The organism is Sphingomonas sp. M1A8_2b (assembly GCF_053345535.1).
Map to the genome: position 1 here is coordinate 502,461 of NZ_JBKFAH010000001.1, position 113,326 is coordinate 615,786.

The window sequence follows — 113,326 nt, forward strand, 5'->3', positions numbered from 1 at the left end:
CGGCAGGCGCGACCAGCATCTCGGACCCCAACTTCCGCGCGTTCACGACCACGATCGGTCGGCGTACCACTGAAGCGGGTCCGCGACTGTCGGCGTTCGTGACGCAGATCTTCGATTACCATGCCGGCGCCAAGATCGGGATCACCGACAAGATCAACCTCGATGTGTCGGGCGGTTACGGCGAATCCGAAAATCGCCAGACTCAGACGGGCTACGTCCTGACGTCGCGTGCGCGCACGGCGCTGTTCGCCACCAACACCACGAGCTGCCTGGCCTCTTCGCCGACCGTGACGGGTGTCGACAGCCGCGGTCAGCCGGTCGTCATCGTCGGCGGTGGTGCGAACACCAACGCAGGGTCGGGCTGCGTTCCGTTGAACATCTTTGGCGCGGACGGTTCGATCACCCCGAACCAGCTGAGCTATCTGACCGCAGAAAGCACGACTCGTCAGTTTGCCTCGCTGGCACAGGCGCGGGCGTTGCTGTCGGGTGACTTCGGTTTCTCGTCGCCGCTGGCAACCGAAGCAGTCGGCTTCGCGGCGGGTGCCGAGTACCGGAAGTACAAGGGTTCGCAGAGCGCCGACACGCTCTCGCAGACGCCAGGAGAACTGGGCGGCGCTGGCGGCGCCGTGCTCAACTTCAACGGCGGCTACGAGGTCAAGGAGGTTTACGGCGAATTGATCGCGCCGTTGATCAGCGATCGGCCCTTGTTCCGCAGCCTGACCGTCGAAGGCGGTATCCGCTATTCGGATTACAAGGTGTTCGCGGACAGCAGCCCGACCTACAACACGACCACGTACAAGGGCGGCGGGAGCTGGGAGCCGTTCGACGGCCTGAAGATGCGCGGCAACTATCAGCGCGCGGTGCGTGCGCCGAACATCGCCGAGCTGTTCTCGCCGGTGAGCGTTGCACTGACGAACCTCGCCGTCGACCCTTGCGCTCGCGGCGCACCGGTCAACAACGCCAACCTGGCGGCAGTCTGCCTCGCGCAGGGTGCTCCGGCCGCATCGCTCAGCACCATCGCGAACCCGACCGCGGCACAGGCCAACGGCACGTTCTCGGGAAGCCTGGCGCTGCGTCCCGAAACGTCCGACTCCTACACCTTCGGCGTGGTCATTCAGCCTAAGCACCTGATCCCAGGGCTGTCGTTCACGGTCGATTACTACAATATCAGCATTCGCAACGCGATTTCGCAGCCGCTGCCGGGCGACGCCATCGCCGCGTGCTTCGGCAACGTGACGGCGGCGAGTGCGACCGACCCGAACTGCACGGTCATTCGGCGTAACCCGGTTACCGGTGGTCTCGACGGCGATTCCGCGACGACGGGTGGTCTTAACTTCACCCCGTCGAACCAGGGTCGTATCCTGACCGACGGTATCGATCTCGGCGCGAACTATCGTCGCGATCTGGGCTTCACGAAGCTGAACCTCAGCTTCATGGGCAACTGGACGAACCGGTCGAAGTTCAAGGCGACCCCGATCTCGGTGTATCGCGAGTGCGTCGGCCTCTACAGCTCGAACTGCGGTTCGCCGGGTTCGGCCGGCCCGAGCTCTGCGGCAGGGTCGCTCCAGCCCGAGTTCTCGTGGAACCAGCGGACGACGCTGACCTTCGGGCCGGCCGACATCTCGCTCTTGTGGCGCCACGTTGGCGCGATGAAGGCCGAAGACGGTGTGGTTGCGTTTGCCGGGACGATCGGTTCGGGAGCCCTGGCGGGCGAGGTCGTCGATTTCGGCAAGATCAAGGCGTATAACTACCTCGATCTGGCGACGCGGATCGGTGTCGGCGACAATCTCGACTTCACCGTCACCGTCACCAACCTGCTCAACAAGGAGCCGCCGATCGTCGGTGGCACGATCGGCTCGACGTCGTTCAACAGCGGCAACACCTTCCCGTCGACCTACGACGCGATCGGTCGTCGCTTCCAGTTCGGCGCTCGCATGAAGTTCTGATCGGTTCCGAACGATTGCGTAAAAGAGGGGTAGGCGAAAGCCTGCCCCTTTTTTTGTCAGGGCTCGAACCCGAAACGCTCGACCCATGGCGCAAGGATCGGCAGCACCGGGGCCAGTTCATCGGCATAACGCCGCCATTGTCCGCGCCCGTCGAACAGTCCGCGCCGAACCTGCGTTGCGCTGGCGGTGCGCACGCCCCGGGTCTGCGCGGTGCGATCGAAGGTTCGGAAGTCCTCCGTCCAGGGCACACCGATGAAATCGGCGAGCGCGCGCACGGTCGGCTCGAAATCGGTGACCAGCCGGTCGTAGCGGACCTCGTGATAGGCGAGCGGCAGGGTCTCGCGACACAGCTCGGTCAGCCGCATCAACGCATCGTAATGGCGCGCGGTCTCCTCGAGGTCGCTGAACGCCCATGCGGCGGTGCTCGGCGTGAAATTGATCCGGTAGCAGCTCAGCACGATATCGCGCGGGTCGCGCCGCATGATCAGGATCCGCGCGTCGGGAAACAGCCGCGCGATGATCGGCAGCTTGATCCCGTTGAACGGGTTCATGTCGACGAACGTCTTGCCGCCGACATCGCCCGCCATCGTCGTCACGCGTCGCCAATACGCCGCGCGCAACGTCTCGAGCATGGCCGCATCGAGGGTGTCGAGCGCCGGCATCGTCCCGTCGTTGGCGACCAGAACCTCGTCCGTATCGACCAGCGTATCGCGCTCTTCCAACGCGACCACGCCCGGGGCGCTGGCCAGCACGTTCTCGACAAGGGTCGTGCCCGACCGGGGATAGCCGAGCAGAAAGACATGACGCGCGGCCGCACCGGGAACGTCGCTTCCCGCGACACCGCGCGATTGCACGCCGGCCTCGCGGACCTGCGCCGCGATCGTCTCGATAAAGCTGCGGTGCGATGGCCGGTCCGCGCGCGGCGACAGCGCCGCGCTGTAGATCGCCCGGAAGTTGCGCTGGGCGCGGCCATAGGATGCGAACGCCTCGCGCGTGCGATCCTGCCGGTCGAGCGCGTCGCCGAGCAGCGTAAACGCCCGCGTGCGGTCGTCGCCCTTGATCGTCGTCCTGAGCAGACCGGTCATCCGCGCCTCCGCGGACACCCCGTCGCGCGCTTCGATATCGATCGTCGCCATCGCACACAACGCGGTCGGTTCGTGGGGATCGATCGCCAGCGCGCGGTCGACAAGCCGCCGCCCGGTCGCCGCATCGCCGTCCTTGGCCGCGCCATCGGCTAGCTTGGCGAGCGCCGGTGCAAGCATCGGATCGAGCGCCAGCGCCTGTTCGTAGCTCGCACGGGCTTCTGCCCAGGATCGCAACGCGTCGAAGGCATAGCCGCGCTCGAGCCAGGTCGCGGCGTGGAGCGGCGCCGCGGACAGCGCCTGGTCGAGGACGGTCACCGCCTCGTCGAGCAGGCCTTCCTTGCGCAGCACCGCACCGATCGCCCCCAGGATCAGCGGATCGCCGGGCGACAGCGCGAGCGCCTGTCGCAGCAACCGGTGCGCGCCCGCATAATCGCCGGACTCCTCGCGCCGCCATGCGACCAGATTGAGGATCATCGGATCGGCATCGCCGCGGGCAAGCGCCTTTTCGGCCAGTTTTGCGGCTTGGGGGACGGCGTTGCGGGCCAGCGCACGCTCGATCTCGGCACGCAGCAACGGATCGCGCGCGTCACCCGATCGGCGGCTTCCAGTCTGTCGCATTTTTGGCCTTTTCGTTTCGCCGTCTCTTCTGTCACAAGTCTTTGGGGGCACCGGCCCGGTCTATGCAAGGGACTCGACCATGACGCGTTTCATCCTCGCCGCGGCGTTGATCCTGCCGTTCGCCACGAGCGCGGTGGCCGGGCCCGAGCAGAAATATGCCGGCGAGAAGGCCGCCGATCCCGCCGACAAGATGATCTGCAAGAAGTTCCTTGAGACCGGTTCGCTGGTCCGGGGCTACCGCGTGTGCAAGACGAAGGTCGAATGGCAGCGCGAACGCGATCTGATCCGACAGACCACCGGGGGAAGCCAGGGCTGCAAGAATGCGTCGATGGGCGAACCCTGCGGCTGACCGGGGGTGCCGGCGCGCTCGACCGGTTCAATCGCTTTCAACCCCTCCCGTGATCATGACAACGCACCCGGCGGCGTGATCGCGACGCCGGCGGTGGTGGCGACGGCCTGAGCCCAGGCCAGCACCTTGTCGATCTCGTCGGCGTGCGTGTCGGCGGCATCGCGGTGTTCCTGCACGCGGTCCGCCAGCCCGAAATCCGCTTCGAGCTTCGAATGCCGGGTAAAGGCCGGGCCTCTGACGATCGCGGCGAGGCCCGCATCGTCCAACGGCAGTCCGAACAGGCTCGACAGGGCGCGCATGGCGGTCGCCGGATTTCGCGTCAGCGTCTCGCTGTCGAGCGTCCGGACGCGCTCCGTCCCGAACTGTGCGACGATGCGCGCGAACAATGCCTGCTGCGCCAGCCAGCCGACCGCGGCGACCTGAAGATCGGTCAGCCCCAGATAATCGCGCGGCGCAAAGCCGAGATCGACCAGCTTGTCGTCGAGCAGCCCGAGCAGCAGCACGCGCACCCACAGCCGCCCGTCGATGCCCTTCTTGGCGATCGATCCGAGATACGTTCGCAATGGAGCGTACAGTAGCAGCGCGCGCGCATCGGGACGCAGCGCGAGGATCGGCGCCGCCAGCGCGTTGATCGCGTTTGACGGCTTCACGATCACCGCTTCGCCCGGTGCGAACGGACGTGCCAACAGGGTCAGCACATCGTCGAGCACGCGCGCCATGTCCGGCCCCTTGTCGCCGCGACGCCGCCAGCCGATCAGGTCGTTGAGGATCGTCGGCTCCTTCAGCCCCATCGCCCAGCCCGGCCGATCGAACGCGCGCGCGATCAGCGTCGAGCAGCAGAAGGCGGAGTGGAAAACGAAGTGGATCGGTGCCGCCGGCGGCGCGGCCGCGATGATCGCCCGGCGTGGCAGAATTAACGGTTCCAGATTGGCGGGCAGGTGGTCCTTCGTCAGGAAAATCGACGTCCGGTGCACGGCGCGGGGGACCGGCAGAAGATGCACGGCATCCTGGACGGGGTCATAGCGGTGCGCCAGCCATTCGGCATCGTGCGCGGTCGTCGCTACCGCTGCTGCGAGCGTTGGAAACGGTGGGGATGTTGGGCTGACCATATAGCGCAACTGCGCGACGAAACGGTCGCTTGTCCACCCGTGCAATCGCGGTAAGCTCGGGCTCGACTGGGGGCAGGGGCGGGCATGAATCAGATCGGGGACCGTAGGGAGATCGAGACCCTTCTCGGTGCGGCTAGGCAGGCGCAACGAGCAGGCAATGCCGGTGAGGCGGCGCGGTTGTGTCGCCTCGTATTGGCGACGGCGGGCGACCATCCGCTCGCGCTCAACATATTGGGGCGACAGGCGCTGGCAAGCGACGCGCCGGTCGACGCCGCCGCGCTGTTTCGCCGGGCGATCGCAGCCGATCCGCTCGCGCCCGAACTGCACATGAACCTGGCAACCGCGCTGCGGGACATCGGCGACGACGCCGGCGAACAGGCAGCGCTGGAGGGAGCGCTCGGGATCGACCAGCGACATTTCATGGCGCTTGTGCGGCTCGCGGAACTGTTCGAGCGACGCGGCCAGAACGATCGTGCGGCGGAACGCTGGAGCGGTGTGCTGGCGATGTCGGTGCTGCTCGACGAGCGCAGCCCGGCAATCGATGCGATGCTGGCGCACGCGCATGTCTTCGTCGCGCGCCAGCAAGCCGCGTTCGCGGCTGCGGTCGACACCGGTCTTGCAAAAGTACGCGATACGATTGCCCCCGGCGATCGGCGGCGGGTCGACGGATGCATCGATCACCTGCTCGGGCGGCGACAGATCTACGCGAACGTCTGCTCCGGCCTGCACGTCCCGTTCCTGCCCGCCGACGAGTTTTTCGATCGCGCACACTTCCCGTGGCTGGCGCAGATCGAGGCCAGCACCGACGTGATCCGTGGTGAGTTGGCGGCGCTGCTCGCGGCCGATGCGCCGGGAATCCAGCCCTATGTGTCGATGGAACCGGGGACACCCGAGAACAAATGGTCGGCGCTCGACAACCGGCTCGATTGGGGCGCCTTTCATCTGTGGAAGAACGGCGTGCGCGACGATGCGGCCTGCGCGCGTTGTCCCCAGACCGCCGCGGCGATCGAGGCGCTGCCGCTCGCCGACCTGCCCGGTCGCGCGCCATCGGTGTTCTTCTCGCTGCTGAAGCCCGGCACGCACCTGCCCGCGCATACCGGCGTCAGCAACGTCCGTGCGATCATTCATCTGCCGCTGATCGTGCCCGAGCATTGCGGTTTTCGCGTTGGCGGCGAAACCCGCGAGTGGCGGGTCGGCGAGGCGTGGGCATTCGACGACACGATCGAACACGAGGCGTGGAACCGCTCCGATCGGCTCCGCGCAATCCTGATCTTCGACGTCTGGAACCCGTATCTTACCGAACCGGAGCGCGACCTGCTGCGCGCGTTCTTCCCGGTGGCGGACGCGAACGGCTATGATCTCCGCGCGCAGATCGGCGACTGAGCGGGAGCGGCGCCGACGACGCCGCTCCCGCTACCTCAAGCGACGGCCAGAACCAGCTTGCCGTCACCCTCGTCGATCCTGACGGTCGAGCCGTCCTTGACCTCGCCGCGCAAAATCATGTCGGCGAGCGGGTCCTGCAGATAGCGCTGGACCGCGCGCTTCAGCGGCCGCGCGCCGTACACCGGATCATAGCCGACACGTCCGAGCCATGCTCTCGCGGCGTCCGTCAGGTCGAGGACGATCTTGCGATCGGCTAGCAGCTTGTCGACGCGGGATACCTGGATGTCGACGATCGGCGCCATGTGCGACTGGCCGAGGCGGTGGAACAGGATCACCTCGTCGAGCCGGTTGAGGAACTCGGGCCGGAAGTGCGACCGGACGATCTCCATCACCTGCGGCTCGACCGAGGACACGTCGTCGCCCTCTGCCATGTTCGCCAGATACTGGCTGCCGAGGTTGCTTGTCAGGATGATCAGCGTGTTGCTGAAATCCACCGTGCGTCCCTGGCCGTCGGTCAGCCGGCCGTCGTCGAGCACCTGCAACAGCACGTTGAACACGTCGCCATGCGCCTTCTCGACCTCGTCGAACAGGATGACCTGGTACGGCCGCCGCCGAACGGCTTCAGTCAGCACGCCGCCTTCCTCATAACCGACATAGCCCGGAGGCGCGCCGATCAGCCGCGCGACCGCGTGCTTCTCCATGAACTCGCTCATGTCGATGCGGACCATCGCGCTCGGGTCGTCGAACAGGAACTCGGCGAGCGCCTTGGTCAGCTCGGTCTTGCCGACGCCGGTCGGTCCGAGGAACAGGAACGAGCCCAGCGGCCGGTTCGGATCCTGCAACCCAGCGCGCGCGCGCCGCACCGCGGTCGAGACCGCCTTCACCGCATGCGCCTGACCGATCACGCGCTTGCCGATCGTCGCTTCCATCGCGAGCAGCTTGTCGCGCTCGCCCTGCAGCATCCGCTCGACCGGGATGCCGGTCCAGCGACTGACGACACCGGCGATGTCGTCCGCGGTGACTTCCTCGCGCAGCATCGCGCCCTTGGTCGCACCCGCCGCCTCGTCGAGCTGGCGCTGCAACCCCGGAATCGTGCCGTAGGAAAGCTCGCCCGCCTTGGCGAGATCGCCCGACCGCTGCGCCTGCTCCAGCTCGAGCCGCGCGGCATCGAGCTGTTCCTTGACCCGCGCCTCGGCGTTGATCTTGTCCTTCTCGCCTTTCCAGCGCGTCGTCAGCTCGGCGGATTGCTCCTCCAGGTTGACGAGTTCGCCCTCCAGCGTGTCGAGCCGGTCGACCGACGCGTCGTCGGTTTCGCGCTTCAACGCCTCGCGTTCGATCTTGAGCTGGATGATCCGCCGGTCGAGATTCTCGATCGCCTCGGGCTTCGACTCGACCTCCATGCGGATCCGCGACGCCGCCTCGTCCATCAGGTCGATCGCCTTATCCGGGAGGAAGCGGTCGGTGATGTAGCGGTTCGACAGCGTCGAGGCGGCGACGATCGCGCCGTCGGTGATCCGCACGCCGTGATGCAGCTCGTATTTCTCCTTCAGTCCGCGCAGGATCGAGATCGTGTCCTCGACGGTCGGTTCGCCGACCATGACGGGCTGGAACCGCCGCTGCAACGCGGGGTCCTTCTCGACATACTTGCGGTATTCGTCGAGCGTGGTCGCGCCGACGCAGTGGAGTTCGCCACGCGCCAACGCTGGCTTGAGCAGATTGCCCGCATCCATCGCGCCCTCGGATTTGCCCGCGCCGATCAGCTGGTGCATCTCGTCGATGAACAGGATGATGTCGCCCTCGGCGGCCTTCACCTCGTCGAGCACACCCTTCAGCCGCTCCTCGAACTCGCCGCGATATTTGGCACCGGCGATCAGCGAGCCGAGGTCGAGCGACATCAGCCGGCGATCCTTCAGCGTATCGGGCACGTCGCCATTGGCGATACGAAGGGCCAGCCCTTCGGCGATCGCAGTCTTGCCGACGCCGGGTTCGCCGATCAGCGCGGGGTTGTTCTTGGTGCGGCGCGCGAGGATCTGGATGGTGCGACGGATCTCCTCGTCGCGACCGATCACCGGGTCGAGCTTGCCGTCACGCGCTGCCTGGGTGAGATCGCGCGCGAACTTCTTGAGCGCATCATAGCGATCCTCGGCGCCCGCGGTGTCGGCGGTGCGGCCCTGACGCAGACCGTTGATCGCGGTGTTGAGCCCCTCGGGCGTCACGCCGCCGGCCTTCAAGGCCTTGCCCGCGGCGGTGTTGAGCGACAGCGCAAGCGCGACCAGCAGCCGCTCGACGGTGACGAAGCTGTCGCCCGCCTTGCTCGCGATCTGCTCGGCCTGATCGAGTACGCGCACCGCGTCGTTGTCGATCCCCGGCGTGGTCTGCGCGCCCGATCCCGACACGACCGGGATCTTCGCGAGCGCGAGATCGGTTTCCGAGGTCGCGCGCTTGGCGTCGCCGCCCGCGGCTGCGATCAGCCCGGCGGCCATGCCCTGCTCGTCTTCCAGCAGCGCCTTCAGCAGATGCTCGGGCGCGATCCGCTGATGGTTCATGCGGATCGCGACGGTCTGCGCGGATTGCAGGAAGCCCTTCGCGCGGTCGGTGAATTTGTCGATGTTCATGACGAATTCCTGTGGGATTGATTCGGTATTGGCCGAAAGATGGTGTTGTATTATGGCAACACAAGAGGCGAGGCTGACCACATGCTAGGCGCCGCGCGATGCGGCCGGAATAGCGTTTATTGTCGGTATCTAAGCCTCGCCGTCATCGCTATGTTCAGGTCCGCATGCTATATGTCGCACGTGACGACAGCGATTCCCCATACCTACGCCATCGGCATCGAGCCGGACGACATCGACTTCATGGGTCATGTCAACAATGCGAACTATCTGAAGTGGGTTCAGGCCGCCGTGATCGACCATTGGCAGCGCCTCGCGCCGGCCGAGGCGGTCGCCGGGCATCTGTGGGTCGCGTTGAAACACGAGATCACGTATCGGAAACCGGCGTTCCTGAACGACGACGTGATCGCGACGGTGCTGCTCGAGAAGGTCCAGGGCGCCCGCGCGTTCTACGAGACGATCATCAAGCGCGGCGAGGACGTACTGGCCGAGGTGAAGTCGAGCTGGTGCTGCCTGGATGCGGAGACGCTCCGGCCATCGCGGCTGACGAACAGCGTCGTGGAGCATTTCTTCCCGAAGGACCCGGCGGCGGCGACCTGATTGAGGCGGCCATCCCGGCTGACTTACCACCCCCGGCGGAGGCCGGGGCCCAATTGGAACGTCGGACGTAACGGCTCGCGGTCCCTCGTTATTGTCGTCCCCCAATTGGGCCCCGGCCTTCGCCGGGGTGGTGCATTGGGTGTAGCGAGTCACAGCACCTCGTACGGCACCGCCCCGCGCCGGTCCGGATCGACCCGGATCCCGCTCGCCGCCGGTGGAAACGCCCGCTGGTCGCAGTCCGTCCGCAGACAAACGCGACACGAAGACCCAATCGGCGTCGCAATCCCCCCGGTCCCCAGCGCATCCGCATAGATGAACTCCGACGCGTTCTCCTCTTCGCACCCGAGCGCCACCGCATAGCGCCGCGCCGGTCGCGTGTACGTCTCGGACGGCTTTACCAGACCCTTCGCCATCGAGACGTAGCGGATGCCGTCGGTCGTCTCGATCAGCTGCGTTAGGATGCGGTCCGGGATCGCGACCGCCTCGTGGACGATCCACAACGGACACGCTCCCCCGAACCGCGCGAACTGAAGTCGCGTCGCCGAGTGCCGCTTGGTGATGTTCCCCGCCATGTCGACGCGGCAAAAGAAGAACGGAATGCCCAGCGCGCCCGGTCGCTGCAACGTCGAGAGCCGATGACACGTCTGCTCGAAACTCGTCCCGAAAATCCGCCGCAGCCGGTCGATGTCGTGCCGCACACTCCGCGCCTCGGTGCGGAAACGCGTATAGGGCATGACGATCGCCCCCGCCGCATAGTTGGTCAGCCCCGCGGTCAGCAGCGCGCGCGCCGTTTCCGACGCCATCTCTGAGGCCGCGACGATCCCGCCAATGACGTCGCCGAACTCGTGCCGCGCGACCTGGTGCGCGAGCGAGAACAAGGTGGTTTCGCCGGGCTGCGAGCCATCGAGTCGCAGAGTCGCACCGTCATAATCGCGCAAAGGAGCCGCCAGCGCGCCCGAGATCGCGACCGACACGCCGCGCGTCGCCAGCCGAGCCTCCAACGCCGCGATGCGGTCCGCCCCCAGCGTCTCGCCGATCTCCTCCGCACGCCGGTCGAGCGTATCGACATAATTGCCGGCCGCGTGAAACCAGTCGCGCACGTCCTCCCACGGCAGCAACCCCGGCGCCCCAGATCCCGCCACCAGCCGGTCGTCGAGCGCGCGCAACTGCTCCTGCGCGCGGCGATACGCGTCGTGCATCGCGACCAGCCGCTGTGCCAGCAACGGCTGGTGCTTCACCGCACGCCGCACCGCGGTCTCGTCGAGTGCGGGCGCCTCGACGCTCGTGTCCGACACCGCCTCCAGCGTCGCGATCAGCAACGCGGTATCGTCCGCCGCGTCGATGCTCCCCCAATCCGCCGGAAACTCGCGCGCGAGCGTGATCAGCACACCCTCCGTCACCGGCCGATCGCCATTCTCGATCTGCGACAAATAGCTCACCGACAGGCCGATCCGCGCCGCCATCGCCGCCTGGCTGATCCCAAGGACGCGGCGCAGGTCGCGCAGGCGGTGTCCGACGAAGAGGCGACGTGCGGGAAGAGTCATGCCTCCACCTAGTTTGCAAACATGCTCTGTACAACTTTGCAACATTGCATTTGCGCGAAGCCTCCCGCTCTGTGAAGACCAGCAACAGGACGGAGAGACGATGTCATCGACGATCGAAGAGCTTGAACGCCGCCGCGAAGCCGCAAGAGTCGGCGGAGGCCTTAAGCGGATCGGAGCGCAGCACGCCAAGGGTAAGCTCACCGCGAGGGAGCGCCTTGACGTGCTGCTGGACGAGGGTTCGTTCGAGGAGCTCGACATGTATGTCGAGCACAATTGCGTCGATTTCGGCATGCAGGACCAGGTGATCCCCGGCGACGGCGTGGTCACCGGATCGGGCACGATCAACGGCCGCCTCGTCTTCGTCTTCAGCCAGGATTTCACCGTGTTCGGCGGTTCCTTGAGCGAACGTCACGCGCAGAAGATCTGCAAGGTGATGGACAGCGCGATGAAGGTCGGTGCGCCGATCATCGGCCTCAACGACAGCGGTGGCGCGCGCATCCAGGAGGGGGTTGCCTCGCTCGGCGGCTATGCCGAAGTATTCCAGCGCAACGCGCTCGCCTCAGGCGTCGTGCCGCAGCTCTCGCTGATCATGGGGCCCTGTGCCGGCGGCGCGGTCTATTCCCCGGCGATGACCGACTTCATCTTCATGGTGAAGGATTCGAGCTACATGTTCGTCACCGGCCCCGACGTGGTCAAGACGGTGACCAACGAGGTCGTAACGCAGGAGGCGCTCGGCGGCGCGGTGACGCACACCACCAAGACGTCGGTCGCCGACAACGCGTTCGAGAACGACATCGAAGCGTTGTTGGCCGCCCGCGACTTCTTCGATTTCCTCCCATCGTCCAATCGCGAAGGCGTGCCCGAGCGGCCAACCGCGGACGAATGGGACCGGATCGAGGAGAGCCTCGACACGCTGATCCCGGCGTCGGCGAACCAGCCCTACGACATGCACGAGCTGATCCGGAAGACCGTCGACGAGGGCGATTTCTTCGAGACGCAGCCGGCGCATGCGGCCAATATCATCACCGGTTTCGGCCGTATCGAAGGCCGCACGGTCGGCTTCGTCGCGAACCAGCCGATGGTGCTCGCGGGCGTGCTCGACATCAACAGCTCGAAGAAGGCAGCTCGGTTCGTGCGCTTCTGCGACGCGTTCGAGATCCCGATCGTGACGTTCGTCGACGTCCCCGGCTTCCTGCCCGGCACCGCGCAGGAGCATAACGGCATCATCAAGCACGGCGCGAAACTGCTGTTCGCCTATGCCGAGGCGACCGTGCCCAAGATCACCGTCATCACGCGCAAAGCCTATGGCGGCGCATACGACGTGATGGCCTCGAAGCACCTGCGCGGCGACCTCAACTATGCGTGGCCGACCGCCGAGATCGCGGTGATGGGCGCGAAGGGCGCGGTCGAGATCATCTTCCGCGGCAAGACGCCCGAAGAGATCGCCGAGCGCACCGCGGAATACGAGGCGCGCTTCGCCAACCCGTTCGTCGCCGCGTCGAAGGGCTTCATCGACGAGGTGATCCAGCCGCACTCGACCCGCCGCCGCATCGCGCTCGGCCTACGGAAGCTCCGCGGCAAGGCGCTGGAGAATCCGTGGAAGAAGCATGATAACATCCCGCTGTGACCCGGTACGTCACGTGGACCAGTCCTTGACGCATCGACTCGGCGAACGCCGGGGAATCGGGTCGCAGGGGACGGGCTTGCGGATTGAGGTCCCAGCCTCTGCTGGGGTAATGACGTCTACGGGGACGGAGGTTTGATGCTCGCGTTTCTCCTGCTCCTGCAAGCCGCTTCGCCCACGCCCACGCCCACGCCCACGCCCACGCCAACCTGGAAGCTGGCCGACCGCACCAATCCTGCGGGCGTGCGCAGCATCTCCGCTTCGGTGACCGGTAACGACGGCCTCTCGCGCTTCGTCGTGAAGTGCGACGTCGCGTCCGAGCCGATCGTGTCGATCCAGTTCATCCAGCCGCAGCCGCTCGGGTCGGGCGCCGACAAGCCGGTTGCGGTGCGCTTCGATGGCGGCCCCGCATTCACCTATAACTGGCAGTTCCCGGGCACAGGTACGTACATCGCCGATCCCGCCGCGATCACCAAGCTGACCAGTTTTCTAGTGAAATCGAAGACGGTGCGGGTCGAGACGACCAACGGCGCCAACTTCGCGGTGCAGGCAAACTTCGTCGCGCCGACCGGGGATGCGATGATCCGGCAGGTGCTCGGCATCTGTGGCTACACACTCGGCGTCGTCCCGCCGGTGCTGGCCAAGCCCGCCGCGGAGCCAGCGGAATGACGCGTTGTATCGCGATCGTCCGCACATTATCATGTCATGATAAGGAGTCGTGACATGCAGACTGAACGCGTGACGTTTTTGACCTCGCCCGATCACAAGGCAGCGCTTGATGCCTTTGCTGCCAGCAATGGTAAATCCGTCGGCCATGTCCTCCGGGAAGCTTCGACGCGATATCTCGCGGCAGAGGATCGCGCCGACGGGGAGGATGAGAAGGCGTTTGCGCTGATCCTGCCGGAGATCGAGGCGATGCTGCCGCAATGGCATGCGAAGATCGATTCGATGGAACAGTCGATCGACCGCGCGCTGGAAGCGATCGATCGTGCGGTGGCGGGCGATCCAGTCCCGATGAGCCACGCCGCATGAGTGCGACCGAAAAGGCGTTCGGCGTCATCAAGGCGTTGCTGACGTATCAGGAGCGGCTCGATGGGCTCGACGCGAAACTCACGGGGCTGAGTGCCGGATTGGCACGGCTTGCCGACAGCCACGTCGCCTTGCGCGAGCGTGTCAGCCGCATCGAAGGGTTGATCGAAGGCGCCGCAATGGCCCGCCGTGCGCCCGACAGCCCGAGGATCGAAGGATGACCGCCATGCTGGGCCGCCTCAATCATGTCGGGGTCGCGACTCCGTCGATTGCGAAGTCGGTCGAGACGTATCGCATGCTTCTCGGCGCGACAGCGATCGGTGAGCCTTTCGACCTGCCTGCGCAGGGCGTGAAAGTGTGCTTCATCGATGCGCCGAATACGCAGATCGAGCTGATCGAGCCGTATGACGAGAGTTCGCCGATCGCCGGCTTCCTGCGCAAGAACCCGGCGGGCGGGCAGCATCATGTCTGTTTCGAAGTCGCCGACATCTCCGCCGCCGTTGCCGACCTGAAGGCGAAGGGCGCGACCGTGCTGGGCGAACCGCGGATCGGGGCGCATGGCACGCCGATCGTGTTCGTGCACCCGAAGGATTTCGGCGGCATGTTGGTCGAGTTGATGGAGACGCCGGGCGATACCGGCGCGCACTAGGAGAGATCTGATGGCCGCGTACGAGCATATCCTGAGCGAACGGCGCTGCGACGTGCTGGTGCTGACGCTCAACCGGCCCGACCGGCTGAACGCCGCGCCACCGGCGATGTTCGAGGAATTGCGCGCGGCGCTGGGCGAGTTGGACGAGGCGCGGGCGGTGCTGATCGCGGGCGCGGGGCGCGCGTTCTGTTCGGGGGCGGATGTCGGCGGCGGGGCGCTTGGTTCGGACAATCCGGGCGAGGCGACGTTCGCGGCGCTGACCGGCAGCTATAACCCGACGATGACGGCGATCGCCGATCTGTCGGTGCCGGTGGTGAGCGCAGTGCGCGGGCCGGCGGCGGGGATCGGGTGCAGTCTCGCGCTCGCTGCCGATTTCTGCGTCGCGAGTGAGACCGCGTATTTTCTCCAGGCGTTCGTGAACATCGGGCTGGTGCCGGACGGCGGCGCGTCGTGGATGCTGCCGCGGCTGATCGGCAAGGCGCGGGCAACCGAGATGATGATGCTTGGCGAGCGTGTGCCGGCGGCGAAGGCGCTCGACTGGGGGATGGTCCACAAGGTCGTTGCGGACGACGCACTCGACGCGGAGGCGTTCGCGCTGGCCGAGCGGCTGGCGGCGATGCCGACGGTGGCGCTGGGGTTGATGCGGCGGGCGGTCACTGCGGCGTACGAGACCGATTACGCGACTGCGATGGAGGCGGAAGCGGCGAACCAGCGCGACGCGCGGGGCTCGGCGGACTCGATGGAAGGCGGTCGTGCGTTCCTCGAAAAGCGCAAGCCGGTGTTCACGGGGCGATGACCGTGCGGCCGAATGCCTCAAACACCACCCCGGCGAAGGCCGGGGCCCAATTGGGCAACGCCCCATTGGCTGGTGCTGCGCTCAATTACTTCGACCTTTCCAATTGGGCCCCGGCCTCCGCCGGGGTGGTGTTCTTCGCATGACCGACAAGCCCGAATCCGCCCCCACGCTCGCAGACTGGCAGGCGCTCGCCGCCAAGGAAGTAAAGGGCGCCGACCTTACCTGGCCGACCCCCGAAGGCATCGACGTCAAGCCGCTCTACACCGCGGCCGACGTCACCACCGACCCCGGCCTCCCAGGTTTCGCGCCCTTTACCCGCGGCGTCCGCGCGTCGATGTACGCCGGCCGCCCCTGGACGATCCGCCAGTACGCGGGCTTCTCCACCGCCGAAGCCTCCAACGCGTTCTACCGCCGCAATCTCGCCGCCGGTCAGAAGGGCCTGAGCGTAGCGTTCGATCTCGCGACACACCGCGGCTATGATTCCGACCATCCCCGCGTCACCGGCGACGTCGGCAAGGCAGGCGTCGCGATCGACTCGGTCGAGGACATGAAGATCCTCTTCGACGGCATCCCGCTCGACAAGATGTCGGTCAGCATGACGATGAACGGCGCGGTGATCCCGATCCTCGCCTTCTTCATCGTCGCGGGCGAGGAGCAGGGCGTCGACCGGAAACTGCTCGACGGGACCATCCAGAACGACATCCTCAAGGAGTTCATGGTCCGCAACACCTACATCTACCCGCCCGAGCCGAGCATGCGGATCATCTCGGACATCTTCGGCTACACCAGCCGCGAGATGCCCAAGTTCAACAGCATTTCGATCAGCGGCTATCACATGCAGGAGGCGGGGGCGACGCAGCTCCACGAGCTCGCCTTCACGATCGCCGACGGCATGGAATATGTGAAATACGGCGTCGCGAGCGGTCTCGACATCGACAAGTTCGCCGGGCGTCTGAGCTTCTTCTTCGCGATCGGCATGAACTTCTTCATGGAGATCGCCAAGCTCCGCGCCGCCCGCGTCCTCTGGCATCGCGCGATGACGCAGCTCGGTGCGCAGGACGAGCGCTCGAAGATGCTCCGCACGCATTGCCAGACCTCGGGCGTCTCGCTTACCGAGCAGGACCCGTACAACAACGTCATGCGCACGACGATCGAGGCGATGGCGGCGATGCTCGGCGGCACGCAGGCGCTCCACACCAACGCGCTCGACGAGGCGATCGCGCTGCCGACCGACTTCTCCGCGCGCATTGCCCGCAACACGCAGATCGTGATCCAGGAAGAGACGGGGATGACCAAGGTCGTCGATCCCTTGGGCGGCAGCTATTATATCGAGAGCCTGACGCAGAGCCTCGTCGACGGCGCGTGGGCGCTGATCGAGCGGATCCAGTCCGAGGGCGGCATGGCGAAGGCGGTCGCGGCAGGCTGGCCCAAGGCGATGATCGAGGAAGCCGCGGCTGGGCGACAGGCAAGAGTCGATCGCGGCGAGGACGTCATCGTCGGCGTCAACAAGTACAAGCTCGCCGAACAGGACGCGATCGAGATCCTCGACGTGGACAATGTCGCGGTGCGCGCGGGCCAGATCGAACGCATTGCGCGGGTTAAGGCCACGCGCGACGAAGCCGCATGCCAAGCCACCCTGGATGCCCTCCGCGAAGGCGCGCGACGCGGAAACCCTCCCCCGGCGGGGGAGGTGGCATCGCGCAGCGATGACGGAGGGGTTGCGCCCCATCGAGAGGGCGATACCCCTCCGTCAGTCGCCAGCGCGACTGCCACCTCCCCTTCCAGGGGAGGGTCGGAAACTAACCTTCTCGCGCTCGCGGTCGACTGCGCCCGCGCCCGAGCCACGCTCGGCGAAATCTCCTCCGCGATGGAGGACGTGTTCGGCCGCTACGGCACGCAACCGACCCCCGTCTCCGGCATCTACGGCGGCGCCTACGAGGACGACGCACGCTGGACTCGCCTCACCGACGGCGTCGAGGCCACCGAACGCCGGCTGGGCCGCAAACCCCGCATGCTCGTCGCCAAGATGGGCCAGGACGGCCATGACCGAGGCGCCAACCTCGTCTCGTCGATGTTCGGCGACCTGGGCTTCGAGATCGTCCCCGGCCCGCTGTTCCAGACCCCCGCCGAAGCCGCCGCGCTCGCGCTCGAAAACGACGTCGACATCGTCGGTGCCTCGTCGCTCGCCGCCGGCCACAAGACGCTGATCCCCGAGCTGATCGGCTATCTCCGCGAGGCGGGCCGCGCGGATATCAAGGTGATCGCGGGTGGCGTTATCCCCGCACAGGACTATCAGGCGCTGCGCGATGCCGGGGTCCAGGCGATCTTCGGCCCCGGCACCAACCTGATCCAGGCCGCCGAGGACGTGTTGAAACTCCTCGGCCACAACATGGCCCCGCAAGAGGAAGCCGCAGAATGACGACCGAAACTCTAGATCTTCTCCCCTCCCGCCTGCGGGAGGGGTCGGGGGAGGGCAGTGCCGCAGACACTGCCGCCGCCGCTTCTGGACAGCCCCTCCCCCGACCCCTCCCGCCGGCGGGAGGGGAGTCTAGAACCGACTGGACCCGCCCGGAAATCGCCGCGCTGTTCGATCTCCCGTTCGACGAACTGATGTTCCGCGCGCAGACCGTCCACCGCGCGCATCACGCGATCGGCGAGGTCCAGCTCTGCACGCTGCTCTCGATCAAGACCGGCGGCTGCCCCGAGGATTGTGGCTATTGCTCGCAGTCCGCATCGTCCGACTCCGGCCTGAAGGCGGAAAAGCTGATGGACGTCGACGCCGTCCTCGCCGACGCCGCGCAGGCGAAAGCCGCCGGATCGCAGCGTTTCTGCATGGGCGCCGCCTGGCGCAACCCGAAGCCGCGCGACATGCCGAAGGTCGTCGCGATGGTCGAAGGCGTCCGCGCGATGGGGCTCGAGACGTGCATGACGCTCGGCATGCTCGACGCGGACCAGGCCAAGCAGCTCGCCGACGCGGGCCTCGATTACTATAACCACAACATCGACACCTCGCCCGAGAATTACGGCAACGTCATCACCACGCGCACCTTCGGCGATCGGCTCGAGACGCTGGCGAACGTGCGCGATGCGGGGATCTCGGTCTGCTGCGGCGGGATCGTTGGGATGGGCGAGACGCGCGCCGATCGCGTCGGTTTCGTCCACGCGCTCGCCACCTTGCCGCGCCACCCGGAGAGCGTGCCGGTCAACGCGCTGGTCCCGGTCAAGGGCACCGTGCTCGGCAACATGCTCGCCGACACGCCGCTCGCCAAGATCGACGATATCGAGTTCGTCCGGACGGTCGCCGTCGCGCGGATCACGATGCCGCTGAGCATGGTGCGGCTGTCGGCGGGGCGCGAAAGCATGTCGGAGGCGACTCAGGCGCTCTGCTTCATGGCCGGCGCGAACTCGATCTTCACCGGCGACAAGCTGCTAACGACCGGCAACGCCGGCGACAGCGCGGATGCGACGCTGCTGGCGAAGTTGGGGATGAAGCCGATGCTCGGTGAAGAGCCGATGCGAGTCGCGGCGGAGTGATAGGGATCGTTGCGATCGTTCTGGCGCAGGTCGGGGGAATGCCTCCCAACACGTGTGCGAACCCGATCGATCAATCGACGATGACGCGGTGCGCGTACGAGGGTTACAAAAGGGCCGATGCGCAAATGAATGCGCGCTGGCGCAAAGCTTTGGCCCGACGGCGTTACCTCGATAAATCCAATCCCATGCCAGGCGTTACGACCTCCGAAGCGGGGCTGATCGCGGCTCAGCGCGCCTGGAGCGCGTATCGCGATACGCAATGCGTCGCGGAAGGTCAGGCAATGAGAGGCGGATCCCTTGAACCGATGATCGAGGGCCAGTGTCTTGCACGCCTCACCCGCGAACGGACCGCATATTTAAAGCGAGTGGAAGACGAGTGATGTTCAAGAAGATCCTGGTCGCCAATCGCGGCGAGATCGCGTGTCGGGTCATGCGGACCGCCAAGGCGATGGGCATCAAGACCGTCGCGGTCTATTCCGACGCCGACGCGCGCGCGCCGCACGTGCTGATGGCCGACGAGAGCGTGCGGCTCGGGCCGGCACCTGCCGCGGAGAGCTATCTCAAGGCCGAGCTGATATTGCTGGCCGCCAAGGAAACCGGCGCGGACTGCATCCATCCGGGCTACGGCTTCCTCTCCGAACGCGAGAGCTTCGCGCTGGCGTGCGCCGAGGCCGGGATCGCGTTCGTCGGCCCGCCCCCCAACGCGATCGCCGCGATGGGCGACAAGATCGAATCGAAGAAGCTCGCCAAGGCCGCGGGCGTCAACGTCGTGCCGGGCTATCTCGGCGAGATCGACAGCACCGACCACGCGGTCGAGATCGCCTCGGGCATCGGCTATCCGGTGATGATGAAGGCGTCGGCCGGCGGCGGCGGCAAGGGCATGCGGCTCGCCTACAGCGAACAGGACGTCCGCGAAGGCTTCGAGGCGACCAAGCGCGAGGGACTTGCCAGCTTCGGCGACGACCGCGTGTTCATCGAGAAGTTCATCGAATCGCCCCGCCATATCGAGATCCAGCTGATCGGCGACCAGCACGGTAACATCGTCTATCTCAACGAGCGCGAATGCTCGATCCAGCGGCGGCATCAGAAGGTCGTCGAGGAGGCGCCATCGCCGTTCGTGACGCCCAAGATGCGCAAGGCGATGGGGGAGCAGGCGGTCGCTTTGGCGCAGGCTGTGGGCTATTATTCGGCGGGGACGGTCGAGCTGATCGTGTCGGGCGCGGACACGACGGGGGAGGGGTTCTACTTCCTCGAGATGAACACCCGTCTGCAGGTCGAGCATCCGGTGACGGAAGAGATCACCGGGCTGGACCTGGTCGAACTGATGATCCGTGTTGCCGCCGGGGAGCCGCTCGGATTTACGCAGGACGAGGTGAAGCTGAGCGGCTGGTCGATCGAGAACCGGGTGTACGCGGAGGACCCGTATCGCGGGTTCCTGCCGTCGATCGGTCGGCTGGTGCGCTACAATCCGCCGGAGCAATCCCCCTCCCGCTTGCGGGAGGGGTCAGGGGAGAGCGTGACATACACCCCGGCCACGACCCCGCTGGGTGAGCCCCTCCCCCGACCCCTCCCGCAAGCGGAAGGGGAGCCTAGGGTCCGCGTCGACGACGGCGTGCGCGAGGGCGGCGAGGTCAGCATGTTCTACGACCCGATGATCGCCAAGCTTATCACCTGGGCCCCGACCCGCGACGATGCGATCGCCGCGCAGATCGCCGCACTCGACGCATTCGAACTCGAAGGCCCGGGCAACAACATCGATTTCCTCTCGGCGATCATGCAGCACCCGCGCTTCCAGTCGGGCGCGCTGACCACCGGCTTCATCGCCGAGGAATATCCCGAGGGCTTTCACGGCGCGCCCGCCGACGCAGAACTCCTCAAGACGCTCGCCGCAGTCGCCGCCTTCGCCGCCACGGCCGAAGCCGACCGCGCCCGCCGCATCGACGGCCAGCTTGGCAAGCGCCTCCGCCCGCCCGCCGACTGGTCGGTGACGATCGACAAGATCGACCATGCGGTCACCGTCTCGACCGACGGCATCGCGGTCGACGGCGAGGACTTGGACCTCTCGCTCGAATACACGCCGGGCGACCGGATGGTGGTCGCGGACGGTCACGGCGCGGACGGCGACGAACATCTCACGATCCGCATTGCCAAGGCCCGCGCCGGCTTCAAGCTCACGACGCGCGGCGCGAGCCACGTAGCCCGCGTCCTCCCCGCCCGCGTCGCGCCGTACACCGCGCACCTGATCGAGAAGGTCGCGCCCGATCTGTCGAAGTTCCTGATCTGCCCGATGCCGGGGCTGCTGGTGCGGCTCGACGTCGCGGCGGGCGACAGGGTCGAGGCGGGGCAACCGCTCGCGGTGGTCGAGGCGATGAAGATGGAGAACATCCTGCGCGCCGAGAAGACGGGGACGGTCAAGTCGGTTGCGGCGAAGACGGGGGACAGTCTCGCGGTGGATCAGGTGATCCTCGAGCTGGACTAAGCGGGCGTTCGGTTCGATCCCAACTGCCGTCCCGCCTCGTCATGGCTGACTCGTTCCGGCATCCACCGTTCCGCACGTCCGATAGAGCTGAGTATGCGGACCGGTGGGCCCCGGCCTCCGCCAGGGTGACGGAAAGGGGGAGGGCGTGCGTTCCTCGTCGCGACTGGACGGAAACGGACCCGCGCTTCTGTTTCCCCGCGAAGGCGGGGACCCAGTCTGGGCTCCCGCCTTCCCGGGAGAACAAGGGTGTACAGGTGACGGCTGTGTTCTCGGGACGTGTCCCCACAGAAACACCACCCCGGCGAAGGCCGGGGCCCAATTGGAAAGGTGGGTGTAACGGCATACCGACCTAGATTACGACCGTCCGCCAATTGGGCCCCAGCCTTCGCCGGGGTGGTTTGTAGGGGTGGAACGGCAGGCATCCCAATCCTGCGATTCCGCCACCCCTCCCGTTTTCCCTCCCATCGCGGTACAGCCGCGCGGATGACACTCCTTCGCTACCTCCTCGCGCTCCTCCTGCTCGTCGCCGCGCTCCCCGCCACCGCGCAGGACGAGCCCAAGGTCGCGACCGTCGCCGCCAGCCTCACCAAGGCCTCGGCCGAGCTCCAGGCGATCGACGACGCCACTCCCGCGGCGCGCGACGACAAGGCGCGGCAGGCGTTGCGGGATCGCGCGCAGGCGGTGCAGACCATCGCCGCCGACGCCGTCCGCACGCTCACGCCAGAGATGGCGCTGGTCCAGGCCCGCGTCACCGAACTCGGCACCGCGACCCCCGGCGTGGTCGAGGCGCCCGAGATCCGCCAGCAGCGCCGGCTCCTCGCGCAGAGCCAGTCGGCGATCGATTCTGCGATCAAGCGCGCCAAGCTGATCGGGATCGAGGCGAAGCAGCAGATCGACGACATCGGTGCGGCCGAGGCGGAGGAACTTGGTCAGCAATTGTCCGAAAACACCGGCTCGCCGCTGTCGCCGACCCTCTGGGCAGCGATCGTGGACCATTTTCCGCGTGACTCCGCGCGCCTGAAGCGGTTCGCACAGACCGAAGCGCGGCAGGCGTCCCAGCGGTTCAACGGGCGCGCCGCAAACGGCGTCCTGATCGGCGTGCTGGTTGCGCTCTTCCTACTCGTGCCGCTCCAGCGCTGGCTGCACGGCGTTGGGCGGCGCTACGCCACCAACCATGCGCCGGGTGGGCGCTTGCGGCGCTCAGCCTACGCGTTCTGGTTGGTCGTGATCGGCACCGCGCTGCCCGGTTTCGCGGCATGGGCGATCGTCGCGTCGCTGCGCTGGGGCGGGCTCGTCTCGCCCGCCTGGAGTCGGTTCGGCGCGATCTTCGTCGGAATATCCTTCTTTGCCGCGTTCGTGTCATCGCTCGGCGGCGCGCTGCTGTTGCGCAACCAATCGACTTGGCGACTGCTGCCGATCGGCGATGCCGCCGCGCAGGCGCTCAGGCCCTATACCTGGATGGCGGCGGCGCTGATCTTTTTCGGCCAGCTGCTGATCGCGACCAACCTGCTGATCGGCGTCAGCGCACCGGCTTCGAGTGCGGCCAACGCCGCCGTCGCGCTGCTGCACATCGTCCTGCTCGGCGCGATCCTCGTCACGCTCGGCCGGCTGCGCGCCGCGGCGCTGCCCGATCCCACCAAGCCCGCACGCAACACGCTGCTTGCGATCGTCGCCACGCTCGTCTGGCTGGTGCTGGTCGTCGCGCTCGGCGCCGGGCTGCTCGGCTACGTCAATTTCGCGCTGAAGGTCGCGACGTGGCTGGTTTGGGGCACGATCGTCGGCGCGACGCTGTACCTGATGATGACCTTCACCGACGATGCGTGCCGAACGCTGTTGTCGAGCGGCAATCGGCTCGGGCGTTCGGCGAACAGCGGATTCGGGGTCGACAACAAGACGGTCGACCAGATCGGCGTGCTGCTGTCGGCGGTGCTGCGGCTGTTGCTGATCCTGCTCGCGGTCGGCGCGGTGATGGCGCCGTTCGGGGCCGGGGTAGGGTCCGCATTCGAGCTGTTCGGCACCGTCGCGAACGGCATCACCGTCGGGCAGGTGACGATCTCGCCGGGCGCGGTGCTGCGCTCGCTGGTCGTGCTGTTCATCGCGCTGGCGATCATGCGCGGGCTCCAGCACTGGCTGGTGAACAGCTACCTCCCGACCACCGCGATGGACGCCGGGGCGCAGAATTCGGTGACGATGGTCGCGCGCTATGCCGGGATCATCGCCGCGGTGCTGTGGTCGCTCGGCGCGCTCGGCATCGGCATGGAAAAGCTCGCGGTCGTGCTCGGCGCGCTGTCGGTCGGGATCGGCTTCGGCCTCCAGGCGATCACGCAGAATTTCGTCTCGGGGCTGATCCTGCTCGCCGAACGCCCGGTGAAGATCGGCGATCTCGTCCGGATCGGCAACATGGAGGGCGACGTGAAGCGCATCAATGTCCGCTCGACCGAGATCCAGGTCGCGGATCGCTCGACGCTGATCGTGCCGAACTCGGAGCTGATCACTAAGACCATCCAGAACATGACGCTGGCCGCGCCGATCGGTCGCGTCCAGCTGCAGTTCTCGGTGCCGCTTGAGGAGGATCTGGATGCGGTGCGGACCATGTTGTTCGCGGCGTTCGCCGAAAAGCACGAGGTGCTCGACGAGCCCGAGTCCAAGGTGTTCATCGATTCGATCGACGCCGGTCGCGCCAAGTTCAACTGCTTCGCCTATGTCGCCAGCCCGCGCGATGCGTATCCGGTGCGCAGCGAATTGCTGTTCACGCTGCTCCGCCAGTTCCGCGAGGCGGGGATCGAAGTCGGCACGACCGCAACCAGGATGGAACTGGTCGGCGCGCTACCGTCGGTGGCGGGGGCCGACCCCGCGGCACAGGATCCCGACGAGGGCGGCGGTCAGACCGCTACTCAGAACAGGGAGTAGGGCAACGACACGCTGAAGCTCGATCCCGCGGCCATCGTGCCCCGGGGACGGACGCGGACATTGGTGACCGCCTTGGGCGTGGTGGTCGGATCATAGGTCCAGCTGGTGCCGCCATTCGCCGAGAAATCGACATCGTCGGTGGTGCTCGCGGGCGCGCTGTAGGTGACTCCGAGGGTCGACGCTGGAGAGCCCTCGGCCGTCTGGACGAAGGTGGTCGTCGCGGTGCCGTCACCATCGAGCGCCACGGCGCCACGGTTCGGCGTCGGCAGCACGACCGCGAGCGAATTGGCGTCGATCGCCACGATGTCGGGGTTGGTGAGGGTGATCGTCGTCCGCTGCTTGCTGCCGGGGATCGCCCGCGGGTTGCTGGTCGTCGATTGGGGGTCCCAGGTCGTTCGGGTGATGATCGACACAGTGAACGGCTTGGCCGAAACGATCATCGTCACCGCGACATTGGCGACGGGGATCGTTGTCGGACTGGCGTCGAGATTGCCGACACATGCCCCCAACACACCAAGCAGATCGCAGAATCGCCATTCCCAGGCGATCTTGAAGCTGCCCTTGTAGGTGCCGGGCGCAACCGCGGCGGTCGACGATGGGCGGACATAGACCTTCACGTTGCGCGCCGATCCGCCGAGCAGCCCGAGCAGATTGACGAGCGTACCGTTCATGTAGACGAACGGTGTTCCCGCGGTGAACGGGTTCGCGCCCGCGCTATCCGCGGCGATGACGTATTTCGCGGTGACCGTATCGAGCGGGTTGGTCGAGGTCAGCTTGAACCCGTCCGCGCTCGTGACGGTCGCGCGCAAGAAGTTGCCGGCCAGCACCGAGATCGTCGTGCCGGGGCAATCGAAGCCCGCCGGCACCGCGCCATAGGGTGGCGCACCGCCGAGCAGCGCGTTGGGCGAAAAAGTGCCGAGCGCGGTCGAGGCGGGATCGGCGACCGTGCAGGCTGCCCATGCCGACGACGGCATCGCGAATGCCGCTGTGGCGATCAGCATCCTGGTGAACCCGGTCCTCAATGTCGCGCCCTTTCCGTACGGTACGGGACGGGGCTAGGCCGGCATTCGTTAACGCGTTTTGAAAAACCTGAAACGGGTGTTTTCACCTGCCGAAACGACCGGCATCGGCCTTGCGGTGGGCGTCGAACTGTTCGAAACGGGGGCATGACGAACGCTCCCACCGGATACCGCCGCGCATGAGCGCTCACGCCGCCCCGCTCCGACCGCATACTGTCCTGATCGCCAGCGTCGCCACCGCCGCACTCGCCGGGCTGTTGTTCGGGTTCGACACCGCGGTCATCGCCGGCGTCACCGGCGCGCTGAAGGCGAAGTTCGCGCTCAGCGAGGCATGGCTCGGTTTCACCGTGTCGTCCGCGTTGTGGGGGACGTTGATCGGCGCGTTGTTCGTCGGCACGCTCGGCGATCGCTACGGCAGCCGCAACGTGCTGCGGATGCTCGCGCTCCTCTACGTCGTCACCGCGCTGGGCTGCGCGCTGGCGTGGGACTGGTACAGCTTCATCGGCTTCCGCTTCGTCATCGGCATCGCGATCGGTGGCTCGTCGGTGTTGGCGCCCGCCTATATCGCCGAGCTTGCACCCCCTGCGCAGCGCGGGAAAATGGTCGGCGGGTTCCAGTTCGCGGTGATCCTCGGCATCCTGCTCGCCTATGTCTCTAACGCGGTGATTGGTGCGCTCGACCTCGGCGAGCCCGAATGGCGCTGGAAGCTCGGGATCGTCGCGCTGCCGTCGCTGGTGTTTCTCGCGTTGCTGTTCCGCATCCCCAACTCGCCGCGCTGGCTGCTGACCAAGGGGCGCGATGCGGAGGCGAGGGACGTGCTCGCGACGATCGGCATGAGCCCCGACGTCGCGCGTGCCGAACTCGATGCACCCAAGGGCGATGGGCGCCTGTCGTGGACGCGCCACCGCAAGCCGATCACGCTCGCCTTCCTGGTGGCGATGTTCAACCAGTTCAGCGGCATCAACGCGTTCCTCTATTACCTCAACGACATCTTCAAGGCGTCGGGCGGCAGCCTATCGCCCGACCTCCAGGCGGTGATGATCGGGGTCGCCAACATGGTGTTCACGCTGCTCGGGATGCTGCTGATCGACCGGATCGGCCGCCGCACGCTGCTGCTCTGGGGCTCGGCCGGGATGACCGCGGCGCTGACCGTCGGCGGGCTGGCGCTGCTTGGCGTACTGCCGAGCTGGCTGCTGCTGCCGTCGCTGATCGTGTTCATCATGTTCTTCGCGCCCGGCTCGGGCGCGGTGATCTGGGTTTATATCTCCGAGGTGTTCCCGCAGAACGTCCGTGCGCGCGGGTCGAGCATCGGCTCGTCGAGCCATTGGGGCTGGAACGCGGTGATCGCGCAGGCCTTCCCGATCGCCGCGGCTTGGTCCGCGGGCGTGCCGTTCCTGGTGTTCGCGGCGATGATGGCGGTGCAGTTCGTCACGGTGTTGGTCTATTTCCCCGAGACGAAGGGCGTCGCGCTCGAAGACATGGACGCACACTTGGCGCGCTAACCCGGCACAATCCTGCGACAATTTGCGGCTAGGCGCAGCATTTCGATCAATCGGTCGATCGAAGGGATGTGACGGGTATGCGCATATTGGGTCTGATGCTCGCGACGAGCGTGCCGGCACTGGCGACCGCGCAACAGGCGCCCGCGCCCGCCGTGCCTGCAACGACGCCGACGACGACACTAACGACGCCGTCGGCGTCGGTCGCGGCGAGCCCCGCGGCGCAGACGACGGCCCCGACCTCTACCACCCCGCCAACCGCCGAGCCGACAGCGGAACAGGACGAGGCGGCCGATTCGGAAGAGATCGTCGTGACCGGATCGCGCAAGCCACGCGGGTCGGTGATCGGCGATATCCCGCCCGACCAGACGATCGGCCAGTCGGAAATCCGCTCCTACGGCGTCAGTTCGATCTCCGACCTGTTGAGCGAACTCAGCCCGCAGACGACCAGCGGACGCGGCAGCGGCGGTGCGCCGGTGGTGCTGCTCAACGGCCGCCGCATCTCGAGCTTCTCCGAGATCCGCGACATTCCGACCGAGGCGATCCAGCGCGTCGAGATCCTGCCCGAGGAAGTCGCGCTCAAATACGGCTATCGCGCCGATCAGAAGGTCGTGAACTTCGTCCTGCGCCGCCGCTTCCGCGCGGTCACCGTCGAGGGCGTCGACACGATGCCGACCGAGGGGGGCAGCAATTCGCCCGACGGCAAGCTCGACCTGCTCAGCATCGCCCGCGATCGCCGGGTCAACCTGCACGCCGAATACACCTCATCGTCGGCGCTGACGGAGGCCGAGCGCGATATCGTCCCGACAACAACCGGTGCCGGCAGCACTGCGGTAGGCGCCAACGGCGCGGTCGTCGACCCGACACCATACCGCACGCTCCAGGCCGCAACGAACACATTCACCGCGAACAGCGTCTACGCGCGCAACATCTTCGGCAACGTCGGTGCGACGATCAACGCCCGGCTCGAATCGACCGACAGCCGCAGCCTCAACGGGCTGCCGATCGCGCGGCTGACGCTCGCCGACGGCACGACCGTCAATCGCGCGCTGGACGACGCGGGTTTCCTGCCGCTCGCGCAACGCGTCTCGTCGATCTCGGCGCATCTCGGCACCACGCTCAACGGCGATATCGGCACGTGGCGCTGGAACGTCACGGGCAATTACGATCGCAGCGACACGCAGACCTTCACCGATACCGGCGTCGATTCGACCGCATTCCAGGCGCGGCTGAACGCGGGCGACCCAACCGCCAACCCGTTCGCCCGGCTGTCCGCCAGCGATATCGGCGCCGCGCCCGGCAATCGCGCCTATGCGACGCAGAACACCGGCGAGATCGACGCGGTGCTCAACGGCACGGTGTTCGACCTGCCCGCCGGCGCGGTCTCGACGACGATCAAGCTGGGTGGCCAGACCGCGGATTTCGACAGCCGCTCCTATCGCGCCGGGCTGACGCAGCGCGGCCAGGTGTCGCGCGATACCGTCAACGGCCAGGTCAACATCGACGTCCCGATCGCCAGCCGCGGCAAGGACGTGCTGCCGTTCCTCGGCACGTTGTCGGCGAACTTCAATCTGGCGGAGGACCATCTGTCGGACCTCGGGACGCTGACCACGCTCGGCTATGGCGCGAACTGGTCGCCGATCGAGGGCGTGCGGCTGATCGCGTCGGTCACCGATACCGACGAGGCACCGACCGCGCAGCAGCTCGGCAACCCGTCGATCACCACGCCCAACGTCCGCATCTTCGATTATGTCCGCGGCACCACCGCGACGGTCACGACGATCAGCGGCGGCAATCCGGCGCTGGTCTCGGACAATAACCACGTCCGCAAGCTCGGCCTGACGCTCAAGCCGTGGAGCAAGAAGGATCTGAGCTTCACCGCGAACTACGTCTCGAGCCGCGTCGACAATCCGATCGCCGCGTTCCCGAGCGCGACCGCATCGATCGAGGCGGCGTTCCCCGATCGCTTTACGCGCGATGCGAGCGGCAATCTGCTCCAGGTCGACAGCCGGCCGATCAATTTCGCGCGCAGCGAGCGCTCCGAATTGCGCTGGGGGATCAATTTCTCCGCGCCGCTGAAGTCGAAGATCCAGAAGGAGCTCGAGGCGTACCGCGCCGGCACCGGTCCCAATCCGTTCGAGGGTCTGCAACCCCCCGGCGGCTTTCGTCGACCCGATGGCGCGGGCGGCGACGGCCCGCGTGGCGATGGCCCGCGTGGCGCAGGGGCTCGCGAGGGTGGCCCCGGTGGCGGCGGTCCAGGTGGCGGTGGCGGCGGTCCTGGTGGTGGCGGCGGCCGTTTCGGCGGCGGCGGGCGCGGGCAGGCGGGCGGACGACTGCAATTCGCGTTCTACCACACCTGGCATTTCACCGACCGCGTGCTCGTCGCCGACGGCGGCCCGAGCCTGAACCTGCTGAACGGCGATGCGATCGGCAGCAGCGGCGGCCAGTCGCGCCACGAACTCGAGGCGCAGGCCGGCTATAGCAACAACGGCGTCGGCGTCCGGCTGTCCGCGCAATATGCGAGCGGCACGCGCGTGAACGGCGGCACGCTTGCCGCACCCGAAACGCTCAACTTCGGCGGCCTCGCGACCGCCAACGCACGGCTGTTCGCGGATCTCGGCCAGCGTCTCGAATGGGTAAAGGCGCACCCGTGGCTGCGCGGCATGCGCGTGAGCCTTGCGGTCACCAATATCCTCAACACCCGCCAGCGCGTCACCGACGCGACCGGCGCGACCCCGAACAGCTATCAGCCGGACTACCTCGATCCGCTAGGCCGCACGGTCAGGCTCAGCATCCGCAAGCTGTTCTTCTAAGCCTCCCTCGCCCCTACGGGGAGAGGGAGGGGCCCGCGCGCGCTTGCGCGTGGGAGGGTGAGGGGTGTGAGGCTCGGGACGCGAGTCCCAACGACCCCTCTCCCTCCCGTCGCAAGCGCTCCTCCTTCCCTCTCCCCGAAGGGGCGAGGGAAACTTAGAGCCCGACCTTCGCCGCCAGCCACCGCGCCGCTGCCTCGGGCGTCTGCTTGTCCGCATCGCGGTCGACCTGATAATTCGCCGTCCGCATCGCTTCGACCGGAATCCGCCCGACCAGCGGCGTCAGCGCGGCGAGGAACTTCGCATCGCCAGCCCGCTTCGGCGAAACCATCAGGATCGCGTCGTAGCCGGGGATCGCGTGCCGCGGATCGCTCAGCACGGTCAGCCGATCCGCGGCGATCCGCCCATCGGACGAGAACGCCGAGATCACATCGACATTCCCGCTTTCGAGCGCGCGGTACATGAAGGTCGGGCTGTACGGCGTCGTCTTGGCGAACCGCAACGGATAGGCGCGCTTCACCGCCGCCCATTCGGGCCGCTCGAGAAACTCCAGGTCGCTGCCTAGCGTCATCGTCGGCGCCGCCCCGACCAGATCTTCGAGGCTTGCGATCCCCTTCGTCTTGGCCGCGTCCGACTTCATCGCGAACGCATAGGCATTCTCGAACCCGAGCGACCCGACCAGGCCGACCCCATGCTCGCGCTTGGCCCAGGCGCCGATCGCCGCGACCATCGGCCGACGCTCGGGCACGTCGTGCCGCTTCATCTCGTTCGCCCAGATCGTCCCGGCGTAATCGACATACACATCGATATCCCCGGTCGAGAGCGCCCCAAACACCACCGCCGAGCCCAGTCCGTCGCGGTACTGCACGGTATATCCCTCATGCTCCAACCGGTCGCCAATGAGCCGCGCGAGGATATATTGCTCGGAGAAATTCTTCGCACCGACCACCACCGTCCGGTCGCCGCCGCTCCTCGGCCATAGCGGCGCGGTCGCCACGGCGGTCCCCGCCACCAGCATCGCGGTGCACGCGATCCACAGCCAGCGCCGCCGCGCGCGGATGCCGTATTCGATCCCGCCGATCAGCGCATCGACCGCCAGCGCCAGCGCCGCCGCCGAGACGCAGCCGGCCAGCACCAGCGCCCAGTTCTGCGTCTGGAGCCCGGCGAAGATCATGTCGCCCAGACTCGGCTGACCCACGGTGGTCGACAGCGTCGCGGCACCGATCGTCCACACCGCCGCGGTGCGGATGCCCGCGATCAGGACAGGCGCGACCAGCGGCGCCTCGACCAGCCGCAGCTTTTGCGCGGGCGTCATCCCGACCGCATCCGCCGCCTGGATCACCGCGGGATCGAGCCCGTGCAGCCCCGCCACCGCATTGCGCAGGATCGGCAGCAGCGCATACAGCGTCAACGCGATCAGCGACGGCAGGAAGCCAAGCGCGGGAATGCCGCCGCCGACGAGCGCGGAGAGGCTCAGCAGCAGCGGATAGAACAGGGCAAGAAGCGCCAGGCTCGGGATGGTCTGGACGAGGCTCGCAAACCCGAGTGATACGCGCGCGACGGTGGCGTTGCGCGCCGACCAGATCCCCAGCGGCAGGCTGATCGCGATCCCCAGCAGCAGCGCCGACGCCGACAGCAGCACATGCGCGGCGAGCAGCGGCGGCACGCGGCCGAGCGCATCGAGAAACGCGCTCACGAAACCAGCGCCTGCAAGCGTTCGGCCTGCGCGCGCGGCACCTGCACCAGCGCCTGCGCGTCGTCGCCACCCTTGCCCGACACCAGCTCGGTCGGCGTCGCGTCGGCGACGATCCGCCCCGTTTTCATCACCAGCACGCGGTCCGCGAGCAACAGCGCCTCCGCCATGTCGTGGGTCACCAGGATCGTCGTCAGCCCGAGCCGGTCGTGCAACTCGCGGATCCGCGTCCCCAGCGCATCACGCGTGACCGGATCGAGCGCGCCGAACGCCTCGTCGAGCAATAGCAGTTTGGCCCCCGGGGCGAGCGCGCGGGCGATTCCAACGCGCTGGCGCTGCCCGCCCGACAGCGCGTCGGGCATCCGGCCCGCGACATCGCGCGGCAGGTCGACCAGATCGAGCAGCTCGCCGACCTTGGCCTCGTCGCGTCGTCCCGCGATCCGCAGCCCGATCGCGATATTTTCGGCGATCGTCATGTGCGGGAACAGGCCGATATTCTGGAACACATAGCCGATCCGCCGACGCAGTTCGGGCGCAGGCTCGCCCGCGACGTCGGCACCGTCGATCGTCACGCGTCCCTCGCTCGGCTCGACCAGCCGGTTGATCGTCTTGAGCAAGGTCGACTTGCCCGATCCCGACGTCCCGACCAGCGCGACGAAGGCGCGGGGAGCGATCTTCAGCGAAACGCCGTCGACCGCGATCGTCGACCCGTACCGCTTGGTGACTCGTTCGAAAGCGAGCGCTGGTGAATTGTCTGGCATCTGCGCGCAGGATGCGGGAAACATACCGTAAAATCAAATGACCAAAAACAATAAGGGGAGCGATGTCATGACGCAGCAGAGCATTTTCATCACCGGCGGTGGATCGGGAATTGGGCGTGCGACGGCATTGTTGTTCGCGCGGAAAGGCTGGCGGGTCGGGCTCGCCGACGTCAACGTCGCCGGGCTCGCCGAGACCGCCGCGCTGCTGCCCGATGGCATGGCGACGACCTACCGGATGGACGTGCGCGACCGCAACGCCTGGACCGCCTGCCTCGACGCGTTCGTCGCCACCACCGGCGGGCGGCTCGACGTGCTGTTCAACAATGCCGGGGTGGGCTCGGGCGGACCGCTGGCGGAGACCGATTTCGCCGAGATCGACCGGGTGATCGCGATCAACCTGGTCGGCGCGCTCAACGGCGCGCGGATCGGCCATGCCTATCTCAAGCGTACGCCCGGCTCGTGCCTGCTCAACACCGCGTCCGCCTCGGCGATCTACGGCTCGGCGGGTCTCGCGCCCTATTCCGCGACGAAATTCGGCGTGCGCGCGATCACCGAGGCGCTCGACGGCGAATGGGCGGCGGACGGAATCAAGGTGCGCGCTATCGTGCCGAGCTTCATTGACACGCCGTTGCTGGATTCGGCCGCAGGTGGCAGCAATCGCTCGATCCGCGACACGGTGACGGGCGCGGGCCTCGAACTCACCGGCGTCGACAAGGTGGCGGAGGCTGCGTGGGCCGCAGTCCATGGCGACAAGGTCCACACCTACGTGGGCAAGACCGCGCACCGCATGGCGTTCGCGGCACGGTGGATGCCGGGCAGCCTGCGCAAACGGATGCGCGCTGGCCGGCGGATGCAGGAGTAGCGGGCTGCACCGCGGAAGGCAGGAGCAGAAGACGCACGAGCGTCGCACCACCCCGGCGAAGGCCGGGGCCCAATTGGAAAGGCTGAAGTAACGACGCCCGCCCTGCGTTGGCAACGTCCCCCAATTGGGCCCCGGCCTACGCCGGGGTGGTACGCTAAGGTACGGGAATTATACTTCAGGCGTCCCCCACGATCGCGTCGATCGCCTCCGCCATCTCGATATCGCGCGGGCTCAGGCCCCCCGCGTCATGCGTGGTCAGCAGGATTTCCACCCGGTTCCAGACGTTCTTCCACTCCGGATGATGGTTCGCGCGCTCGGCGATCAGCGCGACCTGCGTCATGAACCCGAACGCCTCGACGAAATCGGCGAACACGATCGTCCGCGTGATCGCGTCGCGCGCATCGTCGTAATCCCACTCGTCCAGCCCATCGAGCGCCTCGGCCCGCTCGGTTTCGTTCAGCGCTTCGACCATCCGCGTATCCCTTGCCGCTATCGTTGCCCACCGCGTATGGCTGCGCGCATGAGCGGGCAAGCGACATTCTCCGGCCAGGCACCAGATGCCGACGCGATCGAGGCGATCGCGCGGGCGACGATCGCCAGGCTCCCCGCGCAGTTCGCCGTGCATCTCGGCGACATCGTCTTCGCGATCGAGGAATATGCCGACGACGAGACGCTCGCCGCGCTCGGGCTTGACCATCCGCTCGACCTGTCGGGCCTGTATCACGGTCGCCCGCTCGGCGAGAAATCGTCGATGGATTCGGGGATGATGCCCGACCGCATCGTGCTCTACCGTCGCGCGATCCTCGAGGAATGGATCGAGACCGGCGTCCGGCTCGACGACCTCGTCGCGCATGTCACGATCCACGAGATCGGCCATCATTTCGGCCTCAGCGACGACGACATGCACGCACTGGAAGACTCCGCCGAAGATGGGACGCCGTGACGCTCCGGTTCGAGACCGTCGCCTGCGTACGCGGCGGCCGGATGCTGTTCTCCAACCTGTCGTTCGCGCTGGCGCCGGGTGATGCGGCGGTCGTCACCGGCCCCAACGGTGTCGGCAAGTCGAGCCTGATCCGCCTCGCCGCCGGGCTGCTGACGCCGTCCGAGGGCAGCGTGTCGTGCGACGCCGCCATCGCGCTGCTGACCGAGGCCAGCGCGCTGGATGCCGACCAGCGGCTGGGTGAAGCGCTGCGCTTCTGGGCAACGCTCGACCCCGCGCTAGACCGGGCGCCTGATCCCGACGACCGCGTCGCGCGCGCGCTCGCCGTGCTGGATCTGGCCGCGTTGTCGGACATTCCGGTACGCCTCCTGTCGACCGGCCAGCGTCGCCGTGCCGCGCTCGCGCGGGTCGCCGCCAGCGAGGCCCCGGTCTGGCTGCTCGACGAACCCGCCAACGGCCTGGACGCGCACGCGGTCACGCGGCTGGAAACGCTGATCGCGCACCACCGGGCGGGTGGTGGTATCGCTCTCGTCGCCACGCATCTCCCGCTCGCCATGCCGGGTGCGCAGGCGATCGCCCTGTGATCGCGATCATCCGCCGCGACCTTCGCCGCAGCGTCGCGAGCGGCGGCGCCACCCTGGTCGTCGCGTTCTTCCTGCTGGTCGCGGTGCTGTTCCCGTTCGCGATCGGCCCGGATGCCGCGTTACTCGCGCGGATCGGCGGCGGCGTGATCTGGACGGCGGCGTTGCTCGCGGCGTTGCTCCCGGTCGAACGGCTGGTCGCGACCGATCTGGAGGCAGGCGTGTTCGACCAGTTCGCGGTGCGCGGCCTGTCGATGACCGCGGTCGCGCTCGCCAAGACGATCGCGCACTGGCTGAGCTTCGGCCCGCCGCTGATGCTCGCTGCGGTGATCGCCGCCGGCCTGCTCAACTTGTCCGCCGACACGCTGTTCCGCGTCGAGCTCGGCCTGTTGATCGGCACGCCCGGCCTCGCCGCACTCGCGGTCGTCACCAGCGCGCTCGTCGCCGGCGTTCGCGGCGGCGGTGCGGTCACCGGTCTGGTCATGCTCCCGCTCGCCGTCCCGGTACTGATCTTCGGCGCCGGCGCGCTCGACGTGGCGAGCGGCGCGGGCGCGCTGAAGCTGCTCGGCGCGGTCAGCCTGACGCTGGTCGCGGGCGCACCGTTCATCGCCGCCGCGGCAATTCGCGCCGCCCTGGACTAGAGCCCTCTAGTCCCCTCCCGATCAGGGAGGGGAGAAGATAGGTAGCCCGCTCAGTTGAGCGCCATCATCTAGTTTAGGGTGGTCATCTCCACGGCCTTGCCCTTGCTGGTCGGGTTCGACGCGTTGGCCTTGGGCGCCTTTTCGGCCTTGGGCTTGCGGACTTCCTTGTTCGACTTCTTCTGGCTCTTCGCCATGACCACACCTCAGGGAGCGGAACGCCCCGTTGCCATCGTACACGGTTACGGCGTCATGCCCGCATGGTATCGAGCAGCGCGATCGTCGCCGGATCCTCCGCGCCACCGAAAAACCGGTCGAGCGCGGCGCGGAACGGCGCCGAATCGTCGGCGACGCGCGCGAACAGCGTCATCGACGAGCGCAGCTTCACCGCATCGATCGCACCCAGGATCCGCTCGGCCGAGCCGCGCGCGCGCGTGACCGTCTCCGTCGCCTCGATCAGGCGGGGGCCGAGCACCGGATGCGCGAGGTAGGCGCGGGCCTCCGCCACCGCGCCGATCGCATAGGTCCGCGCCATCGCGCTGTGGCCGAGCCCGGCGATCTGCGGAAAGACGAACCACATCCAGTGGCTGCATTTGGCACCCGCGCGCAATTCGGCGAGCGCCTGTGGATAGACGTCGGCTTGCGCCGCGACGAAGCGTTCGAGACGGTGTAGCATGCGGTTCAGGTGGTCGTCGGCGGACGCGACCGCAACCGCAACCGGTGTGCCCGGCAGAGCGTTCGACGCGTAACGAACAAGGACAATGCCCATGAAGACGATGATCGCGCCCGTAAAGACGATGATCGCGGCAGCACTTCTCGCGATACCGCTGGTGCTGGGGGCATGTGGGCGCAAGGACGATGCTGCGAACACCGTCTCGGCGAGCGGGTTCACGCCGCCCGAGACGCGCGCGCCGACGCCGATTCCGGGACAGGCGCAGACCACGCCGATCACCGCCTATGTCGGCAAATACCCGCATGATGCGGTCGACGGCGTCGGCTTCTTCGATCGCACCGAAGTCGCCACCGGGCTCGTCGATGCGGTCGGCGATGCCAAGCTGCGCGAGACGATCCGCGGCCGGTCGGGGCCCGAGACGCCGGTCTTCACCATCAACCGCAACGTCGGCAAGCCCGGCGGCGGACCGCGGATCGCCGCCTGGGGGTGCGAACAGCATAATTGCAGCGACCGCAACTGGACGGTGCTGGTCGATCCCAAGGGCGGCAAGACCGAGGTCTGCTATCACGACGCCGCCAAGATGGCCGCGCGCAGCGAATGGTATTCCGGCGGCGCACCCGAGCTGCGCGACGAACCCTGTCCATCGGAGGGCTGACCCGGTGCTCGAACATATCCCCGCCTGGCTGGGGCACGCGATGAGCGGCCTGCGCGCCGGCGACGACAAGCTCGCGATCGTCCAGGTCTGCGGCACACCCGACGATACGCTCGCCTCGATCGATCTTTCGAGTCCCGCGTTCGCGCACGAAGCGCGGCTCCCCCCGCGGTTTACGCAGGACGGTCGGGCAGACGGCGCGGGCGTATCACCGCCGCTGGTCTGGACCGAGCCGCCGGCGGGGACACAGACGATGGTGCTGATGGTCGAGGATCCCGATGCCCCCACGCCGCAACCGCTCGTGCATGCGATCGTGTGGGGCCTGGATGTCGGGTCGGGACGCCTTGAGGAAGGCGCGATCGGGGCCGATGGCGCGGGCGACTCGGCCGGGCGCGACGTGGGGCGTAATTCCTATCTCCGCGAAGGCTGGTTGCCGCCCGATCCCCCGAGCGGGCATGGCGAGCATCGCTACGTCTTCCAGCTGTTCGCGGTCGGTGCGGGTGCGGGCGATCCCGGCACGACACCCGGACGATCCGCCGTGATCGAGGCGATCACCGGCCATGTGCTGGCGGCGGGGGTGCTGATCGGCACCTATTCGCGCGATGAGGAGGTTCCGGTCGGGCCGGTAGGGTCGGTCGAGAGTGGCGGGGCGGCGTTGGCCTGAACGCCAGTCTGAACGCCAGTCTGAACGCCAGTCTGAACGGCGGCCTCAACGATGGGCCTGAACGACGTCTCGTTCTACGCGCATGGTCCTGTCGGTTTGGCTGGGGGGACCGCGTTCAGGCGATGGGGATGATCGGCGTGGCGGTGCTGACCGCGATGGCGGCGAAGAAGAGTGCGCCGACGAACGAGATGGCGATACGCTGAGCGGTTTCGAAACGGAACGACATGGGGATTTCCTTCGATCTTCGAGGGGCCGGACCATCCGGCCCCCGATGTCGAAAGCATTGCATGCGGCGTGCCAGTTCGAGATGTCGTTGTTTTCGCGCGACTTTCTATTCCGGTGGCAGCGCAGTTGGTAAATTCCACCACTTGCACCGCGCGGATTGCACCATTTTACGGGATCAGGCGGCGCAGATCCGATCGCGTCCCTGTTCCTTGGCGGTATAGAGCAGGCGGTCGGCGCGACAGAACGCGATATCCGACGTCTCGTCGGCATGGATCGCGGTGATTCCCGCCGAAAAGGTGATGCTGCCAAGCGACGCATCGGTGTCGCGGTTGCGGAACCGCTTGGCCGCGACCGTCGCGCGGACCCGGTCGAGCAGTTTCGCGGCATCCGCGAGCGTGATGCCCTGGATCAACAGCGCAAACTCCTCGCCACCGTGGCGGACGACGAGGTGCGGCGCGCATTCGCTCGCCAGCGCCTGGCCGATCGCGATGAGCACGCGGTCGCCGACACCGTGGCCGTGCAGATCGTTGACGCCCTTGAACCGGTCGATGTCGCACACCGCCAGGCAATAGGGTCCGGCGTCGAGGTCGCGTTCGGCGAAGGCCTCCTCGAACGCGCGGCGATTGGGCAGGCCGGTCAGCATGTCGCGCCGGGCGATGTCGCGTGCCTCGGCCAGTTTCGTACGGAGCAGGTCCGCTTCGGCGGTCGCCGTTGCGAGTCGCACTTCGCTGTCGTGGACTCGGCCGATCATCGTCGTCGTGATCTGCGTGATCTCGTCGATTTCGGCGATCTGCGTGATCGCCGCGGCGCTTTTCGCGAGGTCGCGGCCGAAGCCGCGCGTTTCCGCCTGCATCGTCCGCACGATCTGGGTGAAGTCGTCGACCTGATTCTCGGTTTCGGTGACCAGCGATATCGCGCTGTCGACGCCGGCGTCGGCGATGTCGGCCTGCGCCTTTTCGGAGGCGCGCCGACAGGACGGGGCGCCGTCGACGACTCGCCCGCCGAGTCGTTCGATGTCGTGGCGGCTCAGGCGGACGCCGCCATCGGTCAACCGGGCGACCTCCTGCCCCAGTGGCGCGTCTGGGGCTGACAGGACGGCGAACGCGAAGCCGTAATGCGCGGGATCGGGGCTCAGGCCGTGCTCGTCAAGAAACCTGCCGATACGATCGTACAGCGAATCCTGCGGGTCTGCCCCCGATACCGATCTGGTCGCTCGCGCGTCCCCCATGATTTCCTCCGCGTCCCCGACATAGCGATAGACCCGAAAGCGTTAGCATACCGTCACCAAAACGGCAGTTATTTGCCGGTCAGCGTTTATTTGCCGGGCTGGCCTTATTTGCCCGTCAGCTTTTCGACCGCAGCCAGCGTCGTCGACACGTGTGCGGCCGGGTTCATCTCGTCATGGACGAAGGCGATGCGACCATCCTTGGCGATGACATAGCTGGTACGCTTGGTCAGGTTGCGGCCTTCCATCATCTTGCCGAGCGCGACGTCATAGCCCTTGACCACCGCCGGGCCTGCGCTGGCGACCGCGAACTTGCCCGCGCATTTCTCGGCGGAGAATTTGCTGAGCGTCTCGACAGTGTCCGCCGACATGCCGATCACGGTCGCGCCGGCCTTGGTGAAGGCGGGGATCGCCTCCGCAAACGCATGCGCCTCGGCGTTGCAACCGCCGGTGTAGGCCGCCGGGAAGAAGTAGAGCACGACCGGGCCCTTCTTGAGCTGGTCGGCGAGATGGACCGAGAACACCTTGCCCGCGATCGCACCACGCGTGGTGAAATCGGGGGCCTTGGCACCGACCGGCAGCGCCGCGAAGGCGGGGGCGGCCGAAATCATGAGGGCGGCGGCAGCGGCGAGAGTCGAAAGGCGCATGAACGATACTCCGGTTGGATTGCAACGGCCTACGCCCACGCGGGTGATCCGTCCATTGCTCGCGACGGCCGCGGCCGATAGGCAGGGGCCATGCCAGTCACCCAAGCCGATATCGATCTCGCGCACCGCCTCGCGGATGCTGCGGGCCACGTCATCCGACCCTATTTCCGCCATGAGCACGGCGTCGAGATCAAGGACGATCAGTCCCCCGTCACCCGCGCCGACCGCGAGGCCGAAGCCGCGATGCGCCGTCTGCTCGACGCGGAACGCTCGGGCGACGGCATCATCGGCGAGGAGTTCGGCGAGAAGGCGGGCGTCACCAACCGCAAATGGGTGCTCGACCCGATCGACGGCACGCGCAGTTTCACCGTCGGCCGCGCGATCTTCGGCACGCTGATCGCCTTGGTCGAGGATGGCTGGCCGGTGCTCGGGATCATCGACCAGCCGGTCCAGCGCGAACGCTGGGTCGGCGTCGCGGGCCGTCCGACGACGCTCAACGGCGTGCCGGTGCGGACGCGGATGTGCCGCGAACTCGCCGGTGCGACGATCGCCACCACCAGCCCGCATCTGTTCGACGAGGTCGACGTGGCGCCCTACCTCGCGCTGGTCGCCGCGATCTCGGGCGGCAACCCGCGCCAGGGTCCGGTCTATGGCGGCGACTGCTACAATTACGGCCTCCTCGCGAGCGGGCATCTCGACGTCGTCTGCGAATCGGGTCTCAAGATCTACGACTTCGCAGCCCTGGTGCCGGTGGTCGAAGGCGCGGGCGGCATGATGTGCGACTGGAACGGCGACCCGTTGACCGCCGACAGCGCCGGGCATGTCCTGGCGATCGGCGATCCGGCGCGATTGGATGACGTGCTCGAGGCGATGCACCGGCAGGCGGACGCCCACGACCATTGACCCAATCCCTTCCCGCCAGTGGAAGGGAGTAGAAGCGGATCACCTACCCCATACCCCCTTTCCGTCATCCCGGCGGAGGCCGGGACCCACGGACACGGAGCCCCACCAACGATACGAACCGAAACCATGGGCCCCGGCGTTCGCCGGGGTGACGGGATGGGTGGAGTTGGGGAGGGGGGGTAGCGCGTCAATCGATCAAAACGATAACAGCGCGGTCGCAATCGAAAAGCGTTCAAAACCAGGGCGCGCTTGATTGGAGGGAAAGCAGAGGTGGATCGCGCATTCCGAACCTCCCTGCTCCGTCATCCCGCCGGACGCCGGGACCCACGGACACGGTACGTCAGCCGTCGGAGCTAACCCTACCATCGGCCCCGGCGTCCGCCGGGGTGACGGGTTGGTGTGGGTGCTGGGGCACAGCCTTGCTTCGAGTTCGGCCGCAGGTGAATTAGGCCGCAGGTACTGCGACCCAACCCAAGCAGAGCGCGCTATTCAAGCGGACCGGCTTCTAAACAGCCTCCTACGGCTACTGCTATGTCTACGCCGTCAGGTCACGCTCACTCCGCTATCCGTCATCCCGGCGGACGCCGGGACCCATGGACCCGGAACGCCAGCCGTCTGCGCGGGGCCCAGTCATCGCTACTCGCCTCCGCCTGATGCCGGGCCGAGCAAGGTGGGGAAAGGGCGCTAAACTCGCCGCCCTCAGAAAATCCCCAGAAACTTTTTCCGCTGCCCCTTCTTATCCGCCCCAGACGTCTTCCCGTCCTCCGCCTTGGCCGTCGTCCCATGCCCCACGTCATCACGCGGCGCGCCCTTCGTCGTACGCTGCGCCGCCGCCGTCGCCCCCGCCAGCACCGGCCCGCACGCGGTCGATTTCGCATCGCCGACGTCGACGAACGCCAGGATCCCCGCGACCGGCGTCGCCACCAGCGCCAGCCCGAGGCCACTGCCGACCCGCGCGAGCAGGTCCTTCGAGATCACGTTGAGCTTCGGCGCGGCGAACATTCCGCCGACACTCACCGGGGACTGGCCCGCGAACAGGCTGAACTTCTTCGAGTCCGCGCGGAAGGCGAGATCGACCGCCTCGTTGCGGAAGCTGAACCCGCCGCGGCCGACGATCACGTTCTTGCGCGTGTCGATCAGGATCGGGTCCGCCGCCGCGACGCCGCCGCGCACGGTGAAGCCGATCAAGCCGCAGTTCATCTGCACCGGCTCGTTCAGCTGACCCTGGAACATCCGCTGCGCAAACGTGCCGATGTCGAGCTCGGCGAGCTGCACGTTGCGGACCGACAGCGCCCCCGACGGCAGCACGAACGCGATCCGCCCGCGCGATGACGCCAGCGAATCATGGATCGAATCGCCGCGCCCGTCGAGCTTGATCCGACCCTTGACGGTCCCGGTCGTCCCGGCCTCGGTCAGCCCATAGCCCTTGAGCAGTCGACCCAACGGCGTCGGCGCAAGGCGGATGTCGTACGACACCGCGCTCGGCCGCGCGCGCGTATCGAAGATCACGTCCGACGCGACGTTGCCGCGCGCCATCGAGAAGGTCAGCGGCGACAGCGCGAGGCGCCCGCGTTCCAGGTCGAGCGTCAGGTCGATGTTCGAAATCGGCAGGTTGCGCGACTTCACCACGCCGATCGTCCATTTCAGGTCGGCATCGAAGATCTGCATCGTCGCGACCGGCAGGTTCCCGTCGGGCAGCAGGCGTTGCGGTGCCGCGCCCGTCGCGGCGGCGGCGGCCACCGCGCCCTTCGTCTCGACGATGTCGGGATTGAAACCGATGAACGGCGCCGCATCGATGATGTCGAGGCTCTTGGTCGTGAGCACCGAATCGAGATGGATGCGCTCGCCGTTGACGATCGTCAGCTTGCCCGCGAGATCGGTCCGGCCGGCGATGCCGCGCAGATGCGTGAAGGCGTATTCGTCGCCCTGCTTGATGAGCTGCGCGCGCAGTTTGTAGGTCCGCGTGTTCGGGATCGCGACGTCGATCACGCCGAGCAGCGTCGACAGATTGGCGCCGCGTGCGGTCACCGCCAGCGGCACGTTCTCGACATCGGCGATGCTTGGCAGCGTGCCTGCGACGTCGATGATGTTGCCCGCCGCCCGCGCGCGCGCGACCAGCTTGTTCTGCCCGCGATTGGCGGTCGCGTCGGGCGACAGCAGTTGCGCGGTCACGGTGAACGGCGTCTCGCGCAGACGGCCTCTGCCCGTCAGCCCGACCGCGCGCCCGATCGTCGCGTCGACCGAGCGGATGTCGGCGATGTCGAGGTCCGCGACGATCCGCATCCGCGGGTCGAGATAGCGCACCGACGTACCCGTCACCGTCGCCACGTCGATCCGCGGAAACTCGAGCGGCTTGCCGCCCTTCTTCTCGGAGAACGTCCAGGTATTCGCGGTATGCGCCCTGTCCCATTCCAGATCGACCGCGCCGTTGACGAGGTCGAGCCAGTAGAGCCGCCGCTTGCCGAAGATCAGCGACAACGGTGCGATCCGCGTGTCGAGCTTGTCCGCGCGGAACAGGTTCGGCCGGCTCGCCCAGTCGGGGTTCGAGAGCGTGAAGTTCTCCGCGTACAGCTTGATCCGGAACGGCGCGAAATAGAGCTGGAAATCGCCGCGCACGGTCAGCGTGCGGTGGGTCAACGAGCCGACGACGCGCTCGAACGGATGCTTAAGGAATCGCCCCTTGGTGATGTACAGCACCAGCCAGATCGCGACGAGGACCGCGACGATCCCGAGCAGGATGTTGCGGATGATCCGCCGCTTGCGACGTTTTCGCGTCTCCACTGCAATGGGCGCCGGTGCGGGAGCCGGGGAGGGGGCGTCGATCGGCGGCGTCGGGCTGGCGTCCATGCAGGCCCTATCGCATGGCAATCGCGCGAGTTCCACAATGCGGGTTCCGCGACGGTTGATATTTGCGGCCAATGCGGATAGTGCGCCCGCTTCCTCGAAGGGAACGCGTTCGACGAATCGCCCGGCCAGTGTGGGCTGCCGCGGCGATTTCAGCGTCCTCCTTCGTAACCGAAAGGATAAAAATGCCCAAGCTGAAGACCAAGAGCGGCGTCAAGAAACGCTTCAAGCTCACCGCCACCGGCCTGCTCAAGCACGGCGTCGCCGGCAAGCGTCACCGTCTGGCGCATCACAACGGCAAGTACATCCGTCAGAACCGCGGCACCAAGCTGCTGTCCAAGGCCGATACCGCAGCAGTGAAGGCCTGGGCGCCTTACGGCCTGCGTTGAGCTGAGAAGGAATTAGACAATGGCACGCGTAAAACGGGGTGTTACCACCCGCGCCAAGCACAAGCGTATTTTGGTTCAGGCGAAGGGCTATTATGGCCGTCGCAAGAACACCATCCGCATCGCCCGTCAGGCCGTCGAGAAGGCCGGACAGTACGCATATCGCGACCGCAAGGTTAAGAAGCGCACGTTCCGCGGCCTCTGGATCCAGCGCATCAACGCCGGCGTCCGCGCCGAGGGTCTGACGTATTCGCAGTTCATGCACGGCGTGAAGCTTGCAGGGATCGAACTCGACCGCAAGGTCCTGGCCGACATCGCCATGCACGAGGGCGCTGCGTTCAGCGCCATCGTCGCCCAGGTGAAGGCGGCGCTTCCCCAGGCCGCGTAATTCGCGACTGAGGTGAGTTTCGGGAGGGCGTCGGTGGTTATCCACCGGCGCCCTTTCTGCGTTTGGGGCGAAGTGTTTGAGCGCTGGTGCCGAGAGGTTCAGATGCTTCCCGAACTACCCAAGCAATCCAACTTCCGTGGTCCCAACCCCCTCTCCGTCATCCCGGCGGACGCCGGGACCCATGGTTACGGCGGACCCGGCAATACCGTGCTACCATCACCCGGCCCGCTACCATGGGTCCCGGCTTCCGCCGGGATGACGGATGTTCAATATCCGGAGTTAGGGCGAACAAGGGGAGCACGAAATGCGCGAAACCTTCCAGCCGTGCGTCTACATCCTCCACTCCCGCCGCCACGGCACGCTCTACATCGGCGTCACCTCGAACTTGCTCGCACGCCTCGTTCAGCACCGAGAGGGGTTGATCCCCGGCTTCACTCGCCGGTACGGCATCAAGCGTCTCGCCTATTACGAGATGTTCGACACGATGGAGGCCGCGATCGTTCGCGAGAAGCGGCTGAAGGAGTGGCGAAGAGCGTGGAAGATCGAGTTGATCGAAGCGCGCAACGAGAATTGGGACGATCTGGGTATCGGCCTCGGGCTGCCCCGCCTAACCGAACCCGCCCTGGGAGTATGACGTGACGCAAGACCTGAACCAGATGCGCGACCACATGCTGACGGCGATCGCCGCCGCATCCGGGCTCGACGCGCTCGATGCGTGCCGGGTCGAGGCGCTCGGCAAGCAGGGCACGATCACCGCGCTGCTGAAGACGCTCGGCAAGATGACGCCGGACGAGCGCCTCGTCCAAGGCCCGCTGATCCAGGGCCTCCGCGAAGCCGTCGCCAACGGCATCGCCGAGCGCAAGGCCACGCTCGAACGCGCCGCGCTCGACGCGCGCCTCGCCAGCGAAACGCTCGACATGACGCTCCCCGCGGACGCGCCCACGCCCGGCACGATCCACCCCGTGTCGCAGGTCATGGACGAACTCGCCGAGATCTTCGCCGACCTCGGCTTCGCGGTCGCGACCGGTCCCGAGATCGAGACCGACTGGCACAATTTCACCGCGCTCAACATCCCCGAGACGCACCCTGCGCGGGCGATGCACGATACCTTCTACCTCCAGCAGGGGATAGACGCGAAGGCCGCCGGCACCGCCGACGAGAAGACGACCTTCTCGCTCCTCCGCACGCACACCTCGCCGGTCCAGATCCGCACGATGTTGAGCCAGAAGCCGCCGATCCGCATCATCGCCCCTGGGCGCACCTACCGCTCGGACTCCGACGCGACGCACACGCCGATGTTCCACCAGGTCGAGGGCCTCGTGATCGACAAGGGCATCACGCTCGGACACCTGAAGTGGACGCTCGAGACGTTCGTGAAGGCGTTCTTCGAGCGCGACGACATCGTGCTCCGCCTGCGCCCCAGCTACTTCCCCTTCACCGAGCCGTCGGTCGAGATCGACGTCGGCTACACGCTGGTGAAGGGCAAGCGCGTCGTCGGCGGGTCCGAGCCCGATGGCTGGCTGGAAATCCTCGGCTCGGGCATGGTCCACCGCAAGGTCATCGAAGCGTGCGGGCTCGACCCCGACGAATGGCAGGGCTTCGCGTTCGGCTGCGGGATCGACCGCCTGGCGATGCTCAAATACGGCATGGACGACCTCCGCCCGTTCTTCGACGGCGATATCCGCTGGCTCAAGCATTACGGCTTTTCGAGCCTCGACGTCCCCACCTTGTCCGGCGGAGTCGGCGCATGAAGTTCACCCTCAGCTGGCTCAAGCAGCACCTCGAAACCACCGCCACGCTCGACCAGATCGTCGAGGCGCTGACCCGCATCGGCCTCGAGGTCGAAGGCGTCGAGAACCCCGGCGAGAAGCTCGCCGCGTTCAAGATCGCAAAGGTCCTCAGCGCAGAACGCCATCCGCAAGCCGACAAGCTCCAGATCCTGTCGGTCGATGCCGGTAACGGTCCGCTCCAGGTCGTCTGCGGCGCCCCCAACGCGCGCGCCGGCCTGGTCGGCGTGTTCGGCGCACCCGGTGCGTACGTCCCCGGTCTCGACGTCACGCTCAAGCTCGCGAGCATCCGCGGCGTCGAATCCAACGGCATGATGTGCTCGACGCGCGAACTGGAACTTGGCGAAGACCACGACGGCATCATCGAACTGCCGGCGGACGCGCCGATCGGCACGCCGTACCCCGAATACGCCGGCCTGACCGACCCGGTCATCGACGTCGCGATCACGCCGAACCGCCAGGACTGCATGGGCGTCCGCGGCATCGCGCGCGACCTCGCCGCCGCCGGCCTCGGCACGCTCTCGCCGCTGACGTTCGACACGTTCACGAGCGAGGGCGCAGGCCCGGACGTCCGCACCGACGACACCGCCGGCTGCCCCGCCTTCTTCTCCCAGACCGTCACCGGCGTGACCAACGGCGAATCCCCCGAGTGGATGCGCCGCAGCCTCATCGCGATCGGCCAGAAGCCGATCTCCGCGCTCGTCGACATCACCAACTATCTGATGATCGACCTCGGCCGCCCGCTGCACGTCTACGACCGCGCTGAGCTCTCCGGCGGCCTCGTCGCGCGGAAAGCTAAGGACGGCGAGCAGGTCGTCGCGCTCAACGGAAAGACCTACACGCTCGACACGACCATGACCGTCATCGCCGACGACGCGGCCGTGCACGACATCGGCGGCATCATGGGCGGCGAGCATTCGGGCGTCTCGGCGGACACCACCGACGTGGTGATCGAATGCGCGTATTTCGATCCCGACCACATCGCGCGCACCGGCCAGAAGCTGACGCTGACCTCCGACGCGCGTAGCCGCTTCGAACGCGGCGTCGACCCCGCCTTCCTCGACGACGGCCTCGCGATCGCCACCGCGCTCGTGCTGCACATCTGCGGCGGCACGGCGAGCGACGTCACGCGCTCGGGCGAACCCCCGCTAGACCCCCGCGTGATCCACTACGATCCGCGCTTGAGCGCAGACCTCGGTGGCCTCCACGTCGCCCCTGAGCGGCAGGCGCGCACCCTGTTGTCGCTCGGCTTCACGATCGGCGCGATCACGTCGGCCGACGCGTTCAGCGACGCGCTGTTCTCGACGATCGAGGGCAAGTGGCCGGTTACGGTCCCGAGCTGGCGCCGCGACGTCGACGGCCCCGCCGACCTCGTCGAGGAGGTCGTCCGCATCGAGGGCATCGACACTATCCCCTCGACGCCGCTTCCCCGCATGCCAGGCGTCGCCAAGCCGACCGCCACGCCCGAGCAGAAGCTCGAACGTCGCGCACGCAGGGCGGCCGCTGCCCGCGGCCTCGACGAGGCGGTAACGTGGAGCTTCCTCTCCGACGCCGAAGCCGCGCCTTTCGGCGGCGGTGCCTGGACGCTCGCCAACCCGATCAGCGAAGACCTGAAAGTCATGCGCCCGTCGCTGCTCCCCGGCCTGCTCGCCGCGACCGGCCGCAACCTCAAGCGTGGCCAGCAGAGCGTCCGCCTGTTCGAGATCGGCCGCCGCTATCTGGCCGAAGCCGAGCGCGCGACCTTGGGCGTAGTCTTGGCAGGCGACCGCCGTCCGCGCGGCTGGCGTGACGGTAAGGCGGCAAGCTTCGACGCGTATGATGCGAAGGCCGAAGCTCTTGCCCTCCTCGCCGCGTCGGGCGCGCCGGTCGACAATTTGCAGGTGATGGGTGAAGCCGGCGACGCATGGCATCCTGGCCAGTCGGGCACGCTACGCCTCGGGCCGAAGACGGTGCTGGCAAGCTTCGGCATGCTCCATCCGTCGGTGCTGAAGGCGTTCGACCTCGACGGCGCGGTTGCCGCGGTAGAAGTCTACCTCGACGCGATCCCGCCCAAGCGTGCGTCTGGCTTCGCGCGTCCGGCCTACACGCCGCCGGCGCTGCAAGCCGTCCGCCGCGACTTCGCGTTCCTCGTGCCGGCGGCGCTCGCCACCGACACGCTGGTGCGTGCGGTCAAGGGCGCGGACAAGATGGCGATCGTCTCGGCCCGCGTGTTCGACGTGTTCACCGGGGCGGGGGTGGAGGACGGCCACAAGTCGGTCGCGGTCGAGATCGTCCTGCAACCGACCGCCAAGAGCTTCACCGACGAAGAGATCAAGGCGATCGCCGACAAGGTGGTCGCCGCGGCAGCCAAGCAGGGCGCGAGCCTGCGCGTCTAAGCATGCCCTCACCCTTCCCACGGCCAAGCGGCCGCGGGCTCCCTCTCCCCCGAGGGGAGAGGGAGAGACGCCGAAGGCGGCGAGGGTGAGGGCACGCGCCGGCGACCTTCTCAAAGAATCACCCTTCTTTCGTCATCCCCGCGGAGGCGGGGATCCAGACGGGCTAACCAAGCGATTCCATCGACAGCGTCGCCACTCTGGATCCCCGCCTCCGCGGGGATGACATGAAGGGCATAGACCGTTCGACCGTCACGGAGACCGACATGACCGACCTGATCACGATCGCCAACGACCACCTCACCGCGCAGATCAACCCGCACGGTGCCGAGCTCACCCACCTCCACGACGCCGATGGCCGCGAGCTGATGACCAACGCCGACCCGGCCTTCTGGGCCGGTCACGCGCCGATCCTCTTCCCCGTCGTCGGTGTCGTCAACGAAGGCGTCATTCGTCTCGACGGCCAGGCCTACCCGATGCAGAAGCACGGCTTCGCGCGTCATTCAGCGTTCGACGTCGTCGCGCAGTCGGAAAGCTCCGCCACCTTCCGCCTCACCGACAGTGAGGAAACGCGCGCCGCTTACCCGTTCGCGTTCGCACTCGACATCGTCTTCACGCTCGACGGCGCATCGCTCGCGATCGAAGCGCGCATCCACAATCGCACCGACGCGGTGATGCCGGCAAGCTTCGGCTTCCACCCCGCCTTCGCCTGGCCGCTGCCGTACGGCGAGCCCCGCGCAGACCACCGCATCACGTTCGACACCGACGAACCCGGCAAGCTTAAGGCGATCAGCCCCGACGGCCAGATCGCCGTCGACGAACGCCCCTCGCCGGTCGAGGACCGCGTCATCGCCCTGCGCGACGAGCTGTTCGCCAAGGATGCGCTGGTGTGGGACCCGATCCACTCCGACGCCGTCACCTATGGCGCCAAGACCGGCCCGCAGTTGAAGATCGCCTTTCCCGACACGCCGAAGCTCGGCATCTGGACCAAGCCGGGCGCGGCCTATGTCTGCGTCGAGCCCTGGCACGGCATCGCCGACCCCGAAGGCTATACCGGCGATTATCGCGACAAGCCTGGTGTGTTCGAGGTGGCCGCGGGTGGTACGAAGAGCATCACGATGAGCGTGACGCTGGTACCTGCTACCGTTTGAATCAAACGCATCGGACCCTCTGCGATCCTCCCCCGCCAGGGAGAGTGTCTGGCGCTTGCCGGACAGAGGGGGAGGAAAGCGAAACCGCTGTTCCGTGGCCGCCCCCTCCGCCACCTTCGGTGCCACCTCCCCCTGGCGGGGGGGATTTAATTTGAAACCTGATCTCAACTTAGCGCCTTGAGGGACGCCCCTCTGTCCTAGACGCGCTGCATCTGCCAAGAGCAGCGGCATGACCGCCGGTATCCCGGCTCACCCTATCTACCGAGCCAAGACTCGGCGCACCGGACCTTATCATGACCCAATTTCCCCGCCGCACCTTCGCGATCATCTCGCATCCCGACGCCGGCAAGACCACGCTGACCGAGAAGCTCCTGTATTTCGGCGGCGCGATCCATCTCGCCGGCGAGGTGAAGGCGCGCGGCCAGACCCGCCGCGCGCGCTCCGACTGGATGAAGATCGAGCAGCAGCGCGGGATCTCGGTCACCTCGTCGGTGATGACGTTCGAGCGGCAGGGGATCACCTTCAACCTGCTCGACACCCCGGGCCACGAAGACTTCTCCGAGGACACCTACCGCACGCTGACCGCGGTCGACTCGGCGGTCATGGTAATCGACGCCGCGAAGGGCATCGAGCCGCAGACGCGGAAGCTGTTCGAGGTCTGCCGCCTGCGCAACGTGCCGATCATCACCTTCGTCAACAAGGTCGACCGCGAGGGTCGCGATCCGTTCTCGCTGCTCGACGAGGTGGCCGAGATGCTCCAGCTCGACGTCTGCCCGATGAGCTGGCCGGTCGGCATGGGCGGCGAGTTCGAGGGCGTCTACGATCTCTACGCCAACACGCTCAGCCGCCCCGAAGGCGACAGCCGCGAGTTCATGGGCAAGGCGATCCCGTTCACCGGCATCGACGACCCTGAGCTTGCCAAGATCCTCAGCCCCGAAGCGATGGTCCGCCTGAACGACGAAGCCGAACTCGCACAGGGCGGCTATTCGAGCTTCGACCCCGAGGCCTATCGCGCGGGCAATTTGACCCCGGTCTATTTCGGGTCGGCGCTGAAGGATTTCGGTGTCGCCGAGCTGATCGCCGCGCTCGCCGACTACGCCCCGCCACCGCGCGCGCAGCCGGCCGAGCCTGCGCCCGTCTCCCCGGATGAGCCCGAAGTCACCGGCTTCGTGTTCAAGGTGCAGGCCAACATGGACCCCAATCACCGCGACCGCATCGCGTTCATGCGGCTGTGCTCGGGCGTGTTCAAGCGCGGCATGAAGCTTACGCCCACCGGCCACGGCAAGCCGATCGCGGTGCATTCCCCGATCCTGTTCTTCGCGCAGAACCGCGAGCTGGCGGACGAGGCGTTCCCCGGCGACATCATCGGCATCCCCAACCACGGCACGCTCCGGGTCGGCGACACGCTCAGCGAGAAGGCCGCGATCCGCTTCACCGGCCTGCCCAACTTCGCGCCCGAAATCCTGCGTCGCGTCGTGCTCAAGGACTTCACCAAGACCAAGCAGTTGCGCAAGGCACTCGACGACATGGCCGAGGAGGGGGTGACGCAGGTGTTCTACCCTGACATCGGCTCGAACTGGATCATCGGCGTGGTTGGGCAGCTGCAGCTTGAAGTGCTGCTGTCGCGCCTCGACGCGGAGTACAAGGTCGCGGCCGGGCTAGAACCTGCCCCCTACGAGACCGCCCGCTGGATCACGGCGGAAGACCCGCTGGAACTGAAAACCTTCGCCGAGATCAACCGCGGCGCGATGGCCAAGGACCGCGACGGCAACCCCGTCTTCCTCGCCAAAAGCGCCTGGGAAGTGAACTACATCGCCGAGCGCTACGCCAAGATCCGCTTCGCCGCGACGCGCGAGCGGTAAGGAGGCTATCGTTCCCCTGCGAACGCAGGGGCCCAGGATCACAATCGCTGTCCTTTGATACCCTGGGCTCCTGCGTTCGCAGGAGAACGTGGCCTAATCCGCTGCCAGTGCTTCGGCGAGCATGTCGCGGATCGCACGCAGGGCGGTCATCGGCGATTCGGCCTGTGCCACGATCTCGCCCGGTCCCGGTATCGCACCCGCGCCCTTTTCTCCCGCCAGCAACTGCTGGACGCCGCGGACGGTATACCCTTCGCGGTTGAGATACTGGTCGATCCGCCGCACCAGCGCGACGTCCTCGGCACGGTAATACCGCCGGTTGCCCGCACGTTGCAGCGGCTTCAACTGGGGAAAGCGCGTCTCCCAATAGCGCAGGATATGCTGCGGCAGGCCGGTGTCGCGCGACAGCTCGCCGATCGTCCGAAACGCCGCACTGGCCTTTTGCCCCCCGGCATCGGGCCGTGCGTCGTCGGTATCAGGCATATCGGATGTCAGTCGGCACCGACGATGCGTTCCCGCATCATCTGGCTGGCGCGGAACGTCAGGACGCGGCGCGGTGCGATCGGCACCTCGATACCCGTCTTGGGATTGCGGCCGATGCGCTCGCCCTTGTCACGCAGCACGAACGTCCCGAATCCCGAAATCTTGACGTTTTCGCCCTGCGAAAGCGCCCCGCACATCTCGGACAGAATCTGCTCGACGATCTTGGAGGAGTCCGAGCGCGACAGCCCGACCTCCTTGTGGAGAGATTCAGCCAGATCGGCCCGCGTCAAAGTACCCGTCGTCATGATCTACAAGCTCCCACACTCGGCGAACCTCCTACACAAGCGCGTCGGCGACCGGAAGAACTTTTGTTCTACAAGCGAATCGACTCGTTTCGCCAGAGATTAGAAGCGGATAACCGCCGCGCCCCACGTGAAGCCACCACCCATCGCTTCGAGCACGACGATCTGCCCTTGTCGGACACGTCCGTCGCGCACGGCGACGTCGAGTGCCAGCGGCACCGAGGCGGCCGATGTGTTCGCGTGCTGGTCGACGGTGACCACGACTTTCGCCGGCGCGAGGCCCAGTTTCCGCGCGGTTGCATCGAGAATCCGGGCGTTGGCCTGGTGCGGCACGACCCAGTCGACCTGGTCCGCAACGAGCCCGGCCATCGCCAGCGATTCGGTCATCACCGAGGCCAGATTGGTCACCGCATGACGGAACACTTCACGGCCCTTCATGCGCAACTTGCCGACGGTCCCGGTCGTAGAGACGCCGCCGTCGACATAGAGAAGTTCGTTGTGACGGCCATCGGCGTGGAGCTTGGTGGTCAGAATGCCGCGCCCGCCTTCCTCGGCGGTGTCCTGCGCTTCGAGCACGATCGCACCGGCGCCGTCGCCGAACAGCACGCAGGTCGTCCGGTCTTCCCAGTCGAGGATGCGGCTGAACGTCTCGGCACCGATCACCAGCGCGCGCTTGGCGACGCCGCTGCGGATCATGCTGTCCACCACCTGCACCGCGTACAGGAAGCCCGAGCAGACCGCGGCCACGTCGAACGCGACGCAATCGTTTATGCCGAGCATCGCCTGCACCTTGGTGGCGCTGGCGGGGAAGGTCTGGTCCGGCGTCGCGGTCGCGAGCACGATCAGGTCGATGCTCTCAGCTTCGATCCCGGCGGCGGACAAAGCCGCGCGGCATGCGTCGGCAGCCAGAGTCGCGGTCGTTTCGCCTTCGCCGGCGATGTGGCGGAAGCGGATGCCGGTACGCTCGACGATCCACTCGTCGCTGGTGTCGACCTGTTTCGCGAGCTCGGCGTTGGACACGCGGCGCGCGGGCAGGGCGGAGCCGGTGCCGATGACCACAGATCGGATCATGCCGCCTTCTCCACGCTGCCGAGATCGTCGGCGATGCGCCGGATCAGGTCGTTGCGGACCATCTTGGCGGCATTGCCGATCGCGGTCGCGACGCCGCGATCTGTCGCGCCGCCGTGGCTCTTCACGACGATGCCGTTGAGCCCGAGAAAGACCGCGCCGTTGTGATTGTTGGGATCGAGGTGATCGCGCAGCAACTCGGTCGCGGGGCGCGAGATCAGGAAGCCGAGCTTCGAACGGACCGAACTGCGGAACGCGCGCTTGAGCAGGTCGGCGACGAATCGCGCGGTGCCCTCCGCGGTCTTCAGCGCGATGTTGCCAGAGAAACCGTCGCACACGACCACATCGACTTCGCCGCGCGACAGGCGGTCGCCTTCGATGAACCCGTTGAATTGCATGTCGACCGCCGGGGTCGCACGCAGTTGTGCGGCCGCATCGCGGATCTCGTCCGTGCCCTTCATGTCCTCGCTGCCGATATTCAGCAGCGCGACGCGGGGGTGCGGGATGTCGAGCGCGGTGCGCGCATAGGCAGCACCCATGATCGCGAACTGGACGAGATTACGCGCGTCGCATTCGGTATTCGCGCCGAGGTCGAGCATCACCATGTCGGTGTCGCCGAGCGTCGGCAGCCGCGCCGCGAGAGCCGGCCGGTCGATCCCGGGCAGCATCCGCAGCGACAGCTTCGCCATCGCCATCAGCGCGCCGGTATTGCCCGACGATACCGCGGCAGCGGCACGACCCTGTTTCACCAGGTCGATCGCGATGCCCATCGAGGTCTTCTTGGCACGCCTGATCGCCTGGGTCGGCTTGTCGCTCGACCCGACGACTTCCGGCGCGTGGACGATCTCGGAGTTCTGCGACAGGTTCGGATGCGCCTTGAGGCCCTCGCGAATCGCAGTCTCGTCGCCGACCAGCAGGAAGCGCATGCCCTCATATTGATGACGCGCGAGGGCGACACCGGCGAGCATCACTGCAAGCCCGTCATCGCCACCCATCGCGTCGACCGCGATCCAGCCGCTGTCGGGCATTGCCTATCCTTCGTTCAAGTTAGAGGCTTTGGACCTCAACCCTCGACCGAGAGGATTTCACGACCATTGTAATGGCCGCACGAGCCGCAGAGGTTGTGCGGGCGCTTCAGCTCGCCGCAGTTCGGGCATTCCTGGAACGACGCGATCGTGAGCGAGTCGTGGCCACGGCGCATGCCGCGCTTGGAGGGCGAGGTTTTTCTTTTGGGGACGGCCATTTCGGCACCTTGTTCAATCTAAAGGTCGGGGCTCCGAGTACGCCCGGACACGGAACTCGGCAACCGACATGAATGCCGGCCGCCTGAAGCAACCCATGCGGCCTGACGCTCGCGAAGCGTGGCGCTATAGCGATTTCGTCCCGCGTTGCAAGCTTTGGCCCCCGCGTTGCAACCATTGGTCGCGAGTGGCAGGACCTCCCGCGACATCCAACGAGGGGCAACGCCGTGATATTACCCGTGACTCTGACGATCGCCGCGGCCGCGGCCGTCGTCAATCTATGGCTCGCCTTCCGAATCGTGCCGATCCGGGTGAAGGACAAGGTGCTGCTGGGCGATAACGGCAACGCGCTGTTGCAGGGGCGGATGCGCGCGCATGCGAATTTCACCGAATATGCGCCGTTCATCCTGATCCTGCTGGGGCTGATCGAACTCGCCGGCGGATCGACGATGTGGCTGTGGATCGCGGGCGTCGTGTTCGTGATCGCGCGCGTGGCGCACGCGTTCGGGATGGACCGGGCAACGTCGAGCGTGCCGAGGGCCGCGGGTGCGCTGGTGACATGGGCGTTGATGGCGTTGCTAGCCGGTTGGGCGCTGGCGATCGCGTATCAGGCCAATGCGATGCCGGCTGCGAAGACGTTCCAGGTCGTGCCGTCTGGTGGCCGGGCATGAGCGCGTTTCGCTTCCTTCCCGCCGCAGCGCTGTTGGCTGCATCCCCTGCCGTGGCGCAGGTCTCGCCCGAGCGATTGTCGGCGGATGTGAAGACGCTCGCCTCCGATGCGTTCGAGGGTCGGGCGCCGGGGACGCCGGGCGAGACCAGGACGATCGCCTGGCTGATCGCGCAGTTCAAGGCGATGAAGGCGCAGCCCGGCGGCCCCAACGGCGGCTGGACGCAAGCCGTGCCGCTCGTCCACACGCGCATGGGCTCGGGTACCGTCCGCGCCGGCGACGCCGCGCTGGCGCAGGGGCGTGACGTGTATCTCAGCACGGTCCGCGGCGTCGACCGCGTCGCGATCGCGAACGCGCCGATGGTGTTCGTTGGCTACGGCGTCAGTGCGCCCGAGCGCGGCTGGGACGACTTCAAGGGGCTCGATCTCAAGGGCAAGGTGGCGGTATTCCTGGTCAACGATCCCGATTTCGAAGCCGTCGCAGGCGACGATTCGAAGGGCAAGTTCGGCGACCGCCGGATGACCTATTACGGCCGCTGGACGTACAAATACGAGGAAGCCGCAAGGCGAGGGGCGGTCGCGGCGCTGATCGTTCACGATACGCCGGGGGCGGGTTACGGCTGGAGCACGGTGACCGCGCCGGCCGGCGAGAATTACGATATCGTGCGGAACGATCCCGAGTCGCGGGTGCTGCTCCAAGGCTGGCTGGAGGGCGGCGCGGCGTCTCGCCTGTTTGCAGCCTCGGGCCTCGACCTGGCGGCGTTACGGAAAGCGGCGCGGCGGAGCGACTTCCGCCCGGTCGCGCTGAAGCAGGCGTTCACCACCGACCTGCCGGTGAAGCACGACACCGCCGTGAGCCAGAACGTGCTGGCGAAGCTGCCGGGCAAGACGCATCCCGACGAGGTCGTGATGTTCGGCGCGCACTGGGACGCCTACGGCATCGGCGCCCCCGACGCGCAGGGCCGCACGATCCGCCCTGGCGCGAACGACGACGGGCTCGGCGTAGCCGGCGTCCTCGAACTCGCCCGCAATTTTGCCAAGGCCCCCCGCACCGACCGCAGCCTCGTCTTCGCGCTGTGGAGCGGCGAGGAGCGGGGCCTGCTCGGCTCGGAGACCTACGCGGTGAACCCGGTCTATCCGGCGGCCAAGACGGTTGCCAATCTGACGCTCGATATCCTCCAGACCGCAGGGCCTGCAAAGGACGTCATGCTGGTCGGGGCGGGCCAGAACAGCCTCGAGGACATGCTGGGTGAGGCGGCGAAGGCGCAAGGCCGCATCGTAACCCCCGAAGCGCTTCCCGAACGCGGGCTGTTCTACCGCGCCGATCACTTCTCGGTCGCGCGACGCGGCGTGCCGACGTTGCTCCTGATGGCGATCAGTGGTGCGCCCGATCTGGTCAAGGGTGGTCGGACTGCGGGGCAGGCTTGGCTCGATGGCTATATGAAATGCTATCACCAGACGTGCGATGCGTGGGGGGCGGACTGGGATCTGCGCGGTGCCGCGCAGGATGTCGGGCTGTTCCAGACGATCGGGACGAAGCTGGCGAACAGCCGGTTGTGGCCGGAATGGCGTGAGGGCTCCGAGTTCAAGTCGGTGCGGGCTGAAAGCGCAAGCGAGCGGAGGTAAGTCTACCCCCCATCCCAGCGACCACCCCGGCGAAGGCCGGGGCCCAATTGGAAAGGTTGCAGCAACGGAGCTCGGCCTACGCCAAACTTCGTCCCCCAATTGGGCCCCGGCCTTCGCCGGGGTGGAGTGATTGGAAGGGTGGCGCTTATTCTGGTTCCCCCGCGAAGGCGGGGGCCCAGGGGCCAAGCCTACCGCCCTTGGTTGAGTCTGGGCCCCCGCCTCCGCGGGGGAACAGCTAGGGTTGCAAGCCGACCTTACCCCGCCAACGCCCGATCGCTCACGAACATATTCGTCGCCCGCTCATGCCCGAACGTGCTCGCCGGCCCATGCCCCGGAATGAAGCTCGTATCGCTCCCCAGCGGCCACAGCTTTTCGACGATCGACTTCACCAGCACCTGATGATTCCCCCCAGGCATGTCGGATCGCCCGACCGACCCCTGGAACAGCACATCCCCCACCTGCGCGAACTTCGACGGCGCGTGGTGGAAGATCACGTGCCCCTCGGTATGCCCCGGCGTCTCGTACACATCGAGCATGAGGTCGCCGACCGACACCGTGTCGCCCTCGACCAGCCACCGGTCCGGCTCGAAATTCACCCCCGAAATCCCGTATTTCGGCCCGTCCTGATCAAGCCGCTGCAACCAGAAGCGATCCGCCTCGTGCGGGCCCTCGATCGGTACGCCAAGGTCGTTCGACAGCCGTTTCGCCCCGCCGGCATGATCGATATGCCCGTGCGTCAGCAGGATTTTCTCGACCGTAACGCCGGCCTGTTCGACCGCCGCCATGATCCGCGGCAGGTCGCCGCCCGGATCGATCACCGCGGCCTTCATCGTCGTCGTGCACCAGAGGAGCGTGCAGTTCTGCTGGATCGGCGTGACCGGTACGATCGCGGCGCGGAGTGGTGGATTTGTCATGGCCCCGAAATAGGATAGCGCATCGGTTGGAGCAATCGCCGCTTGCGGTTTACCCCATCGCCCGTGCAACAGGAAGGCGATGTGGACTGCGCCCTTCGTTTTGCTCGATGATGCTCGTGAGGGGGGCGCTCCGGCGCGATTGTACCGCGACCCCGTCCGGATCGTCCGGGCCGATACGCTCGCCGAGGTGCGCCCGGCGCTCGACGCGCTACGAGATGCCCGCGCGGAAGGGCTGCACGCCGCCGGGTACCTCGTCTACGAAGCCGGCGCTGCACTATCCTCGAAGCCGGTCGACGTCCGCACCGAAGGGCCGCTGCTCTGGTTCGGCCTGTTCGCCGAGTATCGGACGATCGCGCCCGAAGACGTCGCCGCCTTGCTCCCCGACCCAGCCGGCGCCTGGACCGGTGCACCCGAGCCGCTGATCGACCGCGACACCTACGACGCCAGCCTAACGCGCGTGCTGGAGCTGATCGCGGCGGGCGACATCTACCAGGCCAACCTCACCTTCGCCGCCACCGTGCCCTTCGTCGGCGACCCGCTCGCGCTGTACGCCCGGCTGCGGCGGCAGGCGAAGGCGGGCTATGGCGCACTGATCGACACCGGCGAGACGCGGTTCCTGTCGCTGTCGCCCGAACTCTTCTTCGCGCTCGACGGCGACACGCTAACCTGCCGCCCGATGAAGGGCACGGCGCAACGAGGCGACACCCCCGAGGCCGATCGCGCACTCGCCGAGGCACTCGCCGCCGACCCGAAGCAGCGCGCCGAAAACCTGATGATCGTCGACCTGATGCGCAACGACCTGTCGCGCGTCGCCACTCACGTCGCGGTCCCAGACCTGTTCACCGTCGAGACCTATCCGACCGTCCACCAGATGACCTCGACCGTCACCGCGACGCTCAAGCCCGACTGCGACGCGGTCGACGTGCTGACCGCGCTGTTCCCGTGCGGATCGATCACCGGCGCGCCAAAACAGCGCGCGATGGAAGTCATCGTTGAGGTCGAGCACGCGCGCACCCGCGGCATCTACACCGGGTCGATCGGCCGCCTCGATCCTAACGGCGACGCGATCTTCAACGTGGCGATCCGCACGATTGCCGTCCAAGCCGAGCGCGCGATGATGAGCCTCGGCTCGGGCATCGTCGCCGACAGCGCGGCGGATGCGGAATGGGACGAGTGCCACGCGAAAGGCGCGTTCGTCACCGCCGGCCAGCGCCGCTTCGACCTGATCGAGACGATGGCGTTCGATCCCGACGACGGGCTCCTCCGCCTCGAGGCGCATCTCGCGCGGATGAAGGCGAGCGCCCAGGCGCTGGGGTTCACCTTCGACCGCCACACCGCGCGCAACGAACTCCAGGCGGCGACCTTCCGGTTGCGCGGCCCCCGCCGCATCCGCCTGTTGCTCAGCCCGTCCGGCGCGATCGCGATCGAGGCAGCACCGCTCCCGCGATCGCCCGCACAGGCTAGCGTCGCGATCGTGCCGCTACCCGTCGCCGCGACCGACTTCCGCCTCCGCCACAAGACGAGCGCACGCGACTTCTACGATCGCGCCCGCATCGACGCGGGGACCTTCGAGGTGGTGTTCGAGGACGCCGACGGCTTCCTGACCGAAGGGAGTTTCACGTCGGTGTTCGTCCAACGCGGCGCGATCCTTGTGACGCCGCCGCTACGGCCCAGTCAGTTTTCGGGCCTGCTCCCGGGTATTCTCCGCGCCGATCTGCTTGAATCGGGTCGCGCGATCGAAGCGCCGATCACCCGCGCCGACCTCAACGCCGGTTTCTTCGTCGGAAATGCAGTCCGGGGCCTCATTCCGGCGATCGTTACGGTTGCGAATTCGGCCAAGCGGAGCGTATAGCGCCCGCGAATTCCGCGGCGATGTTCGCGGACAACCGCAAAGGTTACACCATGCACGCATCCGCCGCGCTCGGCCGCATCAGCCCCTCGCCGACGCTCGCGATCACCTCGCGCGTTCTCGAACTGAAGCGCGCAGGCGTCGATGTGATCGGGCTTGGCGCGGGTGAACCCGATTTCGACACGCCGGACTTCGTGAAAGAGGCTGCGATCCAGGCGATCCGCGACGGCAAGACCAAATACACCAATGTCGACGGCACGATCGAGCTGAAGCAGGCGATCGTCGCGAAGTTCGCGCGCGACAACAACCTCACCTATACCACCGACCAGATCAGCGTGAACGTCGGCGGCAAGCACACCCTGTTCAACGCGATGGTCGCGACGATCGATCCGGGCGACGAAGTCGTCATCCCCGCGCCGTACTGGGTCAGCTATCCCGACGTCGTGCAGTTCGCGGGCGGCGTGCCGGTGATCGTCAAGGCGGGCCCCGAGGTCGGCTACAAGCTCGATCCCGCCGCGCTCGACGCCGCGATCACGCCTAAGACCAAGTGGGTGATCCTCAACTCGCCGTCGAACCCGACCGGGGCCGGCTACACGATCGACGAGCTGAAGGCGCTCGGCGCGGTGCTGGCGAAGCACCCGCATGTTTGGATCTTCGCCGACGATATGTACGAGCACATCGTCTATGACGGCTTCAAGTTCGCGACCATCGCCGAGGCGTGCCCCGAGCTGTTCGAGCGCACGCTGACCGTCAACGGTTGCTCGAAGGCCTATGCGATGACCGGCTGGCGGATCGGCTATGCCGGCGGCGCGGCGTGGCTGATCAAGGCGATGGCCAAGCTCCAGTCGCAGTCGACCTCTAACCCCTGCTCGATCGCGCAGGCGGCGGCGGTGGCGGCGCTGAACGGCGACCAGTCGTTCCTCGCCGAGCGCAACACAGCGTTCCAGGGGCGTCGCGATCTGGTGGTGGCGATGCTCAACGAGATCGACGGCATGCACTGCCCGACGCCGGAGGGTGCGTTCTACGTCTATCCGTCGTTTGCCGAGCTGATCGGCAAGACGACGCCGAACGGTCGCCTGATCGATACCGACGAGGCGATGGTCGGCTATCTGCTCGACGACGCCAAGGTGGCGGTCGTGCAGGGCGCCGCGTTCGGCCTCTCGCCGGCGTTCCGGATCAGCTACGCGACGTCCGACGCGCTGCTCCGCGAGGCCTGCACGCGAATCCAGACGGCCTGCGCCGCGCTCAAGTAACAAACGATCCTCCCCCGCCAGGGGGAGGTGGCGCGAAGCGACGGAGGGGGAGGATACGGAACGAGGGTTGTTCCTTTCCTCCCCCTCCGTCTGGCAAGCGCCAGCCACCTCCCCCTGGCGGGGGAGGATCGAAGGTTCGAGCAACAATCGAGACACGCGGCGACATCTTCCGGCAATCCTGCCGGACAATGCCTGCTGCACGATGAACGCATCGGCCACGGCGCGTTAATCGAGAGTTTCTAAAAACGACATTGTGGTTGACCGGCATCTCCACGACATGCCGGGACGTAGCTGACACCGGCCCACCCGGTCGGTGTCGTCACTTGGTTTCATTGGGATCGCATCATGCGCAGTATCGTAAAGTCGAGTTTCTTCTGGCAGTTCAGCGGCGGTTTCGTGCTGGGTGCGATCGGCTTGCTCGCGCTCCAGCCCGCCGAGGCGCGCCAGACCTTCGCCAGCCATTTCGAGCACAGCGTCTCCACGACGCGATAAGCGCGCCGACGGCCTAGCGAAGACGAGCGGCAACCCCATGTATCTAAACATGAAAAAGCCGCTCCTCGCCACGCTCGCCGCCGTCGGTATCGCCGGTGCGGTCATGTCCACCGGTGCCGCACAGGGCGCCCGCGCCGTCGTCATCCCCGCCGTCAAGACCGACCTTCCCGCGACATCCGATATCCAGACCGCTGTACTCGCTGGCGGTTGCTTCTGGACGATGGAGGCGGTGTTCGAGCATGTGAAGGGCGTAAAGGCGGTCACGACCGGTTATGCCGGCGGCACCAAGGCAACTGCGACCTACGACCAGGTCTCGGCCGAAACGACTCGGCATGCCGAAGCGATCAAGATCGCGTACGATCCCCGGATCGTGAGCTACGGGACGTTGCTGCGCGTCTATTTCTCGATCGCGCATGACCCGACGACCTTGAACCGCCAGGGTCCGGACAGCGGCCCCAGCTATCGCTCGGCGATCTTCCCGCAGTCGCCGGCGCAGGCTCAGGTTGCCCGCGCGTACATTGCGCAGCTGGGGGCGACTCATGCGTTCTCCGGGCCGATCGTGACGAAGCTGGAGACGGGGACGTTCTATCCAGCCGAAGCGTATCACCAGAATTTCTACGACCGGAACCCGACGCACCCGTACGTGGTGATGTGGGACAAGCCCAAGGTGGCGGCGTTCCGCGCGGCGTTTCCGACGATCGCCAGCTGAGACCTTCCGTCATCAGAGCACACCACCCCGGCGAAGGCCGGGGCCCAATCGGAAAGGTCGCAGTAACGTTGGACAAACCTCCGTTATAAGCCGCTCGTAATTGGGCCCCGGCCTTCGCCGGGGTGGTGGCGTATATACCTGATCAGCGACAAACTTCAGGCAGCAACCGGAAAGCGCAACATCCGATCCGCCACGGGCACCATCGCTTCCGCGCCTAGACCAACCGCGCGGACAATCTCGGGATGGTCGACATCGAGCCCCCCCGTCAGCGACCCGAACGCGGGCAGGATCAGCTTCGTCGCAGTCGCCACGAAACACCGCCGCGCGACCGACTTCCCCCGCACCCGCAGCCGCAGCTTCGGATGGAAATGCCCCGACAGTTCCGGCCGCGTCTCCGCCCGGTCGGCCTCGTGCCGCAGCACCAGCCCATCGACGACGACCTCGTCCACCACCTCGCCGCCACACCGATCGAGGATCGCCGGATCGTGATTGCCCGTGATCCATGTCCAGCGTGTGCCATCGGTCAGCGCCCGCAGCATGTCCTGCGCCCGCTGCGGCAACCGCGCGCATCCGTCGCTGTCGTGGAAGCTATCCCCTAGGCACCAGACCTCGCGCGCGCCCGTCGCCGTGACCAGCGCGGTGAGATCGGCCAAGGTCGCGATCGAATCATAGGGCGGCAGCATCTGGCCGCGCCCCGCGAACCAGCTCGCCTTCTCGAAATGCAGGTCGGCGACCAGCAGCGCGCGGCGCTCCGGCCAGAACAGTGCGCCTTGTGGCAACGCCAGAAGCGCATGTCCGCCGAACGAAAAGGGAACCATCCGCCCGCCATGCCGCCCCCGCCGCGGCGAATCAAGCGGGCATCCGCGAGGGCGGGCAGGGCTTGCGCATGTCCGCAATCGGCGTAAAGCGCGCCGTCCCTTCATGAGGAGCGCTTTTCGCGCCATGTCGTCCGAAGCCGGAACACCGCAAACTGCCGCAGTCCCCCAACCGCCCGCCGATGGCGTGGCGGCGCAGGTCTGCGCGCCCGCCGATATGTCGGCGGCGCATCTGCATCCGCACCCGGCGCTGGCGGCGCTGACCGTCGGTGCGATCGGCGTGGTGTTCGGCGATATCGGCACCAGCCCGCTCTATGCGTTCCGCGAGGCGCTCGGCCAGACGTCGGCGGGCGGCATCGATCCGACCGAGATTCTCGGCGTGTTGAGCCTGGCGCTCTGGTCGCTGTTCCTCGTCGTCACCGTAAAATACGTCATCTTCCTGATGCGCGCGGACAACCAGGGCGAGGGCGGCGTGTTGGCCCTCGCAGCGCTCGCCCGTCGCGCGCTAGGTATGCGCTCGCGAATCGCCATCGTCCTCGGCGCGGCGGGGGCGTCGCTGTTCTACGGCGATGCGATCATCACCCCGGCATTGTCCGTGCTGTCGGCGATGGAGGGTTTGCGGACGATCCCGAGTGCCGCGCACATCTTCAACGAAGGCGTGGTGCGCGCGCTGACGATCGGCATCCTGATCGCGCTGTTCATGATCCAGTCGCGCGGGACCGCGCAGGTATCGAAGCTGTTCGGCCCGGTCTGCATCCTGTGGTTCGTGTCGATCGGGGCGCTCGGCATCTGGCACATCGCCGACGAGCCCTCGATCGTCCGTGTGTTCCTGCCGACCTACGGCATCTCGTTCCTCGCGACGCACGGCGTCACCGGGCTGTTCGTGCTTGGCGCAGTATTCCTCACCGTCACCGGCGCCGAAGCGCTGACCGCCGACATGGGCCATTTCGGCAAGCTGCCGATCCGCATCGGCTGGTTCTTCCTCGTCTTTCCGGCGCTCGCGCTCAACTATCTGGGGCAGGGCGCGTTCGCGCTCGCCAAGCTCGAAGATGCCGCGCGGCAGGGTATTCCATTCGTCAACCAGGACTGGTTCTTCCTGATGGCGCCCGAATCGCTGCGCGCGCCGCTCATCATCCTCGCCGGATTCGCGACCGTCATCGCCAGCCAGGCGGTGATCACCGGTGCGTTCAGTTTGACGCAGCAGGCGATCCAGCTCGGCCTCCTCCCGCGCCTGCGTATCCGCCAGACCTCGGCGGTGTTCGCCGGCCAGATCTACCTCCCCGCGATCAACTGGCTGTTGCTGATCGGCGTGCTGGTGCTGGTGATCCAGTTCAAGACGTCGTCGGCGATGGCGGCGGCGTACGGCATCGCGGTGACCGGCACGATGGTGGTGACCACCTTGCTCGCCTATATCGTGGTTCGCCATCGCTGGAACTGGTCGCGCCCGCTCGCGCTGGCGGCGATCCTGCCGTTCCTGACGCTCGACCTGGTCTTCTTCGGCGCCAACATCCTGCGCGTGATCGAGGGCGGCTGGGTGCCGCTCGTCATCGCTGCGTCGATCGGGCTGATCATCTTCACCTGGGTCCGCGGCAAGAAGATCGTCAGCGCGTTCGAGAAGCGCCAGAGCATCCCGCTGAGCGACCTCGCCGCTGCGCTGGAGAAGCGCCCGCCCGAACGCGTGTCGGGCACCGCGGTGTTCCTGACCGCCAACCCGCACGCGACGCCGGGCGCGCTGTTGCATAACCTCAAGCACAACAAGGTGCTCCACGAGCGCAACCTGATCGTGAGTATCCGGACGGCGGACCGGCCGTTCGTCGAGGAATCCGCGCGCGCGAAGGTCGAACGCGTCGACGACAATTTCTCGATCGTCGTGCTGACCTACGGCTTCATGGAATCGCCCGACGTCCCGCGCGATCTCGGCGTCGGCAACAAGACCGAGCAGCTGGGGCTCGACCCGATGCGGACCTCGTTCTTCATCGGCCGCAACACGCTGAAGCCCGATGCGGAGAAGGGCATGCCGCCGTGGCAGGACCGTATCTTCCTGTTCCTGCAACGCAACGCGAGCGACCCGACCGACTTCCTGAAGATCCCGCCGGGCAAGGTGCTCGAGCTAGGCGAACAGGTCACGGTCTAAACTGAGGGCGTGGCGGACGGTTTCGGGGCGGGAAGCGCGTGCTCCCTCGCCCGTTCGGGGAGAGGGAAGGGGCCCGCGGCGCTTGCCGTGGGAAGGGAGAGGGGCGTTGTCGGGCACCGTCTCGAGCCTCACGCCCCTCTCTCCCCGTAGGGGCGAGGGACATTCCACATCACCCCGCAAACGCCTTCACCAGGTCGAACAGATAATCGCGGCCGTCGTACAACGACGCCACCCGGATCCGTTCGTTGAGCCCGTGAATCCCCCCCATGTCCTTGTCGATGAACACGCCGGGTACGCCGTAGACCGGGATCCCGATCGCTTCGAAGAATATCCCGTCGGTCGCACCGGTCGACATCATCGGCAGGATCGGGATGCCGGGGAAGTGCTTGGCCGCAACCTTCGTCACCGGCCCCATGATCTTCGGATCCAACGTCGGCGGGATCGCGGTCGGCCGCACCGGCTGGTTGGCCGTCACCGTGACCTTCGCCCCCGCCAGTTCCTTCAGCTTGGCGAGCGTGCCGTCGACCGTCTCCCCCGGAAAGATCCGGCAGTTGATGTTGGCCGTCGCGCGCTGCGGCAAGGCGTTCTCGGCATGCCCGGCGTTCAGCAACGTCGCCACGCACGTCGTCCTGAGCGTCGAGTGCATCGCCTTGTCGCGACTGACGATCGCATCCGCCGCCTTGTCCTCGGGGTTGGCGAGCAGCTTGGTGATCGCATCCCCCATTTCGCCCGGCATCGCCTTCGCGCTGGCCGCGAAGAACGCCTTGGTCGTATCGGTGAACTTCACCGGAAACTCATAGCCCTGCACCGCCTTCACCGCATCGGCGAGTTCGTAGATCGCGTTCTCGGGGATCGGCTGCGAGCTGTGCCCGCCCGGGTTGGTCGCCAGGAAGGTATAGTTCTGCGCGGCCTTCTCGCCGACCTGGATCGCGAGCAACTGGCGCTTGCCGGTGTCGTCAAGCCGCCCGCCGCCGCCCTCGTTCAGCGCGAATTCCGCCGCGATCAGGTCGGGCTTCGCCTTCGCCAGATATTGCGCGCCGTTCCACGCAAACGTCGTCTCTTCGCCGCAGGTCAGCGCCAGCTTGATCGTCCGCTTCGGCTTGTAGCCGCCGGTCTTGAAGCGGATCATCGCGTCGGACCAGATCGCAGCCTGCGCCTTGTCGTCGACGGTGCCGCGCGCGTAATAATAGCCGCCTTCCTCGATCAGCTTGAACGGATCGCGCACCCAATCCTCGCGCTTGGCCTCGACCACGTCGAGATGCGCGAGCAGCAGCATCGGCTTGAGCGAGGCATCCGACCCCTTGAGCACGGCGACCAGACCGCCGTCCTTGGGATGCTCGGGTACCGAGAAATAGGTGACGTCCGCGTCCGCATAGCCCGCCGTCTTCAGCCGCGCGCCGATCTGTGCCGCGGCCTGCGTGCAACTGCCCGCGGACAGCGTCGTGTTGGTCTCCACAAGCTCTTTGTAGAGCCCGAGGAACGCCTTCTGATCGGGCCGCGTCTGCGCCTGCGCAGCGATTGGTGTGGTCAGTATTGCCGCCGTAATTAGCCAATTCGTTGCGCGCATAGTGATCCCCTTGATCGATTATGACCGCAGAGTTGCAGCGAATGCGGCGTCGCGCAACCTCAACGCCGCGACGGCGGACGCAAGGTCCCGCGCGGCAGCGCAAGCCGGACCTCGCGGTTGGCGAAATCGATGTCGACGCGGCGGAAGAGTTGCAGCACGTCCATCCCGAGCAATACTGCGGGACGGTTGGCCAGCCCGAACACGCGGAACGGCGGCGCATCGACCGCGGTGAACGCGACGGGCAGGTCGCCGAGCGTCAGGCTGCCGATCGTGGTACGGTCGATCGTCGTGTAATCCGCGACCACGGTTTCGCCGGTCACGCCGGTCAGCGACACCGGTTGCGAGCGCGCCGCGCTGCCGAGCTTGCGCATCACCTTCCGGCGGAGCGCGGCGTTGCCCATGCTGATCGAGGTACCGGTATCGAGGATCACGCGGATCCGGATGCCGTTGCAATAGGCGTCGGTGACGACCAGCTGACCGAACAGGCTGCGCGCGCGAATGACGATCTCATCGGGATCGGCGCGCTCGCGGCTCGGGCGTTTGCGCGACGGCGCGACGGTCATCGTCTGCGCGTCGAAGTCGATCGTCACCGCATGCGCCTGTAACGTGTCGATCCCGAGCAGGCCGTTCGCCCCGAGATACACCGCGCCGATCGCCGGCGCCTCAATCGCCGCGCTGCCGATGACGCTGACCTTCAGTGAGGGGATCAGCACGGTGGCGATGTTGCCGACGCCGGTCATCCCCGTCACGCGAACGGTCCGCCCCGGCGCGAGGCGCAGCGTCTGGGCGAGCTCGCGCGAGATAACCGTGCGCTGCGCGCCGGTGTCGACGATGAAGGGATAGGGCCCGGCGTCGCCGATCGTAACGGGCACCGTCATGCGGGTCTGATCGACGCCGAACAGGAGCGTGTCGGGAGGCGGTTCTGCTGCAGATGCTGCACCGGGCGACGGTGCAGCATTCTGGCGTGGCGGCGCCGCGTCCTGGGCGCTGGCCTGGGCGGCGATCATCAGCAATAGAGGGGCTAGCCACCTGTGCATGCTGCAAATGCTGCGCTCATTCCGTGATGCGCGCAACTGTGGTTGTTACTGTGGTTGTTAGAGAAGAATGCCCCGCTGAAACGCCACCACCCCGGCGAAGGCCGGGGCCCAATTGGGGGAGGTCGCTAATGGAGGGCGGCGCTTCGTTACGACCACCTTTCCACTTGGGCCCCGGCCTTCGCCGGGGTGGTGCAATCTTGTCAGAGGCACCTCTTAATCCGGCCGCATTGCGTCCGCGATCATCGCCTCCGCTTCGATCAGCAGCGCGTCGTCCGAACTGTTCGTCGCCACCTTCTCGCGCCCGATCAGCGTCAGCACCGGCACCGCGAGCGGCGTCACGCGCTCCAGGTCGACATGCACCATCGTCGCCGCCGCGCGATCGAGCAATGACGCCAGCCGCCCCACATCGGTCATCCGCGCGCGCGCATCCGCCCACGCCGCCTCCAGCAACAGATGCGTCGGCTCGTACTTGCGCAGCACATCGTAGATCAGGTCGGTCGAGAACGTCACTTGTTTGCCGGTCTTGCGCTTGCCCGGATGCTGGCGCTCGACCAGCCCGCCGATCACCGCGACCTCGCGAAACGCGCGCTTGAGCAGGTGCGATTGCTGCACCCATTCGACGAACTCGTGCTCAAGGATATCCGCCGAGAACAGCGACGCCGGATCGGTGATCTTCTCCAGCCCGTACACCGCCAGCGCATAATCATTCGCGACGAAGCCGAGCGGCTTCAGCCCTTGAGTCTCCATCCGCCGCGTGATCAGCATGCCGAGCGACTGGTGCGCGTTCCACCCCTCGAAACTGTACGCGACCATGTAATGCCGCCCCTCGCGCGGGAACGTCTCGACCAGCAGCTGGCCGGGCTCGGGCATCACCGATCGATACGCCTGCATCTCCAGCCATTCGCGGACGTCGTCGGGGAAGCGCGCCCATTCGCCCGGATGCGCGAGGAACCCGCGGACGCGATCGGCGAGGTTGGTCGACAGCGGCATCCGGCTGCCGCCATAGGTCGGGATCCGCGCAGGCTTCGACGTCGCGCGCACGACCAGATCCTCAAGGTCGATCTTCATCACCTCGAGGCTCAATCCGGCGAAGAAGAACGTGTCGCCGTGGCTCAACTGCGCCGCGAACGCCTCCTCGACCCGGCCCAGCACGCGGCCATTGCCGAACCGCACGTTGAGCATCGTCGCCTCGACGATGATCCCCGCGTTCAGCCGGTGCTGGCCGATGAACTTGGGGTGGCTCACCCTCCACGTCCCGTCCGCATCCTTGGTCAGCCGCTTGAACCGGTCATACGCCTTCAGCGAATAGCCGCCGTCGCTGATGAAGTGGAGCACGCGCTCGAACGTCTCCGTCGGCAGCGCCGAATACGGCAGCGCGGAGCGGATCTCGTCGAGCAGGTCCGCCTCGCGAAACGGCGCCGCGCACGCGCACGCCATCACATGCTGCGCCAGCACGTCGAGCGCGCCGACGCGGAAGATATCCGCATCGAGTTCGCCCGCCTCGACCGCGTCGAGCGCTGCGCGTGCCTCGAGATATTCGAACCGGTTGCCCGGCACGACGATCGCTTGAGACGATTCATCAAGCCGGTGATTGGCGCGACCGATCCGCTGCAACAGCCGCGACGATCCCTTCGGCGCGCCCATCTGGATCACGCAATCGACATTGCCCCAGTCGACGCCGAGATCGAGGCTCGATGTCGCGACCAGCGCGCGCAATTTGCCCTCGGCCATCGCGTTCTCGACCTTCCGTCGCGCTTCCTTGGCCAGGCTGCCGTGGTGGACGCCGATCGGGAGGTTGCCCGCATTCACCTTCCAAAGATCCTGGAAGATGAGCTCCGCCAGGCTACGCGTGTTGCAGAACACGATCGAGGTTTCGTGCGCCTCGATCTCGGCCATCACCTGCGCGGCGGCATAGCGGCCCGAATGCCCCGACCAGGGCACGCGGCCCTCGGGCAGCAGGATCGCGATGTTGGGATCCGCGCCGGGCTCGCCGCGCACCATCGCGACCTGGTCGATATCGCCGTCGGGCGCGAGCCACGCGCGATAGCCGTCGGCATCCGCGACCGTCGCCGACAGCGCGACGCGGCGCATCCCCGGTGAAATCGTCTGCAACCGCGCCATGCAGAGCGAAAGCAGGTCGCCGCGCTTGCCGGTCGCGAACGCGTGCACCTCGTCGACGACGATCGTGCGGAGGTTCTCGAACATCGTAATGCTGTCGGGATAGCTGAGCAGCAGCGACAATGATTCAGGTGTGGTCAGCAGGATCTGCGGCGGCTTGATCCGTTGCCGCGCCTTCCGGTCGGAGGGGGTATCCCCGGTCCGCGTCTCGACGCGGATATCGACGCCCATTTCGTCGATCGGCGTCAGCAGGTTGCGCTGCACGTCGACCGCCAGCGCCTTCAGCGGCGAAACGTAGAGCGTGTGGAGACCCGTCGTCGGCGCCTCGATCAGCTCGGCAAGCGTCGGCAGGAACCCGGCGAGCGTCTTCCCCGCGCCGGTCGCCGCCACCAGCAGGGCATGATGCCCCGCGCGGCCTTCGGCCAGCATCTCCAGCTGATGCCGCCGCGGCCGCCAACCCCTCGCGACAAACCAGTTTTCCAAGGGGGAGGGGAGGTCGCTCACGGCCTGTTCACGCATCATCGCCATATGGGGGCGTCGCGCCGCACCGCCATGGACCGCGTGCGGAACGACCGCCACTTTGACCAAAGCTCTGTTGTGAAAGACGATCGGTGTCGCTTTTTCGTTATCTCCTGCCCCTGCCGTTGCTCGCACTCCTGCCGTTCGCCAATGCCACTGCCGCCAGCAAGTCGTTCGTCGGCGGCGGCGGCATGGTCCGCTTATCCTACGCCTCCAGCCTGACGCCGACGCGCAATTTTGCAGGCCGGCCGCTGATGAACAGCGGCTGGCGACAGATGTGGGACGGCGCCCCGGTCGGGCGCGGCGTCGGCATCGTCCGCTTCTGGGAGGTCGCCAAGCCGACCGATGGTCAGGGCCAGGTCACCGAATTGATCCAGGTCGGCTTCAGCCGCAGCGCAGCCGTGATCGCGACCTGCGGCACCGAAGGGCTGGTCTCGGGGCATGCCAAGCGGCTGCCCAACCGGATGCTCGGCGGCCACCGCTGGACGGTCTACACCAACGGCGACGCAGGCATGAGTCAGCAGGTCAACGCGACCAACTTCCGCAGTGTCATAAACGGCGCGTGCTATGCGATCGACCGGATCACCTACGCGGTGAGGGCGGCGGCACCAGCCGGCCGGCTTGCGCCGCCCCAGGCGGTGGCTGCGGCGCGGATGGATCAGATTCTGGCGACGATCAAGGTCGGCGGGCGGCGGTAAAGGAAGGACATACAATCCTCCCCCGCCAGGGGGAGGTGGCTGGCCCTTGCCAGACGGAGGGGGCGGTAAGCGAAGACCTCTGTTCCGTGTCCTCCCCCTCCGTCACCTTCGGCGACACCTCCCCCTGGCGGGGGAGGATCGTTGGAGTTGGGTTTTGTAACCTAAGCTCCTACCTCGCCTTCATCCCGTCATTCCCGCGGAGGCAGGAACCCATAAGGGCTGACCGAGCGGCAAAATCCGCAACGGCGAGGTTATGGATCCCCGCCTGCACGGGGATGACGGCTTCGGGAAGTTAGGCAACCATAGTGCCCGTTCGGTCGCCGCACGCTGCCGACGGCACCGCACCCCCGCGTCACGCGTTACCTGATCATGGCAAAACTCGGCGACTGGCTCGAACCGCATCCGCACGGCATCCTCGTCAAGCCGATCGACGCGTGGATCGACCCGTCGATCCCGACCGCGAAGGCGCTCGTCACGCACGGCCACGCGGATCACGCGCGCGGTGGCCACGCGGCGGTCTGGGCCACGCCGGAAACGCTCGCGATCATGGATGCGCGCTACGGTCCGCAGGCCGGCAACCCGGTCGCGTATGGCGAGACGATCCGGATGGGGCCCGCTGACAATGGGGTCGACATCGGCTTCGTCCCCGCCGGCCACGTGCTTGGCTCCGCACAGATCGTACTCGATTACCGCGGTGAGCGGATCGTCGTCTCGGGGGATTACAAGCGCCGCGCGGACCCGACCTGCACCCCGTTCGAACCCGTCAAATGCGACGTCTTCATCACCGAAGCCACCTTCGGGTTGCCGGTCTTCCGCCACCCCGACACCGGCGACGAGATCGACAAACTGATCGCCGCGCTCCACGCCAACCCCGATCGCTGCGTCGTCGTCGGCGCCTATGCGCTCGGAAAGGCGCAACGCGTGATCGCCGAACTGCGCGAACGCGGCCACCAGGCTCCGATCTACATCCACGGCGCGCTACAAAAGCTGTGCGACCTGTATGCAGAGCACGGCGTCAGGCTGGGCGAACTTCTTCCCGTTGCCGATGCGAAGAAGGCGGACATGGCGGGGCATGTCGTGATGTGCCCGCCGGGCGCGCTCAACGATCGCTGGTCGCGGCGGCTGCCCGATCCGATCACCGCGATGGCGAGCGGCTGGATGCGCGTCCGCGGGCGGGCACGCCAGAAGAACGTCGAGCTCCCGCTGATCCTCAGCGATCACGCCGATTGGGACGAACTGACCACCACGCTGACCGAGATCGCCCCGCAGGAAGTCTGGGTCACGCACGGCCGCGAGGATGCGCTGGTCCACTGGTGCATGACCCGCCAGATCAAGGCGCGCGCGCTGGCGTTGGTTGGCTTTGAGGACGAAGACGATTGATCCACGCTAAGCCCGTCCTGAGCTTCGCTGAAGGGGCGCGAAGGCGCCAAGAAGAGTTTTTGCGCGCAGAGGCGCAGAGGACGCGGAGATAGTGACAGAGAGTCGATAGTCGTACGTTCGTCAGCGGTCCTTATCTTGCGCTGGCCATATGGGTGAAGGTCTCGCAAACGCGAGACGGCAGCCCAGTCCGCAACCCTCCGCGCTCTCTGCGCCTCTGCGCGAACCAATCATCTACTCTTAGCGCCCCTTCGGCGAAGCTCAGGACGGGCTTTCGTGGATCAGCCGCCTTCTAAAGTCCGCGCACGCCGCCGCTGCACCGAACTCCCGATCCCGAGCGCCTCGCGGTACTTAGCCACCGTCCGCCGCGCGATGTCGAAGCCCTTGGCGTTGAGCAGCTCGACCAGCGTATCGTCCGACAGGATCTTCGCTCCCTCGGTATCGATCAGCGCCCGAATCGCCGATTTCACCGCCTGCGCCGACACTGCCTCGCCGCCATCCGCCGACTGGATCGCGCTCGTGAAGAAGTATTTCAACTCATACAGCCCGCGCGCGCACGACACGTATTTGTTGCTCGTCACGCGGCTGACGGTCGATTCGTGCATCTCGATCGCATCCGCCACCTGGCGCAGCGTCAGCGGGCGAAGATGCGCGACGCCCTTCAGGAAGAACGCCTCCTGCTGCTTCACGATCTCGGTCGCGACCTTGATGATCGTCCGCTGGCGCTGGTCGAGCGCCTTCACCAGCCAGTTCGCGCTCGCGAGGCAGTCCGACAGCCACGCCTTCGACGCCTTGTCCTGCTGCCCGCCCGACAACTCGGTGTAATAACTCCGGTTGACCAGCACGCGCGGCAGCGTCGAGGCGTTGATCTCGATCGCCCAGCCGGCTTTCGTCCGCGCGACGAACAGGTCGGGCGTCACCGACTGTGCAGGCTCGCCCCCGTACCGGCACCCCGGCTTCGGATCATAGCCGCGCAGTTCGCGGATCATGTCGGCCATGTCCTCGTCGTCGACGTCGCACATTCGCTTGAGCCGCGAGAGTTCGCCGCGCGCAAGCAGGTCGAGATTGTCGATCAGCCGCGCCATGCACGGATCGTAGCGGTCCGCCTCCTGCGCCTGCAGCGCCAGGCATTCGGCGAGATCGCGCGCGCCGACCCCGGTCGGATCGAAGGTCTGGATCGTCGCCAGCACGCCCTCGACGCGGGCCAATGGCACGCCGAGGCGGTTGGCGATGTCGAGCAGCGATACGGTCAGATAGCCCGCCTCGTCGATCTGGTCGATCAGATGCGCCGCGATGAACGCGTCCTCCTGCGGGATCGCTGGCCCTGCCTGCGCGAGCAGGTGATCCGCAAGGCTGAGGCTGGTATCCGCGAACGCATCGAGATCGGGGCCATCCTCGCCGCCCGCACCGCCCGCGCTCGCGCCGGTCATCGAGAGCGCGCCGTCCATCCCGCTGCCGCCGTCGGCGACGCTGTCCTGCTGGTGGCTTTCGGTGGCATAGTCGACGTCGAGCGTCGGTTCGTCGCCCGCGCCGGTGCCGGAGACGAGCTCGTCGGCGGCGACACGTTCGTCGCGGACTTCGGCGACGGGTTCGCGGTCCGGCGCGTCGCTATCTTCGGCTGCGCCCGCCTCCAGCAGCGGGTTGCGCTCGACTTCCTCGGCGATGAAGCCCTCGATCTCCAGGTTCGACAGCGCCAGCAGCTTGATCGCCTGTTGCAGCTGCGGCGTCATCACCAGCGACTGCGACTGGCGGATGTCCAGGCGAGGGGCGAGGCTCATGCCGGGGAGTCCCGTAGAGAGCCCAACAACCCAATTCCGTCACCCCAGCGAAAGCTGGGGTCTCCCACGATCAGAGCGCACGCCCTCACCGGGAGATCGCAGCTTTCGCTGGGATGACGGGTGGGGGTGGTGGCTGGGAGGAGGGGCGGCATAAGCTTAAAGCGAGAAGCCTTCGCCAAGATACAACCGGCGGACGTTGGCATCGGCGACCAGTTCTTCCGGCGAACCCGAGAACAGCACGCGGCCGTCATAGATGATGTACGCGCGGTCGACGATCTCCAGCGTCTCGCGGACGTTGTGGTCGGTGATCAGGACGCCGATGTCACGGCGCTTGAGGTCCTTCACCAGATCGCGAATGTCGGCGATCGAGATCGGATCGATGCCCGCGAACGGCTCGTCGAGCAGCATGATCGACGGATCCGCAGCCAGCGCGCGGGCAATTTCCGCACGCCGGCGCTCGCCACCCGACAACGCCATTGCCGGCGACGCGCGCAGCCGGGTTAGTCCGAATTCATCGAGCAGCGTGTCGAGTTTCCGTTGCCGCGCCGCCTTGTCGGGCTCGGAGAGTTCGAGCACCGTCAGGATGTTCTTCTCAATCGTGAGCCCGCGGAAGATCGACGTCTCCTGCGGCAAATAGCCGAGGCCGAGGATCGCGCGCCGGTACATCGGCAGCTTCGTGATGTCCTCGCCGTCGAGCATGATCCGACCCGAATCGGGCTTCACCAGGCCCATCACCGAATAGAAGCACGTTGTCTTGCCCGCGCCGTTGGGCCCGAGCAGGCCGACGACCTCACCGCGGCCGACCGACACGGACACGTCGGTCAGCACGACCCGCTTGTCGTAGGATTTGGCGATCGAGACGACCTGCAACCCGTTGTTGACGGGCGGCTCGGCGATCGGCTCTACCGCTTCGATCGGGGGCAGCGTGGTGGCATCCATGGGATCAGGCCTCGCAAGAATAGATTGCCGAACGCTTTACGCAGTCGCGGGTTGGCAGGAAACATGCATGACGCCGGGCCGGGTGGAAAGCCCCCGCGCGACGACAGTCGGGCGCGTCAGTTGCGCTTGGGGACCGAGAACGTGCCGGTCACGCGCCCGCCCGACTGCGTCACCGTGCCGCCGGTGGCGCCCCCGGTGGTCGCGCCGCTGCTGCCGCCGACCGACGAGCCGTCGATCACCGCGCGTCCGGTGTCGAGGTTCATCGTCAGCCGTCCGCCATTGACGACGTTGCCGCCCTGGTTGAGCGTCACCGCGCCGAGCATCGTGATCACGCGCTTGTTCAGATCGTAGATCGCGTACTGGCTCTTGGCGGTTTGGTCGGGCCGCCTGACCGTCACGCCGCCCGATGCATCGAGCCGCGACACCTGCGGGTTTCCGCCGATCACCTGTCCGGTATACGCAACCGTCATCCGCGCTGAATTGAGTGTCATCTCGGCCTGCTTGACCGCGACGTTACCTGACAGCACGGCGCGGTTCGCCTTGTCCTGCAACTCGATATGATCCGCACCGAAATTGATCGGCGCGTTGGAATTGTGCGGCTGCTGCGCGACCGCGGTCGTCGAAAGCAGGAGGGAGAGGCCGAAACCGGCTGCTCCGAGCAAGGAGGGTGTGGCGCGCATGGCAGCTATTTCGGCCCTCTGGGCACGATCCGCAAGCGGGCATTGCCATCGAGCGTCACGGTCCGCTCCTCCAGGTTCGCGCGCAGCTTGTTCGCACTGAACGTCCCCTGCTGCACGGTGCCGGTCGCCGCACCGCCGCTTTCGAGCGTGCGCGCCTTCATGTCGATGGTCGCGTTGGTCGTCTTCAGGTCATACCCGCCGGCCGCGGTGGCATTGAGCGGGCCGAACAGCTGCACCTTCTCGGTGTCCATGTCGTAGCGGCCGGTGTTCGCCTTGATGTTGGCGGGGCCGTCGGTCAGCTGGATCTGCGCTGCGAGCTGGTTGAGCTGGACGATCGGTTCGGCCGAGCTTTTCTGGATTGCCGACTTCGCATCCAGCGTGAACGCCTGGCCCTTCGAGTCCTGGCCGCGATATTGCGCCGACTGGATCTTCATCCGCTCCTGCGCGACATCGACCTTGTTCTTGTCGAGCAGGAACGACACGTCGCCTCCGGCCGTCAGCGGCGCCAGCACCATGAAGGACGCCAGCACGCCGATCGCGGTCGGCAAGCCGACGCGGGCGATCGCGACGAAGCGATCGTGGCTGCCACCGGGCGCGGCCCAGTCCTGCCGCGCGGAGCGGACCCGGCGGGCGACCGGGGAGGGCGGCAGGCCCGTGGCGGAGGGCGCTTCGATCATGCGTGCGCGAAAATATCGATCTCGGGCCAGCCGGCGAGATCGAGCGCGGCGCGAGTCGGCAGGAAGTCGAAGCATGCCTGCGCCAGTTCCATGCGGCCTTCGCGAATCAGCCGCTTGTCGAGTTCGGTGCGCAATCGGTGGAGGAAGCGCACGTCCGACGCCGCATAATCCTTCTGCGCCTCCGACAGCTCGGGGCTGCCCCAGTCGGACGACTGTTGCTGCTTGGAGATATCCTGGCCGAGCAGTTCGCGGACCAGTTCCTTCAGGCCGTGGCGATCGGTGAAGGTGCGGACCAGCCGCGAGGCGATCTTGGTGCAATACACCGGCGCGGCGACGACGCCGAGATAATGCTGGACCGCGGCGATATCGAACCGCCCGAAATGGTAGAGTTTCACGCGCGCCGGATCGGCCAGCAGGGCCTTCAGGTTGGGCGCGTCATAGCCGGCACCGGCCGCAAACCGGACGAGATGCTCGTCGGGGCCGCCGTCGGAAAGCTGGACGAGACACAGGCGGTCGCGCGGGGTGATGAGACCCATCGTCTCGGTATCGACGGCGATCGCGGCGCCGGCCGCGAACAGATCGGCGGGGATGTCGCCTTCGTGGAGATGAACTGTCATGATGGTGGCCGTAGCGCTCCGCGACTGAACGCTCAATGGCGCAGTCACAGGCAGCGCCGTTGAATTTGGCGATGCGAGGCCGAATCGGGCGATAAGATGGCTTGCATGCTGCGCGTGCGACGAGTCGTGGCTTACAAGCGACACTTGCGCCAGTATCGATCCAAATCGCAGCGCCAAAGATCAGAATCTATTCGCGACGGCTTGTAATTTGCGCTACGGGTGTCCTCAAGGCGCAAAAGGTTTCGCGCTGGAAAACCTGCGTTCGTCGTCCGGCACAAGGGTTTTGAGAAATTTGCGGGCGAACCGGGAAGACGAACAGAGCTTATGGGTTTCGATAAAGGTGGCCGCGGGAACCGTGGCGGGCGTGGCCGCGACAAGCGCGACAGCTTCGGCGGCGGCGACAACGAGTTCGGCGGCGGCAGCAGCTTTGGCGGTGGCGGCGATCGGTTCGGCGGCGGTAGCAGCTATGGCGGCGGCGGTGGCTCGAGCTACGGTGGCGGTGGCAGCAGCTACGGCGGCGGCAGCAGCTTCGGTGGCGGCAGCGGCGGCGGCGGCGGTGGTTACCGCGGCGGCGGCGGTGGCGGCGGCTTCTCGGGCGGTGGCGGCGGCGGCGGTGGTCGCGGCATGCCTCCCCAGGTCGTCGGTGAAGGCACCGGCGTCGTAAAGTTCTTCAACGCGCAGAAGGGCTTCGGCTTCGTCGTTCGCGATGACGGCGGCGAGGACGTGTTCGTCCACATCAGCGCCGTCGAGCAGGCCGGCATGACTGCGCTCGCCGAGGGTCAGCCGCTCGGCTTCACGCTCGTCGACCGTGGTGGCCGTATCTCGGCGACCGACCTGAAGATCGACGGCGAGCCGATGGCCGTCACCGATCGCGGCCCGCCGCGTGACCGTGATGCCGGCCCGGGCGCGCCCCGTGGTGGCGATCGCGACCGTGACGGTGGTGCAGGTGGCGCACAGCGTCAGCTCACCGGGGAGAAGGCGACCGGTACGGTCAAGTTCTTCAACGCGATGAAGGGCTTCGGCTTTATCCAGCGCGACGACGGACAGCCCGACGCATTCGTCCACATCTCGGCCGTCGAGCGCGCCGGCATGGCGACGCTCAACGAGGGCGACAAGCTCGAGTTCGAGCTCGAAGTCGATCGTCGCGGCAAGTATGCAGCGGTGAACCTGAGCGCAGGCGGCTGATCGCTGTCTGACTCAGAACGCTGATCGTACCGTGTTCGGTAGGATAGTGATTGCGGCCGGTTTCGCTTTGGCGGGACCGGCCGTTCTCGTTTCATCATCCCTGCTGTCGTCCGCGGCGCCTGCGCAACCGCAGGCGGCGGCTCCCGACTCGCGCGTGCCAGTGCTGTCGGCGACGATCGTCGCGCGCTATCCGCACGACCGCACCGCGTTCACCGAGGGGCTGCTGTTTCACGACGGCGCGCTGTACGAGAGCACCGGGCAGGAGCGGCAATCCGACGTCCGCCGGGTCTCGCTCGCGGACGGCAAAATCCTCGCCAAGGCGCGAATCGACCCGGCGCAGTTCGGCGAGGGCCTCGCGCTGTGGAAGGACCAGCTCGTCAGCCTCACCTGGCATGACGGCATCGCGCACCGCTGGGACGTCCGCACGCTGAAGCCCAAGGGGCAGAACCGCTATACCGGCGAGGGCTGGGGGCTGACGAGCGACGGCGTCTCGCTGCTCCAGTCCGATGGCAGCCCCGACATCATCGTCCGCGATCCGCTGACGCTGGCCGAACGCCGCCGCGTGGCGGTGACGATCGACGGTCGTCCGCTGCGGGACATCAACGAGCTCGAATATGTCCACGGCGCGCTGCTCGCCAACGTCTGGCACACCGGCTTCCTGGTCCGCATCGATCCCAAGACCGGCAAGGTCACCGCGGTGATCGACCTCCGCCCGCTGGTCGCCGAGGTCGGCGCGACCGATCCCGAGGCGGTGCTCAACGGCATCGCGTGGGACGCCAAGGCGGACCGACTGTTCGTGACGGGCAAATACTGGCGCACGCTGTTCGAGATCAAGATCGCCGCAGCGCCGCGCTAAGTTGGTGCCCCGCCTTCTACAGTACCCGCCCTGCATGTTCTCCCGCGAAGGCGGGAGCCCAGACTGGACTCCCGCCTTCGCGGGAGAACATGGAGGGCGCCGAGCGCCTCCTGAACGCCGTCCCCAACCGTTGTCATCTGAACGTCGTCATCCTGACGAAAGTCAGGATCCAGAGCCACGAGAGCTATCCTGTTTTACCCTGGATCCTGACTTTCGTCAGGATGACGAAAAGCGTATCAGGCGCGCCTATCTGGAGAGGGGCGCTACGTAGATGGTGAGTTCCGCTAAAACCCCCGTCCAGCCGCCGGCGCGACCGCACGGATCGCCGCCAGCACATGCCGCAGCAACCCATCCGCATCGTGATGGATATTATGCCCCCCCGGCATCCCGACCTTCCGCGCGTTCGCGGTCGTCAGTAGCGGACACAGGCTGTCCGTCTCCTCCAGCCCGTAGATGCACGTCACCGGCGCCCAGGTCAGCCGATTGCCGGTCGTCGCGCCCATGCTGTCGGGCGTACCGTGATCGTACAGCAAACCCGACGGATCGGCGCGATAGAACACCGTGTCTCCCGGGAGGATCAACACGATCGCCGCCACCCGCGGCCGCAACGCCGCCGGCAGATCCGCCATCCCGGTCTGCACGATGTCCGCACCGTAGGACTGCCCCATCACCACCGCCCGCTTTGCCCCGGTCCGCGCCAGCGCCGTCCGCACCCCGTCCGCGACGATCGCATCCAGTTCGGCCCGCGTCCGGTGGTGCGCGAACAGGGCAGGGGTCGTGATCCCGACCACCGGGATCCCGTGCTCGGTCAGCCCCCGCGACGTCGACGCGCCGAGCAGGAAGCGCAGCCCCATGTCGCCCGAGAAATTGACCACCACGACCGGCGGCGGTCCCGACGCGTGCGCGCCGATTGCGGGATACACATGCACCGGATCGCGGTCGAAATAGCCCGCCAGATACACGAACAGCACGACGATCGCCGAGAGGATGCCGGTCACCCACAGACCACGCCGCATTCTGCGCGCGCCCGCCGAACGGGCCGAAGACTTGGTCACGATGATGCAAATGCTCCAGAAACAGGCGCCCGGCGATATCGCAGTTCGTGCCGGACGACCATCCGGCGTCAGGTGATCATCCGCTTGAGCGTTTCGATCCGATCCGCCTCTGCCGCAGGCTTGTCCGTCCGGATTCGCGCGATCCGCGGAAACCGCATCGCCACGCCCGATTTGTGCCGCTTCGACTCGTGGAGCGAATCGAACGCGATCTCGAGAACCAGCGTCTTCTCGACCTCGCGCACCGGCCCGAACCGGTTCTGCGTATGGTTGCGCACGAAGCTGTCGAGCATCTTGAGCTCCTCGTCGGTGATTCCCGAATACGCCTTGCCGACCGGAAGCAGCTCGCCCTCCTCGGTCCAGCAGCCGAACGTGTAATCCGAATAATAGGACGACCGCCGCCCCGACCCGCGCTGCGCGTACATCATCACGCAGTCGGCGGTCAGCGGATCGCGCTTCCATTTATACCAGAGCCCCGCGCGGCGTCCCCCGACATACGGCGCGTCGCGACGCTTGAGCATCACGCCCTCGATCGCCGCATCGCGCGACGTCGCACGAATCGCTTCAAGCGCGGTAAAATCCTCCGCCTCGATCACCGCGCTCAGATCGAACCGCTCGGGATCGAGCTGCGGCACGAACGCCTCCAGCCGCGCGCGCCGCTCGGTCCACGGCAGCGCCCGCAAATCCTCCTCGCCCTCGATCAGGAGGTCGTACAGCCGCACGAACGCCGGGTATTCCGCCAGCATCTTCGCCGACACGGTTTTCCGCCCGAGCCGTTGCTGCAACGCATTGAAGCTCGCCGCACCGCCGCCATCCTCGAGCGTGCCGCCCTGATGCTCGCCCTTCACCAGCAGTTCGCCATCGACCGTCCCCGACGTGCGAAACGCAGCGGCGATCTCCGGAAAGCTGCCGGTCACGTCGTCGCCCGTCCGGCTGTAGAGCCGCGTCTCGCCCGCCACATGGACGATCTGCACGCGGATCCCGTCCCATTTCCACTCCGCCGCATAGTCGGTGAGGTCGACGCGCAGCTCCTCGAGCCCGTGCGCCAGCATGAACGGCCTGAACACCGGCACGTCGGCCGGCGTCGGCTGTTCGCCGGTCCCCTCCGCCCACGCGAACAGGGTCGGATACGGCGCATCGAGCCCGTGCCACACTTCCTCGACCGCATCGATATCGAGCCCGAACGCATCGGCGAGCGCGGTCTTCGCCAACCGCGCCGACACACCGATCCGCAATGCGCCGGTCGCCATCTTGAGCAACGCGAACCGTTCCTCGGCATCCGACCGGTCGAGCATATCCGCCAGCGCGCCCGGCGCATCGGCACGCGACAACGCCGCCAGTCGCTCGACGACATCGGTGATCGACAGGGGCGTGGGGTCGACCGGAACCGTCGGTTCGGGCCAGAGCAGCGCCACCGTTTCCGCGGTATCGCCGACGTAATCGCGGCTCATCCGGAACAGCACCGGATCGACGCGTTCCTCGATCAGCCCGCGAATCACCGCCGACTTCACGCCCTTGAGATCGAGATCGCCGGTCAGCGCCGCCATCGCCCAGCCGCGATCGGGATCGGGCGTCGCGCGCAGATAGTCCGCGATCAGCTTCAGCTTGGCGTTGCGCGACCGGGTGTAGGTGAGCGAGTCGAGCAGGGCGGCGAAAGCGTGCATGACGGATCAACGCGCCTGCCGCCGGAAGGGATGCAGAGACGAAACGACCGCCGCCGGATGGTCCCGACGACGGTCGCTCTCCTTCGCGCCGAAAGGGCAGCGTCAGTCGATCGCGTTCTTGATCCCCTTGCCGGCGAGCAGCCCGAGCACGAGGAAGATCACGAACAGCGCGATCGCGATGAAGAACAGGATCTTGGCGATACCGATAAAGGCGCCGCCGATGCCGCCGAAGCCGAGCAGCGCAAGCACGGCGCCGATGACGAGAAAGGTGATGGCGAGTTTCAGCATGGCGGCCTCCGACTAGTGGTTATCCTAGATCAACCTGTCGGCACGGTAGTTTGTTCCTGCGGCGAAACGATCCGTGGGACGGCGCGGCTAGACCAAACGAAGCGCGCCGAGCGCCAGCACGACGCCGGTCACCAGGAACAGCACGCCGATGCCGATCCGCAGCGGCCGCAGCGGCAATTTGCACCACGCCGTCTCGCCCATCACCGCCGCGGGCACGATGACCACGAGCGAACCGAGCGCCGCACCGACCGCCGCGAACGCCGGGACCGACGAGCGCGCGGCGAGTGTCAGGACGATGAACTGGAGGCCGTCGCCGAACGCGAGGATGAACAGCCCGAGGAACGCGGTGGCCACCGCGCCGATCGTCCAGCGATCAAGCCGCGCCGGCGCCTTGGCGGAAAAGAACGCGCCGCCGCCCTGCAACAGCAACGCGAGCGCGAGCATCAGTTGTTGGGCGTTGGTCGCGAGCTTCAGGCCGATCACCGTGCCCAGCGCCGCGGCGAGGCCGCTCGCCGCCAGGATCGCCAGCGCCGCCATCGCGATGACCAGCCCCGGTTGGCGCAGCCGATCCGACAGGATCGCGGCCAGCCACGCGGTGCGGTCGCCGACCTGCGCGAGCGCGGCCGCGACCAGCGCCGCCATCAAGGCGTCCATATGTTATCCAGCGAGTCGGACCGAACAGGCGGCGGCAAATGCGTGGCAGGCCTGCAGGTCCTGCCGTTCGCACCCGACGGCGTCGCGCAATATGCCGAGCCAGCCATGCACCAGCGCGCCATGCTCGCCGCGCGACAATGCCGAATCGACGAAATGCGCGACGGTGACGGCGGGGTTGAGCCCGTTGCTGTGCGCGATCAGGCGGATCGCGTCGATCTCGGTGGCGATGTCGCAGGGCCTGGCATAGGGCGCGCGGACGTCGATCGCGGCGATGCGCGCGGCGAGATCGGCCTTCACGGCGCGCATCTCGTCGATTCGCACGGCCGCGTAGGCCGCCAGGTCGCCCGGTGCGTCGTTGCGTGCGTTGTTCAGTGCCTGCCCCATGATCCCGCTCCTTTTATCTGCATGGACGTTGCGCCCAGGCTGGTAAAGGCGCAGTTAAGTGGCCGGTTCGTCGCGGTTCCACGCGGAAAGCTTGACTTCGTCGCGTGCGTCCGCCATGCGCGCAGCTTGATCGAGCGGCGGCATCAGTTCGCCGCTTTCGCATTTTCAAGCCATAGGAATTGGGCTCATGGCCAAGCCAACGACCGTCAAGATCAAGCTGCTCAGCACCGCTGACACCGGCTTCTTCTATGTCACCAAGAAGAATCCCCGTACCAAGACGGAGAAGCTCTCCTTCTCGAAGTACGATCCCGTCGTGCGCAAGCATGTCGAGTTCAAGGAAGCCAAGATCAAGTAATCCGGCCGACGGCGAAAGCCGTCGACTGATTACGACGATTCGAAAAACCGCGGGCAACCCCCGCGGTTTTTGGCGTTGGGGCTGCTCGTTCCCCACGCGTCATCCCGGCGAAAGCGGAGATCTCGTGCCGCGCGCGCGCTTTACACGAGGGGACTCCAGCGCTCGGCGGGGTCAGCGAGTGGCAGCGTGATCGGGTGCTCCCGCTCAAACCAGCGCCTTCACCGCATCCATGAACCGCGCCAGGCTGATCGGCTTCGACACATACGCATCCGCCCCCGCCGCGCGGATCCGCTCCTCGTCCTCGCGCCCGGCATAGGCGGTCACCGCCATCACCGGGATCGCCTTCAGCGCCTCGTCGGCCTTGAGCTCGAGAATGATCTCGTATCCCGTGACATGCGGCATCTGGATGTCCATGATGATCAGGTCGGGGGTAAAATCCCGCGCCCTTGCAACGGCTTCGCGGCCGTCGCGCACGGGTTCGACGGCGAACTGATGCGCGCGCAACAGGTCGCAGAATAGTTTGAGGTTCAGTTCGTTGTCCTCGACAACGAGCACCTTCTTCGTCACCGACACATCCCATCCGGAAAGAAGGCTTGATAGGCAATGCGCGACCGCGATTCAAACGAAGACGCCGAGGCGCTGGCGCTGCGCGCATTGGTGTGGACGCTGGGCGAGCCCGACCGCGCGATGCGGCTGCTGTCGGTCACCGGGCTCGATCCGCACGACCTGCGCGCCCGCGCGAGCGACCCGACCGTGCTGTCCGCCGCGCTCGGTTTTCTCGAGAATTACGAACCTGATCTGATCGCCTGCGCGGAATCGCTCGGCGTGAAGCCCGAAGCGCTCGTCCGCGCCCGGGCGAAGCTGGACAATGGAGAGTTCGAAGCATGAAGCCGCTGCTGATCAGCGATTGCGACGAGGTGCTGCTGCACATGGTCAAGCATTTCGGCGTCTGGCTCGACGAGCGCCACGATATCGACTTCACGATCCAGCACGGCGATTTCGCGACGGCGATGACGCGGCGCGATGGCGGCCCCCCGCCCAGCCGCGAAGATATGTGGGCGATGCTCGGCGAGTTCTTTCCCGGCGAGATGCACCGCCAGACGCTGGTGCCGCATGCGGTCGAGGCGCTGGAGCGGCTGGCCGAGATGGCGGACATCGTCATCCTCACCAACCTCCAGGACGACTGCCGCCAGCCGCGGATCGAGCAGCTCGCGAAGTTCGGCATCGAACACCGGGTGGAATGCAACCAGGGCGGCAAGGGCACGCCGGTATCGCGGCTGGTCGCGGAATACGGCAACCCGGTCACGGTGTTCGTCGACGACCTCGCCGTCCACCACGAATCGGTCGCCAGGCACGCGCCAGGCGTCCACCGGCTGCACATGGTGTCCGAACCGACCCTGGCGGTGACCGTACCCAAGGCGCCCGAGGCACACGCGCGCATCGACGACTGGCGCGAGGCGGCCGACTGGATCGCGGCGCGGTTCGAGGCCGGTGTGCCGGCGACCGCCTGACCTCTCGATCCTCCCCCGCCAGGGGGAGGTGGCTGGCGCTTGCCAGACAGAGGGGGAGGTAAGGGATAACCGCTGTTCCGTGTCCTCCCCCTCCGTCGCCTGCGGCGACACCTCCCCCTGGCGGGGGAGGATTGGTCGTAGTGCGGTTCGCGGCGCCCCCCACTTGACCCATCCCCCACCGCTGTGGTGATACCCCAGTCATGACCGATCGTATCGACCGCAAGCTCGAAGAGCTGGGCCTCACCCTTCCCCAGGCTGCCGCGCCCGTCGCCGCCTATGTCCCGACCGTGCTGGCGAACGGCATGCTCCACATCTCGGGCCAGTTGCCGTTCAAGGACGGTCAGCTCGTCAAGGGCCGCGTCGGCGACGACGTCTCGCTCGAGTCCGCGCAGGAGGCCGCCAAGCTGTGCGGGCTCATGCTCGTCGCACAGATGAAAGCTGCGCTCGGCACGCTCGCCCGCGTCGAGCGGATCGTGAAGCTCAACGTGTTCGTCAACTCGACCGTCGACTTCACCGATCAGGCCAAGGTCGCCAACGGCGCCTCGGAACTGATGGTCGCGCTGTTCGGCGATAGCGGCAGGCATGCGCGCTCGGCGGTCGGCGTCGCCGTCCTCCCGCTCGGCGCCGCGGTCGAGATCGACGCGATCGTGCAGGTTTCCGCCTGACCGTCTTGGAGGCGCCCCCTCGCATCTCTACCTAAGACGGCAATGAACGCCGTAACCGCCCGCATCGCCCAAGGCGTCACCTCGATCGCGGCCGAGGATTGGGACGCGTGCTCCGGCACCGCCAACCCGTTCGTCGGCCACGCCTTCCTCTCCGCGCTCGAAGCGTCGCGCAGCGTCGGTGGCCGCTCGGGCTGGCAGGCGCTGCCGGTGGTGGTCGACGGCCCCGACGGCAAGCCCGCCGCGATCGCCCCCGCCTACGCCAAGAGCCACAGCCAGGGCGAATACGTCTTCGACCAGGGCTGGGCCGACGCGTGGGAGCGGGCCGGGGGGCAATATTATCCCAAGCTCCAGATCGCCGCACCGTTCAGCCCGGTGCCCGGTCCGCGCCTGCTGCTGAAGGACCGCGACCACGCGCCCGCGCTGATCGCCGCGCTGGAGGCGGTCACCGACCAAAGCGGGCTATCCTCCGCGCACGCCACCTTCATAGACCCCGACGAGGTGGCGCTGTTCGAGGCGGCTGGCTGGCTGATCCGCCAGGGAACGCAATTCCACTGGAAGAACGACGGCTACGCCAGCTTCGACGACTTCCTCGCCGTCCTCGCCAGCCGCAAGCGGAAGGCGATTCGCAAGGAACGCGCCGCCGCCGTCGAAGGCCTGACGATCCGCCACCTCACCGGCGCCGAGATAACGCCCGAGCATTGGGACGCGTTCTGGGTGTTCTATCAGGACACCGGCGCCCGCAAATGGGGCCAGCCCTACCTAACGCGCGCGTTCTTCGACCAGATCGGCAAGACGATGGGCGATCAGATCCTGCTGATCCTCGCCGAACGCCACGAGGTGCCGATCGCCGGCGCACTCAACATGATCGGCGAAGACACGCTCTACGGCCGCTATTGGGGCGCGACCGAGGAGGTCCCGTTCCTCCATTTCGAGCTCTGCTATTATCAGGCGATCGACGCTGCCATCGCGCGCGGGCTGAAGACCGTCGAGGCGGGTGCGCAGGGCGAACACAAGCTCGCACGCGGCTATGCGCCGGTCGCGACCTATTCCGCGCACTACATTCCCGACCCGAGCTTCCGTCGCGCGATCGCCGACTTCCTCGTCCGCGAACGCGAAGCCGTCGCCGAGCAGCAGGAGTATCTCGGCGAGCTTACTCCGTTCCGGCGGGGCGAGCAGCAGGTCGGTTGACCCGGTACAACAGGCTCGTCCCGTCACGCCGGATCAGCGTCAGGTCGCGAACCAGCGCCGGATCGAACTTCGGCGGGTGGATCAGCCAGACATAATCGAACGCATCGCGCGGGAACTTCTGCAGCGCCACCGCGACCGGCCGCCAGAACTGGCCCCGGCATTTGACGTCGCTGACGATCTCCGACGGATCATGCGCGAACCCCCGTGCCGCCATGTAGTTCGTCGTCAGCAACTGCGCGCCCGCCATCGACCACTGGTCGTTGGTGAACGCGAGGCGCCGCTCGAGCAGCAGCGCGGGCACATGCTCGAGCCGCGAATACGCCCAGTCGTCGCGACACCGCCGCCCCACGAACGACACCACGCGAGACCGCTCGGGCACCGTATCGATCGCCGCGATCGCCTGGTCATAGCTGCGGTCGTACATCAGGTAGCTGATCGTCGTCCCCGCGAGCCGCACCCCGAAGAACGCGAACCCCAGCACAGCCAGCACCGCCGCGCCACGCAGCGACAGCCCGTGCCGAGGCCGCAGCGCGATCACCGCGATCGCCAGCACGAACGGGGCGAGCCGCATGTCCGCATAGGCCGACCCGAACACGATCCGCGGCAACAGTACGTAGACCGCCGCCAGGAACAGCGCCGACAGTCCCAGGTTGCGCGAATATTCGATCGTCTGGTCGCGCACGCCGCGGAACAGGATCACGAACAGCACGGTCACGGACGCGATGTCGAACGCCATCCACCGATCGCGCAGGACCATCGTGATCCAGTTCATCTTCCAGCGCCAGTTGAACCAGTCCTGCGTCTTGCCGCCGACATGATCGCCCGACCGCCACACCACCATCATCACCATCGGCAGCGCGAGCGGCAGGCAGTTCAGCCCCGCCCGGACGAACGCCGCGAACCAGCCATGCGCCCAGCTCTTGGGATCGCTGTCGCGGCGGATGTCATGCTGCCGGATCAGCTCGGCGGAGAAGGCAAGCACGCCCAGCACGCCCCAGCCGAACGTATGGCACAGCCACAACAGGCACGAGATCGGCACGAAGATGATCGCCCGCAGCCGCTCGCGCTTGAGCCGCCCCAGCCGCAGCCAAAGCGCGAACAGGTTGAGCGCGAGCGCCATTGCCAGCGCGAAATTCACGAAACCGAACTGAAAGGGGTAGCTATAGGCGAGCGGCAACGCGAACAACGCGGTCGCCGGGATCCGCCCATGCACCTCGCGCGCGATCCACAGCAGGCCGGTGACGGTTAGCGCCGGGATCGCCATGACGATCAGCTTCACCGCCAGCTGCAACCCGAAGATCGGCGCGAGCGGCTCGATCAACAGGTCGATGCCGAGGTTGCCGATCATCTGCCAGCGGAAGTTATACCACTGCGAAAGCCAGGGATTATCCCCGATCGCGAGCTGGACGCGGTAGCGCCCCATATGCCCCGGCAGATCGACCAGCGGCGGGATTTCCGGCCACAGCAACGGTATGATCGACGCCAGCGCAACCGCGACGACGAAGCTCCGCGTCTGCCACCACTTCAGCCGCCCCGTCATGCCGTCGTCCACCCGTTCCCCGCTGCCATCGCGTCGTTAACGGATGCGATAGAGGCGGAGTCTTGCCCCACGCAAGGGCAGACGTTCGAACCCGGTCGGCGCACGGCCGGATTGAAGCATCGTCGCGAGGCTGTTCGGATAGCTGTGGGTAACGTCGATTTCCGAAAAATCTCCAGGACAGAAAGCCACATAGGTGACGTTCCAGGCACGCGCGATGGCTGCGCTGCGATCGGGGGGACTGAGAAAATAGCGATACATCGCCATGTTGCCGCGGTTGTTGCGGTGATAGCCCGCGCCGACCGTCGACAGATGCGTCGCGCCGATCAGGTACGACGCCATGTTGGTCGGTGCCATCACGACGCCCGGCGGATATCGATCGACCTGCGCCCATGCATCGCCGGTGTTGCACAGAATCTGCGGCGTCGTCGGGGGCGGAATCCGCACCCCGGGATTGAGTACGCGAACCGCGACGAGCGGCGCCTCGGCATAAGTGATGCCCCCCGAGACCAGCCAGGCACCGATCAGCGCCGGCGTCGACCAGGTCGACCGATGCCGCGCCGCCAGGATCAGACCGGCGAGTACCGGTACCACGGTCGGCGCGCCGATATAGGTTCCACGCGCCTGCGACAGAGAGACGAGCGCGGACACGCCGACTACGCCGACAAGCGGCATCATCAGCGCCCATCGCACCGGCGCGCGTGCGACCATCCACACCGCTGCGATACAGCCGGCAAGCATCAGTCCGCCGATCGACAGCGTGCGCGCCAGCGTCGCCTGCGCGAAGATGCTGTTCGCTTCGTCGATGTGCGGCAGGAAGGCTGCGCGTAGGAACGGATCCACCGCGCCATAGGGGCCGGTCAGGCACCCGGGATAGGCGATCAACGTCCCACCCAACGCGACGGCCCCGAGCACGCCGCCGGCAACGATGCGCGACGGCCAGGTACGCAGCCACGGGGTTGCCGCCGCCAACGCCCCAAGCGCCCCGGCGACCGCAAGCGTGCCCGTCGCGGATGCAGGGGTGAAGGCATCGCACAGCGCCGATGACCAATAGGTCGGACGCATCGTCACGAGGAAGACGCCGGTCGTCGCCGCCAGTGCCCCCGCAAATCCGGCGAGGCGCAAGCGTTCCCGCGCGCCGGACACCACCCAGAACATGGCCAGCGTGGCGACCAGTGCGGCGACCTGCGGCGCGGTCTCCAGCCCGATCACCAGGCTGGCCGCGACCGCGATACCCGCGACGATGCCATTGCCGATCTTCGGCCGACGCATCATCACCAGGATTGCGACCTCGATGATCACGATCTGGAGCGCGTGGTGATCGATTCGCCCCGGGATGAACAGGGTGATGCCGGGATAGGCGAGGCCTGCCAGAATGGCCGCTACGACTGCTGCCTCGTCACCCCATAACCGGCGCGCGATTCGCGCCGACAGCAGGATGTTGCAGGCGAATAGCAACGCTGGATACAGCAGGACCGCGGCCAGTTCGGCACCGTGCCGTCCCACCAGCGGCGTCGCGGCCAGGATGATCCCGGCGATCCCGAAATCGTTCAGGCGCGACCAGTGCATCGGTGCGCCGAGCGGGGGCGCCATGCGATATTGCGTCCAGTCGTTGAAGCCCTGGCCATCGAGCCAGTCGCGGACCTGCGCTAGCCGCATCATGTCGTCGGCATCGGGCAGGATCAATTGCCCGACGCGGTGCCAGTCGGTGATCGACCAGCAGATCGACAGCAATGTCGCTAGCACCACCGCGACGATCACGTCGAAGCGGATCGTCGACCTGCGACGAGAATCGGTAGCGGGTAGGGTATCGATCGGCAGCTGGTCTGGCATGCAATCATCCTAAGGCGAACGCCGTTGGCTTAGCGGCGAATAGTTAACCCTCTTTTCAGCGTTCGGTCCGTATGCCGTCGACAAGGGGGATCATCCATGTCGCCAGTGCTGGCCTATCAGTCGCCGATCCGGGACCGCGAGACGTCTGGAACCGAAGCGGAGGCCGCGATCGAACTGTCGATCGTCATGCCCTGCCTCAACGAAGCCGAGACGCTGGCACTCTGCATCCGCAAGGCACAGGGTTTCCTGCGGTCGAGCGGGGTCGTCGGCGAGGTCGTGATCGCCGACAACGGCTCGACCGACGGATCGCGCCAGATCGCGAATGCGATGGGCGCGCGCCTCGTCGGTGTTGAAACGAAGGGCTATGGTGCGGCGCTGCTCGGTGGGATCGCCGCTGCACGCGGCCGCTTCGTGATCATGGGCGACGCCGACGACAGCTATGACTTCCTGGCGTTGATGCCGTTCGTGACCGCGCTGAGGGATGGCGGCGAGCTCGTCATGGGCAATCGCTTCCAGGGTGGAATCGCGCCCGGTGCAATGCCGCCGCTGCATCGGTATCTCGGCAATCCCGTACTCAGTTTTCTCGGACGACGTCTGTTCAACGCGCGGATCGGCGATTTCCACTGCGGCCTGCGCGGGTTCCGCCGGGACTCGGTGATGGGTCTCGGCTTGCGGTCTTCCGGCATGGAGTTCGCCAGCGAGATGATCGTCAAGGCCGTCATGCACCGTCTCGACGTTCGTCAGGTTTCAACCACGCTGTCGCCCGATGGGCGTACCCGTCCGCCACATTTGCGGACGTGGCGCGACGGGTGGCGGCACCTGCGCTTTCTGTTGACCTATGCACCGCGGTTCCTGTTCGTCTATCCCGGTCTGCTCGCGGCAGGGGGCGGAGCGGCGGGCGTCGCGGTGCTTGCCACCGGTGGTGTTGAACTCGGCGCTATCGAACTCAGCGCGACGACGATGCTGTTCGCGGCGATGGCGATGCTGCTGGGCAGCCAGTTGATCGGCTTCGGCATCCTCGCGCGGCTCTATGGTGTCGCCAGCGCCTTGTGGCCGACGAGTCCGCGCGTCGAACGATTCCGCCGCTATTTCAGCGTGGAACGCGGCTGTATCCTCGGCGGTCTGCTCTTGTCGCTCGGCATGGCCGGCAGTGCAGGTCTGGTGGCGCAATGGGGCATGGCGGGGTTCGGGCCGATGGAGCCGGTCCATCTGATGCGTCTGGCGATCCCGACGATGGTCGCGAGCGTGATCGGACTGCAGACGATGTTTACCAGCTTCCTGATCGGATTGATCGATACGCGGACCGCGTAAAGACGCCGCGCCAGACATGAAAAGGGGGAGGATACGACTACCGTATCCTCCCCCTTTTCATGTCCGGCTTTGCGCCTCGGTTCAGCGCGACAGCACCGTGACGAAGTGCAGCCCGCGATCGAAAAGCCACGAGAAGGGGCGTGGATAGAGCGACAACCGAGTCGCGAACCTGCTGGCGCCGAGATCCAGCGTTCGCCAGATGCTGGTCCATTCCTTGCGCGACAGGTAGTTGTACGGGAGCCGGACGCCGTGCGCGGCGTTGCCCACCCAGTCCATGAAGCGCAACGTGCTGTTCGCCGCAATGCCGTCACGCAGATGATCCTTGATGATTACCATCGGTGCGATCCGCGCGATCTCGGCCAGCACGGCTTGGGGATCGTCGGTGTGATGCAACACGTCGACGACGATTGCCGCGTCGAAGGCGTTGTCGGCAAACGGGATACGCGCCCCATCGAACGCATGGACCGGAATTGCCGTGTTGGGACGTACCAGCACGTCGATACCCTCGATCGTGACGTCGGGCCGCTTTTGCATGATCAGAACGGCTAGATCGCCGCTCCCACATCCGACGTCGAGCACCCGCGCATCGGCAGGCAGTCTTTCGGCGATCACCGTCGCCAAACGGCGCACCCGACGCCCGAACACCAGTTTATCATGAACCGCAGCCAGCAAGACGCATCTCCCCCACAAGAGATGCGATCCTGCCTTCAAGTCGATGATATTTGGTTAACGCACGGTACCTATCGACAAGGGCGCCTTACCGATCCCGCCGCCCCAGCAACCGCAACCGCAGTGCGTTGAGCTTGATGAAGCCTTCCGCGTCGCGCTGGTCGTAGGCGCCCTGGTCGTCCTCGAACGTCACGACCTTCTCCGAATACAGCGAGTTCGGCGATTTGCGGCCCACCACGTAGACGCCGCCCTTGTAGAGCTTCAGCCGGACGGTGCCCGACACTTTCACCTGGCTGTGGTCGATCGCCGCCTGGAGCATCTCGCGCTCGGGGCTGAACCAGAAGCCGTTGTAGAGCAGCTCGGCATAGCGCGGTGCCAACTCGTCCTTCAGGTGCGCGGCGCCGCGGTCGAGCGTCAGCTGCTCGATGCCGCGGTGTGCGAGCTGATAGATCGTGCCACCGGGCGTCTCGTACATGCCGCGGCTCTTCATGCCGACGAAGCGGTTCTCGACCAGATCAAGCCGGCCGATGCCGTGGCGGCGGCCGTATTCGTTGAGCGTCGACAGCAACGTCGCCGGGCTCATGCCCTCGCCGTTGATCGCGACGCCGTCGCCGCGCTCGAAATCGATCGTGATGTATTCCGGCGCATCGGGTGCGTCCTCGGGGTTCACGGTGCGCGAATAGACGTAATCCGGCACCTCGTCCCACGGGTTCTCGAGCACCTTACCCTCGGACGAGGTGTGGAGCATGTTCGCATCGGTCGAGAACGGCGACTCGCCGCGCTTGTCCTTGCTGACCGGGATCTGGTGCTGTTCGGCGAACTCGATCAGCTTGGTGCGGCTGGTCAGGTCCCATTCACGCCACGGCGCGATGACCTTGATGTCGGGCGACAGCGCGTAATAGCCGAGCTCGAAGCGGACCTGGTCGTTGCCCTTGCCAGTCGCGCCGTGGCTGACCGCGTCGGCGCCGACCATCTTGGCGATCTCGATCTGGCGCTTGGCGATCAGCGGCCGCGCGATCGAGGTACCGAGCAGGTACAGCCCCTCGTACAGCGCGTTCGACCGCATCATCGGGAACACGTAATCCCGCACGAACTCCTCGCGCAGATCGTCGACGAAGATGTGCTCGGGCTTGACGCCCATCATCTCGGCCTTGGCGCGCGCCGGCTCGAGTTCCTCGCCCTGGCCGAGATCGGCGGTGAACGTCACGACTTCGCAGTTGTACGTCTGCTGGAGCCATTTCAGGATCACGCTCGTGTCCAGGCCACCGGAATAGGCGAGTACGACGCGGTTGATTCCGGCGCCGCCGGCGGGGTTGCTCTGATCGGTCACGGGCAGGATCCTTCGGGCAATATCCAATGCCCGCGCCCCTATGCGCTGAGGCGCGTTCGCGCAACCGCCGGACGCCCGACACGCGTTCATGGCGCGTACAACCGAATCCCGCTATTCGCGCCGCACATCCACTGGAGTGTCCCGACCGTGCTACGCCAAAGCCTCACCCTTCTCGTTCTCGTCGGTCTCGCAACCCCGGCGCTCGCGCAGGAAACGCGCGCCTCGGCCGCCGCCAAGTTCAAGACCGAGTTCGCCGCGTCCGATACCAACAAGGACGGCGTCCTGACCCGCGCGGAAGTGCTGGCACGGATCGACAACATGAAGGTCGGGGCAGGGCGTCCCGATCCCGTCCATGCCAAGCGTCTGGCGGACCTGTGGTTCACGAGCGCGGACAAGAACAAGGACGGCAAGGTCACGCAGGCCGAAGCGCAGGCGCTGCTGGCGGCGACCTTCGCCAAATACGATGCGAACCACGACGGCAAGATCGGCGGCGACGAGCGCGCGGCCGCGAAGGCGCAGATCCAGGGTCCGCGCTAACTCGGCCTCTCCAAGCCCCTCGTTCTCCCGCGGACGCGGGAGCCCAGCTAAGTACCGTAAACCTGCTTGGCCCTGGGCCCCCGCCTCCGCGGGGGAACTAGTAAGCTAGCGGAAGCTTCATACTCCCCCGTCATGCCGGGCTCGTTCCGGCATCCACCGTTCCCCGCAATCAGCAAATGTAGAGTACGGGGAACCGTGGACCCCGGAACAAGTCCGGGGTGACGGGGCACACGTCACCCCTCGCGCAACGCCCGCTCGCCCTCGATCATGTAATCCCGCGTAAGCGGCAGCGTCATCCGGCTCTTCGACAGCTGGATCTGGTAATTGACCATCCCCCCGGTCCGAAACGCCGCCGCAGCGCCCGCCAGATAGAACGTCCACATCCGATAGAACCGCTCGTCGTACAGCGCGACGATCGAGTCCTTCGCGGCCACCGTCCGGTCGTACCATTGGTCGATCGTCAGCGCGTAATGCACGCGCAAAACCTCGATATCGGTCGGGAACATCCGCAGCCCCTCATACCCGCGCACGATTTCCGACAGCGCCGGATTATACCCACCTGGGAAGATATACTTGGTCGTGAAGGTGTCGGTGACGCCCGGCCCACCCATCCGGCCGATGGTGTGGAGCAGCATCACGCCGTCGTCGGTCAGCAGGTCGCGGCACTTGCGGAAGAACGCCTTGTAATGCGCCGGACCGACATGCTCGAACATCCCGACCGAAACGATCCGGTCGAAGGTTCCGGTCAGCGCACGATAATCGATCAGCTCGAACTTCACCTTGTCGGCGACCCCAGCCTCTTCGGCCCGCCGCCGCGCGACCTTCAGCTGTTCCTCGCTCAGCGTCACGCCGAGCACCTCGGCGCCGGTCTTCGCGTGCAGGTACAGCGCCATACCACCCCAGCCGCAGCCGATGTCGAGCACGCGCATCCCCGGCTGGATCGCCAGCTTGGCGGCAATGTGCGCCTTCTTGTCGGATTGCGCCTGCTCCAGGCCGTTCGCAGGATCGGTAAAGTACGCACACGAATATTGCCGGTCCGCGTCGAGGAACAGATCGTACAGCCGGTCGGACAGGTCGTAATGATGCGCGACGTTCTTCTTCGACCGGCGCGCCATATTCACGCGGTCGACACGGTGCACCACCTTGTCGAGCAGGCTGATCGGCAGCGACGGATTGAGCCCGCCGCCACGCTCCCACGGGCTGTTGCCCTTGAGCAGGTTGACCAGATCGCGGATGTCGCCGCGGTCGATCACGAGGCGCCCATCCATGAACGCCTCCGCCGCACCAAGCGCCGGGTGGCGGATGATCGCGCCGGCGACGCCGGGCTTGGTCAGCCGGATCGCGACCGGGTTGTAGGCGGGATCGGGCTTGCCGAAATGCTTGGTCGTGCCGTCCGCATGGATGAGCGTGAGTTCGCCGGTTTTAACCTGCCGGTCCAGGAAACGATCGAAAAGGGCCATGATCCGATAGCTAATGACCGGTATGAAAATACGCCAGCCCCGGATCGCTCAAATTCCGGCATACCAGTCATAATCTACATTATCTTCCCAATACCCACCCTTGCCCTTGCCGATCCCGGCGAGGCTCGCGACCGCGTCGATCGCGGTGACGTATTTGGCGTGCTTGTAGCCGAGCTGGCGTTCGACGCGCAGCCGGACGGGGGCGCCATGCGCGACGTCGAGCACCTGGTCGTTGAGCGCCCACGCCAGGATCGTCTGCGGGTGGAACGCGTCGACCAGATCGACCGATTCGTAATAGTTCGCGCCGCCGTACAGGTCGGCACAGGTGAAGACGATGTAGCGCGCGGATTTCTGCAACCCGGCGGCGGTCAGCAGCGCGCCAAGCTTCGGCCCCTGCCATTTGCCGATCGCCGACCAGCCCTCGACACAATCGTGCCGCGTGATCTGCGCGCGCGACGGCATCTGGCGGAGTTGTGGCAGCGACACCGACAGCGGCCGATCGACCAGCCCGCCGACCTTCAGCCGGTAGTCCGCGAAGTTGTTCGCGAGCATCGAAATATACTCCGCGGTCCCCGGATTGCTCGTGCCGTTCGAGCGGAAGATCGGCGACATCTGCGCGGGGCTGAACTCGGGAACCAGCGCGTTGCGGTTGGTCAGCGCACGCTGCAACCCACGGTTCATGTCCTCGCCCATGAACAGGATTTTCCGCGCCTCGGGGTTTGCTGCGATCTTGTCGCACCCGGTCAGCAGAACGCCCGCACCGACCGCAGCACCAGTGACGAGCGTACGGCGCGTGATGATCGTGCTCATGCGACGTCCTCCTCAACATGCCCCGGCGCGTGCCAGCGCCCGGTAATCATCGACCGCACCTCGTTCCACGTCCCCGCCAGGATCACCAGCGCCAGATGCGCGACGATGAACAGCACCAGCCCGGTCGCGGCGATGAAGTGGATCGAGCGCGCCGACTGCCGCCCGCCGAACACTTCGAGCAGCCACGGCCACGCCGCGTCCATTCCCGGCGACATCGTCAGACCGGTCAGGATCATCACCGGGATCAGCACGAAGATCGTCGCCACGTACGAAAGCTTCTGGAGGATATTGTACGCCCCCGGCCGTTTCGGATCATGAAAGCGAAACGCCAGATGCTCCCTCACGTCATGCACCACTTCGCGCGGCGACAGGTCGGCGGCGCGGACGCGGAGATCGCGCTGGAAATGCTTGTTGACCAGGCTGACGATCATGAACCCGAGCAGCGCGAAGCTGAGCACCAGCGCGAACAGCAGATGCCAGCGCCGAGAGATCGCCAGATTGTAGCTTGCCGGGATCGTCAGCAGGTTGAGCAGCGACACCAGCCAGCTCGGCCACTGGTCGAGCGTCGTCCACGCGGTATCGAAATTGGCGCCGTACCGCCCCCAATACAGCCGCGGATGCGCCTTCAGGATGCCGATCCCGCTGCCGATCATGATGAACATCGTCACCACCGTCACCCAGTGCCAGATGCGCGTCGCCAGTTTGTGGCGCTTGATAATCGGGATGGGTAGGGGATCGTTCATGCTCGACCTTCGCTCTAGGCAGTCGAAACGTTGCATAGCAGGGATAAGCGTATGACCGAATGGCATTCTTACGAGCCCGCGAACGGCCATCGCCTGCCGCATGATCCCCTGAACGCGATCGTCGCGCCGCGGCCGATCGGCTGGGTCAGCACGCTGTCCGCAGACGGCGTGGCCAACCTCGCACCGTACAGCTTCTTCAACCTGTTCAACTACAGCCCGCCGCTGATCGGCTTCTCCTCGATGGGGTGGAAGGACAGCGTCGCCAATATCGAGGCGACCGGCGAGTTCGTCTGGAACCTGGTCTCGCGCGACCTGAGCGAGGCGATGAACACGACCGCCGCGAACGTCGCCGCCGATGTCGACGAGTTCGCGCTGGCCGGATTGGAGATGGCCGCCTCGACGAAGGTAAAGCCGCCGCGCGTCGCGGCATCGCGCGCCCAGTTCGAATGCAAGCTGACGCAGTTGATCCGCCTCGAAACCAAGGAAGGCCGCGAACTCGACCAGTGGCTGGTCCTCGGCGAGGCGGTCGCGATCCACATCGACTCCGCGATGCTGGAGGACGGTGTGTATCAGACGGCCCGCGCGCAACCGATCCTGCGCGGCGGCGGCCCTGCGGATTACTTCGAGATTACCGAAGACGCGCTCTTCAAGATGCGCCGGCCTGGGTAAGTCTTCGCTCCTCCCCAAGTCCGTCATCCCAGCGAAAGCTGGGATCTCCCGGTAACGGAGCGCGCCCCTGCCGCACGAGACCCCAGCTTTCGCTGGGGTGACGGACAATCAAGTCAGGGTGATGAACAAATAACCGTACGCCCGCCAGAAAAAGACGATCGTCGTCGCGATGGTCACCAGCAGCGTCCACACCCGGATCACTTGCGGCGACAGCACCAACCCCAGCTTCGCGCCGAAATGCCCGCCGACGATCCCGCCCAGCAGCATCGGCACGCACAGCGCCCACGCGACCATCCCCGTCGCGATGAAGATGATCGTCGCCGCCAGGTTCGCGACCGCCAGCATCAGTGTCCGCGGCGGCGCGAGCGTCGCCGGCGTCGCGCCCGACAGCAGCCCCCACGCGGCGGTCAGCATCAGCCCGACGCCACCCCCGAAATACCCGCCATAAATCCCCAGCAGCGCCTGCACGCCGACCAGCGACTTGGGTCCGATCTCGACCCGCGAGCGCAGCCACAACGATGCCCGCGTCCCGAACGCGATCGCCAGCGTCGCGAACAGCAGCAGCCACGGCACGATCAGATCGAACGCGCGCGCCGACGTCGCCACCAGCAACAGGCTGCCGACCAGCCCGCCGACGAAGGTGATCCCGGCCATCGTCTTCATGCTGACGCCGGAGATCCGTTGGAGCCCGTGCCGATACGCCCACGCGCTCGCCATCGCACCCGGCTGGAGCGAGACGTTGCTGGTCGCGTTGGCGATCGGCGAGGGCAGGCCCAGTCCGATCAACGTCGGCATCGTCGCGAAGCTCCCCCCGCCCGCCAGCGCGTTCATCGCGCCGCCGAGAACGCCCGCCCCGGCCGCCAGCGCGACCGCACTCGGATCAAGCAAGAGCGGTTTCGCGATCCAGCTGCGCGCGGCTCTTCTTTTCGGAAGCAGTCTTCAGCTGGCCGCACGCCGCATCGATGTCGCGACCACGCGGCGTCCGCACCGGCGCCGAAATGCCCGCCCCGAACACGATGCTGGAAAACGATTTGATCCGCTCGGGCGTCGAGCATTCGTAGGTCGCACCCGGCCACGGATTGAACGGAATGAGGTTCACCTTCGCCGGCAGCTCGTACTTCCGCAACAACCGCACGAGCTCGCGCGCATCGTCGTCGGAGTCGTTCTTGTCCTTGAGCATCACATATTCGAACGTGATCCGCCGCGCGTTGTTCGTGCCTGGATAGTCCGCACACGCCTGCAACAATTCCTCGATGCCGTATTTACGATTGAGCGGCACGAGCTCGTCGCGCACTTCCTTGGTCACCGCGTGCAGCGAAACCGCGAGATTGACGCCGATCTCGGCCCCCGCACGTGCCATCATCGGCACCACGCCGCTCGTCGACAACGTGATCCGCCGCCGGCTCAGCGCGAGGCCGGCGCCGTCCATCACCAGCTTCAACGCATCGCGGACGTTCTCGAAATTATACAGCGGTTCGCCCATCCCCATCATCACGATGTTGGTGAGCATCCGCCCCTCGGGCTGGCTCGGCCATTCGCCCAGCGAATCGCGTGCGAGCATCACCTGCCCGACGATCTCGGCGGGCGTCAGGTTTCGCACCAGCCGCATCGTGCCGGTGTGGCAGAAGGTGCAGTTGAGCGTGCACCCGACCTGGCTCGACACGCACAACGTGCCGCGATCCGCGTCGGGGATGAACACCATCTCGTAATCCTGCGCCACCCCCTTAGAATCGGGGTCCGAGCGCAGCAGCCATTTCCGCGTGCCGTCGGTCGACACCTGCGCCTCGACCACGTTGGGCCGGCTGATCACGAAGCGCTGCTCCAGCCACGGGTGCATCGTCTTCGAGATATCGGTCATCGCCGAGAACTCGGTCGCACCCCGATTGTAGATCCAGTGCCACAACTGCTTGGCGCGCAGCTTGGCCTGCTTCTCCTCGAGCTGCGACGTCTCCAGCGCCATCCGCAGATCGGCGAGCGACAGCCCGAGCAGGTCGATCCGCCCATCGCTGCGCGGCACGAAGCTGCGGGGAACGGGCACGGGGTCGATGTGCCCAGGGATAGGCATGAGGTTCGCGGCGGTCTGCATGCGCGGGCCCTTAGCCGAATTTTCGTGATTTTTCTACTGGCTGCGGGACGAGGGCGGAGTCAGCGTGATCCGGCGGGCCGCTACCCAAAAAAACTACCACCCCGGCGAAGGCCGGGGCCCAATTGGAAAGGTCGTCGTAACGGGGGCCGAGCGTCGTCACTCCCGTCCCCCAATTGGGCCCCGGCCTTCGCCGGGGTGATGCCAGTGGGTGGGGCTCGCCCGAAGTTTCAGCTACCGCTACACGCCAATACAGCAGCATCGATCGCCGTCGCCGCGCCCGACAGCGCATACACATCCGCAAACGGCCGCCCCCCGACGCCGACGGCCTCCACGCTCATACTCCGCCCCGACCGCATCGCCGCCACGATCGCCCGATCGCTCGGCGCGTCGCTCGCCCACGCATCCAGCCCGTTCGCCACCAACGCAAATCGCCGCTCGCCAACCGTCAGCGTCACCCCCGCCGACCGATCGCGCTCGCGACTGAGCCGCACATACAAGGACGCGCGCAACCCCCGCTTCGGCCACGTCGCAACGCTCGCAAACCCCGACGAACGCCCCCCCGCCATCACCGGACGCGCGATCGCGTAACACCGCGCCGGGGTCGCATCGCGAAACGCACCCCACCCTTGGTAGATGCCGATCGTGTCCCGCGCCGCCGCGGGAGCCGCAATCGCAAGCAATCCCCCCGCCAAAACCAAACGCCACAGAACTCCCCTCCCTGGAAGGGAGGGGCAGGGGGTGGGTAGGCCCGCTCGAGTCCCAACGGTTCGAACACGCGGAAGCCGACCCACCCCCAACCCCTCCCTTCCAGGGGGGGGCGCAGAAGTGCTTGAGCCCGATGAGAGACCTTCGATCCACGCGAATTTCACGCCGGAGCGAATCCTGTACCCCGATGCGGCACCGTCGCCCGCCCATTCTCGACCAGCGTAACCGACCCTTGCGGCAACCCCGGCGCGACGGGCGCCCCAAGCACAGGATCGACCGCCGCACCGGTCATCACGCCGAGCATAACCCGACTCGAAATCCCGTGCATGATCACCAGCCGGTCACTCGGATCCCCCGCGGTATCCGCCAGCCACCCACCAACGCGCACGGCAATCTCCGCATAGGTCTCGCCATCGGGCGCAGGCTTCAGCGTCCCACCCGGCAGCATCACCGGGCCGACCTCGTCGACCACATCCGCATAATACCGCCCGCCCCACGATCCCATGTCGATCTCGACCAACCGGGGATCGGTCCGCGCGTCATGCCAGTCCAGCTCGAGATGCTCGCAGATCACCGCCAACGTCTGCAACGCCCGCCCGGTCGGCGACGCCCACAACGCCAGCGCCGGCTTCGCCCCAAGCAACGCCCGCAACGCCCGCCCCAGCTCGTCCGCCTGCGCGAACCCGGCGCGCGTCAGCGGCGTATGTGCCGCGTCCCCCTGCAGGCGATGCGCGGCGTTGAACACGGTTTCGCCGTGCCGCGCGACGAAATCGCGACCCTTGCGCACGGCCGGATTTGCGGTTGATCGGGCGTCCGTTTCACCCTGCCGATGGCTTGGAATCATAGCCCGCGTTTCAACCCCCTGTGGCGCAAAAGCAACGGATTTCCGCGTTTATCTGGGGTTCATGCAACGCCCCGCGGACTGGTCCATTGGAGCCGTCCGCCCCGCGTGATGGGGCGCCAGATCAGTAAGGAGTAACCCCATGCGTACGCTTATCGCCGTCTCGCTGCTCGCCACCACGGCCGTCGCAGCACCCGCCCTCGCGCAGACCAACCCGACCTTCACCGGCCCCCGCGTCGAAGCCACGCTCGGCTACGACCACACCGGCGCCGGCAGCAGCGTGTCCAACAACAACGGGCGCGACGACCAGAAGATCGACGGACTGCTGTACGGCGGCGGCATCGGCTACGACATCGCCACCTCGAGCAACGTCGTGCTCGGCGCCGAAGCCGAACTGACCGGCTCGACCGCGAAGAGCGACCGCAACGATTACACCAGCGACTTCGGCTATGGCCGCGTCAAGCAGGGCCGCGACATCTATGTCGGCGCGCGCGCGGGCTATGTCGTCGCACCGACGACGATGCTGTACGTCAAGGGCGGCTACACCAACTCGAAGCTCAACGTCCTCGCCGGCAGCACCAGCCAGACCACCGACAATGATTTCACGCTCGGCGGCTGGCGCGTCGGTGCGGGCGCCGAGCACGCGGTCGGCCCGAACAGCTACGCCAAGCTTGAATACCGCTATTCGAACTATGAGCGCGGCAACATCGATTATGCGAACGGCGGCACCAGCGGGCGGTTCGACGTCGACACCGATCGCCACCAAGTCGTCGCAAGCTACGGTTTCCGCTTCTGATCGCTTTAACGCGACGTTTACCGTGATCAAAGAAGGGTCGGGGCGCTTGCTCCGACCCTTTGTTGTTGGGTAAGCCATTTGCGGATTGCCCCCAGCCCCGAGTCCGGCTGTGGCGGCGGGGGGAAATTTGATGAAGGCGACGATCGAACGCGCAACGCTCCTCAAGGGGCTGAGCCATGTCCAGTCCGTGGTGGAGCGGCGCAACACCATCCCCATCCTGTCGAACGTGCTGATCGAGGCGACCGCCGAGGGCACGCTCAAGCTGATGGCGACCGATCTTGATCTCCAGATCAACGAATCGATCGCAGCGGCCGTCGACCAGCCCGGCGCGACCACGGTGTCCGCGCACACGCTGTTCGACATCGCACGCAAATTGCCCGAGGGCTCGCAGGTTCAGCTCGCCGCGTCGGAAGGCCGGATGAGCATCGTCGCCGGCCGCGCGCGCTTCTCGCTCGGCACGCTGCCGCGCGACGATTTCCCGGTGATCGCCGAGGGCGAACTGCCGACCCAGTTCGAACTGCCCGCCGAGACGCTCAAGCAGATCATCGACAAGACGCGCTTCGCGATCTCGACCGAAGAGACGCGCTATTATCTCAACGGCATTTTCCTCCACGTCGCCGATGGCGACAGCTCGAACCCGGTGCTGAAGGCTGCCGCGACCGACGGCCACCGCCTCGCGCGCGTCACGCTGCCGCGTCCCGAGGGCGCCGAATCGATGCCCGACGTGATCGTGCCGCGCAAATGCATCGGTGAATTGCGGAAACTGCTCGACGAGGTCGACGGTTCGGTCGGCGTGTCGCTGTCGCCGACCAAGATCCGCTTCGACCTGGGCCAGGCGATCCTGACCTCGAAGCTGATCGACGGCACCTTCCCGGATTACAGCCGCGTGATCCCGACCGGCAACGACAAGATCCTCAAGATCGACCCGAAGAGCTTCATGGAAGGCGTCGACCGCGTCTCCACGATCGCGACGGAGAAGACGCGGGCGGTGAAGATGGCGCTGGACCGCGACAAGATTACGCTGTCGGTGACCTCGCCCGAAAACGGCACCGCGGCGGAGGAAGTCCCCGGCGATTACGTCGCGCTGCCGTTCGAGATCGGCTTCAACAGCCGCTACCTGATGGACATCCTCGCGCAGATCGACGGCGACATGGTCGAGGTCCACCTCGCCGACGCCGCCGCCCCGACGCTGATCCGCGAGAACGACAAGTCGCCCGCGCTGTACGTGCTGATGCCGATGCGCGTGTGATTCGGTCTGCCTGTCGCCTCGTGGTATAGCGGGGCGACAGGCAGGAGCCGGATCATGGACTCGATCAATATCGCCGACCTCAAGGACGAACTAGGCACGCTGATCAACCGGCTCGAAGCGGGCGAGGCCGTGCAAATCACGCGTAACGGCCAGCCCTTCGCACGCGTAACGCCTGAGTCACCGCCGTTGCCGCGTCGAAAGCCCATCGACGTCGGTGCGCTAGAGGCCCTGGCGAAGTCGCTTCCGTTCCAGGAGCAGGGTGCGGGCGACTTCGTGCGGATGACGCGAGACGGCGATCGGTATTGACCGTCTATTTCGATACGTCGTTGATCATCGCTTCGATGACGCGCGAGGCGTACAGTCCGGCTGTGTGGCAATGGCTCGGGACGCAGAGTGAGCGACGTTTATATGTCAGCGACTGGAGCGATACCGAAGTCTCCAGCGCCCTGTCTCTGAAAGTTCGCACCAAGCAGATTTCTGCGGCGAATCGTATCCAGCTTATGGAGACTTGGCGTGCATCGATCGGCACCAGCTACGAGCGACTCGGTGTTTCGCGCGGAAATTTCACGACGGCCGCACGCTTTATCGAGCGATACGAACTGGGATTGCGCGCAGCCGATGCTCTTCACCTCGCGATTGCACAGTCGCATGGCCTGACGATGGCAACGCTCGATATACGGCTCCGCCGGGCGGCGATCGAATACGGAATCGCCGTCGAAGTCGTGTAACATCTGGACTTGAACCCATCGCCGAATACGATACTAACAGCAATGTCAGTAAGGAGTCGACTCGATGGCGAAGCTTCCTCCGTTTCCCGGTACGACCGGTCGCCGCGACTGGCGCACCGCATTCGACGCGATCAGGAAACTGCTCGCGAACGGCGACGACACGACTCAGGTGTTCCGGATCATGCGTGCGCTCAACGTCGGCAATGCGCCGATGAACTACGCGCGGCTGATCGCCACCGAGCAGGGCGGGCGGATCGCCTATGACGGCGTCGAACTGGCGCAGCGTTTCTCCGACCCCGCGTTCGTCGCGAGCTTCGCCCCCGGCACGGTCGGGGCGGCGTATCGCACTTTCCTCGAGACGACCGGCTATTCCGCGGACGGGCTGGTCGAGGTCTCGCGGCTTACGCCGTCTGAGGACGATCTGGCGCATCCTTACGCATGGTTCGGCCGGCGGGTGCGCGACACGCATGACATCTGGCACGTGCTGACCGGCTACAAGGCCGACGAAAGCATGGGCGAGGCGGCGCTCGTCGCGTTCAGCTATGCGCAGGTCGGCGGGCTCGGCTGGGCGCTGATCGGCTCGGCGGCGGCGCTGAAAAGCATCCGCGTCACCGGCAGCAAGCTGTTCGCGAAGGCCGTCTGGGAGGGCTATCGCAACGGACGGAAAGCGAAATGGATTTCCGGCGAGGATTATCTGCACCTCCTCCACGAACCGCTCGACGCCGCGCGCGCCCGGCTAGGGATCGTCACGCCGGTCGCCTATCTGCGGGCACAGCGCGAACTCGGCCCCGAACTCGCCTCGTATCTCAGCATGCAAAAGGCGAAGCTCGAACCGGCGATCGTGCCCGAGCGGATCGCTGCCTGAGGCAAAGGCTGACGGCGCGCGGAAATTGTCGCTAAGGGCGGTGCGATGCTGTCGCGCCTCGTCCTCACCGATTTCCGCAATCACGCCGATCTGACGCTCCAGCCGGGGCCGGGGTTCGTGGTGTTGACCGGCGAGAATGGCGCGGGGAAGACGAATATCCTCGAAGCGGTATCGCTGCTTGCGCCCGGCCGCGGGCTGCGCCGCGCCGCGCTGGGCGAGATGGCGCGACAAGGTGGGGCAGGCGGCTTCGGCGTGGCGGCCACTCTCTTCCCCTCCCGCTTGCGGGAGGGGGCAGGGGAGGGCGCGACGTACGTACTGGCGTCCGCTCCCGAGGAAAGCGCGCCCCTCCCCCGACCCAGTTTCGGGTCAGCTGTGCCCCCGGCACAGCTTGAACAGCACGGGGTGCTGCTCCCCCGAAACTCGCAAGCGGAAGGGGAGTCAGAAGCACAGCGGAAAATTCCCGCAGTCGGCGAAGTCGACGTCGCCACCGGTACGCTAGCCTCCGCCCCGGAACGCCGCATCGTCCGCATCCAGGGCGCCACCACCACCGCCAACGCGCTGGCCGAGTGGCTCACGATCCTCTGGCTCACCCCCGCGATGGACCGCCTGTTCGTCGCCCCCGCCGGCGAGCGTCGCGGCTTCCTCGACCGCCTCACGCTAGCGCTCGCCCCCGCCCACGCCCACCACGCCGCCCGCTACGACGCCGCGATGCGCGCGCGCAATCGCCTGCTCGCCGACGAAGGCCGCCCCGACGGCGACTGGCTCTCCGCGCTCGAAGCGCAGATGGCCGAGCACGGCGCCGCGGTCGATTCCGCCCGGCGCGAAACGGTCGACCTGCTCGGCGCACGCTTGGCAGGGCAAGACGACGGCCCGTTCCCCCGCGCCGGCCTCACGCTCGAAGGCTGGGCCGGCGACACCAATCGCCTCCAAGCCGACCTCGCCCAGGGCCGCGCGCGAGACTCCGCCGCCGGCCGCACGCTTGCCGGCCCGCACCGCGTCGACCTCGCGGTAATGCATCTCGACAAGGCCCGCGCTGCCTCGCTCGCCTCGACCGGCGAACAGAAGGCGCTCCTCCTGGGCATCGTCCTGGCGCATGCCGACCTGGTAGCGGAACGCACTGGTCAGCCCCCCGTCCTTCTCCTCGACGAGGTCGCCGCCCACCTCGATCCGTCGCGCCGCGCCGCGCTGTTCGCGCGGCTCTCAGGTCGTGGGCAGGTGTGGATGACCGGTACCGAGGACGCGCTGTTCGACGCGATTGACGGGCACGCCACCCGGATCGCGGTCGGCCGCGCTACCCCCTGAAAGAAAAAGATAATTTTGACTGAACACAGGCTGTCGATCGAGGTCACTGTGCGTTCAAGCGGCCGCGGGCAGAGCCCGTCCCATCGACAATCATGGAGAGTTCACGATGTCCCATAGCTTTGCCCGCGCCGCCCTCGGCATCCTGATGGCGACCGCCACCGTCGCCCCCGCATTGGCGCAGGACCAGGCCCGCTTCGACCCGCGCACCGCGCCATGGACGCGCCCGGGCTATCGTTTGGTCGGCGCCGGCGTGCCTATGCTGTTCCCCGAACTCCGCGATACGCCACGCGGTCGTGCGTTCGTGATGCCGAACTTCGACGCCAACGGTGACGGTCGGATCAGCCCGCGCGAGGCCGACGACGCCAACCGCGAATTCGCCCGGCTGGCCGGTCCGCGTCGCGACCGGTTCGACTGGGACGCCTATGGCCGCAACCCCGATCGCTTCCGTGGGCCAGATCGTGGCCCGGGCCGTGGCCCCGGTCGCGGCGACACCGTCGTCGTCGAGACGGTAACCACTTGGGACCGCGGCGCGATGCGCAATTACGGTTTCCGCCAGACCCCGCGGGGCGCCACGCTGACGCTGCAGGAGGATGTGCTGTTCCGCACCGACAGCGCCGTGCTGCGTCCCGGCGCCATCGAGAAGCTGCGCCCGCTCGCCCGCTATCTGCGCGCCAACCCCGGCGTCCGCGTGGCGATCGACGGCTACACTGACTCGCGCGGCACCGACGCGCACAACCAGGACCTGTCCGAGCGCCGCGCCGCCAGCGTCCGCCAGGCGTTCGACGACATGGACGTGGTGCGTGCACGGTTCAGCGTCGTCGGCCACGGCGAGCGCGACCCGGTCGCAACGAATGCGACGCCCGCCGGCATGCGCCTCAACCGCCGCGTCGAGGTAACCCTGCTAGGCCAGCGCGCCGACCGCTTCTGAGAAGGGTCTCCCTCGCCCCTCCGGGGAGAGGGAAGGGGCCCGCCGCGCTTGCGGTGGGAAGGGAGAGGGGCGTGAGGCTCGGGAGTGGGCGCCAACTCCCCCTCACCCTTCCGTCGCCTACGCCTCCTCTCTCCCTCTCCCCAAAGGGAGAGGGACACACCCGACCATACGCACCACCCCGGCGAAGGCCGGGGCCCAATTGGGGGACGTCGCTAACGAAGCGCTGCTCGCCGTTGCTGCAACTTTTCCACTTGGGCCCCGGCCTTCGCCGGGGTGGTAGTTTTGCCGGGGCGATAGTGTTGTCGCGAGGGGCAAGGAGTTCACCCGAACCGCTGTCCTACACGGCCCCACCCTGTCACCCTCCTCGCATGGCGACCCAACCCTCTCGAAACCGACGCGCCCGACAAGTGAAGTGCACACCGATCGCAAAACGCTCCCAGCGTCTGCACTTCCTGCACTTCACTCCCGCGCACCCCGGCCCGCGCAGGCCATTTCGCTTCCGTTTCGGCCCCTGCGTGCCTATACGCTTGGCATGGCATCCAACCCCGAAACCAATAATCCCAACGTCCCCAACCAGGGCGATTACGGCGCGGACTCGATCAAGGTCCTCAAGGGCCTCGACGCGGTCCGCAAGCGTCCCGGCATGTATATCGGCGATACCGACGACGGCTCCGGCCTCCACCACATGGTGTTCGAGGTCAGCGACAACGCGATCGACGAAGCGCTCGCCGGGCATTGCGACCGGATCGACATCGTCCTCAACGCCGACGGATCGGTCAGCGTCACCGACAATGGCCGCGGCATCCCGACCGGCATCCACACCGAGGAAGGCGTCTCGGCGGCCGAGGTCATCATGACCCAGCTCCACGCCGGCGGTAAGTTCGAGAACACCAACGACGAGAATGCCTACAAGGTCTCGGGCGGCCTCCACGGCGTCGGCGTCTCGGTCGTCAACGCGCTCAGCGAATGGCTCGACCTGACGATCTGGCGCGACGGCAAGGAGCATTACATGCGCTTCGCGTTCGGCGACGCGGTGATGCCGCTGAAGATCGTCGGCGACGCGGCCGAGGGCCAGAAGGGTACGCGCGTCACCTTCTTCCCATCGCCCGCCACCTTCAAGATCACCGATTTCGACTTCGACAAGCTCGAACATCGCTATCGCGAGCTCGCCTTCCTCAACTCGGGCGTGCGGCTGTTCCTCTCCGACGCCCGGCACGAGGAGATGAAGACCGTCGAGCTCTATTACGAGGGCGGGATCGCCGCGTTCGTGAAGTATCTCGATCGCGCCAAGGTGCCGTTGATGCCCGAGCCGGTCGCCATCACCGGCACGCGCGACGACGTCACGATGGACGTCGCGCTGCAGTGGAATGATTCCTATTACGAAAACGTCCTCGCCTTCACGAACAACATCCCGCAGCGCGACGGCGGCACGCACATGGCCGCGTTCCGCGCCGCGCTGACCCGCACGCTCAACAACTACGCCGAGAAATCGGGCATGTTGAAGAAGGAAAAGGTCCAGCTTACCGGCGAGGACATGCGCGAGGGTCTCACCGCGATCGTCTCGGTCAAGCTGCCCGATCCGAAGTTCAGCAGCCAGACCAAGGACAAGCTCGTCTCGTCCGAGGTCCGCCAGCCACTTGAGTCGCTCATGGCCGACAAGATGGCCGAATGGCTCGAGGAAAACCCCGCTCACGGGAAGGCGATCGTCGCCAAGATCATCGACGCCGCCGCAGCGCGCGAAGCCGCCAAGCGCGCCCGCGAACTGACGCGGCGCAAGGGCGTGATGGACATCGCCTCGTTGCCCGGCAAGCTGGCCGACTGCCAGGAGCGCGATCCCGCCAAGTCCGAGCTGTTCCTGGTCGAGGGTGACTCCGCCGGCGGCTCGGCCAAGCAGGGCCGCGATCGCCATTTCCAGGCGATCCTCCCACTTCGCGGCAAGATCCTCAACACCGAGCGTGCCCGCGAGGATCGCATGCTGTCGAGCCGCGAGATTGGCACGCTCATCACCGCGATGGGCACCGGCATCCGCGACGATTTCAACGCGGACAAGCTGCGCTACCACAAGATCGTCATCATGACCGACGCAGACGTCGACGGCGCGCACATCCGCACGCTGTTGCTGACGCTGTTCTACCGTCACATGCCCAAGATCATCGAGGGCGGCTATCTCTACATCGCCCAGCCGCCGCTGTACAAAGCGACCAAGGGCCGGTCCGAGATGTACCTCAAGGACGACGCCGCGCTCGACGAATATCTGGTCGATGCGGGTGTTTCGACGATGGTGCTCGAAGGCCCGGCCGGCACGCGCACCGGCGACAAGCTCAAGGACCTGGTCGATCATGCGCGCCGGATGCGCACGCTGATGCGCTACGTCCCCAAGCGCTATGACGCCGGGATGATCGAGGCGCTGGCGCTCGGCGGCGTGTTCGATCCCGAGGCATCGGTCGCGGACCGCACCTCGCGTCTCGAAACCGTCACGCGCCGTCTGGAGCTCGACGACGGCGATGCCCGCTGGACCGCGGTGCTGACCGAAGACGGCGGCATCCACTTCCAGCGCGCGTGGCGCGGCGTCACCGATCACCACATCATCGAGGCAAGCTTCCTGGTATCGGCCGAAGCGCGCAAACTCCACGCGCTGTCGGGCGAACAGGCTGACAGCTACGCGCACACGTCGAACCTGATCCCCGCGAGCAAGGCCACCCAGGCCGACGAGCCCCAAATCGAGGCCGAGCCCGAGGCCGAAGAGGGGGCGGAACCCGAAGCCGGCGTGATCGGCTCGGCCACCGCCGTCGTCGCCACCCGCGGTTCGACGCAGGTGTCACGCCCGAGCCATCTGCTCGACGCGATCCTGACCGCCGGCCGCAAGGGGCTAGCGATCCAGCGTTACAAGGGGCTCGGCGAGATGAACGCGGAACAGCTCTGGGAAACCACGCTCGATCCGACCGTCCGCTCGATGCTCCGCGTCACCGCGGTCAACGCCGAGAGCGCGAACGAGATCTTCACCCAGCTGATGGGCGAAGTCGTCGAACCGCGCCGCGAGTTCATCCAGGACAACGCGCTCAACGTCGCCAATCTCGACGTCTGATCGCAAGCCTCAGGTCGGTCGGCGCGTGGTATCCCGCGCGCTGGCCGACCGGTGGGCGTGACGTCCGCGCCAAAATCGAATGCCGGCGATGATCAGCGCGGCGACCCCGGCCAGGACCGCCACGCCGAGCAGTTTCTGCCTGGGGAGGAACTGGTCTACCAGGTCGATCAGCCCGTCGCCGAACACGTAGCCGATCCCGGTGAACATGATCCCCCAAACCAGCGCAGAGATCGCGTTGAGCAGCATGAAGGTCCGCGCGGGGACGTGCGACGTACCGATCGCGATCGGACTGATCGTCCGCAGTCCGTAGAGAAAGCGGAAGCCGAGGATGAAGATCGTCGGATGCCGCTCCAGCGTATCGAGCGCCTTGGCGAAAGCGGGCTTTTCGGCGATCCGGCGGACCCGCTTGGTATCGCGGTAATGCCGGCCGACGAAGAAGAAGAGCTGATCGGCGAACAGCGATCCGGTCACCGCCGCCACTGCGGTGCCGACCAGCGGCAGGAGGTGTTGATGCGCGAGCAGTCCGCCGGTGACGACGCTGGTTTCGCCCTCGAATGCTGCGCCGAGGAAGATCGCGGCCAGGCCGTATTGCGCAATGAACGTTTCGATCGACATGGCGTCGTTCATGCCGCAGCGCGATACGTTACGCCAGTATGCGAGAGACTTACGCGGTAATAGCCGCGTCGAGAAAGTCTGCGAGCGCGCTCCAGTGCGGCTGTTTGGCGGCGATCCCGATCGTGTGAAGCGGGCTGCTCGACGGCAGCGGGAGGAGCGCCGCGCGATCGAAATCGCGGCCCAACAGCGCCTTGCCTTGTTTCCATGCGGTACCGCCATTGAACGCGATCGCGCGGAGCCGGGGCAGGGTGGCGATGAGACCAACGATGTCGTTGCCCTGGACATCGACGATCGCGGCGTCGGTACTACCGACGCGCCGCGCCGATCCGATCACGTCCCACAGCGCGACGCCGGCCTCGCGCAACGCGGCGAGGCGATCGTCATAGTCGAGCATGACGAGGTCACGTCCGGCGACCGGCGACATGAGCTGCCAGAACTGATTTTGCGGATGTGCGTAATAGCGCTGTGCCGCGAGCGAGCGATCCCCCGGCAGGCTGCCGAGCACGAGGAGTCGCGCATCGGGGGCGGCGATCGGCGGGAAAGAATGCTTCAGGGGCATGGTAGGTCTCTAACGCAACCTCCGAAATACGCCGATCACGAAACGGCGTGCTCCACCACTTCATCACCCCGGCGACGGCCGGGGCCCAATTGGAAAGGTGGAGGTAACGGAGCGGAACGCCTGGTTGGCGACCTCCCCCAATTGGGCCCCGGCCTCCGCCGGGGTGGAGCTCAGTTGAATTGGGCCGCAACCAAACCCCGGTGATTGCGCATAATCCCGCAAGCGTCCTATCACACGCGCATGAAGATCATGCTCTCCGCCAGCCTCGCCGTGCTCGCCCTCGCGAGTGCCCCCGCCGCCGCCCGGCAACTCACCATCGACGACGTGACGATGCTCAGCCGCGTCGGCGCGCCGACTGCATCGCCGGACGGGCACTGGCTCGTCTGGGCGCAGCGCGAGACCGATCTCGCGGCGGACAAGGGGCGCTACGATCTCTGGCGGCTCGACCTGAACACGCCCGGCGCGACGCCGGTAAAGCTGCTCGCGGATCCGCAGGTCAACGAGAACGACCCGCAGATCGTCGGCAACACGGTCTATTTCACGTCCGACAAGGGCGGCGAAGACGCGGTCTGGTCGGTGCCCGTCACTGGCGGCACGCCGCGCAAGCTGACGAGCTTCAAGGGTGGGTTCAGCGGTTTCAAGGTCGCGCCGACCGGCGACAAGATTCTCGTCTGGGCGGACCGCCGCCCCGGTGCGCCGAGCCTCGAGCCGGCGATGGTGAAGAAGGATCCTAACGCGGGCGCCGGGCGGACGTACGACCAGCTGTTCGTGCGGCATTGGGATACGTGGGCGGACGGCACGCGATCGCAGCTGTTCGTGTTGCCGCTGACCGCCGCCGGCGCGACCGGAAACGGCGTTCCACTGGTCGGCGCGTTGGTTGGCGATACGCCATCGAAGCCGAATGGCGGCGGTGAGGAAATCTCGTGGAGCCCGGACGGCCGCACCGTCTATTTCGCGATGCGCGAGGCCGGGCGGATCGAGGCGTTGTCGACCAATCTCGACATCTTCTTGGTGCCGGCGGACGGCTCGACCGCACCGGTCAACCTGACCGCGGCGAACAAGGCGACCGACAACCTCCCAACGGTGTCGCCAGATGGCCGCACGTTAGCGTTCTTCGCGATGCGGCGTCCTGGGTTCGAGGCCGATCGCCAGGTGCTGATGTTGCGGGATATAGCCAGCGGCAAGACGGTGTCGCTGACCGAGCGCTGGGACCGGTCGGTCGGCTCGATCGCGTGGGCGCCCGATTCGAAGTCGCTCTACGTCACCGCCGACGATACGCAGGAAACGCCGCTTTTCCGCGTCGATGCGAGCACCGGCGCGGTGACGCGGCTGACTCAGGAGGGCCATGTCAGCGCGGTTGCGATCACCCCGCGCGGGGCCGTGGTGGCGATCGACAGCCTCACCGCACCCGCCGATTTCTACCGCGTCGCGGGCACTGGCGCACCACAGCGACTGACGCAGGTCAACGCCGCCAGGCTCGCCGGGATCGACATGCCGACCGTCACGCGGTTCAACTTCAAGGGCGCGAACGCGGACACCGTCTGGGGCTATGCCGTGAAGCCTTACGGCGCCACGGGGAAGGTGCCGATCGCGTACATGGTCCACGGCGGGCCGCAGGGATCGAGCAACAACAGCTGGTCGTACCGCTGGAACCCGGCCGTGTTCGCAGGCGCGGGCTACGGGCTGGTCGCGGTCGATTTCCACGGGTCGACCGGCTACGGCCAGCGCTTCACCGATGCGATCAGCAACAATTGGGGCGGCTGGCCGCTCGAGGATCTGCAAAAGGGTCTGAAGGCCGCGACCGACAAGTTCGCATGGCTCGATGCCGACAATGCGTGCGCGCTCGGTGCGTCGTACGGCGGCTACATGATGAACTGGATCGAGGGGCAGTGGCCCGATCGCTTCAAGTGCATCGTCCAGCATGACGGCGTGTTCGACGCGCGCGCGATGGCGTACGAAACCGAGGAGCTCTGGTTCGACGAATGGGAGCATGGCGGGAAGGCCTATTACGAGGACCCGCAGGCGTTCGAGAAATGGAACCCGGTCAATTACGTGGCGAAGTGGAAGACGCCGATGCTGGTGATCACCGGCGAGAAGGACTTCCGCATTCCGTACACGCAGGGGCTGGCGACGTTCACCGCGTTGCAGCGGCGCGGGATTCCGTCGCGGTTGCTGGTCAACCCGGGCGAGAACCACTGGGTGCTGAAGCCGAAAAACTCGCGGCAATGGTATGGCGAAGTGTTGGGGTGGATGGGGAAGTGGACGGCTAAGTAGGGGTTCAACCGGAACATTGATTAACGAGCCCCTTCCCGGCGAATGAACACCACCCCGGCGAAGGCCGGGGCCCAATTGGGAAGGTCGAAGTAACGGGGGACTGTCCGTCGCCACGCCCGTCTCCCAATTGGGCCCCGGCCTCCGCCGGGGTGGTTGCGCGAGGTGACGGCTTCTTCTGGTTTACCC

The 113,326-nt window shown here is 66.7% G+C and carries 106 protein-coding genes (1 of these 106 running past the window's edge); 59 read left to right on the forward strand and 47 right to left on the reverse strand.

Going from position 1 to position 113,326, the window contains the following annotated elements; all coding sequences use genetic code 11:
• Positions 1-1,946, forward strand: partial view of a TonB-dependent receptor domain-containing protein gene (locus tag ACLBWL_RS02505; RefSeq protein WP_447789940.1) — the 3' portion only. The gene continues 1,222 nt to the left of window position 1, outside the view; only the last 1,946 of its 3,168 coding nucleotides appear in the window; its start codon lies off the left edge, out of view; the stop codon is at positions 1,944-1,946.
• 56 nt (positions 1,947-2,002) lie between these two features.
• Here the strand turns inward: ACLBWL_RS02505 and ACLBWL_RS02510 are convergent, their stop codons facing one another.
• Entirely contained in the window at positions 2,003-3,649 is a 1,647-nt protein-coding gene (locus ACLBWL_RS02510; protein ID WP_447789942.1) for a sulfotransferase, read from the reverse strand.
• A 79-nt stretch (positions 3,650-3,728) separates the two neighbouring features.
• Here ACLBWL_RS02510 and ACLBWL_RS02515 point away from each other — a divergent pair, with 79 nt between their 5' ends.
• Positions 3,729-3,998: a hypothetical protein gene (locus ACLBWL_RS02515; RefSeq protein WP_447789943.1), complete on the forward strand. Its 270-nt coding sequence runs from the start codon at positions 3,729-3,731 to the stop codon at positions 3,996-3,998.
• A 53-nt stretch (positions 3,999-4,051) separates the two neighbouring features.
• On the opposite strand, the gene ACLBWL_RS02520 is transcribed toward ACLBWL_RS02515, so the two are convergent.
• Complete coding sequence (locus tag ACLBWL_RS02520; RefSeq protein WP_447789945.1) at positions 4,052-5,152, reverse strand: hypothetical protein; 1,101 nt, start codon at positions 5,150-5,152, stop codon at positions 4,052-4,054.
• Between the two features lie 39 nt (positions 5,153-5,191).
• Here ACLBWL_RS02520 and ACLBWL_RS02525 point away from each other — a divergent pair, with 39 nt between their 5' ends.
• Positions 5,192-6,490 carry an aspartyl/asparaginyl beta-hydroxylase domain-containing protein gene (locus ACLBWL_RS02525; RefSeq protein WP_447789947.1) on the forward strand — a complete coding sequence of 433 codons (1,299 nt, stop codon included), beginning with the start codon at positions 5,192-5,194 and terminating at the stop codon, positions 6,488-6,490.
• 35 nt (positions 6,491-6,525) lie between these two features.
• Here ACLBWL_RS02525 and clpB read toward each other — a convergent pair whose 3' ends face one another.
• A complete protein-coding gene (clpB, locus tag ACLBWL_RS02530) occupies positions 6,526-9,105 on the reverse strand; it encodes an ATP-dependent chaperone ClpB (protein WP_447789949.1) in 2,580 nt (859 codons plus the stop codon).
• Positions 9,106-9,285: 180 nt separating this feature from the next.
• On the opposite strand from clpB, the gene ACLBWL_RS02535 reads away from it, so the two are divergent.
• The gene (locus ACLBWL_RS02535; RefSeq protein ID WP_447789950.1) at positions 9,286-9,702 is read left to right on the forward strand and encodes an acyl-CoA thioesterase; all 417 of its coding nucleotides are present in this window, start codon (positions 9,286-9,288) and stop codon (positions 9,700-9,702) included.
• A gap of 149 nt (positions 9,703-9,851) precedes the next feature.
• Here ACLBWL_RS02535 and ACLBWL_RS02540 read toward each other — a convergent pair whose 3' ends face one another.
• On the reverse strand, positions 9,852-11,246 hold the full coding sequence (locus ACLBWL_RS02540; RefSeq protein ID WP_447789952.1) for a helix-turn-helix domain-containing protein: 1,395 nt from the start codon (positions 11,244-11,246) through the stop codon (positions 9,852-9,854).
• A 100-nt stretch (positions 11,247-11,346) separates the two neighbouring features.
• Between ACLBWL_RS02540 and ACLBWL_RS02545 the strand changes: the two genes are divergently transcribed.
• The 11 genes from ACLBWL_RS02545 to ACLBWL_RS02595 all read left to right on the forward strand — a co-directional run bounded on the left by ACLBWL_RS02545 (position 11,347) and on the right by ACLBWL_RS02595 (position 24,267).
• Entirely contained in the window at positions 11,347-12,873 is a 1,527-nt protein-coding gene (locus ACLBWL_RS02545; RefSeq protein WP_447789954.1) for an acyl-CoA carboxylase subunit beta, read from the forward strand.
• 135 nt (positions 12,874-13,008) lie between these two features.
• Positions 13,009-13,539 carry a hypothetical protein gene (locus tag ACLBWL_RS02550; RefSeq protein ID WP_447789956.1) on the forward strand — a complete coding sequence of 177 codons (531 nt, stop codon included), beginning with the start codon at positions 13,009-13,011 and terminating at the stop codon, positions 13,537-13,539.
• A gap of 54 nt (positions 13,540-13,593) precedes the next feature.
• Positions 13,594-13,902: a hypothetical protein gene (locus ACLBWL_RS02555; protein WP_447789957.1), complete on the forward strand. Its 309-nt coding sequence runs from the start codon at positions 13,594-13,596 to the stop codon at positions 13,900-13,902.
• The gene (locus ACLBWL_RS02560) at positions 13,899-14,120 is read left to right on the forward strand and encodes a hypothetical protein (protein WP_447789959.1); all 222 of its coding nucleotides are present in this window, start codon (positions 13,899-13,901) and stop codon (positions 14,118-14,120) included. The genes ACLBWL_RS02555 and ACLBWL_RS02560 overlap by 4 nt, the downstream gene beginning before the upstream one ends.
• A gap of 5 nt (positions 14,121-14,125) precedes the next feature.
• Positions 14,126-14,548: a methylmalonyl-CoA epimerase gene (gene mce / locus ACLBWL_RS02565; RefSeq protein WP_447791957.1), complete on the forward strand. Its 423-nt coding sequence runs from the start codon at positions 14,126-14,128 to the stop codon at positions 14,546-14,548.
• Positions 14,549-14,558: 10 nt separating this feature from the next.
• Positions 14,559-15,344, forward strand: coding sequence for an enoyl-CoA hydratase-related protein (locus ACLBWL_RS02570; protein WP_447789961.1), 786 nt, complete (start codon positions 14,559-14,561; stop codon positions 15,342-15,344).
• 139 nt (positions 15,345-15,483) lie between these two features.
• Entirely contained in the window at positions 15,484-17,763 is a 2,280-nt protein-coding gene (gene scpA, locus ACLBWL_RS02575; RefSeq protein ID WP_447789963.1) for a methylmalonyl-CoA mutase, read from the forward strand.
• Entirely contained in the window at positions 17,760-18,878 is a 1,119-nt protein-coding gene (bioB, locus tag ACLBWL_RS02580) for a biotin synthase BioB (protein WP_447789965.1), read from the forward strand. Before scpA ends, bioB begins: the two co-directional genes overlap by 4 nt.
• A gap of 80 nt (positions 18,879-18,958) precedes the next feature.
• Positions 18,959-19,258: a lysozyme inhibitor LprI family protein gene (locus ACLBWL_RS02585; RefSeq protein WP_447791959.1), complete on the forward strand. Its 300-nt coding sequence runs from the start codon at positions 18,959-18,961 to the stop codon at positions 19,256-19,258.
• Entirely contained in the window at positions 19,258-21,357 is a 2,100-nt protein-coding gene (locus tag ACLBWL_RS02590; RefSeq protein WP_447789967.1) for an ATP-binding protein, read from the forward strand. Before ACLBWL_RS02585 ends, ACLBWL_RS02590 begins: the two co-directional genes overlap by 1 nt.
• Positions 21,358-21,840: 483 nt before the next feature.
• Positions 21,841-24,267, forward strand: coding sequence for a DUF3772 domain-containing protein (locus ACLBWL_RS02595; RefSeq protein WP_447789969.1), 2,427 nt, complete (start codon positions 21,841-21,843; stop codon positions 24,265-24,267).
• Here the strand turns inward: ACLBWL_RS02595 and ACLBWL_RS02600 are convergent.
• The gene (locus tag ACLBWL_RS02600; protein WP_447789971.1) at positions 24,252-25,268 is read right to left on the reverse strand and encodes a spore coat protein U domain-containing protein; all 1,017 of its coding nucleotides are present in this window, start codon (positions 25,266-25,268) and stop codon (positions 24,252-24,254) included. The genes ACLBWL_RS02595 and ACLBWL_RS02600 overlap by 16 nt on opposite strands.
• A 197-nt stretch (positions 25,269-25,465) precedes the next feature.
• Between ACLBWL_RS02600 and ACLBWL_RS02605 the strand changes: the two genes are divergently transcribed.
• On the forward strand, positions 25,466-26,788 hold the full coding sequence (locus ACLBWL_RS02605) for a sugar porter family MFS transporter (protein ID WP_447789973.1): 1,323 nt from the start codon (positions 25,466-25,468) through the stop codon (positions 26,786-26,788).
• Between the two features lie 95 nt (positions 26,789-26,883).
• Entirely contained in the window at positions 26,884-29,598 is a 2,715-nt protein-coding gene (locus tag ACLBWL_RS02610; RefSeq protein WP_447789975.1) for a TonB-dependent receptor, read from the forward strand.
• A 154-nt stretch (positions 29,599-29,752) separates the two neighbouring features.
• Here the strand turns inward: ACLBWL_RS02610 and ACLBWL_RS02615 are convergent, their stop codons facing one another.
• Positions 29,753-31,291, reverse strand: a complete 1,539-nt coding sequence (locus ACLBWL_RS02615; RefSeq protein ID WP_447789977.1) for an ABC transporter permease/substrate-binding protein — start codon at positions 31,289-31,291, stop codon at positions 29,753-29,755.
• Positions 31,288-32,049, reverse strand: coding sequence for an ATP-binding cassette domain-containing protein (locus ACLBWL_RS02620; protein ID WP_447789979.1), 762 nt, complete (start codon positions 32,047-32,049; stop codon positions 31,288-31,290). The genes ACLBWL_RS02615 and ACLBWL_RS02620 overlap by 4 nt, the downstream gene beginning before the upstream one ends.
• Before the next feature lie 67 nt (positions 32,050-32,116).
• On the opposite strand from ACLBWL_RS02620, the gene ACLBWL_RS02625 reads away from it, so the two are divergent.
• Positions 32,117-32,911, forward strand: coding sequence for an SDR family oxidoreductase (locus tag ACLBWL_RS02625; RefSeq protein WP_447789981.1), 795 nt, complete (start codon positions 32,117-32,119; stop codon positions 32,909-32,911).
• A gap of 175 nt (positions 32,912-33,086) precedes the next feature.
• Here ACLBWL_RS02625 and ACLBWL_RS02630 read toward each other — a convergent pair whose 3' ends face one another.
• Positions 33,087-33,383: a 4a-hydroxytetrahydrobiopterin dehydratase gene (locus ACLBWL_RS02630; protein WP_056054351.1), complete on the reverse strand. Its 297-nt coding sequence runs from the start codon at positions 33,381-33,383 to the stop codon at positions 33,087-33,089.
• A 48-nt stretch (positions 33,384-33,431) separates the two neighbouring features.
• On the opposite strand from ACLBWL_RS02630, the gene ACLBWL_RS02635 reads away from it, so the two are divergent.
• Genes ACLBWL_RS02635 through ccmB form a run of 3 tightly spaced genes read left to right on the forward strand, consistent with a single transcriptional unit; the run spans position 33,432 to position 35,073 of the window.
• Positions 33,432-33,854, forward strand: a complete 423-nt coding sequence (locus ACLBWL_RS02635) for a metallopeptidase family protein (RefSeq protein WP_447789983.1) — start codon at positions 33,432-33,434, stop codon at positions 33,852-33,854.
• The gene (gene ccmA, locus ACLBWL_RS02640; RefSeq protein WP_447789985.1) at positions 33,851-34,435 is read left to right on the forward strand and encodes a heme ABC exporter ATP-binding protein CcmA; all 585 of its coding nucleotides are present in this window, start codon (positions 33,851-33,853) and stop codon (positions 34,433-34,435) included. The genes ACLBWL_RS02635 and ccmA overlap by 4 nt, the downstream gene beginning before the upstream one ends.
• Positions 34,432-35,073, forward strand: coding sequence for a heme exporter protein CcmB (ccmB, locus tag ACLBWL_RS02645; RefSeq protein WP_447789987.1), 642 nt, complete (start codon positions 34,432-34,434; stop codon positions 35,071-35,073). The genes ccmA and ccmB overlap by 4 nt, the downstream gene beginning before the upstream one ends.
• A gap of 68 nt (positions 35,074-35,141) precedes the next feature.
• On the opposite strand, the gene ACLBWL_RS02650 is transcribed toward ccmB, so the two are convergent.
• A complete protein-coding gene (locus tag ACLBWL_RS02650) occupies positions 35,142-35,267 on the reverse strand; it encodes a hypothetical protein (RefSeq protein WP_259466878.1) in 126 nt (41 codons plus the stop codon).
• 53 nt (positions 35,268-35,320) lie between these two features.
• On the reverse strand, positions 35,321-35,746 hold the full coding sequence (locus tag ACLBWL_RS02655; protein ID WP_447791961.1) for a DUF1810 domain-containing protein: 426 nt from the start codon (positions 35,744-35,746) through the stop codon (positions 35,321-35,323).
• 91 nt (positions 35,747-35,837) lie between these two features.
• Between ACLBWL_RS02655 and ACLBWL_RS02660 the strand changes: the two genes are divergently transcribed.
• Both ACLBWL_RS02660 and ACLBWL_RS02665 read left to right on the forward strand, forming a co-directional pair.
• On the forward strand, positions 35,838-36,398 hold the full coding sequence (locus tag ACLBWL_RS02660) for a hypothetical protein (protein ID WP_447789989.1): 561 nt from the start codon (positions 35,838-35,840) through the stop codon (positions 36,396-36,398).
• A 4-nt stretch (positions 36,399-36,402) separates the two neighbouring features.
• Positions 36,403-37,059: a YbhB/YbcL family Raf kinase inhibitor-like protein gene (locus ACLBWL_RS02665; protein WP_447789991.1), complete on the forward strand. Its 657-nt coding sequence runs from the start codon at positions 36,403-36,405 to the stop codon at positions 37,057-37,059.
• Between the two features lie 400 nt (positions 37,060-37,459).
• On the opposite strand, the gene ACLBWL_RS02670 is transcribed toward ACLBWL_RS02665, so the two are convergent.
• Positions 37,460-38,512: a diguanylate cyclase gene (locus ACLBWL_RS02670; RefSeq protein ID WP_447789993.1), complete on the reverse strand. Its 1,053-nt coding sequence runs from the start codon at positions 38,510-38,512 to the stop codon at positions 37,460-37,462.
• A 104-nt stretch (positions 38,513-38,616) separates the two neighbouring features.
• Positions 38,617-39,156, reverse strand: coding sequence for a peroxiredoxin (locus ACLBWL_RS02675; RefSeq protein WP_447789995.1), 540 nt, complete (start codon positions 39,154-39,156; stop codon positions 38,617-38,619).
• 90 nt (positions 39,157-39,246) lie between these two features.
• On the opposite strand from ACLBWL_RS02675, the gene ACLBWL_RS02680 reads away from it, so the two are divergent.
• Positions 39,247-40,059, forward strand: coding sequence for an inositol monophosphatase family protein (locus ACLBWL_RS02680; protein ID WP_447789997.1), 813 nt, complete (start codon positions 39,247-39,249; stop codon positions 40,057-40,059).
• 699 nt (positions 40,060-40,758) lie between these two features.
• Here the strand turns inward: ACLBWL_RS02680 and ACLBWL_RS02685 are convergent.
• Positions 40,759-42,906, reverse strand: coding sequence for an AsmA family protein (locus ACLBWL_RS02685; RefSeq protein WP_447789999.1), 2,148 nt, complete (start codon positions 42,904-42,906; stop codon positions 40,759-40,761).
• Between the two features lie 182 nt (positions 42,907-43,088).
• Between ACLBWL_RS02685 and rpmI the strand changes: the two genes are divergently transcribed.
• The 7 genes from rpmI to ACLBWL_RS02720 all read left to right on the forward strand — a co-directional run bounded on the left by rpmI (position 43,089) and on the right by ACLBWL_RS02720 (position 50,849).
• Positions 43,089-43,292 (forward strand): 50S ribosomal protein L35, encoded by a 204-nt coding sequence (rpmI, locus tag ACLBWL_RS02690; protein WP_031395289.1) that lies wholly within the window; start codon positions 43,089-43,091, stop codon positions 43,290-43,292.
• A 19-nt stretch (positions 43,293-43,311) separates the two neighbouring features.
• Positions 43,312-43,677, forward strand: coding sequence for a 50S ribosomal protein L20 (gene rplT / locus ACLBWL_RS02695; RefSeq protein WP_056054375.1), 366 nt, complete (start codon positions 43,312-43,314; stop codon positions 43,675-43,677).
• A gap of 304 nt (positions 43,678-43,981) precedes the next feature.
• Positions 43,982-44,311 carry a GIY-YIG nuclease family protein gene (locus ACLBWL_RS02700; protein WP_056061401.1) on the forward strand — a complete coding sequence of 110 codons (330 nt, stop codon included), beginning with the start codon at positions 43,982-43,984 and terminating at the stop codon, positions 44,309-44,311.
• Positions 44,312-44,333: 22 nt separating this feature from the next.
• Positions 44,334-45,428, forward strand: a complete 1,095-nt coding sequence (gene pheS / locus ACLBWL_RS02705) for a phenylalanine--tRNA ligase subunit alpha (RefSeq protein WP_447791963.1) — start codon at positions 44,334-44,336, stop codon at positions 45,426-45,428.
• Positions 45,425-47,839 carry a phenylalanine--tRNA ligase subunit beta gene (pheT, locus tag ACLBWL_RS02710; protein WP_447790002.1) on the forward strand — a complete coding sequence of 805 codons (2,415 nt, stop codon included), beginning with the start codon at positions 45,425-45,427 and terminating at the stop codon, positions 47,837-47,839. Before pheS ends, pheT begins: the two co-directional genes overlap by 4 nt.
• A 263-nt stretch (positions 47,840-48,102) precedes the next feature.
• Positions 48,103-48,987 carry an aldose 1-epimerase family protein gene (locus ACLBWL_RS02715; protein WP_447790004.1) on the forward strand — a complete coding sequence of 295 codons (885 nt, stop codon included), beginning with the start codon at positions 48,103-48,105 and terminating at the stop codon, positions 48,985-48,987.
• A 293-nt stretch (positions 48,988-49,280) separates the two neighbouring features.
• Entirely contained in the window at positions 49,281-50,849 is a 1,569-nt protein-coding gene (locus ACLBWL_RS02720) for a peptide chain release factor 3 (protein WP_107963072.1), read from the forward strand.
• A 93-nt stretch (positions 50,850-50,942) separates the two neighbouring features.
• On the opposite strand, the gene ACLBWL_RS02725 is transcribed toward ACLBWL_RS02720, so the two are convergent.
• The 5 genes from ACLBWL_RS02725 to rpmF all read right to left on the reverse strand — a co-directional run bounded on the left by ACLBWL_RS02725 (position 50,943) and on the right by rpmF (position 53,942).
• Positions 50,943-51,329, reverse strand: a complete 387-nt coding sequence (locus ACLBWL_RS02725) for a MerR family transcriptional regulator (RefSeq protein WP_447790006.1) — start codon at positions 51,327-51,329, stop codon at positions 50,943-50,945.
• An 8-nt stretch (positions 51,330-51,337) separates the two neighbouring features.
• The gene (locus ACLBWL_RS02730) at positions 51,338-51,634 is read right to left on the reverse strand and encodes an integration host factor subunit alpha (protein WP_447790008.1); all 297 of its coding nucleotides are present in this window, start codon (positions 51,632-51,634) and stop codon (positions 51,338-51,340) included.
• Between the two features lie 99 nt (positions 51,635-51,733).
• Positions 51,734-52,702, reverse strand: coding sequence for a beta-ketoacyl-ACP synthase III (locus ACLBWL_RS02735; protein WP_447790010.1), 969 nt, complete (start codon positions 52,700-52,702; stop codon positions 51,734-51,736).
• On the reverse strand, positions 52,699-53,727 hold the full coding sequence (plsX, locus tag ACLBWL_RS02740; protein ID WP_447790012.1) for a phosphate acyltransferase PlsX: 1,029 nt from the start codon (positions 53,725-53,727) through the stop codon (positions 52,699-52,701). Before plsX ends, ACLBWL_RS02735 begins: the two co-directional genes overlap by 4 nt.
• Positions 53,728-53,762: 35 nt before the next feature.
• Positions 53,763-53,942 (reverse strand): 50S ribosomal protein L32, encoded by a 180-nt coding sequence (gene rpmF / locus ACLBWL_RS02745; protein WP_128455117.1) that lies wholly within the window; start codon positions 53,940-53,942, stop codon positions 53,763-53,765.
• Positions 53,943-54,167: 225 nt separating this feature from the next.
• Between rpmF and ACLBWL_RS02750 the strand changes: the two genes are divergently transcribed.
• Positions 54,168-54,611: an MAPEG family protein gene (locus ACLBWL_RS02750; protein WP_447790015.1), complete on the forward strand. Its 444-nt coding sequence runs from the start codon at positions 54,168-54,170 to the stop codon at positions 54,609-54,611.
• On the forward strand, positions 54,608-56,233 hold the full coding sequence (locus ACLBWL_RS02755) for a M28 family metallopeptidase (RefSeq protein WP_447790017.1): 1,626 nt from the start codon (positions 54,608-54,610) through the stop codon (positions 56,231-56,233). Before ACLBWL_RS02750 ends, ACLBWL_RS02755 begins: the two co-directional genes overlap by 4 nt.
• A 254-nt stretch (positions 56,234-56,487) precedes the next feature.
• Here the strand turns inward: ACLBWL_RS02755 and ACLBWL_RS02760 are convergent, their stop codons facing one another.
• Positions 56,488-57,147 carry an MBL fold metallo-hydrolase gene (locus ACLBWL_RS02760; protein ID WP_447790019.1) on the reverse strand — a complete coding sequence of 220 codons (660 nt, stop codon included), beginning with the start codon at positions 57,145-57,147 and terminating at the stop codon, positions 56,488-56,490.
• A gap of 79 nt (positions 57,148-57,226) precedes the next feature.
• On the opposite strand from ACLBWL_RS02760, the gene pabB reads away from it, so the two are divergent.
• The 4 genes from pabB (at position 57,227) to msrA (ending at position 61,450) form a co-directional block, all read left to right on the forward strand.
• Positions 57,227-58,999, forward strand: a complete 1,773-nt coding sequence (gene pabB / locus ACLBWL_RS02765; protein ID WP_447790021.1) for an aminodeoxychorismate synthase component I — start codon at positions 57,227-57,229, stop codon at positions 58,997-58,999.
• A gap of 50 nt (positions 59,000-59,049) precedes the next feature.
• Positions 59,050-60,249, forward strand: a complete 1,200-nt coding sequence (locus ACLBWL_RS02770) for a pyridoxal phosphate-dependent aminotransferase (RefSeq protein WP_447790023.1) — start codon at positions 59,050-59,052, stop codon at positions 60,247-60,249.
• Between the two features lie 345 nt (positions 60,250-60,594).
• On the forward strand, positions 60,595-60,741 hold the full coding sequence (locus tag ACLBWL_RS02775) for a hypothetical protein (protein WP_447790025.1): 147 nt from the start codon (positions 60,595-60,597) through the stop codon (positions 60,739-60,741).
• A gap of 49 nt (positions 60,742-60,790) precedes the next feature.
• Positions 60,791-61,450, forward strand: a complete 660-nt coding sequence (gene msrA, locus ACLBWL_RS02780) for a peptide-methionine (S)-S-oxide reductase MsrA (RefSeq protein WP_447790027.1) — start codon at positions 60,791-60,793, stop codon at positions 61,448-61,450.
• Positions 61,451-61,605: 155 nt separating this feature from the next.
• Here msrA and pdeM read toward each other — a convergent pair whose 3' ends face one another.
• A complete protein-coding gene (gene pdeM / locus ACLBWL_RS02785; protein ID WP_447790029.1) occupies positions 61,606-62,268 on the reverse strand; it encodes a ligase-associated DNA damage response endonuclease PdeM in 663 nt (220 codons plus the stop codon).
• A 214-nt stretch (positions 62,269-62,482) separates the two neighbouring features.
• Here pdeM and ACLBWL_RS02790 point away from each other — a divergent pair, with 214 nt between their 5' ends.
• On the forward strand, positions 62,483-64,399 hold the full coding sequence (locus ACLBWL_RS02790; protein ID WP_447791965.1) for a potassium transporter Kup: 1,917 nt from the start codon (positions 62,483-62,485) through the stop codon (positions 64,397-64,399).
• Between the two features lie 169 nt (positions 64,400-64,568).
• On the opposite strand, the gene ACLBWL_RS02795 is transcribed toward ACLBWL_RS02790, so the two are convergent.
• From ACLBWL_RS02795 to ACLBWL_RS02805, 3 genes are all read right to left on the reverse strand, one after another.
• The gene (locus tag ACLBWL_RS02795; RefSeq protein ID WP_447790031.1) at positions 64,569-65,966 is read right to left on the reverse strand and encodes a M20/M25/M40 family metallo-hydrolase; all 1,398 of its coding nucleotides are present in this window, start codon (positions 65,964-65,966) and stop codon (positions 64,569-64,571) included.
• 59 nt (positions 65,967-66,025) lie between these two features.
• Positions 66,026-66,973 (reverse strand): retroviral-like aspartic protease family protein, encoded by a 948-nt coding sequence (locus tag ACLBWL_RS02800; protein ID WP_447790033.1) that lies wholly within the window; start codon positions 66,971-66,973, stop codon positions 66,026-66,028.
• Between the two features lie 243 nt (positions 66,974-67,216).
• Positions 67,217-69,640 (reverse strand): ligase-associated DNA damage response DEXH box helicase, encoded by a 2,424-nt coding sequence (locus tag ACLBWL_RS02805; RefSeq protein WP_447791967.1) that lies wholly within the window; start codon positions 69,638-69,640, stop codon positions 67,217-67,219.
• 92 nt (positions 69,641-69,732) lie between these two features.
• Here ACLBWL_RS02805 and ACLBWL_RS02810 point away from each other — a divergent pair, with 92 nt between their 5' ends.
• Positions 69,733-70,338 carry a hypothetical protein gene (locus ACLBWL_RS02810; protein ID WP_447790035.1) on the forward strand — a complete coding sequence of 202 codons (606 nt, stop codon included), beginning with the start codon at positions 69,733-69,735 and terminating at the stop codon, positions 70,336-70,338.
• A 369-nt stretch (positions 70,339-70,707) separates the two neighbouring features.
• Entirely contained in the window at positions 70,708-71,718 is a 1,011-nt protein-coding gene (locus tag ACLBWL_RS02815; RefSeq protein WP_447790037.1) for a ligase-associated DNA damage response exonuclease, read from the forward strand.
• 278 nt (positions 71,719-71,996) lie between these two features.
• Here ACLBWL_RS02815 and rpoN read toward each other — a convergent pair whose 3' ends face one another.
• The 5 genes from rpoN to ACLBWL_RS02840 form a co-directional block, all read right to left on the reverse strand.
• Positions 71,997-73,493 carry an RNA polymerase factor sigma-54 gene (gene rpoN, locus ACLBWL_RS02820; RefSeq protein WP_447790039.1) on the reverse strand — a complete coding sequence of 499 codons (1,497 nt, stop codon included), beginning with the start codon at positions 73,491-73,493 and terminating at the stop codon, positions 71,997-71,999.
• A 156-nt stretch (positions 73,494-73,649) separates the two neighbouring features.
• On the reverse strand, positions 73,650-74,432 hold the full coding sequence (gene lptB / locus ACLBWL_RS02825) for an LPS export ABC transporter ATP-binding protein (RefSeq protein WP_447790041.1): 783 nt from the start codon (positions 74,430-74,432) through the stop codon (positions 73,650-73,652).
• A gap of 116 nt (positions 74,433-74,548) precedes the next feature.
• The gene (locus ACLBWL_RS02830) at positions 74,549-75,112 is read right to left on the reverse strand and encodes an LptA/OstA family protein (RefSeq protein WP_447790043.1); all 564 of its coding nucleotides are present in this window, start codon (positions 75,110-75,112) and stop codon (positions 74,549-74,551) included.
• A 5-nt stretch (positions 75,113-75,117) separates the two neighbouring features.
• Positions 75,118-75,789, reverse strand: a complete 672-nt coding sequence (lptC, locus tag ACLBWL_RS02835; RefSeq protein WP_447790045.1) for an LPS export ABC transporter periplasmic protein LptC — start codon at positions 75,787-75,789, stop codon at positions 75,118-75,120.
• Positions 75,786-76,406 carry a ribonuclease D gene (locus ACLBWL_RS02840; protein ID WP_447790047.1) on the reverse strand — a complete coding sequence of 207 codons (621 nt, stop codon included), beginning with the start codon at positions 76,404-76,406 and terminating at the stop codon, positions 75,786-75,788. Before ACLBWL_RS02840 ends, lptC begins: the two co-directional genes overlap by 4 nt.
• Positions 76,407-76,730: 324 nt before the next feature.
• On the opposite strand from ACLBWL_RS02840, the gene ACLBWL_RS02845 reads away from it, so the two are divergent.
• Together ACLBWL_RS02845 and ACLBWL_RS02850 are read left to right on the forward strand one after the other, a co-directional pair.
• Entirely contained in the window at positions 76,731-77,591 is an 861-nt protein-coding gene (locus tag ACLBWL_RS02845; protein ID WP_447790049.1) for a cold-shock protein, read from the forward strand.
• Positions 77,592-77,637: 46 nt separating this feature from the next.
• The gene (locus ACLBWL_RS02850) at positions 77,638-78,447 is read left to right on the forward strand and encodes a glutaminyl-peptide cyclotransferase (RefSeq protein WP_447790051.1); all 810 of its coding nucleotides are present in this window, start codon (positions 77,638-77,640) and stop codon (positions 78,445-78,447) included.
• Between the two features lie 284 nt (positions 78,448-78,731).
• Here ACLBWL_RS02850 and ACLBWL_RS02855 read toward each other — a convergent pair whose 3' ends face one another.
• The 5 genes from ACLBWL_RS02855 to ACLBWL_RS02875 form a co-directional block, all read right to left on the reverse strand.
• Positions 78,732-79,502, reverse strand: coding sequence for an AcvB/VirJ family lysyl-phosphatidylglycerol hydrolase (locus ACLBWL_RS02855; RefSeq protein ID WP_447790053.1), 771 nt, complete (start codon positions 79,500-79,502; stop codon positions 78,732-78,734).
• Between the two features lie 68 nt (positions 79,503-79,570).
• Complete coding sequence (locus tag ACLBWL_RS02860; protein ID WP_447790055.1) at positions 79,571-81,163, reverse strand: cisplatin damage response ATP-dependent DNA ligase; 1,593 nt, start codon at positions 81,161-81,163, stop codon at positions 79,571-79,573.
• Positions 81,164-81,265: 102 nt separating this feature from the next.
• The gene (locus ACLBWL_RS02865) at positions 81,266-81,451 is read right to left on the reverse strand and encodes a DUF1328 family protein (RefSeq protein ID WP_055881870.1); all 186 of its coding nucleotides are present in this window, start codon (positions 81,449-81,451) and stop codon (positions 81,266-81,268) included.
• An 87-nt stretch (positions 81,452-81,538) separates the two neighbouring features.
• Positions 81,539-82,105 carry a TMEM165/GDT1 family protein gene (locus tag ACLBWL_RS02870; RefSeq protein ID WP_447790057.1) on the reverse strand — a complete coding sequence of 189 codons (567 nt, stop codon included), beginning with the start codon at positions 82,103-82,105 and terminating at the stop codon, positions 81,539-81,541.
• Between the two features lie 3 nt (positions 82,106-82,108).
• Positions 82,109-82,489 (reverse strand): hypothetical protein, encoded by a 381-nt coding sequence (locus ACLBWL_RS02875; RefSeq protein ID WP_447790059.1) that lies wholly within the window; start codon positions 82,487-82,489, stop codon positions 82,109-82,111.
• A gap of 187 nt (positions 82,490-82,676) precedes the next feature.
• Here ACLBWL_RS02875 and rpmG point away from each other — a divergent pair, with 187 nt between their 5' ends.
• Entirely contained in the window at positions 82,677-82,844 is a 168-nt protein-coding gene (gene rpmG / locus ACLBWL_RS02880) for a 50S ribosomal protein L33 (protein ID WP_055881863.1), read from the forward strand.
• 204 nt (positions 82,845-83,048) lie between these two features.
• Here rpmG and ACLBWL_RS02885 read toward each other — a convergent pair whose 3' ends face one another.
• Positions 83,049-83,411, reverse strand: a complete 363-nt coding sequence (locus ACLBWL_RS02885) for a response regulator (protein WP_447790061.1) — start codon at positions 83,409-83,411, stop codon at positions 83,049-83,051.
• Between the two features lie 36 nt (positions 83,412-83,447).
• Between ACLBWL_RS02885 and ACLBWL_RS02890 the strand changes: the two genes are divergently transcribed.
• The 4 genes from ACLBWL_RS02890 (at position 83,448) to ACLBWL_RS02905 (ending at position 86,208) form a co-directional block, all read left to right on the forward strand.
• Positions 83,448-83,732 carry a DUF3572 domain-containing protein gene (locus ACLBWL_RS02890; RefSeq protein WP_447790063.1) on the forward strand — a complete coding sequence of 95 codons (285 nt, stop codon included), beginning with the start codon at positions 83,448-83,450 and terminating at the stop codon, positions 83,730-83,732.
• Entirely contained in the window at positions 83,729-84,355 is a 627-nt protein-coding gene (locus ACLBWL_RS02895) for an HAD family hydrolase (RefSeq protein WP_447790065.1), read from the forward strand. Before ACLBWL_RS02890 ends, ACLBWL_RS02895 begins: the two co-directional genes overlap by 4 nt.
• A gap of 200 nt (positions 84,356-84,555) precedes the next feature.
• Positions 84,556-85,020, forward strand: a complete 465-nt coding sequence (locus tag ACLBWL_RS02900; protein ID WP_447790067.1) for a RidA family protein — start codon at positions 84,556-84,558, stop codon at positions 85,018-85,020.
• A 42-nt stretch (positions 85,021-85,062) separates the two neighbouring features.
• Positions 85,063-86,208, forward strand: a complete 1,146-nt coding sequence (locus ACLBWL_RS02905) for a GNAT family N-acetyltransferase (RefSeq protein ID WP_447790069.1) — start codon at positions 85,063-85,065, stop codon at positions 86,206-86,208.
• On the opposite strand, the gene ACLBWL_RS02910 is transcribed toward ACLBWL_RS02905, so the two are convergent.
• Positions 86,171-87,748 (reverse strand): hypothetical protein, encoded by a 1,578-nt coding sequence (locus ACLBWL_RS02910; protein WP_447791969.1) that lies wholly within the window; start codon positions 87,746-87,748, stop codon positions 86,171-86,173. The two genes, ACLBWL_RS02905 and ACLBWL_RS02910, sit on opposite strands and share 38 nt — an antisense overlap.
• Before the next feature lie 36 nt (positions 87,749-87,784).
• Complete coding sequence (locus tag ACLBWL_RS02915; RefSeq protein WP_447790071.1) at positions 87,785-89,578, reverse strand: hypothetical protein; 1,794 nt, start codon at positions 89,576-89,578, stop codon at positions 87,785-87,787.
• 96 nt (positions 89,579-89,674) lie between these two features.
• Here ACLBWL_RS02915 and ACLBWL_RS02920 point away from each other — a divergent pair, with 96 nt between their 5' ends.
• Positions 89,675-90,889, forward strand: coding sequence for a glycosyltransferase family 2 protein (locus tag ACLBWL_RS02920; protein ID WP_447790073.1), 1,215 nt, complete (start codon positions 89,675-89,677; stop codon positions 90,887-90,889).
• Between the two features lie 81 nt (positions 90,890-90,970).
• Here ACLBWL_RS02920 and ACLBWL_RS02925 read toward each other — a convergent pair whose 3' ends face one another.
• Both ACLBWL_RS02925 and ACLBWL_RS02930 read right to left on the reverse strand, forming a co-directional pair.
• Entirely contained in the window at positions 90,971-91,561 is a 591-nt protein-coding gene (locus ACLBWL_RS02925; RefSeq protein WP_447790074.1) for a class I SAM-dependent methyltransferase, read from the reverse strand.
• A gap of 85 nt (positions 91,562-91,646) precedes the next feature.
• Positions 91,647-92,888 carry an argininosuccinate synthase gene (locus ACLBWL_RS02930; protein WP_447790076.1) on the reverse strand — a complete coding sequence of 414 codons (1,242 nt, stop codon included), beginning with the start codon at positions 92,886-92,888 and terminating at the stop codon, positions 91,647-91,649.
• 147 nt (positions 92,889-93,035) lie between these two features.
• Here ACLBWL_RS02930 and ACLBWL_RS02935 point away from each other — a divergent pair, with 147 nt between their 5' ends.
• Positions 93,036-93,425, forward strand: a complete 390-nt coding sequence (locus ACLBWL_RS02935) for an EF-hand domain-containing protein (RefSeq protein WP_056054495.1) — start codon at positions 93,036-93,038, stop codon at positions 93,423-93,425.
• 233 nt (positions 93,426-93,658) lie between these two features.
• Here ACLBWL_RS02935 and ACLBWL_RS02940 read toward each other — a convergent pair whose 3' ends face one another.
• The 3 genes from ACLBWL_RS02940 to ACLBWL_RS02950 are packed head-to-tail and all read right to left on the reverse strand — an operon-like array spanning position 93,659 to position 96,438.
• Positions 93,659-94,885 (reverse strand): class I SAM-dependent methyltransferase, encoded by a 1,227-nt coding sequence (locus ACLBWL_RS02940; protein WP_447790078.1) that lies wholly within the window; start codon positions 94,883-94,885, stop codon positions 93,659-93,661.
• A gap of 48 nt (positions 94,886-94,933) precedes the next feature.
• Positions 94,934-95,695: a molybdopterin-dependent oxidoreductase gene (locus ACLBWL_RS02945; RefSeq protein ID WP_447790080.1), complete on the reverse strand. Its 762-nt coding sequence runs from the start codon at positions 95,693-95,695 to the stop codon at positions 94,934-94,936.
• Complete coding sequence (locus ACLBWL_RS02950) at positions 95,692-96,438, reverse strand: cytochrome b/b6 domain-containing protein (protein ID WP_447790082.1); 747 nt, start codon at positions 96,436-96,438, stop codon at positions 95,692-95,694. Before ACLBWL_RS02950 ends, ACLBWL_RS02945 begins: the two co-directional genes overlap by 4 nt.
• A gap of 51 nt (positions 96,439-96,489) precedes the next feature.
• Here ACLBWL_RS02950 and ACLBWL_RS02955 point away from each other — a divergent pair, with 51 nt between their 5' ends.
• The gene (locus ACLBWL_RS02955; RefSeq protein ID WP_447790084.1) at positions 96,490-97,107 is read left to right on the forward strand and encodes a flavin reductase family protein; all 618 of its coding nucleotides are present in this window, start codon (positions 96,490-96,492) and stop codon (positions 97,105-97,107) included.
• A 108-nt stretch (positions 97,108-97,215) separates the two neighbouring features.
• On the opposite strand, the gene ACLBWL_RS02960 is transcribed toward ACLBWL_RS02955, so the two are convergent.
• From ACLBWL_RS02960 to ACLBWL_RS02975, 4 genes are all read right to left on the reverse strand, one after another.
• Positions 97,216-97,995 (reverse strand): sulfite exporter TauE/SafE family protein, encoded by a 780-nt coding sequence (locus tag ACLBWL_RS02960; protein WP_447790085.1) that lies wholly within the window; start codon positions 97,993-97,995, stop codon positions 97,216-97,218.
• Positions 97,988-99,193 carry a 23S rRNA (adenine(2503)-C(2))-methyltransferase RlmN gene (rlmN, locus tag ACLBWL_RS02965; RefSeq protein ID WP_447790087.1) on the reverse strand — a complete coding sequence of 402 codons (1,206 nt, stop codon included), beginning with the start codon at positions 99,191-99,193 and terminating at the stop codon, positions 97,988-97,990. Before rlmN ends, ACLBWL_RS02960 begins: the two co-directional genes overlap by 8 nt.
• A 227-nt stretch (positions 99,194-99,420) precedes the next feature.
• Entirely contained in the window at positions 99,421-99,873 is a 453-nt protein-coding gene (locus tag ACLBWL_RS02970) for an invasion associated locus B family protein (protein WP_447790089.1), read from the reverse strand.
• A gap of 185 nt (positions 99,874-100,058) precedes the next feature.
• Entirely contained in the window at positions 100,059-100,742 is a 684-nt protein-coding gene (locus tag ACLBWL_RS02975; protein ID WP_447790091.1) for a histidine phosphatase family protein, read from the reverse strand.
• Positions 100,743-100,881: 139 nt separating this feature from the next.
• Here ACLBWL_RS02975 and ACLBWL_RS02980 point away from each other — a divergent pair, with 139 nt between their 5' ends.
• From ACLBWL_RS02980 to gyrB, 8 genes are all read left to right on the forward strand, one after another.
• Positions 100,882-101,535, forward strand: a complete 654-nt coding sequence (locus ACLBWL_RS02980; protein WP_447790093.1) for an outer membrane protein — start codon at positions 100,882-100,884, stop codon at positions 101,533-101,535.
• 130 nt (positions 101,536-101,665) lie between these two features.
• Entirely contained in the window at positions 101,666-102,784 is a 1,119-nt protein-coding gene (dnaN, locus tag ACLBWL_RS02985) for a DNA polymerase III subunit beta (protein ID WP_056017955.1), read from the forward strand.
• A 54-nt stretch (positions 102,785-102,838) separates the two neighbouring features.
• Positions 102,839-103,090 (forward strand): type II toxin-antitoxin system Phd/YefM family antitoxin, encoded by a 252-nt coding sequence (locus ACLBWL_RS02990; protein ID WP_447790096.1) that lies wholly within the window; start codon positions 102,839-102,841, stop codon positions 103,088-103,090.
• Complete coding sequence (locus tag ACLBWL_RS02995; RefSeq protein WP_447790098.1) at positions 103,087-103,512, forward strand: type II toxin-antitoxin system VapC family toxin; 426 nt, start codon at positions 103,087-103,089, stop codon at positions 103,510-103,512. The genes ACLBWL_RS02990 and ACLBWL_RS02995 overlap by 4 nt, the downstream gene beginning before the upstream one ends.
• Positions 103,513-103,576: 64 nt before the next feature.
• Positions 103,577-104,377, forward strand: coding sequence for a Coq4 family protein (locus ACLBWL_RS03000; RefSeq protein ID WP_447790100.1), 801 nt, complete (start codon positions 103,577-103,579; stop codon positions 104,375-104,377).
• 45 nt (positions 104,378-104,422) lie between these two features.
• A complete protein-coding gene (locus ACLBWL_RS03005; protein WP_447790102.1) occupies positions 104,423-105,679 on the forward strand; it encodes a DNA replication/repair protein RecF in 1,257 nt (418 codons plus the stop codon).
• A 106-nt stretch (positions 105,680-105,785) separates the two neighbouring features.
• On the forward strand, positions 105,786-106,607 hold the full coding sequence (locus ACLBWL_RS03010; protein WP_447790104.1) for an OmpA family protein: 822 nt from the start codon (positions 105,786-105,788) through the stop codon (positions 106,605-106,607).
• Between the two features lie 532 nt (positions 106,608-107,139).
• Positions 107,140-109,692: a DNA topoisomerase (ATP-hydrolyzing) subunit B gene (gene gyrB, locus ACLBWL_RS03015; protein WP_447790106.1), complete on the forward strand. Its 2,553-nt coding sequence runs from the start codon at positions 107,140-107,142 to the stop codon at positions 109,690-109,692.
• A gap of 9 nt (positions 109,693-109,701) precedes the next feature.
• Here the strand turns inward: gyrB and ACLBWL_RS03020 are convergent, their stop codons facing one another.
• Entirely contained in the window at positions 109,702-110,319 is a 618-nt protein-coding gene (locus ACLBWL_RS03020; RefSeq protein ID WP_447790108.1) for a DedA family protein, read from the reverse strand.
• A gap of 37 nt (positions 110,320-110,356) precedes the next feature.
• Positions 110,357-110,866 (reverse strand): DNA-deoxyinosine glycosylase, encoded by a 510-nt coding sequence (locus ACLBWL_RS03025; RefSeq protein ID WP_447790110.1) that lies wholly within the window; start codon positions 110,864-110,866, stop codon positions 110,357-110,359.
• Between the two features lie 240 nt (positions 110,867-111,106).
• On the opposite strand from ACLBWL_RS03025, the gene ACLBWL_RS03030 reads away from it, so the two are divergent.
• Positions 111,107-113,140 carry a prolyl oligopeptidase family serine peptidase gene (locus tag ACLBWL_RS03030; protein WP_447790111.1) on the forward strand — a complete coding sequence of 678 codons (2,034 nt, stop codon included), beginning with the start codon at positions 111,107-111,109 and terminating at the stop codon, positions 113,138-113,140.
• Positions 113,141-113,326: the final 186 nt, after the last annotated feature.

Bases quoted from the DNA above. Each gene is read 5' to 3' on its own strand.
- ACLBWL_RS02595 (WP_447789969.1), top strand. From the start codon at position 21,841: ATGACACTCCTTCGCTACCTCCTCGCGCTCCTCCTGCTCGTCGCCGCG.
- ACLBWL_RS02730 (WP_447790008.1), bottom strand. From the start codon at position 51,634: ATGACGACGGGTACTTTGACGCGGGCCGATCTGGCTGAATCTCTCCAC.
- bioB (WP_447789965.1), top strand. From the start codon at position 17,760: ATGACGACCGAAACTCTAGATCTTCTCCCCTCCCGCCTGCGGGAGGGG.
- dnaN (WP_056017955.1), top strand. From the start codon at position 101,666: ATGAAGGCGACGATCGAACGCGCAACGCTCCTCAAGGGGCTGAGCCAT.
- ACLBWL_RS02720 (WP_107963072.1), top strand. From the start codon at position 49,281: ATGACCCAATTTCCCCGCCGCACCTTCGCGATCATCTCGCATCCCGAC.
- ACLBWL_RS02735 (WP_447790010.1), bottom strand. From the start codon at position 52,702: ATGATCCGATCTGTGGTCATCGGCACCGGCTCCGCCCTGCCCGCGCGC.
- ACLBWL_RS02670 (WP_447789993.1), bottom strand. From the start codon at position 38,512: ATGGGGGACGCGCGAGCGACCAGATCGGTATCGGGGGCAGACCCGCAG.
- ACLBWL_RS02890 (WP_447790063.1), top strand. From the start codon at position 83,448: ATGCGCGACCGCGATTCAAACGAAGACGCCGAGGCGCTGGCGCTGCGC.
- ACLBWL_RS02680 (WP_447789997.1), top strand. From the start codon at position 39,247: ATGCCAGTCACCCAAGCCGATATCGATCTCGCGCACCGCCTCGCGGAT.
- ACLBWL_RS02875 (WP_447790059.1), bottom strand. From the start codon at position 82,489: ATGGGGCAGGCACTGAACAACGCACGCAACGACGCACCGGGCGACCTG.
- ACLBWL_RS02755 (WP_447790017.1), top strand. From the start codon at position 54,608: ATGAGCGCGTTTCGCTTCCTTCCCGCCGCAGCGCTGTTGGCTGCATCC.
- ACLBWL_RS02870 (WP_447790057.1), bottom strand. From the start codon at position 82,105: ATGGACGCCTTGATGGCGGCGCTGGTCGCGGCCGCGCTCGCGCAGGTC.
- ACLBWL_RS02600 (WP_447789971.1), bottom strand. From the start codon at position 25,268: ATGCTGATCGCCACAGCGGCATTCGCGATGCCGTCGTCGGCATGGGCA.
- ACLBWL_RS02920 (WP_447790073.1), top strand. From the start codon at position 89,675: ATGTCGCCAGTGCTGGCCTATCAGTCGCCGATCCGGGACCGCGAGACG.
- lptC (WP_447790045.1), bottom strand. From the start codon at position 75,789: ATGATCGAAGCGCCCTCCGCCACGGGCCTGCCGCCCTCCCCGGTCGCC.
- ACLBWL_RS02895 (WP_447790065.1), top strand. From the start codon at position 83,729: ATGAAGCCGCTGCTGATCAGCGATTGCGACGAGGTGCTGCTGCACATG.
- rlmN (WP_447790087.1), bottom strand. From the start codon at position 99,193: ATGCAGACCGCCGCGAACCTCATGCCTATCCCTGGGCACATCGACCCC.
- ACLBWL_RS02980 (WP_447790093.1), top strand. From the start codon at position 100,882: ATGCGTACGCTTATCGCCGTCTCGCTGCTCGCCACCACGGCCGTCGCA.
- ACLBWL_RS02540 (WP_447789952.1), bottom strand. From the start codon at position 11,246: ATGACTCTTCCCGCACGTCGCCTCTTCGTCGGACACCGCCTGCGCGAC.
- ACLBWL_RS02590 (WP_447789967.1), top strand. From the start codon at position 19,258: ATGTTCAAGAAGATCCTGGTCGCCAATCGCGGCGAGATCGCGTGTCGG.
- ACLBWL_RS02525 (WP_447789947.1), top strand. From the start codon at position 5,192: ATGAATCAGATCGGGGACCGTAGGGAGATCGAGACCCTTCTCGGTGCG.
- ACLBWL_RS02630 (WP_056054351.1), bottom strand. From the start codon at position 33,383: ATGGTCGAAGCGCTGAACGAAACCGAGCGGGCCGAGGCGCTCGATGGG.
- rpmI (WP_031395289.1), top strand. From the start codon at position 43,089: ATGCCCAAGCTGAAGACCAAGAGCGGCGTCAAGAAACGCTTCAAGCTC.
- ACLBWL_RS02585 (WP_447791959.1), top strand. From the start codon at position 18,959: ATGACGCGGTGCGCGTACGAGGGTTACAAAAGGGCCGATGCGCAAATG.
- ACLBWL_RS02510 (WP_447789942.1), bottom strand. From the start codon at position 3,649: ATGCGACAGACTGGAAGCCGCCGATCGGGTGACGCGCGCGATCCGTTG.
- ACLBWL_RS02515 (WP_447789943.1), top strand. From the start codon at position 3,729: ATGACGCGTTTCATCCTCGCCGCGGCGTTGATCCTGCCGTTCGCCACG.
- ACLBWL_RS03030 (WP_447790111.1), top strand. From the start codon at position 111,107: ATGAAGATCATGCTCTCCGCCAGCCTCGCCGTGCTCGCCCTCGCGAGT.
- ACLBWL_RS02685 (WP_447789999.1), bottom strand. From the start codon at position 42,906: ATGGACGCCAGCCCGACGCCGCCGATCGACGCCCCCTCCCCGGCTCCC.
- msrA (WP_447790027.1), top strand. From the start codon at position 60,791: ATGAAAAAGCCGCTCCTCGCCACGCTCGCCGCCGTCGGTATCGCCGGT.
- ACLBWL_RS02560 (WP_447789959.1), top strand. From the start codon at position 13,899: ATGAGTGCGACCGAAAAGGCGTTCGGCGTCATCAAGGCGTTGCTGACG.
- ACLBWL_RS02840 (WP_447790047.1), bottom strand. From the start codon at position 76,406: ATGACAGTTCATCTCCACGAAGGCGACATCCCCGCCGATCTGTTCGCG.
- ACLBWL_RS02620 (WP_447789979.1), bottom strand. From the start codon at position 32,049: ATGCCAGACAATTCACCAGCGCTCGCTTTCGAACGAGTCACCAAGCGG.
- ACLBWL_RS02700 (WP_056061401.1), top strand. From the start codon at position 43,982: ATGCGCGAAACCTTCCAGCCGTGCGTCTACATCCTCCACTCCCGCCGC.
- ACLBWL_RS02900 (WP_447790067.1), top strand. From the start codon at position 84,556: ATGACCGATCGTATCGACCGCAAGCTCGAAGAGCTGGGCCTCACCCTT.
- ACLBWL_RS02550 (WP_447789956.1), top strand. From the start codon at position 13,009: ATGCTCGCGTTTCTCCTGCTCCTGCAAGCCGCTTCGCCCACGCCCACG.
- ACLBWL_RS02830 (WP_447790043.1), bottom strand. From the start codon at position 75,112: ATGCGCGCCACACCCTCCTTGCTCGGAGCAGCCGGTTTCGGCCTCTCC.
- ACLBWL_RS02805 (WP_447791967.1), bottom strand. From the start codon at position 69,640: ATGCGTGAACAGGCCGTGAGCGACCTCCCCTCCCCCTTGGAAAACTGG.
- ACLBWL_RS02940 (WP_447790078.1), bottom strand. From the start codon at position 94,885: ATGGCCCTTTTCGATCGTTTCCTGGACCGGCAGGTTAAAACCGGCGAA.
- ACLBWL_RS02775 (WP_447790025.1), top strand. From the start codon at position 60,595: ATGCGCAGTATCGTAAAGTCGAGTTTCTTCTGGCAGTTCAGCGGCGGT.
- rpmF (WP_128455117.1), bottom strand. From the start codon at position 53,942: ATGGCCGTCCCCAAAAGAAAAACCTCGCCCTCCAAGCGCGGCATGCGC.
- ACLBWL_RS03020 (WP_447790108.1), bottom strand. From the start codon at position 110,319: ATGAACGACGCCATGTCGATCGAAACGTTCATTGCGCAATACGGCCTG.
- ACLBWL_RS02910 (WP_447791969.1), bottom strand. From the start codon at position 87,748: ATGACGGGGCGGCTGAAGTGGTGGCAGACGCGGAGCTTCGTCGTCGCG.
- ACLBWL_RS02915 (WP_447790071.1), bottom strand. From the start codon at position 89,578: ATGCCAGACCAGCTGCCGATCGATACCCTACCCGCTACCGATTCTCGT.
- ACLBWL_RS02570 (WP_447789961.1), top strand. From the start codon at position 14,559: ATGGCCGCGTACGAGCATATCCTGAGCGAACGGCGCTGCGACGTGCTG.
- ACLBWL_RS02865 (WP_055881870.1), bottom strand. From the start codon at position 81,451: ATGCTGAAACTCGCCATCACCTTTCTCGTCATCGGCGCCGTGCTTGCG.
- pabB (WP_447790021.1), top strand. From the start codon at position 57,227: ATGTGGACTGCGCCCTTCGTTTTGCTCGATGATGCTCGTGAGGGGGGC.
- ACLBWL_RS02675 (WP_447789995.1), bottom strand. From the start codon at position 39,156: ATGCGCCTTTCGACTCTCGCCGCTGCCGCCGCCCTCATGATTTCGGCC.
- ACLBWL_RS02990 (WP_447790096.1), top strand. From the start codon at position 102,839: ATGGACTCGATCAATATCGCCGACCTCAAGGACGAACTAGGCACGCTG.
- ACLBWL_RS02975 (WP_447790091.1), bottom strand. From the start codon at position 100,742: ATGATTCCAAGCCATCGGCAGGGTGAAACGGACGCCCGATCAACCGCA.
- gyrB (WP_447790106.1), top strand. From the start codon at position 107,140: ATGGCATCCAACCCCGAAACCAATAATCCCAACGTCCCCAACCAGGGC.
- rpoN (WP_447790039.1), bottom strand. From the start codon at position 73,493: ATGAGCCTCGCCCCTCGCCTGGACATCCGCCAGTCGCAGTCGCTGGTG.
- ACLBWL_RS02790 (WP_447791965.1), top strand. From the start codon at position 62,483: ATGTCGGCGGCGCATCTGCATCCGCACCCGGCGCTGGCGGCGCTGACC.
- ACLBWL_RS02725 (WP_447790006.1), bottom strand. From the start codon at position 51,329: ATGCCTGATACCGACGACGCACGGCCCGATGCCGGGGGGCAAAAGGCC.
- pheS (WP_447791963.1), top strand. From the start codon at position 44,334: ATGCGCGACCACATGCTGACGGCGATCGCCGCCGCATCCGGGCTCGAC.
- ACLBWL_RS02945 (WP_447790080.1), bottom strand. From the start codon at position 95,695: ATGAGCACGATCATCACGCGCCGTACGCTCGTCACTGGTGCTGCGGTC.
- ACLBWL_RS02860 (WP_447790055.1), bottom strand. From the start codon at position 81,163: ATGCACGCTTTCGCCGCCCTGCTCGACTCGCTCACCTACACCCGGTCG.
- ACLBWL_RS02605 (WP_447789973.1), top strand. From the start codon at position 25,466: ATGAGCGCTCACGCCGCCCCGCTCCGACCGCATACTGTCCTGATCGCC.
- rpmG (WP_055881863.1), top strand. From the start codon at position 82,677: ATGGCCAAGCCAACGACCGTCAAGATCAAGCTGCTCAGCACCGCTGAC.
- ACLBWL_RS02905 (WP_447790069.1), top strand. From the start codon at position 85,063: ATGAACGCCGTAACCGCCCGCATCGCCCAAGGCGTCACCTCGATCGCG.
- ACLBWL_RS02795 (WP_447790031.1), bottom strand. From the start codon at position 65,966: ATGCGCGCAACGAATTGGCTAATTACGGCGGCAATACTGACCACACCA.
- ACLBWL_RS02655 (WP_447791961.1), bottom strand. From the start codon at position 35,746: ATGCTACACCGTCTCGAACGCTTCGTCGCGGCGCAAGCCGACGTCTAT.
- ACLBWL_RS03010 (WP_447790104.1), top strand. From the start codon at position 105,786: ATGTCCCATAGCTTTGCCCGCGCCGCCCTCGGCATCCTGATGGCGACC.
- ACLBWL_RS02760 (WP_447790019.1), bottom strand. From the start codon at position 57,147: ATGACAAATCCACCACTCCGCGCCGCGATCGTACCGGTCACGCCGATC.
- ACLBWL_RS02770 (WP_447790023.1), top strand. From the start codon at position 59,050: ATGCACGCATCCGCCGCGCTCGGCCGCATCAGCCCCTCGCCGACGCTC.
- ACLBWL_RS02815 (WP_447790037.1), top strand. From the start codon at position 70,708: ATGGCAAAACTCGGCGACTGGCTCGAACCGCATCCGCACGGCATCCTC.
- ACLBWL_RS02955 (WP_447790084.1), top strand. From the start codon at position 96,490: ATGACCGAATGGCATTCTTACGAGCCCGCGAACGGCCATCGCCTGCCG.
- ACLBWL_RS02950 (WP_447790082.1), bottom strand. From the start codon at position 96,438: ATGAACGATCCCCTACCCATCCCGATTATCAAGCGCCACAAACTGGCG.
- scpA (WP_447789963.1), top strand. From the start codon at position 15,484: ATGACCGACAAGCCCGAATCCGCCCCCACGCTCGCAGACTGGCAGGCG.
- ACLBWL_RS02660 (WP_447789989.1), top strand. From the start codon at position 35,838: ATGAAGACGATGATCGCGCCCGTAAAGACGATGATCGCGGCAGCACTT.
- ACLBWL_RS03025 (WP_447790110.1), bottom strand. From the start codon at position 110,866: ATGCCCCTGAAGCATTCTTTCCCGCCGATCGCCGCCCCCGATGCGCGA.
- ACLBWL_RS02610 (WP_447789975.1), top strand. From the start codon at position 26,884: ATGCTCGCGACGAGCGTGCCGGCACTGGCGACCGCGCAACAGGCGCCC.
- pdeM (WP_447790029.1), bottom strand. From the start codon at position 62,268: ATGGTTCCCTTTTCGTTCGGCGGACATGCGCTTCTGGCGTTGCCACAA.
- ACLBWL_RS02650 (WP_259466878.1), bottom strand. From the start codon at position 35,267: ATGGCGAAGAGCCAGAAGAAGTCGAACAAGGAAGTCCGCAAGCCCAAG.
- ACLBWL_RS02800 (WP_447790033.1), bottom strand. From the start codon at position 66,973: ATGATCGCCGCCCAGGCCAGCGCCCAGGACGCGGCGCCGCCACGCCAG.
- ACLBWL_RS02715 (WP_447790004.1), top strand. From the start codon at position 48,103: ATGACCGACCTGATCACGATCGCCAACGACCACCTCACCGCGCAGATC.
- clpB (WP_447789949.1), bottom strand. From the start codon at position 9,105: ATGAACATCGACAAATTCACCGACCGCGCGAAGGGCTTCCTGCAATCC.
- ACLBWL_RS02555 (WP_447789957.1), top strand. From the start codon at position 13,594: ATGCAGACTGAACGCGTGACGTTTTTGACCTCGCCCGATCACAAGGCA.
- ACLBWL_RS03000 (WP_447790100.1), top strand. From the start codon at position 103,577: ATGGCGAAGCTTCCTCCGTTTCCCGGTACGACCGGTCGCCGCGACTGG.
- rplT (WP_056054375.1), top strand. From the start codon at position 43,312: ATGGCACGCGTAAAACGGGGTGTTACCACCCGCGCCAAGCACAAGCGT.
- ACLBWL_RS02845 (WP_447790049.1), top strand. From the start codon at position 76,731: ATGGGTTTCGATAAAGGTGGCCGCGGGAACCGTGGCGGGCGTGGCCGC.
- lptB (WP_447790041.1), bottom strand. From the start codon at position 74,432: ATGGATGCCACCACGCTGCCCCCGATCGAAGCGGTAGAGCCGATCGCC.
- ACLBWL_RS02545 (WP_447789954.1), top strand. From the start codon at position 11,347: ATGTCATCGACGATCGAAGAGCTTGAACGCCGCCGCGAAGCCGCAAGA.
- mce (WP_447791957.1), top strand. From the start codon at position 14,126: ATGCTGGGCCGCCTCAATCATGTCGGGGTCGCGACTCCGTCGATTGCG.
- ACLBWL_RS02625 (WP_447789981.1), top strand. From the start codon at position 32,117: ATGACGCAGCAGAGCATTTTCATCACCGGCGGTGGATCGGGAATTGGG.
- plsX (WP_447790012.1), bottom strand. From the start codon at position 53,727: ATGCCCGACAGCGGCTGGATCGCGGTCGACGCGATGGGTGGCGATGAC.
- ACLBWL_RS03005 (WP_447790102.1), top strand. From the start codon at position 104,423: ATGCTGTCGCGCCTCGTCCTCACCGATTTCCGCAATCACGCCGATCTG.
- pheT (WP_447790002.1), top strand. From the start codon at position 45,425: ATGAAGTTCACCCTCAGCTGGCTCAAGCAGCACCTCGAAACCACCGCC.
- ACLBWL_RS02635 (WP_447789983.1), top strand. From the start codon at position 33,432: ATGAGCGGGCAAGCGACATTCTCCGGCCAGGCACCAGATGCCGACGCG.